The organism is Pilimelia columellifera subsp. columellifera (assembly GCF_039532605.1).
In the GTDB taxonomy this organism is placed as follows: Bacteria; Actinomycetota; Actinomycetes; order Mycobacteriales; family Micromonosporaceae; genus Pilimelia; species Pilimelia columellifera.
Genome location: NZ_BAAARY010000004.1, coordinates 1 through 115,343 on the forward strand (window position 1 = coordinate 1; position 115,343 = coordinate 115,343).

Below are 115,343 nucleotides of genomic sequence, written 5' to 3' on the forward strand. Positions count from 1 at the left end.
GGAACCGCTGCGCCAGCCCACCGGCGATACCCCCGAGCTGCTGCCCGATCCCCCGGTTACCCAACGCCCCGCCCAGAGCGCCACCAACCTGCGGCAGGACCGCTCCGGCGATGTCCCCGAACAGGCCCTGCGGAGCGAACTGCTGTTGTTGCTGCTGCTGCGCGAGCTGCGCCTGGTATGCGGCGAGCTGCGCCTGGGCGAGCAGCTGCTGAATCATGTTCGGGTCGATGGTCTGCTGGCTGGACTGCGTCGGCGTGGTTGTCATTGCGGTCATGAAGCAAAGCCCCTTTCAGCGCGGGCGTTCGCGTCCCCCGATCGCGCGAACTGCCTTCGTGGCGACCGTAATGACCAGGTCAGGCCGGGCGCAGGGGTTTGGCCTTATACAACAGCTTGGATGGCGTGTCGAACGACGCGCCGAACACGGTCGGTGATGTCACGGAAGGGCTTGCCAATCTAACAAGACGGACGTACGGTTTTAAAGACGGCTCAGCTTCGGGTTAGCTAGCCCTAACCCGAAGGTTGATCCGTGGACTGCGACAGACTGCACCTGATGACCATCATTGAGACCTCCGCCTGCCGCCTCCGGTCGGGCGAGCCAGACAGCGTGAAGGAGTAGGACGTGGCGAGCCTCGACACCTTCGGTGCCAAGAGTCAGCTGAGCGTCGGCGACGCCAGCTACGAGATCTACCGGATCGACGCCGTGGCCGGGCACGACCGGCTGCCGTACAGCCTGAAGATCCTGCTGGAGAACCTGCTACGGACCGAGGACGGGGCGAACGTCACCGCCGAGCAGATCCGCGCCGTCGGCGGCTGGGACGCCGGCGCCGAGCCCAGCGTGGAGATCCAGTTCACCCCGGCGCGGGTGCTCATGCAGGACTTCACCGGCGTGCCCTGTGTGGTCGACCTGGCCACCATGCGCGAGGCCGTCCGGGATCTCGGCGGCGATCCGTCCAAGGTGAACCCGCTGGCGCCGGCCGAGCTGGTCATCGACCACTCCGTCATCGCCGACATCTTCGGCCGCTCCGACGCGCTTGAGCGCAACGTCGCGCTGGAGTACCAGCGCAACCGCGAGCGCTACCAGTTCCTGCGTTGGGGTCAGACCGCATTCGACGAGTTCAAGGTCGTCCCACCCGGGACCGGCATCGTGCACCAGGTCAACATCGAGTACCTGGCCCGCACCATCATGGAACGCGGTGGGCAGGCTTACCCGGACACCGTCGTCGGCACCGACTCGCACACCACCATGGTCAACGGCCTGGGTGTGCTGGGCTGGGGCGTCGGCGGCATCGAGGCCGAGGCCGCGATGCTCGGCCAGCCGGTGTCCATGCTCATCCCACGGGTGGTCGGCTTCAAGCTCTCCGGCGAGTTGCCGGCCGGCGCCACCGCCACCGACCTGGTCCTCACGATCACCGAGATGCTGCGTCAGCACGGCGTGGTCGGCAAGTTCGTCGAGTTCTACGGTCCTGGCGTCGGCGCGGTGCCACTGGCCAATCGGGCCACCATCGGCAACATGAGCCCCGAGTACGGCTCCACCGCCGCGATCTTCCCGATCGACGACGAGACGATCAAGTATCTACGGCTGACCGGCCGCCCCGACGCGCAGCTGGCGCTGGTCGAGGCGTACGCCAAGCAGCAGGGCCTGTGGCACGACCCGGCAGCCGAGCCGAACTACTCTGAGCGCCTTGAGCTGGACCTGTCCACGATCGAGCCGTCGCTGGCCGGCCCGAAGCGCCCCCAGGACCGGGTGCCGCTGCGCCACGCCAAGGACATGTTCCGCACCGCGTTGCGCGACTACGTCGCCGTGGGCGACCAGGGCGACGGGGTCGAGGGGCGCGTCGACGAGGCCAGCGCCGAGTCGTTCCCGGCCAGCGACCCGCCGGCGATGGGCGAGGGCGGCGCCGGTGACCCGGCCGACAAGCCGCACACCGAGCTGATCTCGGCCGCGTTCGGGGCGGACGGCCGGCCGACCAGGCCGACCCGGGTCACCGTCGAGGGCACGGAGTTCGAGCTGGACCACGGGGCCGTGGTCATCGCGGCCATCACGTCCTGCACGAACACCTCCAACCCGCAGGTCATGCTCGGCGCCGCCCTGCTGGCCCGCAACGCCGTCGCCAAGGGCCTGACCCGCAAGCCGTGGGTCAAGACCACGCTGGCGCCGGGCTCCAAAGTGGTCACCGGGTACTACGAGCGCTCCGGCCTCATGCCGTACCTGGAGAAGCTGGGTTTCCACACCGTCGGGTACGGCTGCACCACCTGCATCGGCAACTCCGGCCCGCTGGCCGAGGAGATCTCCGCGGCGATCCAGGGCAACGACCTCACCGCCGTGTCGGTGCTGTCGGGCAACCGCAACTTCGAGGGCCGGATCAACCCGGACGTCAAGATGAACTACCTGGCGTCGCCGCCGCTGGTCGTGGCGTACGCGATCGCCGGCACCATGGACATCAACCTGGACACCGACCCGCTGGGCGTCGGCGGCGACGGTCAGCCGGTGTTCCTGCGTGACATCTGGCCCAGCGCCACCGAGATCGAGGAGGTCATCGCCTCCTCGATCGGGCGGGACATGTTCACGGCCGACTACTCCGACGTCTTTGCCGGCGACGAACAGTGGCGCGGCCTGCCCACCCCGACCGGCGACACGTTCGCCTGGGACGGGCAGTCCACCTACGTGCGTAAGCCCCCGTACTTCGAGGGGATGGACCGTTCGCCGCTGCCGGTGACCGACATCGCCGGCGCCCGGGTGCTGGCGAAGCTCGGCGACTCGGTGACCACTGACCACATCTCCCCGGCCGGCGCGATCAAGGCCGACTCTCCCGCCGGCCGGTACCTGGCCGAGCACGGGGTGGCCCGGGCCGACTTCAACTCGTACGGCTCACGTCGAGGTAACCACGAGGTGATGATCCGCGGCACGTTCGCCAATATCCGGCTGCGCAATCAGCTGGTCCCGGGCGTCGAGGGCGGCTACACGGTCAACCTGCTCACCGGCGAGCAGACGTCCATCTACGACGCGTCGACCGCCTACCAGGCCGCCGGGGCGCCGCTGGTGATCCTGGCCGGCAAGGAGTACGGCTCGGGCTCGTCGCGGGACTGGGCGGCAAAGGGCACCGCGCTGTTGGGCGTACGGGCGGTCATCGCCGAGTCGTACGAGCGCATCCACCGCTCGAACCTCATCGGCATGGGCGTGCTGCCGTTGCAGTTCCCGGCCGGCCAGACCGCTGACTCGCTGGGGCTGACCGGCACGGAGACGTTCACGATCATCGGAGCGACGGCGCTCAACGAGGGCGTCACGCCCAAGACGGTGACCGTGTCGACCGAGACCGGGGTTAGCTTCGAGGCCGTGCTGCGGATCGACACCCCGGGCGAGGCCGACTACTACCGGCATGGCGGCATCCTGCAGTACGTGCTGCGTCGGATGCTCGACAGCTGAGCTGGGGCTGACCGCCCTGAGCTGGGGCTGACCACCGCCGTGGGGCGGGTCACGTTCGCCGTGACCCGCCCCACGGCGTCAAGGTTCACGCGCTGACGCGACGGCCGTCGCGGTTGTCACCAGGATGACCGCGTGACGACGTCGTCGACGCCGAGCACCACTCCGATGGCGCTCACCACGTTCGCGGCGGTGCGGGTGGGCTCGTACCGCGGCTCGATCCAGTTGCGACCGCGGTGGATCCACACGCTGCGCAGCCCCAGGGAGCAGGCGCCGCTGATGTCGGCCTCCGGGCTGTCGCCGATGATCCAGGCGCCCTCCAGCCTCATGCCGACCCGCCGGGCCAAAGTCTGGAAGATCCGGGGGTTGGGTTTGCTGACCCCGACCTCCTCGGAGATCAGCCAGTCCGCGACGTAGCGGTCCAGGCCGGTGCGTCGGATCCGGTCCTCCTGTTCGTGGGCCGAGCCGTTGGTGGCGATGACCGGCGTCCAACCTGCGTCGCGGGCGATCCGCAGCGCCCCGGCCGTCAGCGGGGACAGCCTGGTGCGGGCGAGCGGCCCCTCGTGCAGCTCCTCGGCGAGGCCGTACGGGGATCGGGTCAGCCGGTACCGGTCGATGATCGCGTCGGCGACGTCCCAGCGGGACGTGAGCCCGTCCGCGTCGACGCCCATCAGCCAGTCAAGGTCGGCGGCGGGGGCGCCGAGGTCGGCGAGAAAGCGCTGAGCCCAGGCACGGAACGGCCCCGTCCGGTCAATGACGGTGTTGTCCAGCGCCAGGATAAGAAGGGGCACATAAGCACCCTACGTGGCCGCCCAAACCGGGCGGAAGCACTCCCGATGGGGTCTGACCGGTCAGCTGCTACGAGATCATCCAACCGGCAGTAACCGTAGGCGGCGATTGCACGCACCCCGGGACAACTGACACGATCATGCCGTGCCGAAGATTAGCCCCGACCAGCTCGATGCCCGCCGCCGCGAGATCCTCGACGCGGCACGCGTCTGCTTCGCCCGGCACGGCTACGAGGGCGCCACCGTCCGCCGGCTCGAAGGCGAGACCGGGCTCTCCCGCGGCGCGATCTTCCACCACTTCCGGGACAAGGAGTCGCTGTTCCTTGCCGTCGCCGAGGACGACGCCGCGGAGATGGCCGTCACCGTCGCCCGCAACGGGCTGGTCCAGGTCATGCGCGACCTGCTCGCCCGCGCCGCCGACCCGGCCGCCCCGGACACCGCGGGCTGGCTCGGCACCCAGTTGGAGGTGTCCCGCCGGCTACGCACCGACCCCGACTTCGCCGCCGCGTGGGCCCAGCGGGCCGAAGCGGTCGGCACGGCCACCCGCGAACGCCTGTCCCGGCAACGCGACGCCGCGGTGCTGCGCGAGGACGTGCCGCTGGGGGTGCTCGCCCAGTTCCTGGAGCTGGCCTACGACGGTCTGGTGCTGCACCTGGCGATGGGCCGCCCCGCCGACGCCCTCGACGAGGTGCTCGACCTCGTCGAGGAGGCGGTACGGCGGCCAGCCGGCTAACCGGCGTCGGCGACCAGCGGGGCGTCGAGGGCGAACTGGGTGCGGTACAGCTCGGCGTAGAGACCGCCCGCGGCGAGCAGGTCGGGGTGGGTTCCGGACTCGACGATCCGCCCGGCGTCCAGGACGACGATCTGGTCGGCCTCGCGGACCGTGCTGAGCCGGTGGGCGATGACCAGCGCGGTGCGCCCGGTCAGCGCGGCCGACAGCGCCCGTTGCACCGCCGCCTCGGACTCGGAGTCCAGGTGCGCGGTGGCCTCGTCGAGGACGACGATCGACGGGGCCTTGAGCAGCAACCGGGCGATGGCGATGCGCTGCTTCTCGCCGCCGGAGAAGCGGTAGCCGCGCTCCCCCACGACGGTGTCGAGCTGTTCGGGCAGGGCCCGCACCAGCGGGCCGACCTGCGCGGCGTCGAGAGCGGCCCACAGCTCGTCGTCGGTGGCCTCCGGCCGGGCGTAGCGCAGGTTGTCGCCGATGCTCTCGTGGAACAGGTGCGCGTCCTGGGTGACGACGCCGATGGCGCCGCGCAGCGAGGCGACGGCGGCGTCGCGCACGTCGACGCCGCCGACGAGCACCGCGCCGTCGGTGACGTCGTATACCCGGTTGAGCAGCATCGACAGCGTCGACTTGCCGGCCCCGGACGGGCCGACGAGCGCCACCATCTGACCTGGGTCGACAGCGAACGACACCCCGCGCAGCACCGGCTCAGCGGTGGTCTGGTCGAGGGCTGCGACGCCTTCCAACGAGGCCAGCGACACCTCGGCCGCGCTAGGGTAGCGGAAAGTCACGTCGCGGAACGCGAGACCGATGGGGCCTGCGGGCACCGGCGTCGGGTCGGGGCGTTCGGCGATCGCGGGTTTGAGGTCGACGACCTCGAAGACCCGGTCGAATGAGACCAGCGCGCTCATGACGTCGATGCGCACGTTGGACAGTGCGGTCAGCGGACCGTACAGCCGGGTGAGCAGGAGCGCGAGGGTGACCACGGTGCCTGCGGAGACCTGGCCGTTGACTGCCAGCCAACCGCCGAGGCCGTAGGTGAGGGCTTGGGCGAGCGCGGCCACGAGCACCATGGCGACGAAGAACGTCCGGGCGTACATCGCCTGCCGGATGCCGATGTCGCGGACCCGGGCGGCGCGGTCGGCGAACCGCTGGGCTTCGTCGTCGGGCCGCCCGAAGAGCTTGACCAGCAGCGCGCCGGCGACGCCGAATCGTTCGGTCATGGTGGCGTTCATGGTGGCGTCGAGCTGGTAGGACTCGCGGGTGATGTCGGCGAGTTTCCTGCCGACCCGGCGGGCCGGCAGGATGAACGCCGGCAACAGGATCAGCGACAGCGTGGTGATCTGCCAGGACAGGGTGAACATGACGGCGGCGGTGAGCACGAGTTGGATGACGTTGCTGACGACGCCGGACAGCGTCGAGGTGAACGCCCGCTGGGCGCCGAGGACGTCGTTGTTGAGCCGACTGACCAGGGCGCCGGTCTGGGTGCGGGTGAAGAACTGTAGCGGCATCCGCTGGACGTGGTCGTAGACCTGCGTCCGCAGGTCGAGGATGATGCCTTCGCCGATGCGGGCCGAGTACCAGCGCTGGGCCAGTGACAGCAGCGCGTCGACGACGGCGAGCCCGGCGATGACGACGGCGATCCTGATGACGGCCGTGCCGGCGTCCGGTCCGCCCCGGGTGATGGTGTTGACCACGTCGCCGGCCAGGATCGGGGTGGCCACCCCGATGACCGCCGCGAACACGACGGTGACGAGGAAGACGACGATGTCGGCGCGGTAGGGGCGGGCGAAGGCGATGATGCGGCGGGCCGCGCCACGGGAGAGCTGGTGGTCGCCGAGCTCCTGGCCGCGGCCTATCGACCGGATCATGCTCCAGCCGGACCCGCCCATTGAGCTGTTCAAACGCGTCTCCCTTGGCATCGGGTATCGGCAGCTGAAACGCCGGCGCCGGGGCTCATTGTTCCCGCTGGCGCGCTGTGACGGATGCCATCGCCGGGGTCCGGTGACAACCAGATACCCCCAGGGGTATGGTTCTCCCCATGGAGATGAACAAGGAGCTGGCCGGCGACGCCCTGGCCCGGCTCAAGCGCGCCCAGGGCCAGCTCAACGGCGTCATCAACATGATCGAGGTGGGCGGCGACTGCGAGATGGTGCTCACCCAGCTCGCCGCCGTCTCCAAAGCCCTCGACCGGGCCGGCTTCAAGCTCGTCGCCTCCGGCCTGCGCCGGTGCGACGAAGCCCGACGGCGTGGCGACGAGCCGCCGATGACCGAAGCCGAGCTGGAACGACTCTTCCTCGCCCTTGCCTGACCGTCCAGGGCATAGCCTTGCTTCGATATTTCCGAGAATCCCAACAGGACCCTACCGTCGTCGACGCACAAGGAGTTTCCGGTGGACATCACCACGTTCCGCACGCCTGGTCTGGGCGACACCACCTACCTGCTGACCCACAACGGTCGCGGGGTGCTCGTCGATCCCCAGCGCGACTTCGCCCGCTTCCTCGAAGCCGCCGCCGAGAAGAACGTCGAGCTGCGCTTCGTCCTGGAGACCCACCTGCACAACGACTACGTCTCCGGCGGCCCCGAGGCCGCCCGGCGCACCGGCGCCGAACTGGTCATGCCGGCCGCCGCCGCCCCCGCCTACCGGCACACCCCGGCCTTCCACCTGGAAGACATCGGAGCCGAGGACGGGCTCAGCGTCCGACCCATCCACACCCCCGGCCACACCCCCGAGCACACCAGCTACCTCGTGCTCATCGACGGCGAGCCGGTGGCCGTGTTCTCCGGCGGCAGCCTGCTGGTCGCTTCCGCTGGCCGTCCCGATCTGCTCGGCCCCGCCCGCGCCGACACCCTCGCCCGGCTCCAGCACCGCTCGCTGCACCGGCTCGCCGGCCTCCCCCGCGACGTCCTGCTGCTACCCACCCACGGCGAGGGCTCGTTCTGCACCACCAGCGGCGTCGGCCGGTTCACCTCCACCATCGGCGACGAGGTCGACGGGAACCCGCTGCTCGCCCTGCCCACCGAGGACGCCTTCGCAGCCCAGCTCATGGCGACGCCGCTGCCGATCCCGGCGTTCTACCCGCACATGGGCCCCACGAACATCGCCGGCGTCCCGCCGATGCCCGCTACCAGCGTCCCGGCCCTCACCCTCGCCGACCTGGCCACCCTGCCGGACGACGCGCGGATCGTCGACATCCGGCCACGGCACGCGGTCGCCAAGGGCCGGCTTCCCGGTTCCACCGCGATCGAGCTGGGCACCGACTTCGGCTCGTGGACCGGCTGGCTGCTGCCCTACGGCGCGCCCCTGGTCCTGGTCGCCGAGCCGGGGCAGGACGTCGCCGAGGCCATCACGCAGCTCGCCCAGATCGGCCTCGACGCCGTCCTCGGCGTCGTCACGGACCTGGACGCGGCCGCTACCGCGACCTTCGAGGTCGTCGAGCTGGACATGTTCGTCAAACTCGTCCAGCAGCCCGACGCCCAGATCCTGGACGTGCGGATGCCGTCCGAGCACCGGGAGATCGCGCTCCCGGGCGCCGTCTGGCGGTTCCTGCCCGAGCTGTTCAGCGAGGGCGTCCCGACGGGGCTGGACTCGTCCCGGCCGGTCCTGGTCGCGTGCGGCTCCGGCCGTCGGGCAACGATCGCCGCGTCGCTGCTGACTGACGCCGGCTACCGCCCGGTCGTCCTCAGCGGCGCCGGCGTCGCCGAGCTGGCGCAGCAGCTCGCCCGCTGACAGCCGCCCCACCGCCACGCCGCACGCGCGGCCGGAAAGGACTCCCAGCAGTGACCATCATCGACGCGACCACCACCCGTGCCCTGATAGCGACCAACGCCGACACCCTTGTCGTCGACGTCCGCACCCCGGGCGAGTTCGACAGCAGCCACATCCCCGGCGCCATCAACCTGCCGCTGCCACAGGTCGACGAACACCTGGAACGGATCGTTCGGGACGCCGGCGCCCGGATGATCCTGGTCTGCCAGGGCGGGTCGCGGGCCCAGCGGCGCCAGCGGACCCTCGCCGACGGCGGCCTGGCAGACACCCTGGTGCTCGACGGCGGCATGAACGCCTGGACGGCCACTGGCGGGCCGGTCACCCCCGGGACGCCCCGGTGGGGGCTGGAGCGTCAGGTCCGGCTCGTTGCCGGCGCGATCGTGGCGCTGGCGGTCCTCGTCAGCGTCGTCTGGGCGCCTGCGCGGTACCTGGCCGGCGCCGTCGGCGCGGGGCTCGTGTTCGCGGCCGTCAGTGACACCTGCGCCATGGGCCACCTGCTCGCCAGACTCCCCTACAACCGACCGCGCCAGGCCGTGGACATCGACGCCGCGCTCGTTCGGCTGACCGGGGCGCGGGCGTGAGCCTCGGGCTCGTCCTCGCCCTGGCCGCCGCCGGGGTGATCGGACTGGTCCTGGGCGGCCTGGGCGGGGGCGGGTCCATTCTCACGGTGCCGATCCTGGTCTATCTGGCCGGTGTCGACGCCAAGCCGGCGATCGCGATGTCGCTCATCGTCGTGGGCGTGACGGCCGCCGTGGCCCTCATTCCACATGCCCGCGCCGGCCGGGTGGCCTGGCGGGTCGGAGCGCTGTTCGGCAGCGCGGGCATGGTCGGCGCCTACCTGGGCGGTCGGGTCGCCGCGTTCATCCCGGCGAACGTGCTGCTAGTGGCCTTTGGGATCATGACTATCGCCACCGCATGGGCGATGCTGCGCTCCCGTTCCACCCCGAGCGCCGAGGACGGACCCGCCAAGCGGCGGCCGGTCATCAAGATCCTGTTGGAGGGTGTCGCCGTCGGTCTGGTCACCGGCCTCGTCGGCGCCGGCGGCGGCTTCCTCGTCGTGCCGGCGCTGGTCCTGCTCGGAGGGTTGTCGATGCCGACGGCGATCGGCACCAGCCTGCTGGTGATCGCGATGAAGTCCGGGGCGGCCTTCGCCGGATACCTGTCGACGACCACAGTCGACTGGCCACTGACGGCCGCCATCACCGCGCTGGCGGTGCTCGGCAGTTTCGCCGGCGCGAAACTCGCCGGCAGGATCGACCCGAAACGACTCCGGCAGGCGTTCGCCTGGTTCGTCGTCGTCATCGGCGTGGGAATGATCCTCGGCCAGCTGCTCTGAGCCGCCGGCCTCAGTCGCCGAGGCCGGCGAGGCGGAACAGTCGTCGGGTCTGAGCCTCCCGCTCAGCCCGCGACTGGGCCCGCTGGTCACGGCTCCCCGCCGACAACAGCAACGCCTTGATCTCGGCCACCGCGTCCCGGTCCGCCGCCAACACCGCCGCCGCGAGGTCGTCCGTCGCCCCGGCCAGGTCAGCCGGCGCGACGACGAGGGTCGCCAGGCCCATCGCGTGCGCCTCGACCGCGTCGATCTGGCGGCCGGTGACGCACAGCTCAAGCGCCCGGCCGTAGCCGACCAGCTCGGACAGGCGCTTGGTGCCGCCCAGGTCGGGCACCAGACCGAGGGTCACCTCGGCCATGGCCAACCGCGCGTCGCTGGCCAGAACGCGCAGGTCGCAGGCCAGCGCCAGCTGGAATCCGGCCCCGATGGCGTGCCCCTGCACCGCCGCGACGCTGATGAGGTCCGGACGGCTCAGCCACGCGAAACCCCGCTGGAACTGCTCGATCCGGGCCGCGCAGGCGTCCGGGCCGGCGGCGACCAACTGGGCGACGAGGCTCTGTGGAGTGTCCTCGGACCCCGGCTCGACGACGCCGCCGGCGAGGAGAGCCCGGTCGAGTCCGGCGCTGAACGACGTGCCCTCGCCGCGGACGATGACCAGCCGGATCTGGCCGGGCAACACCCTCCCGATGTCAGCGAGCGCCGCCCACGTCTCCGGCGTCTGAGCGTTGAGCGCGACGGGCCGACACAACGTCACCGTCGCCACCGGCCCATCGTGTTCGAGCCGAACCCCGGCCGCGTTCATCGGGACCCGCGACGCCGCTGGGCCCGCGCGCCGGTCAGGACGTGGCCTTCTTCCGTCGACGAGCCCCGCCGCGCTGGCGCAGCTGAACGCCGGACTCGGTGAGGACGCGATGCACGAAGCCGTAGGAGCGGCCTGTCGAGGCCGCCAGGGCGCGGATGCTCTCACCGGAGGCGTAGCGCTTCACCAGATCCTTGGAGAGCGACTGACGCTCGGTTCCGACGATCCGGCGACCCTTGTCAGTGGTGGTGGCTGTGCCGGTGGCTGCCATGTTGAATCCTCACGTCCGAGACTGTGCGGTTTCTTCCTACTGTGCCGGGGGCCACTGCGCTGGTTGCGACGTTGTGGTGCCATCAACGGCAGCGTGGGTGGCGGTGGTGCCGGCCAACCGGTCGCAGGGGCCAAACGTGATAACGATCGGCGGGCCCGCTGGTCGGCCGTGACGCGCGAGAAGCTGTTGACATCGGCCGTCCGCTGTGCCGGCCAGGCCCAAGCCCGGCCCGGAACGCGATCGACCGTGGTCACTGATCATGGTGATCTCTGATCATCGTCACGAAGCGGCCCATCAGACCGCTTCCGAAGATCATGCGCCAGATCCTCCACGTTCGCCAACCGACACGCACATGAGTGTCAATTACCCGACGCTTGACTAGCGGAATCGCCAAACAGGAGCTATAAGCAATCGCCTACGCCAACTCCACGAGCTCCAGCAGGTCGTCGCTCCAGGCGTCCTCGTCCCCGTCCGGCAACAGAATCGCCCGGTCGGGACGCAGCGCCAGGACCGCGCCAGGATCGTGCGTGACCAGCACAATCGCGCCTGGATAACGGGAAATGGCCTCCAGGACCTGCTCCCGACTCACCGGGTCCAGGTTGTTCGTCGGCTCGTCGAGCAGGATGACGTTCGCGCCGGAACAGACCAACGTGGCCAGTGCCAACCGCGTCTTCTCACCGCCGGACAACACCCCGGCCGGCTTGTTCACGTCGTCCCCGGAGAACAGGAACGCCCCGAGGATCTTCCGAAGGTCGGTGTCGCTGTGCTCCACCGCGGCGCTGCGCATGTTCTCCAACACCGACCGGTCGACGTCCAGCGTCTCGTGTTCCTGCGCGTAGTAGCCCATCCTCAGGCCATGTCCGGGCCGAACCTCACCGGTGTCGGGGGTCAACACGCCACACAGGATCCGCAACAGGGTCGTCTTGCCCGCGCCGTTGAGGCCCAGGATCGCCACCCGGGACCCCCGGTCCACTGCCATGTCGACATCAGTGAAGATTTCCAGCGAACCGTACGACTTGGACAGTCCCACGGCGGTCAGCGGCGTCTTGCCGCACGGCGCCGGGCTGGGGAAGCGGACCTTGGCCACCTTGTCGGAGGCGCGTTCGTCCTCAAGGCCCGCGATGAGCTTCTCGGCCCGGCGCGCCATGTTCTGCGCGGCGACGGTCTTGGTGGCCTTGGCGCGCATCTTGTCGGCCTGTGCCATGAGCGCGCCGGCCTTCTTCTCGGCGTTGGCCCGCTCCCGCTTACGGCGGCGCTCGTCGGTCTCGCGCTGTTGCAGGTAGGCCTTCCAGCCAAGGCTGTACTGGTCGACGACCGACCGGTTCGCGTCGAGGTACCAAACCTTGTTGACGACCGCGTCGAGCAGGTCGCCGTCGTGGCTGATAACCACCAGTCCACCCTTGTGGCCGGCCAGGAAGCCCCGGAGCCAGGCGATCGAGTCGGCGTCGAGGTGGTTGGTGGGCTCGTCGAGCAGCAGGATGCCGCCACCGCCGGCGGCGGCATCCTGGAACAGAATCCGGGCCAGCTCCACCCGACGACGCTGTCCACCCGAGAGGGTGCCGATCGTCTGCGCCAGAACCCGGTCCGGCAGGCCCAGGTTCGCACAGATCCGCGCGGCTTCGGACTCGGCGCCGTAACCGCCCAGCGCGGCGAACTGGTCCTCCAGCGCCCCGTAACGGCGCACCAGCTTGTCGGACGGGTCGTCGACGAGCTTCGCCTCGATCTGCTTCATCTCCGACAGCAGGACATCCAACCCACGGGCGGACAGCACCCGGTCACGGGCGGTGACGGTGAGGTCTCCGGTGCGGGGGTCCTGTGGGAGGTAGCCGAGTTCGCCGCGGCGGTCCACCTGACCGCCGTACGGCTGCCCCTCGCCGGCCAGCACCTTCATCGTGGTGGTCTTGCCCGCGCCGTTGCGGCCGACCAGGCCGATCCGGTCGCCCGGCTGCACCCGCAACGTCGTGTCCGACAGCAGGATCCGGGCGCCCGCGCGCAGTTCCAGGGCGGTCGCAGCGATCATGCTCTCGAAACCAGCTCTCGGCTCTTGGCGGCGAGCCAGCGGGCACGCACAGTGACGAACACGAACATCAGGGCCCGATTGTACTGACCCCTCCCCCGGGGAGACGATCCACGGTTGACTGCGCGGCCGTCCGGGTAGAGCCTCAGGCGGTCGCCGTCCTCCGGCGGCCACCGGCGCGGCAGAACGGAACGTCATGGAACTGAACGACAAGGCCCGGATCGACACCAGCCAGGTGCAGGATGTCCGCGGCAGCGGCGGCTCAGGAGGTGGCCTTGGCGGCCTGCCGATCCCGCTGCCCAACGGCAAGGGCGGCTGGCTCGGTCTGCTCGTCGCCGTCATCGTCACGCTCGTCGGCGGCGGCTTCGGGGTGAACGAGCTCGCCGGCGACGAGCCGGCCGTCGACAACGTCGCCCTCAACGAGAAGTGCGCCCGCGCGGACCGGCTCAGCCACCTGGACTGCCGCAACACCCTGTTCGTCAACTCGGTTCAGGACTACTGGCGCGAGGCCCTGCCAGAACGGTTCGGCCGCCAGTACCAGCCGGCGCCCACGACCTTCTTCGCCAACGCGGTGCGCACCGGGTGCGGCCCGGCGGACTCCGGTGTCGGCCCCTTCTACTGCCCGGCCAACCGCACCGTCTACATCGACCTCGGCTTCTACCAGGTGCTCGCCGACAAGCTCGGGGCCCCCGGCGAGTTCGCCCAGCCCTACGTGCTGGCGCACGAGTACGGTCACCATGTTCAGACCCTGCTCGGAACCGAGGCCCAGATGCGACGGGCGCAGCAGCGCGACCCGGGCAACGCCAACCGGTACTCGGTGATGCTGGAACTGCAGGCGGACTGCTACGCCGGCGCCTGGGCCGGCAACGCGACCGGCACCGACGACGCGACCGGCAACAAGATCTTCACCCGGATCACCGCCGACGACATCCAACAGGGCCTGGACACCGCCGCGGCGATCGGTGACGACGCCATCCAGAAGAAGATGGGCGGCCGGGTCAACGAGTCGGCGTTCACCCACGGCTCCTCGGCCGACCGTCAGCGGTGGTTCCGGGTGGGCTTCGACAGCGCCGACCCGACCCGCTGCGACACGTTCAGCGGCGCCCTCTAACCGGGCTCAGGGCTCCGGTGGCGGGTCGGTCAGCCTGATCCGCACCGCGCGGGCGGCGGCGACCGCCTCGACCAGGACGGCGCGACGGGGCTCGGGCGACTCCAGCAGCGGGCCTCGCCGCAACGCCGCCACCGACGCCAGCCGGCGGTCCGCCAGGATCGTCTCCAACGTCGCCCGGTCGCCGCCCACCACCACTGCGGCCAGCGCTCCCGCCTCGGGCAGCAACAGCCGCGCCACGATGTCGGCGGCCTCGCCGGCGGCGGATCTTGCCTGGTTGGCGCGTCGCCGGGCGAAGCGCTGCTGCGACCATCCGCCGGCCGCGGTACGGCCCTGCACGTAGCTGGTGTTCACCTTCGAGACGACCAGGTCGGGGCCCTGGGCGACCCCCACGGCTACCGCGCCTCGGCGGGCCAGCACCAGACCGAGGCGGCGCGGGGCGAGCGCGCCCGCGACGAACGAGGGCACGTCCGTGGGCGTGGCGGCGCCGGCCGGCGGATGGAGCTGGGCCATTGCGCCGTCGGCAGCGCCCAGGGACAACGCGCCGTCGACGATCCCGATCTGAACCGGACCGTGCCGCTCGACGAACCCGGCGATCCAGCGCTCGATCCGTTCCGGGGCCACCTGCGCCCAACGGCCGCCGCCTGCCGCCATCTTCGTCATGGCGCCGACGCTACCTGGACCGGCCCCGCCAAGCGGCGAAGCCGTCCTCGGCGGTCCATCGTGGCCGGGTTCGCGCCGCGGACAGCACGACGGTGGCCGCGACCTGACTCAGGTCGCGGCCACCGTCGTGCTGTCCGCGGCTCAGCTCTGGAGGGCTCAGCCCTTCAGGTTGAGGCTCCACGACTCCAGGTTGCCGGTGTCGTTGGTGACGGCGTCGGTGACGCGCAGCTTCCAGACGCCGTTCGCGGTCTCGCTGGACAGATCAACCGCGACCGTCTTGCGCACGTCGTTGGCACTGCCGCCGGTGCGGTTGTGCAGGTTGTAGGCGGTGCCGTCCGGAGCCACCAAGTCGATCACCAGATCACCGATGTAGGTGTGGGCGATCTGAAGGTCGATGGTGGAGGTCTTCGACGGCGTAGCCGAGCAGTTGGTGACGCTCAGCGGGCTCTCGACGGTGGCGCGGTCGTTGATCGCGGTGGCCGAGGTGCTCTTGACGGCGCAGTCGGTGCCCGGGACGGACGGGTCAGTCGGGGTGGGGGTGGGGGTGGGGGTGGGGGTGGGGTTCGGGGTCGAGCCCTCCATGTTCACCGGGCGGGTGGCGCCGGCCTTGTCGATCGCCGCGAGGATCTGGGCGCGGGCGGCGCTCACCTGAGCGTAGTGGCCGGGGTTGTTCTTGCCGGCGCAGCCGATGCCCCAGCTGGTGATGCCGACGAGCACCCACTGCTCCGGCCTGGTGTTCGCGTGGTTTCCGGTGTTGGAGGAGACCAGCGGGCCGCCGGAGTCGCCCTGGCAGGTGTCGACGCCGCCGTTGACGAGGTCACCAGCGCAGATCTCGACCGAGGGGGCCTCGGAGCAGCGCGGGCTGCTGTCCGGAACCAGCGGCACATCGACAAAGAGCAGGTCCGGGGAGACTGAGCCGCCGGAGCTGGTGGTGCCCCAACCCGCGGCGCGGAACTTGGCCGGAGCGTCCCACCTGTCAGCCGCGGGGAACACCGGGTACTGGGTGACCTTGTTGTAGGGAGTGTCGAGCTTGAGGACCGCCCAGTCACCCTTCTTCACGCCGCCGCCGACGGCGATCGACTTGCCCCTGACCGGGTCTCCGTTCGCGGCCCGGACCTTGCCGATCTGGCCGCTGAAGCTCTTGCCAACGGAGGTGAAACAGTGCTGGGCGCTGATGATGATGTCCGGCGAGACGAGGGTGCCGCCGCAGCCGCCGAGCTTGACGGCCCAGGGGAACTGGCCCTCGGAGGCTTTGGTTCCGCCGACGATCTCCTGGACGGGCGGGTCGCCGGCGGGGCTGGCGTACGCGTTGACCGGGGCTGCCACGAGGCCGGCAGCGGTCGTCAATGCGAGAAGCGCGGTCCGCATTCTCATGGGGTCTCCTCGGTGCGGTGGGGGGCCTCGCTGCGGCGCAGCCATACGGGGACGATGCGTCACAACAAGCACGGTGGCGGGGTAACCATCGATGTGAGTCGAATCATAAACCCAGATGTGGGGGAGATTACAACTTCCGTTCAAGGAATCTGTCCTATTGATGGAAACCAATGCCGAAATAGCTTTCCGTATACCACGCCGCTACAACGGGCTGAGTTCGTGTCACGCAGCTCACCTGCTACGCGACAGGCGGTAGTTTTACGCTCAGAACGCCACCAGCAAGGCGAAATAGCGATCGTGACGCGCTGGAACGAGGCCGGTCACCACACGGCCTCGGGCGGCCCGACAGGACCGGCCAATGGCGACACTCACCGCCGGTGGCGCCGGTGCGACGCACAGTGAGCGCCTGGCGCCCGGGCCGAACATGAAGCACAGCGATCTCCCCGGCCGGAACGGCGATCCCGAACCGGCGAGTGATCCCTCCCAGGCGGCGGCCTGCACCTGGGGCGGCACGCGCTGGGGAAATAGAGTCCTGGCCAGCGGGTTCCCGCTGGCCAGGATGGTCAGACGTTGAAGCCGAGGGCGCGCAGCTGCTCGCGCCCCTCGTCGGTGATCTTGTCGGGACCCCACGGCGGGAGCCAGACCCAGTTGATCCGGACATCATTGACGAGACCACCGCCGGGACCGGTGGTCAGCGCCTGACGCGTCTGATCCTCGATAACGTCGGTCAGCGGACAGGCCGCCGATGTCAGGGTCATGTCCAGGGTGGCGACGTTGTCGTCATCGACGTGCGCGCCATAGACCAGGCCGAGATCAACGACGTTGATCCCCAACTCCGGGTCCACGACATCCTTCATCGCCTCCTCGACATCGGCGACCGCTGCCTTCGGACGATCCGGACGGTCCGGACGTGCCGCCGGCGGCGCCGAGACCATGCTGGACACCGCCGGGCCCCCGGCCGGGTCGGCGCCCGTGCTCGCCGGCCCGGCGCCAGCGGGGCCGGGCGAAGTAGCCACGGTCCGCCCCGTCGACGCGGCCGCGATCAGGGCCGACTCCTCTGCGGTGAACTGGTCGTCGCTCATGCCTCTCCTCCTTCGTCGGAGGCCGAGGCGGCAGCGTCGGCCTCCACAGCCGCCTGCGCCACGGCGTCCTTGAACGCCATCCACGACAGCAGGGCGCACTTCACCCGGGCCGGATACCTGGCCACCCCGACGAACGCCACCGCGTCGCCCAGCAGCTCCTCATCCGGCTCGACCTGGCCACGCCCCGCCATCAACGCCACGAACGCCTCGTGCACCGCGAGCGCCTCGTCGATCTCCGCGCCGCTGAGCAGCTCGTACAGGACGCTGGCCGACGCCTGGCTGATCGAGCAGCCCTGGCCGTCGTAGGAGACGTCCTGCACCGACGCGCCCCTGAGCGAGACCCGCATGGTGATCTCGTCACCACAAGTAGGGTTCACATGGTGCACCTGCGCCCCGTACGGCTCACGCAGGCCCTTGCCCTGCGGCCGCTTGTAGTGGTCCAGGATGATCTCCTGGTACAAGGAGTCGAGCTGCATCAGCCGAACACCTTCCGCACCTGCTCCAGGCCGCGCGCCAGGGCGTCGACCTCCTCGACGGTGGTGTGCAGGTAGAACGAGGCCCGGGTCATCGCCGGCACCCCGAAGCGCACGCACAGCGGACGGGCGCAGTGGTGACCGACCCGCACCTGCACCCCGAGCGAGTCGAGCACCTGGCCGACGTCGTGCGGGTGGATTCCCTCGAGGGCGAACGACAGGGTGCCGCCCCGACCGACGGGGACCGCCGGCCCGAACAACCGCAGGCCGGGCACCCCGGCGAGCACGTCGAGGGCGTAGGCGGTCAGCTCCTTCTCGTGCCAGGCGATCGCGTCCATCCCGACCGAGGTCAGGTAGTCGACGGCCGCGCCGAGACCAACGGCCTCAGTGATCGGCGGGGTGCCCGCCTCGAACCTGGCCGGCGCGGCGGCGAACGTCGAGCGCTCCATCGTCACGGTCTCGATCATCGAGCCGCCGCCCAGGAACGGCGGCATCGCGTTCAGCAGTTCCGAGCGCCCCCACAGCACGCCGATGCCGGTCGGCCCGCACATCTTGTGACCGGTGAAGGCGATGAAGTCGACCTCCAGCTCCGCCACGTCGACGGCCCGGTGCGGGACCGCCTGTGAGGCGTCCAGCATCACCAGCGCGCCGACCTCGTGGGCGCGGGCCGTGATCGCCGAGGTGGGGTTGACGGTGCCGAGGACATTCGACACGTACGTGTACGAGACGATCTTGGTGCGCTCGTTGACGAGGTCGTCGAAGTTGTCGAAGTCGAGCCGGCCGGTGTCGGTGACCCCGAACCAGCGCAGCGTCGCGCCCGCCCGATCGCACAACATCTGCCACGGCACGATGTTCGAGTGGTGCTCCATCTCGGAGATCACCACCTCGTCGCCGGGGCCCAACCGGAACCGGGGGTCGGCCGCGTCCGGCGTGAACGCGTGGGCGACGAGGTTGATCGCCTCGGTGGCGTTCTTGGTGAACACCACCTCGTCCGCGCTGGCAGCGCCGATGAACGCCGCCACCTTCGCCCGGGCGCCCTCGTACGCCTCGGTGGCCTCGGTGCCCAGGGTGTGCACCGAGCGGGCCACGTTCGCGTTGTGCCGCAGCAGGTGATCGCTCATGGCGTCGATGACCTGCTGCGGCTTCTGCGACGTGTTCGCGCTGTCCAGGTAGACCATCGGCTGCCCGTTGACCTGCCGGGCCAGGATGGGGAAGTCCGCCCGCAGCTCGCGCGGGTCAAGCCGGGGCATGTCCTCGTACTGGGGCATGCCGGCCGGGATCTCGATGGCCGTCACCGCAGCGCCCCGCTCAGACCTGAGCTGCTGCTGCGGCGGACACGTACCGTTCGTAACCGTCGGCCTCCAGCTTGTCGGCCAGCTCCGGGCCGCCCTCCTCGACGATCCGGCCGCCGACGAAGACGTGCACGAAGTCCGGCTTGATGTACCGCAGGATCCGGGTGTAGTGCGTGATGAGCAGCAGACCGGTCTCGCCGTTGTCGCGGACCCGGTTGACGCCCTCGCTGACCACCCGCAGGGCGTCGACGTCCAGGCCTGAGTCGGTCTCGTCCAAAATGGCGATCTTCGGCTTGAGCAACTCCATCTGGACGATCTCGTGCCGCTTCTTCTCGCCGCCGGAGAAGCCCTCGTTGACGTTGCGCTGGGCGAACGCCGGGTCCATGTGCAGACGCTCCATCGCGCCCTTCAGCTCGCCGGCCCAGGTGCGCAGCTTCGGCGCCTCGCCGTCGATCGCCGTCTTGGCGGTCCGCAGGAAGTTCGCCACCGACACCCCCGGCACCTCCACCGGGTACTGCATCGCCAGGAACAGCCCGGCGCGGGCCCGCTCGTCGACCGACATCGCCAGCACGTCGACGCCGTCGAGCAGCACCTCGCCGCCGGTGATCTCGTACTTGGGATGCCCGGCCAGCGAGTACGCCAGCGTCGATTTGCCTGAGCCGTTCGGGCCCATGATGGCGTGCGTCTGGCCGGAGCGCACGGTGAGTGTGACGCCGGACAGGATCGGCTTGAGCTCACCGTCCGGCAGCTTCACCGACACCTGAAGGTCGCGGATCTCCAACGTGCTCATACCGTCACTCCATTACTTGGTTCCAGGCTTACGTAAAGGTCACCGTCGCGGATCTCGACGGGGAAGGTGGCCACCGGCTCGGTGGCCGGCAGACCGGAGGGCTTGCCGGTGCGCAGGTCGAACCGCGACCCGTGCAGCCAGCACTCCAGATAGCAGCCGTCAACCTCGCCCTCGGACAGCGCCACCGCGGCGTGCGAGCACATGTCGTGCACGGCGAAGAACTCGCCGTCGGACGTGTGCGCCAGCGCGACCGGCGTGCCGTCCAGGTCCGCCGAAACGACAGCCCCGGGGGAGACGTCGGCGACGGAGCAGACTCGGATCACGTGAGGTCCCGCTCGGACTTGACCAGCCGGGCCTCGATCACATCGCCGAGGCGCTCGCGTAGCGGCTGCACCGGGATCTTGTTCAGCAGCTCGGCGAAGAAGCCGCGCACCACCAGCTTGCGGGCTTCGTTCGCGGGGATGCCCCGGGACATCAGATAGAACAGCTGCTCGTCGTCGAAGCGACCGGTGGCGCTGGCGTGCCCGGCCCCGGCGACCTCGCCAGTCTCGATCTCCAGGTTCGGCACCGAGTCGGCGCGGGCGCCGTCGGTCAGCAGCAGGTTCCGGTTGATCTCGTACGTCTCGGTGCCGGTCGCCTCGGCCCGAATGAGCACGTCGCCCACCCAGACGGTGTGCGCCCCTGCGCCCTGGAGCGCGCCCCGGTAGCCGACGTAGCTGCGGCAGTCCGGGGTGGAGTGGTCCACCATCTGGCGGTGCTCCTGGTGCTGGCCAGCGTCGGCGAAGTACAGCCCGTACAGCTCGGCCTCTCCCCCGCGACCGGTGTAGTCGACCGAGGTGAACTGACGGACCAGGTCGCCGCCGAGGGTGACCTGGACATGCACCACCCGCGCGTCGCGACCGACCTTCAGGGCGAGGTGCTGGGCCTGCACCGCGTCGGCGGCCCAGTCGGCGATGGTGACCAGCGTCAGCTGGGCGCCGTCGCCGACGATCACCTCGATGTTGTCGGCGAGGGTGATCGAGCCGCGCTGCTCCAGCACGACGGTCGCCTGGGCGAACCGGCCCATCTCGATGACGGTGTGACCGAACGAGGCGGCCTTCGCGTCGTCGCCGGTCAGGCGCAACAGCACCGGCTCGGCGACCACCGCGTCGGCGGCTACCGCGACCAGGCGGGCGTGGTCGACACCGCTGAAGGCCATCGCGCTGATCCGGTCAAACGGGGTGAGCACGCTGCCGACCCGGACGTCCGAACGCGGCGTCGTCGACACGGCGACCCCCGCCGGCAGCGCGTCATGCTCCAGAGCGGGCGCCGGCGCGGCCGCCGGGAGCTGCGCCGCCGTCAACGATCGCAGCCGGTCGAGCGGGGTGAACCGCCACTCCTCCTCGCGCCCGGTGAGGGCGGGAAAGTCGGTGACGTCGTACGACCGCAGCACCGCGGCCTTGGTGATGTGCGGCACCGTCGGCGCCTGGATTGCCTGTGTGGTCATGGGTCAGCCGACCGCGCCTTCCATCTGCAGTTCGATAAGCCGGTTGAGTTCCAGGGCGTACTCCATCGGCAGCTCCTTGGCGATCGGCTCGATGAAGCCCCGGACGATCATCGCCATCGCCTCGTCCTCGGTCATGCCCCGGCTCATCAGGTAGAAGAGCTGGTCCTCGCTGACCTTGGAGACGGTGGCCTCGTGCCCCATGCTCACATCGTCCTCGCGGATGTCGACGTAGGGGTACGTGTCCGAGCGGGAGATGGTGTCGACCAGGAGCGCGTCACACTTGACCGTGCTGGCGCTGTGGTGCGAGCCCTCCAGGACCTGGACCAGACCGCGGTACGAGGTGCGGCCGCCGCCACGGGCGATCGACTTGGACACGATGGTGCTGGACGTGTGCGGCGCGGCGTGGACCATCTTGGCGCCGGCGTCCTGGTGCTGGCCCTCGCCGGCCATGGCGACGCTGAGGACCTCGCCCTTGGCGTGCGCGCCGGTCATGTAGACGGCCGGGTACTTCATGGTCACCTTTGAGCCGATGTTGCCGTCGACCCACTCCATCGTCGCGCCCTCGTGGCAGACGGCGCGCTTGGTGACCAGGTTGTAGACGTTGTTGGACCAGTTCTGGATGGTCGTGTACCGGCACCGGGCGTTCTTCTTCACGATGATCTCGACGACGGCGCTGTGCAGCGAGTCGGACGAGTAGATCGGCGCGGTGCAGCCCTCCACGTAGTGCACGTACGCGCCCTCGTCGACGATGATGAGCGTCCGCTCGAACTGGCCCATGTTCTCGGTGTTGATCCGGAAGTAGGCCTGCAACGGAATCTCGACGTTGACGCCCTTGGGCACGTAGATGAACGACCCGCCGGACCAGACCGAGGTGTTCAGCGCGGCGAACTTGTTGTCGCCGACCGGGATCACGGTGCCGAAGTACTCCTTGAAGACATCCTCGTGCTCCCTGAGCGCCGTGTCGGTGTCCAGGAAGAGAACGCCCTGCTCCTCAAGGTCCTCACGGATCTTGTGGTAGACGACTTCACTTTCGTACTGAGCCGCGACACCGGCGACGAGGCGCTGCTTCTCCGCCTCCGGGATGCCGAGCCGGTCGTAGGTGTTCTTGATCTCCTCCGGCAGTTCCTCCCACGAGGTGGCCTGCTTCTCGGTGGAGCGCACGAAGTACTTGATGTTGTCGAAGTCGATCCCGGTGAGGTCGGCGCCCCAGTTCGGCATCGGTTTGCGGCCGAACAGCCGCAGACCCTTGAGACGCAGGTCGAGCATCCACTGCGGCTCGCTCTTCTTGGCCGAGATGTCCCGGACCACCGCCTCCGACAGGCCACGCTGGGCCCCGGCGCCGGCGACGTCCGCGTCTGACCAGCCGTACTCGTACTTACCGAGGGCGGCCAGGTGCTCCTCTTGGGTCGGCTGAGCGATCTGCTCGGTCATCAGGTCGTCCTCACAGTGTGTTCTTCGGAGCGCCTCCCGACGGGGCCGGGCGCGGGTATGTGGGTGGTACAGACGCCGTCGCCGTGGGCGATGGTCGCCAGACGCTGGACGTGGGTGCCGATGAGGCGGGAGATGACCGCCGTCTCGGCCTCGCAGAGCTGCGGGAACTCGGCGGCGACGTGGGCCACCGGGCACTGGTGCTGGCAGAGCTGCCCGCCGGAGGTGATCGCTGACGCGCTGGCAGCGTAGCCCTCGGCGGTCAGGGCCCGCGCAAGCGCCTCGGCCCGGTCCATCATGTCGCCGTCGGCGCTGCTCAGCGCCTCCCGGCAGCGCTGTTCGAGGCCGGCGACCTGGGCCGCGGCGAACGCGGCGACGGCTTCGGCGCCGTTGTTCGCGTCGATCCAGCGCAGCGCGGCGGTGGCCAGGTCCCCGTACATGTGCGGTTGGATCTCGTCACGGCCGGTCTCGGTGAGCGCGAACTCACGCGCCGGGCGCCCCCGGCCCCGTGGCCCACGACGGGCGCCCTCCCACGCGGCGACGGCGCCGGCGGCGATGAGCGCGTCGAGGTGGCGACGGATGGCGGCGGGGCTCAGGCCCAGCTGAACGCCCAGTTCCGCCGCGGTGGCAGGACCACGCTCCAGCAGGAGGCGGGCGACACGCTGCCGGGTGCGGCTGTCGACCGCTGGCGAGCCTGGGTCCACGACGGCGCCCGACCCAACCGGCGCCGACCACCCGGTGGCCGGGACGGGAGCAGGCAGGTCGGTTTTCACTACGCCAGTGTGACCTATTTCCTGGGGCGCCGCCAAATCAGGGCCCACAGAACGCCGCCACGGGGTCCGACCTCCCATTCTTCATGATCAAGATCGGGCGTACGATGGCCGCATCCGAGCGAAGCGAGGCGCGACCGAATGACCGTCACGTCACCGTCCACCGGAGGATCGCCGCAGGTCGACGGGGCCACGCACGCCCAGCGGCCTCCCGACGGGCGCCCGGGGACAGCCGAGCGCGCAGCCCCGGCCAGAGCGCTGATCCGCGTCCGCCAACTCGCGCTGGCTTCGCTCATCGCCAACACCGCGATCGTCGCCACCGGCGGGGCGGTCCGGCTCACCGGATCTGGACTCGGCTGCCCGACCTGGCCGCGGTGCACCGACGATTCGCTGGTCGCCACCGCGGAGATGGGCATCCACGGCGCGATCGAGTTCGGCAACCGGCTGCTGACGATCGTCCTCAGCGCGATCGCCGTCGCCGGGCTCGTCGCGGCCTGGCGCCTGGCGGGACGGCCGCGCCGACTGGTCCGCCCCGCGCTGCTGGCGCTGGCCGGGATCGCGGCGCAGGGCGTCGTCGGCGGGATCACGGTGTGGATGACCCTGCACCCGCTCGTGGTCGGCATCCACTTCATGCTGTCCATCGGGGTGATCAGCGTCGCGTACGAGTTCTGGCGCCGGGCCCGCGACATGATCGTCGCGCCGCCGGTGGCGGACCGATCCCTTCGCCCGTTGCGGCCGCTGGCCTGGACGCTCGCCGCCACCAGCTTCGCAGTCCTGCTCGTCGGCACCCTCGTCACCGGCAGCGGCCCACACTCGGGCGACCCGGACGCCCCCCGCAACGGCCTGGACCCGCAGAACATCTCGCAGATCCACGCCGATCTGGTCTTCCTGCTGCTCGGTCTGAGTGTGGCGGCGTGGTTGATTCTGCGCGCGTGGGGCGCGCCCGCGGTCGCGGTGGAGGCGGCCGCGTCCCTGGTCCTGGTGGAACTGGCCCAGGGACTGATCGGCCTCGTCCAGTACTTCACCGGCCTGCCGGTGCTGTTGGTCGGCGCGCATCTGGTCGGGGCCTGCCTGGTCTGGATCGCCACGCTGGCCGTGCTTGACCGCGGCGGCGCGCTCGACGACGCCGTCGGCCGGAAGGCCGCCACCTCGGGCCGGTAGCCCGGCAGATGACTTGACGGCAGATGGCCCGGGCCGCTCAGCCCGGGCCATCTGGCAGGTCCGTGGTGCTGTTCCCTTCCTGCGGGTCAGTGCGAGATCCGCCGACGGCCCATCGAACGCCAGAGGTCGTTGCTCGGCTTCATCGACTCAAGCAACTCTCGTTCCCAGCTGTTGTCCAGCTCGATACCGGCCGCCGCGCACGCGCGACGGGCCTCGTCGGTGGTCTCGGCGAACTGGTCGCCCCAGACGCCGTCCTTACCGACCAGCACGATCCGGGCGCCGCGGCGCCCGATGTACTCGACTACCGCTGTCGCGCCGCCGTGCGCGGCCGCAAAGGTCTGGATCGCGCTCACCAGCCCCTGCGGGGTGACGGCGTTCGCCGGGACCTCGGTCGTCAGCGTGGTGTTGGAACCTTCAGCCATGACGCGCAGCCTAGGCAGAACAACACGCAACTGTAGGACTATCCGCAGATGAATGTGATACCAATTACGTCATTGAACCGTTGAGACCTTCACCACAGCATGTCAGCTATAACCTTTTTATCAGCATAAGGATGCTGACAAAAAGGGCAAAATTCCTAAATTAATATGCGACATGTCAGATTTTAACAAAAAAGAACATTTGCCAGTTAGGCACGGTTCGTTCTTGGAACGGTCGGCGTCACTTTTTCGGAGACAGCAGCCACACGACCTCGGACGGTCAGTCGGCCGGCTCAGACGAGCGCGTCGACCGCGACCGCGACGAACAGCAGCGTCAGGTAGGTCGTCGACCAGTGGAACAGCCGCATCGGCTTCAACGGCTCGCCACGTCGGGCCCGCCCGTACAACCGGTGGCTCTCCAGCACGAACAGACCGCCGGTCACCGCGGCGGTCACCAGATAGATCGGGCCCGCGTCGAAGGCCACCATGACGAGCGACACGACGAGCGTCAGCCAGGCGTAGACCACGCTCTCGAAGCCGACCCGACGGGCCGAGGCGACGACCGGCAGCATCGGGATCCCGGCGCGGGCGTAGTCGTCCTTGAACTTGATCGCCAGGGCGTAGAAGTGCGGCGGCTGCCACAGGAACACCACCGCGAACAGCACCCAGGCCGGGCCCGACAGGCCACCGGTCACCGCCGCCCAGCCGATGAGCACCGGCGCCGCCCCGCAGATGCCGCCCCAGACGGTGTTCTGCCAGGTCCTGCGCTTGAGCCACATGGTGTACACGACGTCGTAGTAGACGATCGCTGCGGCTGTCAGCGCGGCGGCGAGCCAGTTCGTGAACACCGCCATCATCGTCACCGAGCTGAAGGCCAACGTGAGCCCGAACCACAACGCCGCCTTCGGCGCGACCACATGCGTGGGCAGCGGGCGACGCGAGGTCCGGCGCATCACCTGGTCGATGTCCCGGTCGATGTAGCAGTTAAGGGCGTTCGCGGCGCCGGCGGCGAGCGAACCGCCGACGAGCACCACAGCGACCAGCCACAACCGGGGCAGGCCGTTGGCCGCCAGCATCATCGCCGGCACCGTCGTGACCAGCAGCAGCTCGACGATCCGCGGCTTGGTGAGCGCCACGTACGCCTTAACGACGGCCAGGACATCGCGCCGCGGCCGGGCCACCACCAACGCGGCCGGGGAGCCCGAGGCGACGGCGGGGGCGGAGACCGGCGGACGGTCGCTGACCGTGCTGACTGTCGGCGTCACGTCGATGAGCCACCTTCCGGCGTCGGCGCGGGGTTTGAAGCACGAGATCCCGAGCGCGGGCTGCCCGCGGGCGCCTGGCCGAGTCACCACAGGGTACTTGCAGGCCACCGGGACGCTCCGCGGGCCTACCGATAAGCCGGGCCCGGCCGCGCCACGCCAGGAACAGACCCGGCTCATCCACACCACGTAGTTCCGCCCGGCTCGGTAGTGTCAGTCCTGCTGACGGGTTTCCGCACGATTGCGCCCAGAGACTGTGCGCGAGCGCCGCAGGCCCGACGCCGCGCCCAGCGCGCCAGCCGTGGATCACATCGACGTGGGGAGCACACCAATCGTGTCCGCCAACAACGCCAACGCCCTGACCTGGTCGGATCTCGACCGGCGCGCGGTCGACACCGTCCGGGTGCTGGCCATGGACGCTGTCGAGCACGCCGGCAACGGCCATCCCGGAACGGCGATGAGCCTGGCTCCGGCGGCGTACCTGCTGTTCCAACGGGTCATGCGGCACGACCCGACGGACCCGGGCTGGGCCGGGCGGGACCGGTTCGTGCTCTCCTGCGGCCACTCCAGCCTGACCCTGTACGCGCAGCTGTATCTGTCCGGCTACGGGTTGGGCCTCGACGATCTTCGACACCTGCGCCAGTGGGGCTCACAGACGCCGGGCCACCCCGAGCACGGCCACACCCCCGGCGTGGAGACCACGACCGGGCCGCTGGGACAAGGCATCGGCAACGCCGTCGGGATGGCCATGGCGGCCCGGCGCGAGCGCGGCCTGCTCGACCCGGACGCTCCGGCCGGCGCGTCGGTCTTCGACCACAACGTGTGGTGCATGGCCTCGGACGGCGACATCGAGGAGGGCATCAGCCACGAGGCGAGCGCCCTCGCCGGCCACCAGAAACTGGGGAACCTGACCCTCATCTGGGATGACAACGAGATCTCGATCGAGGACGACACCCGGATCGCCAAGAGCGAGGACGTGGCCGCGCGTTACGCCGCGTACGGCTGGCATGTGCAGACCGTCGACTGGCGCCGCGACTACGACGAGTCGGGCAGCTACGGCGAGGACGTCGCCGCCCTGTACACGGCGCTCATGGAGGCCCGGGCCACCACCGACCGGCCGTCGTTCGTCGCGCTGCGCACGGTGATCGGCTGGCCGGCGCCGAAGAAACAGAACACCGGCAAGATCCACGGTTCGGCGTTGGGCGCCGACGAGGTCGCCGCGACCAAGAAGCTGCTCGGTTTCGACCCGGGCGCGTCGTTCGCCGTCGAGGACACCGTCCTCAAACACGTCCGCCAGGTTGTGGACCGGGGCCGCGACGCCAACGCCGCGTGGCAGCAGCGCTTCGACGCCTGGGCCAAGGCCAACCCGCAGGGCAGAGCGCTGTTCGAGCGGATGCGGGCCCGCAGGCTGCCGGACGGCTGGCTGGACGCGCTGCCGGAGTTCCCGGCCGACGCCAAGGGCCTGGCCACCCGGGCCGCGTCCGGCAAGGTGCTCAACGCGCTCGCCGGGACGCTGCCGGAGCTGTGGGGCGGCTCGGCCGACCTGGCCGAGAGCAACAACACCTTCCTGGACGGCGAGCCGTCGTTCGTGCCGGCGGAGTTCGCCACCGAGGCGTTCCCGGGGCACGAGTTCGGCCGGAACCTGCACTTCGGCGTCCGTGAGCACGCCATGGGCGCGATCCTCAACGGCATCGCCCTGCACGGCGGCACCCGCGCCTACGGAGGCACGTTCCTGGTGTTCAGCGACTACATGCGCCCGGCGGTGCGGTTGGCGGCGCTCATGAAGCTGCCGGTCACCTACGTGTGGACGCATGACTCGATCGGCCTGGGCGAGGACGGGCCTACCCACCAGCCGGTGGAGCACCTGGCGTCGCTGCGGGCGATCCCGGGCCTGGACGTGGTCCGGCCGGCGGACGCCAACGAGACCGCCTGGGCGTGGCGGGGCGCGCTGAGCCACACCGACCGGCCCACCGCGCTGGCGTTGACCCGGCAGGCGCTGCCCACCCTGGACCGCTCCGGGTACGGCCCGGCCGAGGGCACCCTGCGCGGCGGCTACGTGCTCGCCGACGCCGCCGACGGCCAGCCCCACGTCATCCTCATCGGCACCGGGTCCGAGGTCGCCACCTGCCTGACGGCGCGCGAGCGGCTGGAGGCCGACGGCGTGTCGACCCGGGTGGTCTCCATGCCGTGTCTGGAGTGGTTCCTGGCGCAGGACGCCGCGTACCGCGAGCAGGTGATCCCCCGGGGCGTTCAGGCGCGGGTGAGCGTGGAGGCCGGCATCGCGATGTGTTGGCACCGGCTGGTTGGGGAGTATGGGGAGTGCGTGAGCATCGAGCACTTCGGCGCGAGCGCGCCGCACCAGGTGTTGTTCGAGCAGTTCGGGTTCACTCCGGATCACGTCATCGCGGCGGCCCGTGCGTCGCTGTCGCGCACCGGCGAGATCAAGGGCACGACGACAGGGAACTGAAGAAGGAGCTGGCATGACCGACAGACTCGCCGCACTGAGCGCCGCCGGCGTCGCGGTGTGGCTCGACGACCTATCCCGTGATCGACTCACCTCCGGCGGCCTGGACCGGCTGCGCCGGGAGCGGCACGTCGTCGGCGTGACCAGTAACCCGACCATCTTCGCCAAGGCGTTGTCCGACGCCGCCTCCTACGCCGACCAGACGCACGATCTCGCGCGCCGCGGGGTGTCGGTGGAGGAGGCGGCGCGGATGCTCACCACCTACGACGTCCGGTGGGCCTGCGACGTGATGCGCCCGGCCTACGACGCCTCACACGGCGTCGACGGTCGGGTCTCCATCGAGGTGGACCCGCGGTTGGCGCACGAGACCGACCAGACCGTGGCCGAAGCCAAGGCGCTGTGGTGGCTGGTCGACCGACCGAACCTGTACATCAAGATCCCGGCCACCGAGGCGGGTCTGCCGGCGATCGTGCAGACCCTCAGCCAGGGCATCAGCGTCAACGTCACGCTGATCTTCTCGCTGGAACGGTACCGGGCCGTCATGGAGGCGTTCCTGGCCGGGATGGAGCTGGCCAGGACCAACGGGCACGACCTTTCGATGATCGGGTCGGTGGCCTCGTTCTTCGTCTCCAGGGTGGACAGCGAGGTCGACCAGCGGCTGGACAAGATCGGCACAGCGGAGGCCAGGCAGCTGCTGGGCAAGGCGGCGATCGCCAACGCCCAGCTCGCCTACGAGCGTTACGGCCACGTCTTCAGCAGCCCGCGCTGGCAGGCGCTGGCCGACGCCGGGGCGCACCCGCAACGTCCGCTGTGGGCCTCCACCTCGACGAAGAACCCCGACTACCGGGACGTCATCTACGTCGAGGAGCTCATCGCCCCAGGCACCGTGAACACGATGCCGGAGCCGGTGGCGCACGCCTACGCCGACCACGGCGAGACCCGCGGCGACACCATCACCGGCCAGTACGACCAGGCGCGCCAGGTGTTCGAGCGGCTACGTCAGGTCGGCGTCGACTTCGACGACGTCATCGAGGTGCTGGAGCGCGAGGGCGTGCAGAAATTCGAGGCCAGCTACGCCGAGCTGCTCGACAGCGTCCGTACCCAGTTGGAGGAGCGCCGATGAGCGACCTTCTCGATGGCGGCGTGCACGCCGCCGGCGGGCTCGCCGTGCACGGCGCGGACTCGGTGGACGGCGCGACCGCCACCCGGGATCTGCTGGTCGCCGACAAGGTGCCCGGCCTGCTCGCCGCCAAGGACCCGACGCTGTGGGGCCCGGACGCCGAGGACGTGGCCAAGACCCGCCTGGGCTGGCTCGACACGTTCCGCCGCAGCCGGGACCTGCTCCCCCAGCTCGCTGAGCTATGTGCCGAGCTGGGCGACCTGGACAACGTCGTGCTGTGCGGGATGGGCGGCTCATCGCTGGCGCCGGAGGTCATCTGCCGGACCATGGGGGTGCCGCTGGCGGTGCTCGACACCACCGACCCGACCCAGATCCGGGCCACCATGTTCGGCGGCTACGAGCCGGGCAGTCCGCCCGCCGACGACCTGCTGCGCCGCACCGCCGTGGTGCTGGCCAGCAAGTCCGGCTCCACGGTGGAGACCGACAGCCATCGGCGGGCGTTCTGGCAGGCGTTCCTGGACGCCGGCCTCGTCGAGTCGGAGGCGGCGCGGCACTTCGTCGTCGTCACCGATCCGGGCTCGCCGCTGGAGTCCACCGCCCGCGAATTCGGCATGGTCGTGGTCCCCGCCGACCCTGAGGTCGGCGGGCGCTATTCGGCGCTGACGGCGTTCGGGCTGGTCCCGGCGGCGCTGGCGGGCGTGGACGTGGCCGAGCTGATCGGCCAGGCCGAGACCCTGGCGGTGACGCTCGGCCGCGAGCAGGGCAACCCGGCTCTGGCGTTGGGCGCGGCGCTCGGCGCCGCGGCCGCGGACGGCCGCGACAAACTGGCTCTGGTCGACGACGGCTCCGGCATCGTCGGCCTCGGTGACTGGGCCGAGCAGCTCATCGCCGAGTCCACCGGCAAATCGGCCGTCGGCATTCTGCCGGTGGTCGTCGAGACGCCGGACGCCCCGGGGATCACCGGGGCCGACGTGCTCGCCGTCGCCGTCGGCGGCGCGCTGGCCGCCGGAGCGGTGCCCGGCGGCGGGGTGGCCGCCGACCTGGCGGTCAACGGCCCGCTCGGAGCGCACTTCCTGGCCTGGGAGTACGCGATCCCGGTGGCGTCGCGGGTGCTCGGCGTGGAGCCTTTCGACCAGCCGAACGTGGCGGAGTCGAAACAGAACACCACCCGCATCCTCACCGACGGGATGCCCGACGAGCAGCCCCGGTTCGTCGAAGGAGCGGCCCAGGTGTTCGCGCCGGCCGAGGCCGGCGACAGCCTGGCGGCGACGCTGCGCTGGCTCACCAGCCAACTCGGCGACCGCGGATACCTGGCGGTGATGGCCTATCTGGACCGGTTCGGCGACGCCGACGTCGCCGGGGTGCGGGCGGCGCTCGCCGCCGCCAGCGGCCGCCCCGTCACCTTCGGCTGGGGGCCGCGGTTCCTGCACTCCACCGGCCAGTACCACAAGGGCGGACCGCCGGTCGGCTGCTTCCTCCAGATCACCGGGGCGGTGGCCGATGATCTCGCCGTGCCCGGGCGGCCGTACACTTTCGGCCGACTCATCGCGGCCCAGGCCGCCGGTGACCGTGAGGCGCTGACCAGTCGTGGCCGTCCGCTCCTGCACCTGCACCTGACCGACCGACAGGCCGGTGTCCAGGCGCTGCTCGACGCGGCAGCACACCTATCTAACTGAGGGCCAACCGCCGATGGGATCGACCACCCCGTTCGTCCGCGACCGGAGCGACAACCCGCTCCGGGACCCGCGGGACCGCCGGCTGCCGCGGATCCCGGAGCCTTGCGTCCTGGTCATCTTCGGGGTCACCGGGGACCTGGCCAGGCGCAAGCTCATCCCGGCCGTCTACGACCTGGCGAACCGGGGGCTGCTGCCCCCGCACTTCGCGGTGGTGGGCTTCGCCCGCCGGGACTGGGGCGAGGGCGAGTTCCTGCCGATCGCCCGCGAGGCGGCCCGCAACGGCGCCCGGACCGCCTGGCGGGACGAGGTGTGGGAGCGGCTGGCCAGCGGCTTCCGGTTCATCGGCGGGTCCTTCGAGGAGGACGAGGCGTTCGACGCCTTGGCGCTGGAGCTGGAGAAGCTCCGGGCTGAGCGCAGCATCGGCGGCAACGTGGCGTTCTACTTCTCCATCCCCCCGGCCGCGTTCCCGGTCGCGCTCAAGCAACTGGAGCGCACCGGCCTGGCCAGCAGCGACGACGGCTGGCGGCGGGTGGTGGTGGAGAAGCCGTTCGGGCACGACCTGGCCTCGGCGCGGGACCTCAACCAGCTGGTGGACAACGTCTTCAGCCCCGACGGCGTGTTCCGGATCGACCACTACCTGGGCAAGGAGACTGTTCAGAACATTCTGGCGCTGCGGTTCGCCAACGCCCTGTTCGAGCCGGTGTGGAACGCCCGGTACGTCGACTCGGTGCAGATCACCATGGCCGAGGACGTCGGCATCGGCAGCCGGGCCGCCTTCTACGACGCGGCCGGCGCGGCCCGCGACGTGCTCCAGAACCACCTGCTCCAGCTCATGGCGTTGGTGGCGATGGAGGAGCCGACGAGCTTCGACGCCGAGGAGATCCGCACCGAGAAACTCAAGGTGCTCAAGGCGATCACCCCGCCGGCGGACATCTCCGCCGGCACCGTCCGCGGCCAGTACCTGGCCGGCTGGGTGGCCGGCGAACGGTGCAACGGGTACCTGGAGGAGCCGAAGGTCCCGTCGAACTCCACCACCGAGACCTATGTGGCGGTGACCCTCGGGGTGCAGAACCGACGCTGGGCCGGGGTGCCGTTCTACGTGCGCTGCGGAAAACGGCTGCCCCGGCGCGTCACCGAGGTCGCGGTCATGTTCAAGAAGGCGCCCCACCTGCCGTTCCACCCCACGGCCGTGGAGATGCTGGGGCACAACCAACTGGTTATCCGGGTTCAGCCGGACGAGGGCGTGGTGCTCAAGTTCGGCTCGAAGGTGCCGGGGACGGCGATGGAGCTGCGCGACATCGCCATGGACTTCCAGTACGGCGAGGCGTTCACCGAGTCCAGCCCGGAAGCGTACGAGCGGCTGGTGCTCGATGTGCTGCTCGGCGATCGGACGTTGTTCCCGGACGCCACCGAGGTGGAGCACAGCTGGCGGGTCATCGACCCGTTGGAGGAGGCGTGGCGGGGCGCCCGCCCGGCGCCGTACCGGGCCGGCGAGTGGGGCCCGCGCGCCGCCGACGAGATGCTGCGCCAGTCGGGCCGGCACTGGCGGCGGGCATGAGGACCCACAGCGGACAGCGTCGACAGACGCGCGCGCCCGGCGGAGTCGCTTCGGAGGGGGCTCGATGATCAGCCTGTGGGACACCAGGGGCACCGAGGTCGTCAAGGCGCTGGCGGCCGAGCGGCGCAGCGCCGGCGGTGTGACCAGCGGCATGGCGCTCTCGCTCATCGTGGTGGTCGACGAGGCGCAGGTGCACGAGGCCGAGGCGGCGGCGACGATCGCCGCGGCCGCGCACCCGTGCCGGCTGCTCATCGTGGTCCGCACCGACATCGATCGCCCGCAGAGTCGCCTCGACGCCGAGATCGTGGTCGGCGGGCGGCTCGGCCCCTGCGAGGCGATCGTCATGCGGATGTGGGGCCGGTTGGCGCTGCACGCCGAGTCGGTCGTGATGCCGCTGCTTGTTCCCGATGTGCCGGTCGTGACCTGGTGGCACATGCCGGCGCCGGACCGGATCGCCACCGACTACCTGGGCGTCGTCGCCGACCGGCGGATCACCGACGCCGCCCAGTCCGGCGACCCGACCGCCGCGCTGCGGGCCCGGGCGGCCGACTACGCACCCGGTGACACCGACCTGATCTGGACCCGGATCACCCCGTGGCGGACCCTGGTCGCCGGGGCGCTGGACGCCCGACCGACCGCGATCTCCGCGGCCCGGATCGTGGCGCCGGCCGCCGACCCGACCGCGATGGTGATGGGCGGCTGGTTAGGCGCGCGGCTGGGCATCACGCCGACGCTGGAGCACACCGACGCGGCCCCACGGATGCGCAGCGTCGAGCTGAGCTGCCCGAACGGCGACGTGCTGCGACTGGTCCGCGACGGCGACAGCGCCCAGTTCACCCGCACCGGGGAGGCCGACCAGCAGCTGCCGCTGGTGCGGCGCCCGCTCGGCGACGAACTGGCCGAGGAGCTGCGCCGGCTCGACGCCGACCAGGTGTACGCCGACGCCCTGACCGCCATGTCGGGGGCGCGGGGACTGGACGTGCGGCCAGCTCACCGGGTGCACGTGTGGCACGACCCGGTGGGCGCGGGGGCGGCCGGATGAGCGGCTCGTTGCCGGTAGCCGACGGCGAGGCCACGGTGACCGTCCACGCCGACGCCCACGAGCTGGCCGAGGCGGTCGCCGCGCGCCTGGCGATCCGGTTGGTGGAGGCGCAGGCGAGCCGGGGCGAGGCGGCGCTGGTGCTCACCGGCGGCGGAGTCGCCGCCGCGATCTACCAGGCGTTGGGCCGCAGCCCGGCCCGGGACGCGGTCGACTGGTCCCGGGTAGACATCTGGTGGGGCGACGAACGTTTCCTGCCCGCCGGCGACCCGGACCGCAACGAGACCCAGGCCCGGGAGGCGCTGCTGGACGCGCTGCCGCTGCGGCCCGAACGGGTGCATCCGATGCCCGCCTCGGACGGTCCCGACGGCGACGACCCGGAGGCGGCGGCCGCGCGCTACGCGGCCGAGCTGGCCGGCGCCGCCCGGCCGGGACACGCGAGCGTGCCGCACTTTGACGTGCTGCTGCTGGGCCTCGGCCCGGACGCGCACGTCGCGTCGATCTTCCCGGAGCACCCGGGGGCGTACGAGACGCGGCCGGTCAGCGCGGTGCGCGGCAGTCCGAAGCCGCCCCCGACCCGGATCACGCTCACCTTCCCGACGATCAACTCGGCGGAGGAGGTGTGGCTGGTGGCCGCGGGAGCGGCGAAGGCCGCGGCGGCGCGGCTGGCGCTCAGCGGCGCCGGGCCGGTCCAGGTCCCGGCGGCGGGCGTCCGGGGGGTCAACCGGACCCTGTGGCTGCTGGACCGGGCCGCGGCAGCGGAAGTCCCGCCCCGGCTGCGCAGCGTGCGCTGAGCGCCGGAGGCGGGACGTCGACAGGTGGTGCTACCAGGACGGTGGTGGCGCTACAGCGTGGCTTCGGTGACCTTCAGCCAGAAACCGATGCCGACGATGCTGGCGAACCAGACCACCCCCACCAGCACGGTGTACCGGTCGAGGTTCTTCTCCGCGACGGAGGAGCCGGCCAGACTGGAGCTGACGCCACCACCGAACATGCTCGACATGCCGCCGCCCTTGCCGCGGTGCAGCAGGACCAGCAGGGTCAGCAGGATGCTCGTCAAGATGAGCAGTCCCATCATTACGTAGGCAAATGCGATGGGCATGTGTAGGTCGGTCCTCTCCAACGGACGGGGCCCAAGAATAACGTTTCCCCGACGGCCACGGTGTTCCGGGCGTGTCGTGGCGGCCGGTCAGACCGCGCGGGGCGCGTCCACCAGCTCACGGAGCCGCCGGACCAGTGTCTTTCCGTCGAACGGTTTGCGCAGCAGCGGGGCGCCCTCCGGGAGGGCGTAACCTCCGGGCGCCTCGCCCATCGTGTACCCGGACATGAACAGAACCGGCAGGTCGGGGCGCTCGTGCAGCATCTGCGCCACCATCTGCGTCCCCGACATCTCAGGCATCACCACGTCCGCGATGACGGCGTCGATGTCCTGGCCGTGCTCGGCGAACATGCGCAGCGCCTCCTTCGGCCGGCCCGAGTGCAGAACCGCGTAGCCGGCCCGGATCAGGATCCGGCGGACGATCTCGCGCACCGCGTCCTCGTCCTCGACCAGCAGCACCGTCCCGCCGGCGTCCCCGGCCGGTCGTTCCGGCTGCGGGGCCGCCGGGGCGACGTGCTGGGGCGGACCGGCCGGGGCGACCGGCAGCGTGATCCGCACAGTTGTCCCCACCCCGACGGCGCTCGCGATGCTGATGTCGCCACCCGCCTCCTTGACCGCGCCGTACGCGGTGGCCAGGCCGAGCCCACTGCCGTTGGTGGGGCCCCTGGTGGTGAAGAACGGCTCGAACGCCCGGCTCGCGACCTCTTCCGGCATTCCGCAGCCGGTGTCGACGACGGTCAGCTCCACCTGGCCGGGGACGTCTCCGGACCCCGGCAGGTTCGACGTGGCGATGGTCAACTCGCCGCCGTCGGGCATCGCGGCGCGGGAGTTCATCACCAGGTTCATGAGCACCTGCTCGACCTTGCTCCGGTCGGCGACCACCGGCAGGAGACCGGGCGTCAGCCGCGAGCACAGCGCGATGTCCTCGCCAAGGGTGCGGCTGAGCAGGATCTGGGTCTCCTCGACGACCAGGTTGAGATCGACCCGTTCCGGTCGGGACGGCTCCCGCTTCGAGAAGATCAACAGCTGACGGGTGAGGCCGGCGCCGCGCTGCGCGGCAGCCCGGATGCCCTCCAGGTCCGCGTGCGCCGGATCGTTCGGCGGGATCGCGTCGTCGACCATCGCCGCGTACCCGGTGATCACCGCCAACAGGTTGTTGAAGTCGTGCGCGATGCCGCCGGCGAGCTGACCCAGCGACTCCAGGCGCTCGGCCTGCCGGAGCTGCTGTTCCAGACGCTCGCGTTCCTGGTCGGCCAGGACGGCGCTGGTGACGTCCCGCAGGATTCCCTCCACCGCGACGGCCCGGCCCTGGTCGTCGGTGATGCTGACCGCACGCTGCTCGGTCCAGGCCACCCGGCCGTCCAGCCGGCGCCAGCGCATCACCAACGGCTCCGGCCGTGGATGCTCCCACGACTCGAGGACGCGGCGCTTGTCGTCAGGGTCCAGGATCGCGGCCAGGACCATCGGGTCGGCGTACAGCTCCTCAGGGGTGTGCCCGATGATCGCCTCGACCGCCGGGCTGACGTATTCGAACGCCATGTCCGGCCGGAGCCGGAACCGGAAGATGATGTCCTTGGCATGCTCGGCGATCAGCCGGAACCGCTCCTCGCTGCGACGCAGCGCCAGCTCAGCGGCTTGGCGCTGACGGCGGTCGGCGGCCTCCCGCAGCTCCCGGGCCAACGCCGGCGCGAGGCGGGCGAGCCGCTCCTTGAGCACCACGTCGTGAGCGCCGGCCTTCATGAGCGCGGCCGCCCGCTCCTCCCCCACCTCGCCGGACACCACGATGAAGGGCAGGTCCAGGTTGTGCTCGCGCAGCAGGGCCAGCGCCGCCTCGGCGCCGAAACCGGGCACGTTGAAGTCGGAGATGATGGCGTCCGGCGGGTCGACGCGCAGCGCCTCCTCCATCTCCCGGGCGGTCTCGGCGCGGCGGTGCTCGATGTCCATCCCGGCCCGCCGGAACCGGTGGACCATGAGCAGCGCGTCGTCGTCGCTGTCCTCGACGATGAGCAGACGGATCGGCGCCATCTCAGCCGCCGCCCCGCCAGCTCGGCGCGGGTTCGTTGAGCCGCAGCCAGTACTGGCTCAGGGTCTTGGCGGCATCCTCGAACTCGGCGAAGCCGACCGGTTTACGGACAAAGCTGTTGGCGCCGAGCCGGTAGCTCTCGACGATGTCCCGTTCCTCGTTCGAGGTGGTCATCACCACCACCGGCATGGTCCGGGTCCGCGGGTCGGCACGGAGCCGCCGCAGCACCTCCAGGCCGTCGACCAGCGGCAGTTTGACGTCCAGCAGCACCAGGATAGGGCTCAGGGCCGGCTCGCCGTCCTCCGGCAGAAGCATCGACAACGCCTGCACGCCGTCGCTGGCGACGATGATCTCGTTCGGCACCTGGTTCTTACGGAACGCCCGAATGGTGAACATGATGTCGTCGGCGTTGTCCTCGACCAGCAGGATCGGCTCCGGTCTCATCGGCCGTCCCCCGATCTGACGCCGTCGGCGAAGCTGACCCAGAACGTGGCGCCCTGGCCGGGCTCGCCGTGCGCCCAGACCCGGCCGCCGTGCCGACGCATGATCCGGTGCACGATGGCCAGGCCGATGCCGGTGCCCTCGAACTCGCTGCTGGTGTGCAGCCGCTGGAACGGGTCGAACAGCTTGTCCTGGTAGCGCATGTCGAAGCCGGCGCCGTTGTCAGCGAACCGCAGCACCCCCGGCTCCGGCTCGTCCACGGTGATCCGCGGGTGCTCGGCTCGCCCGGTGAACTTCCAGGCGTTGGTCAGCAGGTTCTGCACGACGATCCGAATGAGGTTGGGGTCGCCGTCGACGACGAGGCCGGGCGCGATGCTGATGTCGGCCTTCCGGTCCGGCGACGCCTGTTGCAGCTCGGCGATCTCCTCTTCGGCGATCTGGGTGACGTCGGCGCGGACCCGCCGCAGATCCGCCCGGGTGGCCCGGGACAGATCGAGGAGGTCGTCGATGAGCTGCGCCATCCTGGTGGCGTTGGCCCTGATTCGCCGCAGGTACCCCTGGCCGTCCTCGTCGAGCTGGCCCGCGTGGTCCTCCAGCAGGATCTGGCTGAACCCCTCCAGCGAGCGCAGCGGCGCCCGCAGATCGTGCGACACCGAGTAGGCGAACGCGTCCAGCTCCTGCGTGGAGGCCTCCAGCTCGGCCGTCCGCTCCCGCACCCGCCGCTCAAGCTCGGCGTTGAGGCGCAGCACCTCGTCCTCGGCCCGTTTCCGTTCGGTGATGTCGGTGGAGATGCCGGCGATGGCGTAGGCCTCGCCGTCGGCGTCGGTCAGCGAGAACTTGACGGTGATGTAGGTGTGCGGGCCGTCGTCGCCGGGGGCGATCTCCTCCAACCGGACCGGCGTGCCCGTCGCGATGGCGGCCAGGTCGTTGGCCCGGAACTCGTCAGCGATCTCCGGCGGGAACAGGTCGTGGTCGGTGAGCCCGAGGATGCTGTCACGGGTCACTCCGAACAACCGTTCGTACTGGCGGTTCACCAGCATGTACCGGCCCTCGACATCCCGCATGTAGATAACCGCCGAGGTGCGGTCGATGAGGGCCATCAGCTGCTCCAGGCCGACCCGGCGCAGCGGTCGGACCGCTTCGGCGAGCCGGTCGGCGGATGCCTGCGGGGTTTCGCTCACGGTCGCCGCCCGGGCCGCCCGTTGACGGTCACCGTGACCTCGTCCAGCCGGTCCTCGCACGACGGGCGGAGGACCTGGCCGACGACCAGGTGCAGCGGCAGCAACGCGTGACTCTTACGCGCCGCCGTCAGGGCGGCCAGGTAGTGCTCGGTCATGCCGGTGGTGCCGGTGTCGTTGGCGACCGGTCGGTTACCGCCCACGTCGGCCAGCTCGCGGCGGCGCTGCGGGTTGAACAGCATCTTCTTGCTCAGCCCCAGGTGCGCGGCCGCGCTGCGGCCGTTGGCCTGCAACAGGTCGAACCAGGTGACCAGCTCCGGATGCGCGGCGACCAGCGCCCGCTGCCGTGACAGCGGCATGCTGGCCAGGTCAGTCGGCGTGACCCCGATGCCCTTGAGCATCGACTGGGTCGTTGACGGCTGGCCCATCCGTTCCCGCAGATCCTGCCGCTCGTGCCGCAGCAGGGCGGGAAAGAGCCTACGCAGCGCATCAGGATATCCGGTGTAGTTGATGCCCAGCAGTAGGTCGCGGGTGAGGGCTTCGGTGTCCATCGCCCCGCTTGGCGGCAGGTCCCCCGGGCGCCAGTGGACGGCGAACTGGCGGAAGACGTCCATGAAGAAACTGGGCGTCATCGCCCCGCCGTCCGGCAGGTGGGGGTAGTCGAGCATCAGCCGCCGGAGCACGTGCAGGATGGTGGTGGCGGCCCGGACCCGCTCGACGGCCTCGTCGCTGGCGAATTCGACGGCCCCGGTGGCGACTGGCGCGAGCAGCGCGTTGACGGCCTTCTCCAGACATTCGCCCTGTTTGAGCACCTCGAAGAAGGTCTCCTCGCCGACGGTGCCGGTGTAGGTGCGGATGCCGGCGTCGTCGAAGACCCCGTCGATGACCGCCAGGGTGCGGCCCTGCCACGAGACCTCGGCACAGGGAACGTTCCAGCGGACGAGGCCGGTGTAGCTGTCCCGGTCCGGGTGACCGGTGTCGGTGCGGCCGCCGAGCTCGCCGAAGTAGTCGAGGAAGCCGAGGGCGTCCGGCCCGACCCGGACGGGGTCGAAGGCCCGTTCCGGCTCGTCCGTGCCGTGCCGCTCCTGGTAGTGGCGGGCGATCGACGCCCCGGCCAGGCTAAGCAGGACGAGTAGGCGCATCGCCGGGACGGCGGCGATCTCGGCGGCCAACGGCAGCTGTCGCAGGACCTCCTCGGACAGGCGCTGGGCCAGGGCGCCGGGCGGCGTGCTCCCCCGCAGGATGGCGCGGTTGAGCGCCGGCAGCTCGTCGACCGTCCAGCGGTCGGCGAGTTGTGCCGCGTCGCTCCCACTCACGCTTCGAAGCACGACCCGGTCACTTTCCGCATCGGGACAATTACCTAGAGAGAGTAGACCATTGACGGGCAATGCCGGACCAGCGTTCGTGACGGGCGCCGACCAGCGAACCGACGCCATTCTCCGCGACAAGCGAACTGGCGGCGCCGTAAGACGGCGCCGCCAGAAAAACTACTAGAGAGTAGCGAAAAGAGCTATCGGGAGATGTGCTCCCGGAACCGCGCAATGGAAGCGAACTCCTCCGCGTCCAGACTCGCCCCGCCGACCAACGCGCCGTCGATATCGGGCTCGGCCATGATCCCCGCGATGTTCGCCGCCTTCACCGAGCCGCCGTACAGCAACCGGACCCTGCCGGCGAGCTCAGCCGTGAACGACTCCGCCAGCCGGGCCCGCAGCGCCCCGACGACCTCCTGCGCGTCGGCCGGGGTCGCGGTCTTGCCGGTGCCGATCGCCCACACCGGCTCGTAGGCGACCACGATCCGCTCCACCTGCGCCGCCGACAGGCCAGCGAGGGCCCCGTCGAGCTGCGCCACGGCGTGCGCCATGTGGGCGCCCGACTCCCGAACCTCCAGGCCCTCCCCGACACACACGATCGGCGTCAGGTCGGCGCCCAGCGCCGCCTTGGTCTTGGCGTTGACCACTGCTTCGTCCTCGGCGTGGAACGCCCGACGCTCCGAGTGCCCGACCAGGACGTACCCGCACCCCAACTTCGCCAGCATCGCCGCGCTGATCTCGCCGGTGTACGCCCCGGCGCTGTGCGCCGACACGTCCTGTGCGCCGTAGCCGAGCAGCAGCTTGTCCCCGTCCACCATCGTCTGCACGCTGCGCAGATCGGTGAACGGCGGGATCACCACCACCTCGACGTCGGCGAGCTGCTGCTCGGTCAGGCTGAACGCCAGCTTCTGCACCAGGGAGATCGCCTCAAGGTGGTTGAGGTTCATCTTCCAGTTCCCGGCCATCAACGGCCGGCGCGTCGACTGGGACATCAGTGCTCCTTCGCATGCAACGCGGCCAGACCAGGCAGGTCCTTGCCCTCGAGGTACTCCAGCGACGCGCCGCCGCCGGTGGAGATGTGCCCGAAGGCGTCCTCATCGATGCCCAGCGCCCGCACCGCGGCCGCCGAGTCGCCGCCGCCCACCACGGTGAACGCGTCCAGCTTCGCGATGGCCTCGGCCACGCCCCTGGTTCCCTCGGCGAACGCGGGCATCTCGAACACGCCCATCGGGCCGTTCCAGAAGACCGTCTTCGCGCCGGCGAGAGCGTCCGAGAACGCCGCGACGCTGGCCGGGCCGATGTCCAGGCCGAGCCGGTCGGCCGGGATCTGGTCCGCCGGCACGACCTCATGCCCGGCGTCAGCCTCGAAGGCGGTCGCCGCCACCACGTCCGTCGGCAGGACGATCTTGCCCTGGGCGCGTTCCAGCAGCTCCCGGCAGGTGTCCACCATCTCGTCCTCGACCAGCGACCGGCCGATCTCGTGACCCTGCGCGCGCAGGAAGGTGAAGCACATGCCGCCACCGACCAGCAGCGTGTCGACCCGCGGCAACAGGGCCTGGATGACCGCCAGCTTGTCGGACACCTTCGAGCCGCCCAACACCACCGCGTACGGGTGCTGCGCCGACTCGGTCAGCCGCCGCAGCACCTCAACCTCCCGCAGCACCAGGCCACCGGCGTAGTGCGGCAGGTGCAGCGCGATGTCGAACACGCTGGCGTGCTGACGGTGGACGGCGCCGAACGCGTCGTCCACATAGGCGTCCGCCAGCTCGGCCAGCTGCGCGGCGAAGGCGCCCCGCTGGCCGTGGTCCTTGCTGGTCTCGCCGACGTTGAACCGCAGGTTCTCCAGCAACGCCACCTGCCCGTCGACCAGCGACGCGACCACGCCGTGGGCCGAGTCGCCGACGGTGTCGGCGGCCAGGGCCACCGGCGCGCCAAGCAACCCGCCAAGCCGGTCGGCGACCGGGGCCAGGCTGAACGCCGGATCCGGCGCGCCCTTGGGACGGCCGAGGTGCGAGCACAGGATGACCCTCGCGCCGGCGTCCCGCAGCGCCGTCACCGTCGGCAGCGCCGCCCGGATCCGGCCGTCGTCGGCGATGACCCCGGGCTGTCCTTTGACGAACGGCACGTTGAGGTCGGCGCGCACCAGGACCCGCCGACCGCGCACGCCCTCGGCGAGCAGGTCGTCGAGGGTCCGCATCAGGCGCCGACCAGTTTCACCACGTCGACGAGGCGGTTGGAGTAGCCCCACTCGTTGTCGTACCAGCCGACGACCTTGACCTGGTCACCGATGACCCGGGTCAACGGGGCGTCGAAGACACAGGAGGCCGGGTCGGTGACGATGTCGGAGGAGACGATCGGGTCCTCCGAGTAGGTCATGATGCCGCGCAGCGCGCCCTCGGCGGCGGCCCGGACAGCGGCGTTGACCTCCTCGACGCTCGTCTCACGGGAGGCGGTGAAGGTGAGGTCGGTGGCCGAGCCGGTCGGGATCGGCACCCGCAGCGCGAAACCGTCCAGCTTGCCTTTGAGCTCGGGCATGACCAGGCCGATGGCCTTGGCGGCGCCGGTGGAGGTCGGGACGATGTTCAGCGCGGCGGCGCGGGCCCGGCGCAGGTCCGAGTGCGGGCCGTCCTGCAGGTTCTGGTCCTGGGTGTAGGCGTGGATCGTGGTCATGAGGCCACGCTCGATGCCGACCGCGTCGTGCAGGGCCTTGGCCATCGGCGCGAGGCAGTTCGTGGTGCACGAGGCGTTCGAGATGATGGTGTGCGCGGCGGCGTCGTAGGCGTCGTGGTTGACGCCCATGACGATGGTGACGTCCTCATTCTTGGCCGGCGCCGAGATGACGACCTTCTTCGCGCCGGACTCGACGTGCGCCCGGGCCTTGTTGGCGTCGGTGAAGAAGCCGGTGGACTCGATGACGATGTCCGCGCCCAGGGCGCCCCAGTTGAGGTTGGCCGGGTCCCGCTCGGCCATCGCCTTGAACGTCTGGCCGCCCACGGTGATGTCGTCCGCGGTGGCCTTCACCTCCTGGCCGATCCGGCCCAGGATGCTGTCGTACTTCAGCAGGTGGGCCAGGGTGGCGTTGTCGGTGAGGTCGTTGACCCCGACGATCTGGATGTCCGCGCCGGACGCCAGCACAGCCCGGAAGAAGTTCCGTCCGATACGGCCGAAGCCGTTGATGCCAACCCTGATCGTCACAGGCCCGTCTCCTCGCTCGTGATCTTCTCGTCCGGACGCCACGGCGGGCTCCGGACCTCATCTCCGGCGACCCTATCGGAACGGGAGAACCGACCCCAGTCGGACCGGCCCTGGTTCGCCCTGGCGGCGCGCGGACCACGACGGCACCCGTGCCGACGCGCAGACGACGCTCAGCACGACAGCATGTCCGCCGTCACGGCCGCCTCGGTGTCGGGGATGCCCAGGTCCCGGGCGCGCTTGTCGGCCAGGGCCAGCAGGCGCCTTATCCGGCCGGCGATGGCGTCCTTGGTCAGCGGCGGGTCGGCGAGCGCCCCCAGCTCCTCCAGAGACGCCTGGCGGTGCTGTAGCCGTAGCTCGCCGGCGGAGGTGAGATGGCCGGGGGCCTCCTCGGCCAGGATCTCCAGTGCCCGGGTCACCCGGGCGGCCGCGGCAACGGCGGCGCGGGCGGACCGGCGCAGGTTCGCGTCATCGAAGTTCGCCAGTCGGTTCGCGGTCGCCCGCACCTCGCGGCGGACCCGACGCTCCTCCCAGGCCAGCACGCACGAGTGCGCCCCGATCCGGGCCAGCACCGCGCTGATCGCGTCGCCGTCCTTGACCACCACCCGGTCGACCCCACGCACCTCGCGGGCCTTGGCGGTGATGCCCATCCGACGCGCCGCGCCGACCAGCGCCAACGCCGCCTCCGGGCCGGGGCAGGTGATCTCCATGGCGCAGGAGCGGCCGGGCTCGGTCAGCGATCCGTGCGCGGTGAACGCCCCCCGCCAGGCGGCCACGGCGCAGCACACGTTCGCCGAGACGACATGCGGCGGAAGCCCCCGGACCGGGCGTCCGCGCACATCCAGCAGGCCGGTCTGCCGGGCCAGCGACTCGCCTTCCTTGACCACCCGGACGATGTAGTGGCTGCCCTTGCGCAGCCCGCCCGAGGCCAGGACATGGATCTCGCTGGTGTACCCGAACACCTCGGTGATCTCCCGGCGCAGCCGTCGGGCGACGGCGCCGGTGTCCAGCTCAGCCTCCACGACGACCCGCCCGGAGACGATGTGCAGGCCTCCGGCGAAGCGCAGCAGCGCGGTCAGCTCGGAGCGCCGACAGCACGGTTTGGGCACGTCGACCCTGCTGAGCTCGTCTTTGACCGCAGCGGTCATCGCCATTGTCGTGTCACCTCGTGGGGGCCGGTGGAACGCGGTTCGTCAGTGTTAACGATCGGAACCCAGCAGGGGAACCAGCGCGGCGCCCAGCGCCGCCGGATCGTGCCTCGGGTCGCCGTCGGCGACGGCCACCGGCGCCAACGCCAGGCGTGCGCCCAGGGATTCTGCCGCACGCCGGACCGGTTCGGGGTCATCGACCGCCTGGGTGTCGGCCAGCACCGCGTCCACCCGCAGGTCCGGCAGGTGCCGGCCCAGCGCCGCCAGGTGCCCGGCCAGGGAGAGCCCGGCGGTCTCGGCGTCGGTGGCCAGGTTGAGGGTGACCACCCGGCGGGCTGGGCTGGCCACCACCGCCGCGGCCAGCTCCGGCACCAACAGGTGCGGGATGACGCTGGTGTACCAGCTGCCCGGACCGAAGATCAACCAGTCGGCGTCCCGGACGGCGGCGACCGCCTCGGCGCAGGCCGCCGGCGTCGACGGCGCCAGCCGCAGCGCGGTCACCCGGCCCCCGGCGACGGCCACCTCGTGTTGACCACGCACCGTGGTCGCCGCCGCGGGGTCGGCCGGGTCCTGGCCGACGACGTCGGCCTCGATGCCGACCGGCTGCCGGGACATCGGCAGCACCCGGCCGCAGGCCCGCACGAGCGTCGCGGCGTGGTCCAGCGCGGCGACCGGGTCGCCGAGCATCTCCATCAGTCCGACCAGCATGAGGTTGCCGGCCGCGTGCCCGGCCAGACCGACCACCCCGTCGCCGCCACCGGCGGCGTACCGGTACTCGAACAGCTCAGCTGTTCGCGCGCTGGCCTCGTCGGTGGCGGCCAACGCCACCAGCGCCTTACGCAGGTCGCCCGGCGGCAGACCGCCGCGCTCGGCCCGGAGCCGGCCGGAGGAACCGCCGTCGTCGCCGACCGTGACGACGGCGGTGATGTCGACCTCGATCTTGTCGGAGCAGGAACGCAGCGCGCGCAGCGACGCCGATAGGCCGTGCCCGCCGCCGAACGCGACGACCTTCAGTGGTGCAGAGTTCACTCGCGCCCCAGATCCCGATGCTCGGTGTGAGATGCCAGGCCGACCTGGGTCAGACGCCTGGACATCTCCTCGGCCAACGCCACGCTGCGGTGCTTGCCGCCGGTGCAGCCGACCGCCACGGTGAGGTAACGCTTACCCTCCCGTTCGAAACCAGGCGCGGTGGCATTGATCATGCGCGCATAGGTTTCGATGAACGTCCCGGCCCCCAGTTGGGCGAGGACGTACCGACTCACGTCCGGCCGCTGCCCGGTCAGCTCACGCAACTCAGGCACCCAGTACGGGTTCGGCAGAAACCGTGCGTCGACGACGAAATCGGCGTCCTGCGGAATACCGTACTTGAAGCCGAACGACAGCACCGTCACCCGCATCTGGCGGGCGTCCTCGCCGGCGAACAGCTCCTCCACCCGGGCCCGCAACTGGTTCACGTTGAGGTGGGTGGTGTCGATGATGATGTCGGCCTGCTCGCGGGCCTCGGCCAGCAGGCCACGCTCGGTTCTGATGCCGTCGGAGAGCCTGCCGTTGCCCTGCAACGGATGCGGCCGCCGAACGCTTTCAAACCGACGGATGAGCACCTCGTCGGCGGCGTCCACGAAGACTACCTTCGGCCGGAACCCACGCTCCCGCAACTGCGGGATCGCCCCGGCCAGGTCGGTCGAGAACGCCCGGCTACGCACGTCGAGCACCATCGCCGTCTGTCGGGCCGCCCCGCCCGCCCGGTACGCCAGCTCAGCCATCTCCATCATCAGCGCCTGCGGAAGATTGTCGACCACGTAGAAGCCGACGTTCTCCAACGCCCGCGCGACCGTGCTCCGGCCGCCCCCGGACACGCCGGTCACCACCACCAGATCCATCACCGACCGCGGCGCCGCGTCAGCGCCGGCCAGTGGCCCTGGGTCAACGCTCATCGTTCTGCTCCCCCGTGTCATGCGGCGGCGGCGCCGGCGCTGTCAACTGACGATGATCCCAGGTCGCCACCGGCTCAGCCGGCGGGCGCGGCGCCGGCGCGTCGCCGCCGACGAGCGCCGCCAGCACCGCCTCGGCGGTACGCCGGCCGACACCCGGGACCGCGGCGATCTCCTCGACGCTGGCGGCGGCCAGCCGGCGGGCCGAACCGAACTGCCGCAGCAACGCCTTGCGACGCACCTCGCCCAGTCCGACGATCCCGTCCAGCGCCGAGACCGTCATCCGGGACGAACGGCGCTGCCGGTGGTAGGTGATCGCGAACCGGTGCGCCTCGTCCCGGACCCGCTGCAACAGATACAGCGCCTCGGACTGTCGGGGCAGGATCACCGGGAAGTCCTCGCCCGGCAGCCACACCTCCTCCATCCGCTTGGCCAGCCCGCACACGGTCACGTCGACCACTCCCAGGTCGGCCAGGACATCGGCCACCACGTTGACCTGCGGCAGACCGCCGTCGACCACGATCAGCTGCGGCGGGTACGCGAACCGGCGGGGACGACGCGGGGACGGCTCCCCGGCCGATCCGGCCGACGCCGTGCCCTGATGGCGGGCGAAGCGGCGGCGCAGGACCTCAGCCATCGCCGCGAGATCATCGAAGCCCTGATCGCCACGGACCGCGAACTTGCGGTACTCGCTCCTGCGGCCCGCGCCGTCCTCGAAGACGACCATGCTGGCGACGACGTCCGTGCCGTGCAGCTGGGACACGTCGAAGCACTCGATCCGCAGTGGCGCGGACTCCATCCCCAACGCCTCGGCCAGCTCCTCCAACGCTTTGCCCCGGGCGAACAGGTCACCGGCCCGCTTGAGCTTGTGATCGGCGAGCGCCCCGCCGGCGTTCCGGGCAACCGTCTCCAGCAGCGACTTCTTGTCCCCACGTTGCGGCACCCGCAGGCTGACCCGGCTCCCCCGGTGCTCGGACAGCCACTGCGTCAACGCCTCGGCGTCCGGCGGCAGCGCGGGCACCAACAACTCGCGTGGCACGTCCGACTCGCCCTTGCGTTCGCCGTACACCTGGGTGCAGAAGTGGTGCACCAGGTCCCCGGCGGTCAGCTCCTCGGTCTTCTCGACCACCCAGCCGCGCTGCCCACGCACCCGCCCGCCGCGTACGTGGAACACCTGGACGGCGGCCTGCAACTCGTCCTCGGCGAACGCGACGACATCGGCGTCGGTCCCGTCCCCGAGGACGACCGCCTGCTTCTCCATCGCCCGACGTAACGCGGCGAGGTTGTCACGAAGCCGGGCGGCCAGTTCGAACTCCAGCTCGTCAGCGGCGGCGTGCATCTGCCGCTCCAGCTTCCGGATCATCTGGTCGGTGCGGCCGGCCATGAAGTCGACGAAGTCCTCGACGATGGCGCGGTGCTCGTCCGCGGTCACCCGGCCGACACAGGGGGCGCTGCACTTGCCGAGGTCTCCCAACAGGCAGGGCCGCCCGATCTGGGCCGCGTGCCGGAACACCCCAGGCTTGCAGGTGCGCGCCGGAAAGACCCGCAGGAGCAGGTCGAGAGTCTCGCGGATGGCCCAGGCATGCGAGTACGGGCCGAAGTACCGCACCCCGGGGCTCTGCTCGCCCCGCATCACCTGCAGCCGTGGGAACTCCTCGTCGAGGGTCACCGCCAGGTACGGATAGGACTTGTCGTCGCGGTATCGGACGTTGAACCGCGGATCGAACTCCTTGATGAAGGTGTACTCGAGCTGGAGGGCCTCGACCTCGCTGGCGACGGTGACCCAGTCGACCCGGCAGGCGGTGGTGACCATCTGCCGGGTACGCGGGTGCGCGCCGGTCAGGTCGGCGAAGTACGAGTTGAGCCGCGACCGCAGGCTCTTGGCCTTGCCGACGTAGATGACCTCGTCGCACGGGTCGTAGAAGCGGTAGACGCCAGGCGCCTCGGGAATCGTCCCAGGCGGCGGGCGGTACGTCGACGGATCAGCCACCAGCCAAGCCTAACCACGCCACCGACAGTCCGGACTTGACCAGGACCTGAGCTGCGGCGCAGCGCGACAGCCCGGCCGGCGCAGGCCATGGCCACCGGTGGGTCGCCGGCCCGGCTCAGGCCAGGACGATGCTGTCGCCGTCCTTCCGGACAGGGCGCTCCTGGAGGGCCCGCTTGGCGGGGCCGGCCTTGACCGAGCCGTCCTCGATGGAGAACTTGCTGCCGTGACAGCCGCAGTTGATGGTGCCGCCCTCGATCTGCTTCAACGGGCACCCCTGATGGGTGCATTCGGCGGCGAAGCCCTTGTACTCGCCGGCCGTCGGCTGGGTGATCACCAGTTGACGGCCCTCGACGACCACGCCGCCGCCGACCGGGATGGCGCTGGCCTCGGCCAGGGCGTCGGTGCCGACGCCGCCGGGCTGCGCGGCGCCACCGGACTGACTGCCGCCGCCGGGCTGAGCGCCGGTGGCGGACTGATCTCCCGGGTTCCCTGCGTCGCCGGAGCCGTCATCGGAGCCGTCGCCGGTGCAGCCGGCGAGCGCGACGGTGGCGCCCACCGCCCCCACCCCGAGGAGAACGGAACGACGGCCGACGCCTTCGCCACTGGCGGGCATCTCAACAACCATGACAAGCCTCCTGTCCGCGGCCACGCCGGGCGGCGTGCCCTCAACGACGCGTCTCGACACGAGTTCCACCCGCGACCAGCCCACCCTACGTGGAGATCATCGAAAATGCTCCGACCTGCACGATCGGACGATCCGCGGCGCCCGTATCGATCAACTTGACATGATAGTTACCGCGGCTGGCCTATGTGGATCGACGACCTTGGGCGGCAGCCTTCCGGGGCACGCTCTTCCGGACTGTGGCCGGCGCGGCGGCTGACGGCGGCGCGGCGTTCAGTTGGGACGCGACGCCAGCCAACGCCGGACGCAGATAGGCGCCGGTATGACTGTCCGCGTGCGCGGCGACCTGCTCCGGCGTGCCCGAGAACACCACAGTTCCGCCCTTGTGACCGCCTTCCGGGCCCATGTCGATGAGCCAGTCGGCGGACTTCACCACGTCCAGATTGTGCTCGATGACGACGACGGTGTTCCCCTTGTCGACCAGGCCGTGCAGGACGAGCAGCAGCTTGCGGATGTCCTCGAAGTGCAGCCCGGTCGTCGGCTCGTCGAGGACGTAGACCGTCCGGCCGGTGGAGCGCTTCTGTAGCTCGGCCGCGAGCTTGACCCGTTGCGCCTCGCCCCCGGAGAGCGTCGGCGCGGGCTGGCCCAGCCGGACGTATCCCAGGCCGACGTCGTTGAGGGTCTTGAGGTGCCGATGGATGCCCGGAATCGCCTCGAAGAAGCCGGCGGCCTCCTCGATCGGCATCTCCAGCACGTCCGAGATGGTCCGGCCCTTGTAGTGGACCTCCAGGGTCTCCCGGTTGTAGCGGGCGCCCTTGCACACCTCGCAGGGGACGTAGACGTCGGGCAGGAAGTTCATCTCGATCTTGATGGTGCCGTCGCCGGAGCAGTTGTCGCACCGGCCGCCCTTGACGTTGAACGAGAACCGGCCCGGGCCGTAGCCCCGGACCTTGGCCTCGGTGGTTTCGGCGAAGAGCCGACGCACATGGTCGAAGACGCCGGTGTAGGTGGCCGGGTTCGACCGGGGCGTGCGCCCGATCGGCGACTGGTCCACTCCGACGACCTTGTCGACGTGCTCCAGACCCCGCACCCGGGTGTGCCGGCCGGGCACCATCCGGGCGCCGTTGAGCTGGTTCGCCAGCACGGTGTAGAGGATGTCGTTGACCAGCGTCGACTTGCCCGAGCCGCTGACGCCGGTGACGGCGATGAACTGACCGAGCGGGAACGCCACCGAGAGGTTCCGCAGGTTGTTCTCGCGGGCGCCCTCGACGACCAGCTCACGGCCCTTCTCCCGGGGCCGGCGCTGGGCCGGGATCGGAATGGATCGCCGCCCGGACAGGTAGGCGCCGGTCACCGAGTCTTCGGTGGCGAGCAGCTTGTCGTACGGACCGGAATGGACGATCCGGCCACCGTGCTCGCCCGCGCCGGGGCCGATGTCGACGATCCAGTCCGCGGTGCGGATGGTCTCCTCGTCGTGCTCGACGACGATGAGCGTGTTGCCGAGGTTCCGGAGCCGGACCAGCGTCTCGATGAGCCGGTGATTGTCACGCTGGTGCAGACCGATCGACGGCTCGTCCAACACGTAGAGAACGCCGACCAGGCCGGAGCCGATCTGGGTGGCGAGCCGGATCCGTTGGGCCTCGCCGCCGGACAGGGTGCCGGCGGCCCGGTCCAACGACAGGTAGTCCAGCCCCACGTCCACCAGGAACCGCAGCCGCGCGTTGATCTCCTTGAGCACCCGCTCGGCGATCATCTTCTGGCGATCGCCCAGGACCAGAGCGCCGAGGAAGTCCGCGCAGTCGCCGACCGAGAGCCCGCTGACCTCGGCGATGTTTCGCCCGCCCAGGGTCACCGCCAGGACCTCAGGCTTGAGCCGGGCGCCCGCGCAGGCCGGGCACGGCACGTCGCGCATGTAGCCCTCGTACTTGTCCCGGGACCACTCGGACTCGGTGTCGGAGTGCCGACGCTCGATCCACTGGGTGACGCCCTCGAACCCGGTGTAGTACGAGCGCTGCCGACCGTACTTGTTGCGGTACTTGACGTGGACCTGGTCCTCGCCGCCGAACAGAATGGTCTTCTGCGCCCGCGACGGGAGCTTGCGCCACGGGGTGTCCAGGTCGAAGCCCTCGGCGTCGGCCAGAGCCTCCAGCAGCCGCAGGAAGTAGTCGAGCACATGCCCGGACGACCACGGGGCGATCGCGCCCTGCCGCAGCGTCCTGTCCGGGTCGGGGATGATGAGGTCGGCGTCGACCTCCTTGCGGATGCCGAGACCGGCGCAGTCGGCGCAGGCGCCGTACGGGGAGTTGAACGAGAAGACCCGCGGCTCCAGGTCCTCGATGGCCAGCGGGTGATCGTTCGGACAGGCCAGGTGTTCGGAGAACCGCCGCTCCCAGCTCCCCTCGCCGGCCGGGGTGGCGCCGGGGATCGCGACGCCCGCGGCGACGTCAACGAACTCCAGCAGGACGATGCCGCCGGCGAGCGCCAGGGCTGACTCGACCGAGTCGGTGAGCCGCTGCTTGGCGGCGAGCCTGACGGCGAGCCGGTCGACCACCACCTCGATGGTGTGTTTCTCCTGCTTCTTGAGCTTCGGAGGCTCGGTGAGCGGATACACCACCCCGTCGACGCGGGCCCGCGCGTAGCCCTTGGTCTGTAGCTCGGCGAACAGATCGACGTACTCGCCCTTACGGCCCCGCACGACCGGCGCCAGGACCATGAACCTGGTGCCCTCGGGCAGGGCGAGCACCCGGTCGACGATCTGCTGTGGGCTCTGCCGGGAGATCGGCTCGCCGCAGACCGGGCAGTGCGGCTCGCCGGCCCGGGCGAACAACAGCCGCAGGTAGTCGTAGACCTCAGTGATGGTGCCGACAGTGGAGCGGGGGTTGCGCGAGGTCGACTTCTGGTCGATCGAGACCGCTGGCGACAGGCCCTCGATGAAGTCGACGTCCGGTTTGTCCATCTGGCCGAGGAACTGGCGGGCGTAGGCCGACAGCGACTCGACATACCGGCGCTGACCTTCGGCGAAGATCGTGTCGAAGGCCAGGCTCGACTTTCCGGAGCCGGACAACCCGGTGAAGACGATGAGCGCGTCCCGCGGCAGGTCGAGGCTGACGTCCCGCAGGTTGTGCTCGCGCGCGCCACGAATGATCAGTCGATCGCCCACCGGTCTCGTCCTCGCTGCTCAGATCGCGGCCGCCGCACGGCGGCCGGGCGCATAGTGTCGGGTTTCAGTGCTTTTATTGGAGTCGTTGTGGCACCGCCGGCAACTGTAGCCGCGACCCCCGACATCCCAACGCCAGCCACCTCCACCAGGGCCGGAACCCGCGCCGGGCTCACCGACGACTGCGCTGGCGGGCCTCCTGGGTCAGCCGCTTCCATCGGTTTCGCTCCTCGGCCGCCAACCGGGCGTCCCGGCGCCGCATCTCGTACGCCACCTCACGCTGGAGCCGCAGCCACCGCTCGAACCGCGGCGTCGGCAGCTCCCCGGACTCAAGCGCCTCCCGGACCGCGCAGCCCGGCTCAGTGACGTGCCGGCAGTCGGCGAACCGGCAACGCCCGGCGAGCGCCACCACGTCGGCGAACGTCTGGTCCACCCCGTCGGCGGCGTCGAGCAGGCCCACCGCCCTGATCCCAGGGGTGTCGAGCACCGCGCCGCCGCCGGGCACCGGGACCAACGCCCGGTAGGTGGTGGTGTGCCGGCCCTTGCCGTCAGCGCGCCGCACCTGCTGGACGTCCATGACGCCGGCTCCCACCAGGGCGTTCACCAGCGTCGACTTGCCTGCCCCGGACGGGCCCAGCAGGCCCAGGGTGTGGCCGGCGGCCACCAGCGGCAGCAACGTGTCCAGGCCAGCCCCGGTCTGGGCGCTCACGGCCACAACCTGCGCCCCCGGCGCCACCTGGGCGACCGTCTCGACCAGGGCGTCCGGGTCGGCGGCCCGGTCCGCCTTGGTCAGCACCACCATCGGGGTCGCGCCGGACTCCCAGGCGAGCGCGGTCAGCCGCTCGATCCGGCCGAGATCCGGGGAGGGATCGAGTGGCTCGACGACGGCGGCGACATCGAGGTTGGCGGCCAGCACCTGGCCGGTCGAGTCCTTGTCCGCGGTGCGTCGGATCACTGCCGAGCGCCGCGGCAGCACCACCTCGGCGGTGACGCGGCCGTCCGGCCAGGATCGGACCGCCACCCAGTCACCGGCGCACGGCAGGAGAGCCGGATCACGGGCCGAGCCGGCCACCGCGCCGCCCAGGCCGGCCCGGACGGCCCCGGCCGCGGTCAGCGCGGTGCACACACCGCGGTCCACCCTGGCGACCCGCCCAGGCACAACATCAACAAGGGCGTGACGAGCGAACTCGCCCGCCCGACGGTCATCCCAACCGAGGGAGGCCAGATCGAAGCTCATTGTCATCCTTGATCGCTGAAAGAGGAACCGGGGTCGGCAGGCCGATGACGGCCACACAGGCGGGAACAGGCAACGCACGCATGGGCCCCCACGTCCTCTCAGGTCGACAGCGATGACGTCGCCGACAGTACGACCCACGCGCGGCGTCGTACAGCGGTTTAATCGGCCGGCTATGGTCGAGCTGGCTATCGCCGGACACCAGCATCAGGAGGCGCACGCATGTCGTACACCGGACACGTCGAGCCAGGCGGCGCCGTGGGCGTCCGCGAGCTGGCCGCCCTCTCGATCAGCAAGCTCTCGGTGGGGCCGATGGACAACAACGCCTACCTGCTGCGCTGTCACGCCACCGGCGACCAACTGCTCATCGACGCCGCCAACGAGCCGCAGCGGCTGCTGGAGCTGGTCGGCGAGCCTGGTCTGGCCACCGTTGTCACCACCCACCGGCACCCCGACCACTGGGTCGGACTGAGCGAGGTCGTCAAGGCCACCGGCGCTCGCAGCCTGGCCCACCGCGATGACGCCAAGGAGATTCCCGGCGCCGCGGGGTCGCTCGACGACGGCGATACCGTCCGGGTCGGACAGTGTTCGCTGGAGGTGATCCACCTACGGGGCCACACGCCCGGTTCGATCGCCCTGCTCTACCGCGACGACAGCGCCGGCGGCCGTCCCCAGCTGTTCACCGGCGACAGCCTCTTCCCGGGCGGGCCTGGGCGGGTAACACATCCGGATGACTTCACGAGCTTGATGGACGACCTAGAGCGGAAGGTGTTTGGGCAGCTGGACGACCAGACGTGGGTGTACCCGGGGCACGGCGACGACACCACGCTGGGGGCGGAGCGGCCGAAGCTGGGCGAGTGGCGGGCCCGCGGTTGGTGAGCCCCTGCGCTTCAAGCAAGTGATCGTGAGGTGTCCCGCTCCGGTTCCGCAGCGCAGGGCGCTCCCCGGTCGTGCGACCGGGGAGCGCCCGCGCTGCGGACAACTGTCAGGCCGGAGCCAGCGCCCGGCTGAAGTTCGCCTCGATGGCTTCGACAAGTCCACCGCAGAGGCTGTGCGGCAGGTCGTGTCCCATGGTGGGACTCTGCTCGAACCTGGCGCCTGGGATCGCCGCGGCCGTCGCCGCCCCGCCGCTGATGTTGATCAGCGAGTCCTCGTCGCCGTGGATGACCAGGGTCGGCACGTCGAGCTGTTGCAGGCGACTGGTCCGGTCGACCGCGGCCGCGATGGCGTCGAACTGCCGCACCGTGCCAGCCGGGAAGATCCCGCGGTCATACGCCGCGGCTGCGTATTCGATCCGGCGCGGCCATTCGGTTTTCGCCAGGGTCTTGGACCCGATGACCGAAATGACGCCAGCCATGTGCTCGATCGCCGCTTCCCGCTCCGTCGGAGTGGGTGCGAGCACGGCCCGGACCGCCTCCTGCGTCGGCAGCCCGACGAGCCGGTTTCCGGTGGTGCTCATGATGGAACACAGGCTGCTGACCCGGGTCGGGTGGTTGATGGCCACGAGCTGGGCGATCATTCCGCCCATTGAGGCGCCGACGACGTGCGCGCGATCGATGCCCAGGTGGTCCAGCAGTCCGATGGCGTCGTTGGCCATGTCGGTGAGGAAGTACGCGGGGCGGAACGTGGGCACGGCCGGAGGCTCGATCTTGTCGGACAGCCCGCAGTCCCGGTTGTCGAACCGGATCACCCGGTAGCCACGGCCGACGAGGTCGGTTACGAAGTCCTCGGGCCAGGCGATGAGCTGTGATCCCAAGCCCATAATCAGCAGAACGGGCTCACCGGTTTGCGGGCCCTCGTCGCGGTACCAGAGCTGGATGCCGTTGGCGGGTGCGTAGTTTCCAGGTTCCTGAGACACTAATAGCTGCCCTTCTGATGCTTTATGGCCTGATATGCCACACGCTACGTCCCGATAGCCGCCAGCGCAGGGCCTTCCATATGTCTCTGACCCAGGCTTGCGTGGCCTGGCGCCCGCGATCTCATCGAGGACCGCTGCCAGGACGCGATCGTGGCAGCGGCGCCGGTCGTCGATGACGGCGCGACCGCGTTCGTCGGTGAGGTCGCCGCTGAGGTAGAGGTCTGCGAGGGCAGCGGCGCGGAGCATGGCTTTGCCAAGACGAACGGGCGCTGTCCTCAAGCTCGACAAGCCGTCGGGGCCGCTTTACGGTCAGGCCGCGAACAGGCCGCCCAGCCAGACGATCGCGATGAGGAACGCCGCGCACAACTCGATGAGCATGGCGATCCCGGTGGCACGTAGCGCCTCCCGCGTCGAAGGCCAGGCACGGGCGCGGTCACCGAGCCGGGCCCACTCGGCGAGCCACACCCCGAGCACGAACCCCAACGGCAGGCCCACGAACGGGATGACGAAGAAGCCGACCGCGCCGAGAGCCACGCCCAACAGCAGGGTGCTGTTGGGCACGCCGCTGCTCTTGAGACGCCGACCTGGCCACAGGTACTTGGCGGTGGTGGCGCCAAGAGCCAGAGCCGTCACCATCGCGACCACCACCCAGCGCAGCCAGCCGTCGGCCACGAACACCGCCCACGCCAGCACCCCGGCCCACGACAGCAGCAGGCCCGGCAGCACCGGCACGACCACGCCGATCGTCCCCAAAAGGATGGCCAGGCCACACACGATCGTGATGACGACGTCGGCGCTCATCGGGACACCATGCCGTACCGCCGTCACGGACGCCAGCGCGACCGGCCGGCGTCAGGCCTTGTAGTACCGGTTGACCGCAGCGTCCTCGTACGGGCTGTACTCCCACGAATGCGTCATCACCGGCAGCTCGCCCCACTTGGAGCGGACCCGGCCGGACTTGCCGACCTCGAAGCCCGAATGATCATCGCTCCCCCACGACCAGCGCATACCTGGCAGATAGGGCAGATTCCGCCGCCAGATCTGGTAGCTGCCGTCCTGCCAGTAGATGTCGTCGCCCGGGCTCATCATCCAACTGTTGTTGGATGGCGCCTGGCTGTGCCACGCGTACGAGTGGCAGTTGTAACGACGGCTCGCCGACGTCTCCCGCGCCGCCCTCGGATACAGGCTCGCTACATAGGTGTGGTAGTTGCGCAGCTGCACATCGGTGAGGTCCTCGGACCGCTGCTCGACTTCGATCGAGCTGCCGTTAGGGGTCTGCACCTTCCCCAACCGGGCCGGGGAGACCAGGTCGGCCGGCGGCCGACCACGGTCCCGGCCAGTTCCAGCCGCCGCGGCGCGGACCTGAGCCGGCGCGGCGTCCGGACCGCGACCGGTGGTCAGAAACGCCGACCGGCGCCAGTCCCAACCGTCCCGGGCAGCCAACGCCCTGCCCATGAGCAGGCCGGTGGGCTGGAGGCCGGCGGCGCCATAGTCGGCGCGGGCGGCGACCTTGCCGTCGTATACACGGACCCCGGCGGCCAACGCCGCGTCCAACCGGTCCGGAGCGAGGGTCGACAACACCTGCGGCTGGGCGAGCAGCAGCTCGAGCTTCCAACCGTCGAGCTGACGCTCGCCGCGGTCGGCGGCGCGCGGGCCGGCGCCGGTCGGCTCGAACGCCTCGTACCGTGGCAGCAGCACCGCGCCGGCGTCGTCGCGTCGGAAAAGCTCGGCGAAACCGTTGAACCGGCGCGCCACCCGGTCCAGGCCCTGCTGGTCGCTGTTGAACGCCTTGACGTCAAGGAACAACGGGTAGTCGAGAACCGTCTCCACGAGCGCTTCGGTGCTCATCTGCCGGGCCGTCTCGGCCGGGAGCTGGGTGGCTTCGACCATCTCACGGTGGGTGGTCAGGCGCTCCCAACCCTCGTCGCCCGGCGTGAGCGGGTAGGCGAACGCCCGGGTGATCGGACGCGGCGTGCCCAGCGTCTCAACGCCGGCCCGCGGCGCCGCCGTGGCGGGAGCGAGCCCGCCGGCGACGATCGCGGAGACGACAGCGCCGCCGACGACCAGGCGCCGCAGCGCCGACAACGACATCCTCATCACGGCTCCCCTCGTGGACACGCCGAACGAATTGACGATCGGCGATAGCTTACCCGCGAGAACGGTGGCCGCCAGTACCCGGCGGCACACCATTTATCGACCACAATGGCAACACCGACCAGCGGTGATCCTGCGCCTACCAGGCGCTATCGACAGTCACCTGACTGCCGACGCCGGCGCCGACAGTCCGGCGCCGGCGTCATGGCCGGGTCAGTCCTCGGCGCTGAGAACATCCACCACGAAACGCAGCGTGCCGCCGGGACGCCCACCCACAGCGGTCTCGCCGTACGCCATGGCGGCAGGGATGTCGAGCTGCACGCGGCTGCCGACCTTCACGCCGACAAGGCCCTTGTCCCAACCCGGAATAACCTGACCGACTCCGATGCCGAAGGACGCCGGCTCGCCCCGCTTCCACGAGGAGTCGAACTCCTTGCCGTCCTTATAGGTCACACCGACATAGTTGACCGTGATGGTCTGGCCCGACTTGACCGCCGGGCCAGTGCCCTGAACCACCGGCGTCACCTTCAGCGCGGTCACCGCGCCCGTGCCGGCCGTCACCTTCGGCTTGTCCTTGAGCGCCGGCGGGGTTTCCACCGTGGGCGCCGGCGGCTCCTCCTGCGGGGCCTGGGGGCTGGGCGCCGCGGCCGGCTTGGCCGGCTCGTCGGACCCGACGAGCCAGAACGCCCCGGCGATCACGCCCGCGACCACGATCGCGGCGCCGGCCGCGCCGATCCAGGCGTTGCGCCGCCGACGAGCCTCAGCCGCGTGCTTGGCCGCCATCTCCTCGGCGATCCGACGCGCCGCGCCCGTCGCCGACGCCCGCTTGTGCTCGCTCACGTTTTGCCTCCAGTATCGGCGCCGCCGTCGCAGCCCTCATCGACCCGCGGTCGGGTCTCACCGTACTAAACCGGCCACCTGGGCACATCCACCGCCCGCTGCCGCCCTCGCTCAGTCGCCGGCGGCCGGCAACGTCACCTGGCCGACGGCGACGCCGTCGAGAGTCAGCTCCGCGGAGCGCGCTGACCGCGGCACGTCGAACACGACCTCGCCGGTGAGGCGGGACCCGGGCGGCAGCCTACGGCCCGGCACGTCCACCCGGTAGGGGGTGAGGCGCTCGCCGGCGACCCGCAGCCCGAAGTCCTCGGCCGCGTAGCTCATCGGGTCCAGCGGCCCGGCGCCCAGGGTGACCGTGATGCTCACCCGTCGCAGCGGCGCCCGGCCGGTGGCCGCAGTGGCGGTCTGAGGCCTACGGACTCCGGCGACGCGGTCGATCCGGATTCCGCCCGTGGCCGACACCGGCCCGGCAGGCGCCGGCGGCGCGCTCCGGGGGCTCGCCGACCCGATGAGCAGCCAGGCCCCGAACAGCGCCAGCACGACTCCCGTGACCAACCGCCGATCCAGCCGATCCGGCTGACCCGCTGACCGGATCCGGGTCACCTCGCCGGCGCCGCTGCCACGGCGGGTGGGCCCGGTGGCGGACCCAGCCCGGGCGGCGACCACGCGGGCCGGGTACGGCGGACGGTCGTGACGCCTCATCCGCACCTCCCGCCGCGCGCACCGCCGACCCAGCTCAGACGCGGTGTGCCGCGACGATCGCACGCTGGCCTGTGGCCCCGGTGTGGCGACGCTGAGCCGGCGGGACCTGAGAGTTCTACGGTCCCCGCCGCGTCAGCCGAACTACTGGACGTGACACAGGCGTGCCGCCGGCGGCGCAGCGCCCGCCTGCGCCCAGCCATCGACGAGAGGACGCGACGTGCGGGTTCAGGTACTAGGTCGACTGTCCGCCTACGACCACGCGGGGCGGGCACTCGCTGTCGAGGATCTTCCCCGACGCGCCCGCCAGGTGCTCAGCGTCCTGGCAGCCCGGCACGACCGCCCCCAGTCCAAGGACGCGCTGGCCGACGCCGTCTGGGGCGAGGACCTGCCCGGCAACCACGTCGCCGCGCTGGAACACTACGTCTCGCTGATCCGCCGCACGCTGGAGCCGGGTCAGCCAACCTCCGCCTCGTTCATCGTCACCCGCTCCGCCGGTTACCTGTTCGCCACCGAGCGGGCGTCCCTGGATCTCGCGCTGCTACGGACCCTGGCCCGGGAGGCCGAGACGCAGCCGCCGGGCGGGCAGCAACGGCTGGCGTGCCGCCGGCAGATCCTCGACCTCGCCACCGACCTGCCCTTCCTCGACGACGAGTACGCCGACTGGGCGGCCGGCGTCCGCGGCGAGGTGCGCGACCACCTGCTGGGATCGTTACGGGAGCTGGCCGAGGCGGCGCTCGACGGCGAGCCCGCCCGGGCGCTGCGACTCGCCCAGGACGCGATCGCCATGGACCCGTACTCCGAGCAGCCCTACCGGGTGGCGATGCGAGCCGCCGCCGCGTTGGAGCGCACCGATGACGCCCTGCGCTGGTTCGACCGCTGCCGCCAGGCGCTGGCGACCGAGCTGGACGTGACCCCGTCCGCCGAGACCGTCGCCCTTCGTGACCAGATCCGGGCCAGGCGCGGCGACGGGCAGTCCCGCCCCACTCTGGCGGCCAGACCCGCCGAAGCCCCCGATCCCGACTTCATCGGCCGGCAGACCGAGCTTGAGCTGATCCTCGGCGACCGGACCACACCGGTGGTGCATCTGGTCGGTCCGATCGGCGCCGGCAAGTCGGCGCTGCTGGCCGCCGTCGCCGCCCGCCGGCCTGGCCGCGTCGGGGTCGGCAGGGGGCCGGGACCCGACAGCCCCGACAGCCTCCGGCTGGCCTGGCTCCGCTCCGCGCTCGGAGCCATCGACGCGGGCGCCGCCGCCCGGGACGTCGTCGACGCGGCGATGGCCCAGCGACGCGGCCTCACCGTTGACGAGCTGGAACGGGTGGCCACCGCGTTGACCGGGTCCGGGCCGTTGGTGCTGGCCGTGGACGACGCCGCCGACCTGGATCCCGACAGTGTCACCGAGCTGTCCTGGCTGCGGCATCAGGTTCCGGAGCTGCGCCTGGTGCTGGCCTACCGGTATCCGTCCGCGCTGGCGGGGCGCCCGGTGGCCAACCTCGGCGCCGACGTGGTGCTGCGGCTGTCGCCGCTCACGGCCGCGGACCTGGCGGGAACCGACGGACTGTGGGAGCGCACGGGCGGAGTTCCAGCCCTCGTCGGCGCCGCCGGGCACCCGCCTGCGGTAGCCGAGTCGGTGGCCCTGCACGTAGCCCGGGTCCGGACGCGGCCACTGCCGCCAGCGGCCTGGGAGCTGCTGCGCCTCACCGCGATCCTCGGCCCGCTGTCGATCGGCGAGCTGCGGGAGCTGGCGTCGCTGCCGCTGCCGGAGATCCTGGCTGCCGTCGACCACCTCGCGCACGCGCACCTGCTCGTCGAGTCGCCCGAAGGCCCGGTCTCGCACCGGGCGAGCCTCGTCGGCCAGGCCATCGCCGCGCAGGTCTCCGCCGCGCACGCCGCCCACCTCGCCGAACGGCTCGCCGTGATCCGGGGCCGGGCCGGTGCTGCCGCTGGTCCGGCCGGAACGCTCACCGGGCCGACCCGACGACGGCGCTCCCCCGCCGTTGAGGGCCGGAATGTGAGCTCCCCGGCCTGAGCGCCCGCGCCTGTGGCCGCCGCCCGTCGTCAGCGGTCGAAGCGGTACAGGTTGTAGGAACGCATGATGCGGATGAGGTTGCTGGAGTAGGTAGGGCCGGTGGCGTAGCCGGCCCGGTGGATGGCCACCGCGAACTGGTTCGGACTCCGGGTGTACCGGAACGCGCCCCGGTAGCGCGGGCGTTGGCGCAGCGCCCGTCCGTGATCGACCATCGAGCCGGTGAGACTGGGATACGCCCGGAACGAGGCGCGCGTCCGCCAGCACCGGCCCTTGCCGCATTCGGTGGTGGCGTAACTGCGACAACCGACGGCGATACCGCCCGGGGCGCCGAAACACTTCATCCCGAAGTAGTTGTGGTCGCGACGGGTGAGCAGGCTGCGTCCCCAGCCAGATTCCAGGATCGCCTGGGCGATGGTCACCGAGGCGGGCACCCGGTACGCCCGGTAGCTGGCCCGGGCGCCGCCGGCGACCCGCAGGACGAACGCCGCGGTCCCCGGGGGCGCGGTCCACGGCGCCTGGCCGCACCACGGCAGCACCGGCACGCTCGGCGACCAGCGGATCAACGCCGCCGGGGCGTAGCGGCCGTTGGTGAGCAGATACCAGGAGTTGGTGGCGCCGTAGGGACCCCGGATCCGCTGGCCCCAGCGCTGGCAGCGGACGCCGACGGAGGTGCCGCGCAGAAGCCGCCCAGCCGGGGCGGAGGCCAGGCCGGGACCGCGGCGCATCATGATCGTGGTGGTGGCGTGGCCGAGCGCGCGGCGGCCGTCGCCGCCGCACCAGGCGACCACCCGGTTGGGACGCCACTGGACGAAACCGTCGGAGAGGTACCCGCCGGTGGACAGTCGGTTCCAGAAACCGCTACGGCGGACCGGACCGGCGATCCCCTGCCCGTAGACCTGGCACAGGACGCCGACACGGACGCCGTGCGCGACCTGGCCGACGACGCGGTGCCCGGTGGTCGGGCCGGCGCGAAGGCTCAGCGACGCGCCGGCGGCGGCGATGGTGGCGCTGCGACGCGGGGCGGCCTGCGCGGCATCTCGAACGGCCACCAGGTCGGCGGCGACGATGGTCGCGGCCACCGCGGCGACGGACAGCATCGTGAGCAACCGCATGCGTTCCCTTCCGCCTTCGGTCGTGGGCCGCCGGCGGACGGGGCCCTCAATTCGCCGATGCTATGGGTGATCGGCGACAAAATGAGGACTTTGCCGGTTTTGCCCCCACAGGACGCGCGGTGACGCCAGCGCCGTCCCGGGCGCAGATTCCGACCCGCCGCACACTGGCCGGCGACGACCGGCGAGGATGGGGCCATGCAGAAAACCCGTCCTGATCTTCGTAACGTCGCCATCGTCGCGCATGTCGACCACGGCAAGACCACGCTCGTCGACGCGATGCTGCGTCAGGGCGGAGCGTTCTCCGAGCGCGCCGAACTGACTGACCGGGTCATGGACTCGGGCGATCTGGAACGGGAAAAGGGCATCACCATCCTGGCCAAGAACACGGCCATCCGGTACGTGCCCGTCGAGGGCGAGCCGGTCACGATCAACATCATCGACACTCCGGGCCATGCCGACTTCGGCGGCGAGGTCGAGCGCGGCCTCACCATGGTCGACGGCGTCATCCTGCTGGTGGACGCCTCCGAGGGTCCGCTGCCGCAGACCCGGTTCGTGCTGCGCAAGGCGCTCAAGGCCCGCCTGCCGATCATTCTGGTGATCAATAAGGTCGACCGTCCGGACGCCCGGATCTCCGAGGTTGTCGACGAGACCTACGAGCTGTTCCTGGACCTGGACGCCGACGAGGCCCAGATCGAGTTCCCGATCATCTACGCCTGCGCCCGCGACGGGGTCGCCTCGCTGCTCAAGCCCGAGGACGGCAAGGTCCCCGACGACAGCGACAGCCTCGAACCGCTTTTCCGCACCCTGCTCGACACGATCCCGGCGCCGGTGTACACCGAGGGCGCGCCGTTGCAGGCCCACGTGACGAACCTCGACGCGTCGCCGTTCCTGGGCCGCCTGGCGCTGTGCCGGGTGCGCGAGGGAGTCATCCGCAAGGGCCAGACCGCCGCCTGGTGCAAGACCGACGGCACCACGAGCACCGTGCGCGTCTCCGAGCTGCTCATGACCGACGGCTTGGAGCGCAAGCCGGCCGACAGCGCCGGCCCCGGTGACATCATCGCCATCGCCGGCATCCCGGACATCATGATCGGCGAGACGCTGGCCGACCCGGAGAACCCGGTCGCGCTGCCGCTCATCACCGTGGACGAGCCCGCGATCTCCATGGTCATCGGCACCAACAGCTCGCCGCTGGTCGGCAGGGTCAAGGGGGCCAAGGTCACCGCCCGGATGGTCAAAGACCGGCTGGACAAGGAACTGGTCGGCAACGTCTCGCTGCGGATCCTGACGACCGAGCGCCCCGACGCGTGGGAGGTTCAGGGCCGGGGCGAGCTGGCGCTGGCGATCCTGGTCGAGCAGATGCGCCGGGAGAACTACGAGCTGACCGTCGGCAAGCCGCAGGTCGTCACCCGGCAGATCGACGGCAAGACCTGCGAGCCGGTCGAGCGGCTGACGATCGACTCCCCCGAGGAGCACATGGGCGCGATCACCCAGCTGCTGGCCACCCGCAAGGGCCGGATGGAGCAGTACACCAACCACAACACCGGCTGGATCCGGATGGAGTGGCTCATCCCGGCCCGGGGTCTTATCGGTTTCCGGACCGAGTTCCTCACCGAGACCCGCGGCACCGGCATTGCCCACCACGTCTTCGAGACCTACGAGCCGTGGTTCGGCGAGCTGCGCACCCGCAACAACGGCTCGCTCGTCGCCGACCGCACCGGCGTCGTGACGTCCTTCGCCATGCTCAACCTGCAGGAGCGCGGCCAGCTGTTCGTGGAGCCCACCACCGAGGTGTACGAGGGCATGATCGTCGGTGAGAACTCGCGCGCCGACGACATGGACGTCAACATCACCAAGGAGAAGAAGCTCACCAATATGCGGGCCTCCAGCTCCGACGAGACCGAGAAGGTCATCCCGCCACGCAGGCTGTCGCTGGAGCAGGCGTTGGAGTTCTGCCGCGACGACGAGTGCGTTGAGGTCACCCCGGCAGCGGTGCGCATCCGCAAGGTGGTGCTGGACCAGACCCAGCGCGGCCGGATGGCGGCCCGCCGCAAGCACCAGGGCTGATCACCAGCGTCCTGCGGGGCGGGTCGGCGGTGGCGTTCGCCGCCCGCGCCGACCCGCCCCGATTGCTGCCATCGCGCTGGCGTGGTCGCACGGCGCCTTAGCGTGGTGAGGACAGTCATCTGGTGAGGAGCGCGCGATGCAGAAGATCAAGCCCTGCCTGTGGTTCGACACGCAGGCGATGGTGGCCGCCGAGCACTACACCTCAATCTTCCCGGACTCGAAGATCCTCGATGTCGTCCGCTACACCGAGGCAGGCCCCGGTGAGCCGGGCACGGTGCTGACGGTGACGTTCCAGATTGCCGGCCAGGAGCTGATGGCGCTCAACGGCGGTCCACGGTTCACCTTCACCGAGGCGATCTCGCTCAGTGTCGACTGTCAGGACCAGGAGGAGCTGGACGACCTGTGGTCCCGGCTGGGCGCCGACGGTGACGAGGGCCAGTGCGGGTGGATCAGGGACAGGTTCGGACTGTGGTGGCAACTGGTGCCGACCGCGATCAATGCGTTGCTCCGGGACGGGGAACCGGCCCGGACGGCGCGGATGATGACCGCGCTGCTCGGGATGCGCAAGCTCGACATCAGAGCGTTGCAGGACGCCTACGACGCCTGACCGAGACGGGTCAGGCGTCGTAGGCGACGGGTCGTCGGCGGGACGGACGCCGCGCGACGGCGGGGGACGCGCCGCCGCCCGGTCAGGCCGCGGTGATGCCGTTGCGGGAGTCACGGCGGGTCTTGATCAGGCTGGCGACGGCCGCCGTGGTCAGCGTGCCGATGATGATGGACAGGGAGAGCCAGATCGGGATGTGCGGCATCCAGGTGACCTTCTCGCCGCCGTTGATGAACGGAACGTTGTTCTCGGCGATCGCGTCCATGATCAGTTTGACGCCGATGAACCCGAGCACCACAGCCAGTCCGAGCGACAGGTACACCAGGCGGTCCAACAGGCCGCCGAGCAGGAAGTAGAGCTGCCGCAGGCCCATCAGCGCGAACACGTTCGCGGTGAAGACGAGGTACGCCTCGTTGGTGAGACCGAAGATCGCCGGGATCGAGTCCAGGGCGAAGATGAGGTCGGTCGTGCCGATTGCGATCATGACAATGAGCATCGGGGTGAACATCCGCCGACCGAGGCTGTCGGTGGTGGTCAGCCTGGCGCCGTCATAGGCCGGGCCGACCCGCAGCGCCCGCCGGCTCCACCGGATGAGGATGTTCTCCTTGTAGTCGTCGGCCTCGTCCTCGCCATGCTTGGCAAGGCCGATCGCCGTGTAGATCAGGAACGCGCCGAAGATGTAGAACACCCAGACGAACTGGCTGATCAGCGCCGCGCCGGCCGCGATGAACAGGCCACGCAGCAGCAGCGCCAGAATGATGCCGATCATGAGCACCTTCTGCTGGTACTCCCGTGGCACCGCGAACCTGCTCATGATGATCACGAACACGAAGAGGTTGTCGACGGACAGGCTGTACTCGGTCAGCCAACCGGCGTAGAACTCACCCGCGTACCGGGCCCCGTAGAAGAGCCAGATGCCCGCGCCGAAGGCCACAGCGAGCGTCACATAGGCGGCGACCCAGGTGGACGACTCCCGCATCGACGGCTCGTGCGGGCGGCGCCCCACGATGAGCAGGTCGATGGCGAGCAGGACGACGACGGCGACGAGCGTAACAACCCAGGCGACGGTCGAGACATGCATAGAAAACCCTCCGGCAGACACAGCGCTGCCAGGACACGGTCGTCCGCGTCCCGGCCATGCGATCCTTCGTGACTGTCGGAGGTCTCTCCCGCCGTGGCTGGCCACGACCGGCGGCGCCGGGCCTGACCAGGTGGTCAGAGTCCGTGTTGACGACACCGCCGCGAGGGATACTCCCCTCCCGTTGTCCCGGCCATTGTCACCCACCGGCCGCCTCCCCCGCACGGGGAGGTGGAGTGATCACACGCACCCGTGTGGCGGGAGCACGACGTAGGCCGAGACGGGCGCGTGGCATCAGCCGCGATCGAGAGACTACCGACGGCGGAAGCGCGCGACGAAGCGCCGCTGCCACGGCGTCTCGACGGCGCGGGGGTGATACCGCTGACGGACGAACGCGACCGCTTTCCCCGGCGCGAGGCCGTCGAGGATGGCGACGCAGGCCAGTCCGAGTCCGGTGCGGCCCACACCGCCTCCGCAGGCCACCTCGACCCGTTCCGTGTCCGCGCGCTCCCACGCCTCGACGAAGGCAGTCCGCGCGTCGTCCAGCCCCGGAACCCAGAAGTCCCGGCACCGCACCCAGCGACTCTGCCAGGCCATCGGGGGTGGTACGGAACCGAGCAGGTACACCCCGAAGGTGGGGAGCGGCTCCGGGGACGCCGTCTCGCTCAGCGCCCGGCCACGGACCAGGCGGCCGGAGGGTAGGCAGAGCACGCCGGCGCCGGTAGGGCTCCAGGGTGCGGCCATCAGGCGTCGAGGTTCGGCCATCAGGCGAGGGTAGCGCGCAGGTCACACCCTTTGAGCGTCCTAGGTAGCTAGTGCGCAGGTGTGGGTCGCGGTCGGGCAAGCGACACGGCGAGCCCACCGAGGGCTGAGCCTGATCGGCGGACGAGCCGCGGTGCTGGCAGACTCGCCGCTGTGATTATGGAGATCGCACGATTCGAGATCATCGCCGGCCGCGAGGACGAGTTCGCCGACGGGTACCGGCGCGCCCGGCCCCTGCTGACGGAGTCCCCCGGCTGCCTCAGCGCGCGGATGACCCGCGGCGTCGAGACGCCCAGTCAGTTCGTGCTGCTGGTCGAGTGGGAAAGCATCGCCGCCCACGAGGTCGGCTTCCGTTCCACCGAGCGGTTCACGCAGTGGCGTGCCATCGTGGGCCAGCACTTCGCCGCCCCGCCGCAGGTCGAGCACGTCGCCGATGTGGGCTGAACCGGCGCGGGTCGCCCGACGCGGCCAGGGCTCACTTCACCCCGGCGGCGTCCATGCCACGCAGCTCCTTCTTCAGATCGCTGACCTCGTCACGGATCCGGGCGGCCAGCTCAAACTGAAGCTCCCGGGCCGCCGCTAGCATCTGCTCGTTCAGCTCCTGGATCAGAGCCGCCAGATCCGCCCGGGCCATGCCCGCCCGCGACGGCGTCACCTGGCCGCGGCCGCGCGAACGCGTCTCCGGGACCGGGCCCTTGCCCCGGCTGACCTGCCGTCCGGCGCCGCCGACGATCGCGCCGCCGGGACCATGCCCGCCCAGGGCGCTCTCGGTGTCCTCGGCGTCGCGGTAGATGTCGTCGAGGATGTCGTGGATCTTCTTGCGTAGCGGCGCCGGCGTGATGCCGTTGGCCTCGTTGTGCGCGATCTGCTTGTCCCGACGCCGGTTCGTCTCCGCGATCGCGTCCGCCATCGACGGCGTGATCTTGTCGGCGTACATGTGGACCTCGCCCGACACGTTACGGGCGGCCCGACCGATCGTCTGGATCAGCGACCGGCCGCTACGCAGGAAGCCCTCCTTGTCGGCGTCGAGGATCGCCACCAGCGACACCTCCGGGAGATCGAGGCCCTCACGCAGGAGGTTGATCCCGACGAGGACGTCGAACTCGCCCTTACGCAGCTCGCTGAGCAGCTCCACCCGGCGCAGCGTGTCGACCTCGGAATGCAGATAACGCACCCGGATGCCGTGCTCCAGCAGGTAGTCGGTGAGATCCTCGGCCATCTTCTTGGTCAACGTGGTGACCAGGACCCGTTCGTCCCGCTCCACCCGGGTCCGGATCTCGTCCATGAGGTCGTCGATCTGCCCCTTGGTCGGCTTGACCACGACCTGCGGGTCGACCAGTCCGGTGGGCCTGATCACCTGCTCGACGAACTCGCCCTGGGCCTGTGCCATCTCCCAGTTGCCGGGGGTGGCCGACAGGAAGACCATCTGGCCGACGCGTTCGAGGAACTCGTCGAACCGCAGCGGCCGGTTGTCCTGGGCGCTGGGCAGCCGGAAACCGTGCTCCACCAGGACCCGCTTACGGGAGGCGTCGCCTTCGAACATCGCGCCGATCTGCGGGATCGTCACATGCGACTCGTCGATGACGGTGAGGAAGTCGTCGGGGAAGTAGTCCAGGAGACAGTGCGGCGGGCTGCCTGACTCGCGCCCGTCGATGTGCAGCGAATAGTTCTCGATGCCGGAGCAGAAACCGACCTGCCGCATCATCTCGATGTCATAGGTGGTGCGCATCCGAAGCCGTTGCGACTCCAGCAGCTTGCCCTGCCGGTCCAGCTCCTCCAACCGCGGCGTCAACTCGGCCTCGATGCCCGCCATCGCCCGTTCCATCCGCTCCGGCCCGGCTGCGTAGTGACTGGCCGGGAAGATGAGCAGCTGATCAACCTCCTTGATCACATCGCCGGTCAGCGGGTGCAGGTAGGACAGCTTCTCGATCTCATCGCCAAACAGCTCGACCCGGATCGCCAGCTCCTCGTACGCCGGGATGATCTCCAGAGTGTCGCCGCGGACCCGGAACGTGCCGCGCTGGAACGCGACGTCGTTACGGGCGTACTGGATGTCGACCAGCCGGCGCAGCAGCGTGTCGCGGTCGATCTCGCCGCCGACGCGGACCTTCACCGCCCGTTCCAGGTACTCCTGCGGCGTGCCGAGGCCGTAGATCGCGGACACCGTCGCCACGACGATCACGTCCCGACGCGTCAGCAGGGACATCGTCGCCGAGTGACGCAGCCGCTCGACCTCCTCGTTGATCGAGGAGTCCTTCTCGATATAGGTGTCGGTCTGCGGGATGTACGCCTCGGGCTGGTAGTAGTCGTAGTACGACACGAAGTACTCCACCGCGTTGTGCGGCATCAATTCCCGGAACTCCTTGGCCAGCTGCGCGCAGAGGGTCTTGTTCGGCGCGAGCACCAGCGTCGGGCGTTGCAGCTTCTCGACGAGCCAGGCGGTCGTCGCGCTCTTGCCGGTGCCGGTCGCGCCGAGCAGGACATTGTGCCGCTCGCCGGCCCGGACCCGACGGGTCAGCTCAGCGATCGCGGTCGGCTGGTCACCGGCGGGCACGTAGTCGCTCACCACCCGGAACTCGCCGTCCAGCCGCGGGATCGACGCGGGCGTCAACGCGCCGGTGGGCGCCGGATCGGTGGCGGGGCTCGTGGCGCGGGATCGGTTGTGCGACGGCATGGACCCAACCTACGCCGCGGGTCCGACACCGGCCGGCGGCCCGGACCAGGCCCGATCACCGTCGATTAACCGATTGTGTCGGGTCGCCCAGATGGCTACGGTGATGCGCGGACCGCTCGCGGCGGCCGATCGGGCTGCCTGTTGAGACGTGGCCCGTAGCGAGTTTGCAGCCCTGGGGACCACTCCCCGGTGAGCGCACCGCGTTCGGTCGCCGCGAGCGCCCCACCGCTCACGGACTCCAACCACGCCGCTCAGCCCAGGCCCGTGCCTGCGCGTAACCGTCCGCCGAGGCGTCGCCACGGCCATCGGGATCGGCGCGCAGCCAGTCGCGTAGCCGTAGTTCGTCGGCCCACAACGGGGACTGCCGCGGAACCAGGCGAACGTTGACCAGCCGTCCCGGGTCGGCCTCCCGGAGACGCCCCAGCACCTGCTCCCGGTCCGCGGAGGCTCCGGCTCCGTCCGGGACGAGCCCGATTCCGGCGCACCGGGCGACTCCAGCCCGCGCCGTCTCGACCGAGGGCGTCACCACCTGGATGTCGAGCACGTCGACGGCCGGACGTCCCACCGCGGTGGGACCCACATGATCGGCCCGGACCACCGCCGCGCCCAGCGCCCGACGGAGCCGGGCGATGAGGCGCGCGGCCTGCTCGGGCCAGGATGGATCCAGGGGGACGACCACCAGTGGTTCGGGGCGGGGCGGTGACTGCCCGCGACGGAGGTTCGCCTCGAACGGGAGCAGCCGCTCGTTCCAGAGCCGGTCCACAGACTCGTCGAGCGCATCGACCGGCCCATCGTTGCGAAGCACGACGTCCGCGGCCGCCAGCCGGTCGGCGTCGCTGGCCTGAGCGTCGATGCGGGCCCGGGCCTGCCCGGCGGGCATGGCGCGGTGGCGGATGAGGCGGGCCACCCTGGTCTCCACGGTCGCGGCGACCACGATCACCAGTGGGAACGCCGCCGCCTGGCCGCTCTCTACCAGCAGCGGAATGTCGTGGACGACGATCGCGTCAGCCGGCGCCGAACGCTCCAGCCGCTCGGCGCGCTCCCGGACCCGGGGGTGGATGATGCGCTCAAGGAGAGCCCGCCGGTCGGCGTCAGCGAAGACGATCGCCCCGAGGGCGACGCGGTCGAGCTCGCCATCGGCGCCGACGACCCGCGACCCGAACGCGGCGACGACCTCGGCGAGCCCGTCCCCGCCGGCCCGGACGACGTCCCGCGCCACCACGTCAGCATCGATGACCACAGCGCCCAATGCGCCCAGACGCCTGGCAACCGTGCTCTTGCCGGCCCCGATCCCGCCGGTCAGTCCAATGGTCAACACGGCCACCAGTCAACCCCATTCGTGCCCCGGTGTCCTGATCGGGTGACGCGGGCTCTCGATCAGCATTTCGGGCCGCCCCGGGCCCTACCGTGCGATCAAGAACCTCGAAGGGACCTCGGATGACGCCTCAGCGTACGTACGTGATCGTCAGCCTGATCAACGATGTGGACGTGACAGCGGCTGGCCGGGCCAGAGCTGGCGCGGTGGTAGGCCGGCAACGGTCGGGCTCAGCCGACACCGGCGGCGACATGTCGGTGCTGGCCACCGCGGCCGGCGCCGGCCGGCACCGGATCGGCACGCCGGGGCTACGGCACTTCGGGCTGTTCGAGGCCCAGCTCCCGGGCTCGCACCGCGCCGCCGGGGAACAGCCGAGACTTGCGCGCCGCACCGCCGCGGCGACGGCGGCGGCGGCGGTCGTGGTGAGTGGCTGGTACGCGGCCAGCGGAACGATGACTCTCATCACCGTCATCGGCGGCTAGGCCGGCCGCCAGACCGCCGGAAGGACCGAGCCCCTGTCCGCAGCGCTGCGGACAGGGGCTCGGGGTGTCGCTAGGCGCGGATCACTTGCCGCCGGCGAGCTTCTCGCGCAGAGCCGCGAGCGCCTCGTCGGTGGCCAGCGTGCCGGCCGGCTCCTCCGCGACGCGGGCCGGAGCGGACGACGAGCTGCTGCTGGTGCTGGTAGCACTGCTGCTGCTGGTCGTCGTGACTCCGGCGGCTGCCGCCTCGGGAGCCTCAGCCTCGGCCTCGCGGGACGCCACAACCTGCTTGGTGTGGGCCTCCCAGCGGGTGCGGGCCTCGGCGTACTGCCGCTCCCACTCCTCGCGCTGCTTGTCGAAGCCTTCGAGCCACTCGCCCGTCTCCGGGTCGAAACCGTCAGGGTAGATGTAGTTACCCTCGGTGTCGTAGGTGGCGGCCATGCCGTAGAGGGTCGGGTCGAAGTGCTCCTCGCCCTCCTGGAAGCCCTCGTTGGCCTGCTTGAGCGACAGCGAGATCCGGCGACGCTCAAGGTCGATGTCGATGACCTTGACCATGACCTCGGAACCGACCTGGACGACCTGCTCCGGGATCTCGACGTGCCGCTCGGCCAGCTCGGAGATGTGGACCAGGCCCTCGATGCCGTCGTCAACCCGCACGAACGCGCCGAACGGCACCAGTTTGGTGACCTTTCCAGGCACGATCTGCTGGATCGCGTGGGTCCGGGCGAACTGGCGCCACGGGTCTTCCTGCGTCGCCTTGAGCGACAGCGAGACCCGCTCGCGGTCCAGGTCGACGTCCAGGACCTCGACCTCGACCTCCTGGCCGACCTCGACGACCTCGGACGGGTGGTCGATGTGCTTCCACGACAGCTCGGAGACGTGCACGAGGCCGTCCACGCCGCCCAGATCGACGAAGGCGCCGAAGTTGACGATCGAGGAGACCTGACCCTTGCGGACCTGGCCCTTCTGGAGCTTGTTGAGGAACTCCGTGCGGACCTCGGACTGGGTCTGCTCCAGCCAGGCGCGGCGGGACAGGACCACGTTGTTGCGGTTCTTGTCCAACTCGATGATCTTCGCTTCGAGCTCGCGGCCGACGTACGGCTGGAGGTCACGCACCCGGCGCATCTCCACCAGCGAGGCCGGCAGGAAGCCACGCAGGCCGATGTCCAGGATGAGACCACCCTTGACGACCTCGATGACAGAGCCGCGGACGACGCCGTCGTCTTCCTTGATCTTCTCGATGGTGCCCCAGGCGCGCTCGTACTGCGCCCGCTTCTTCGAGAGGATCAGACGGCCTTCCTTGTCCTCCTTCTGGAGAACCAGGGCCTCGATCTCGTCGCCAACCGACACCACCTCAGCGGGGTCGACATCGTGCTTGATCGACAACTCGCGCGAGGGGATGACGCCCTCGGTCTTGTAGCCGATGTCGAGCAGGACCTCGTCCCGATCGACCTTGACGACGGTGCCTTCGACAATGTCGCCGTCATTGAAGTACTTGATCGTCTCGTCGATCGCGGCGAGAAACGCTTCCTCAGAGCCGATGTCGTCGAAAGTGATCTTGTTGGCGCTCGAGGTGGCCTCGATGCTGCTCGTCATGTGGGCTGTTGCTCCGAACGGAATGGGTATCGCGAGGACTGTGCACACCCGCGAACCTGCTCAGCCGCCATGCCGTGCCTGGCTGTCTGACCTGACCTCGCCCGGGCTGTGACGCCCGGCTCGTCGGCCCGGCCGGCTCTCCTGCCTGCCGCCTGGCTAACCTGCCTGCCGCGCGCCTACTCCCTGCCGAGGCGCGCGATTCACGAGTGCATCGGACAGCTTACCGTGCGCGATACCACAGCACGCAAGGCCTCCGGAGACCACTGGCACGAGGTCTCCCCCGTACGGTGACGAAGTGACCCACGACACTGCCCCGGAGCCCGCCGCCGGCCCTGGCGTCGAGCGTCGCCACGTCAGCGACGCCGAGAGCGCCTTGGCCAGCCGCCGGTGGTGGGACGCCGACGCCGACGCCTACCAGGCCGAGCACGGCGAGTTCCTCGGCGACTGCGACTTCGTCTGGTGCCCTGAGGGCCTGCGCGAGGCGACAGCCGGACTGCTCGGCCCGGTCGCCGGACGCGACGTGCTGGAGCTGGGATGCGGCGCCGCATCGGCCGGCCGGTGGTTGGTGGCCCAAGGGGCGCGGACCGTCGCCGTGGACCTGTCCGACGGGATGCTGCGGCACGCCGTCGCGGCCGGGCGGCGGTGCGGCGTGCGGGTGCCGTTGGCGCAGGCCGACGCGCTAGCGCTGCCGTTTCGCGACGGCGTGTTCGACATCGTCTGCACCGCGTTCGGGGCGGTCCCGTTCGTGGCGGACTCGCAGGCCGTCATGCGGGAGGCGCACCGGGTGCTGCGACCCGGCGGGAAGTGGGTCTTCTCGGTCACCCACCCCATGCGATGGATCTTCCTGGACGACCCATCGGAGAACGGGCTCCTTGCGGTACATTCGTACTTCGACCGGCGCCCGTACGTGGAGCACGACGCCGCCGGAAAACCCACCTACGTCGAGCAACACCGGACCCTCGGCGACCGGATCCGCGAGCTGGTCGCCGCCGGTTTCGCGCTCACCGACCTCATCGAGCCCGAGTGGCCCGAGGGACATGACGGAATCTGGGGACAATGGAGCCCGCTGCGCGGGCGCCTGTTCCCAGGAACGGCCATCTTCTGCAGCGTCAAGCCCGAGCAGCCGACGCCCGACAGAGCCCAACCGGCGTAAGCTTTCCGCCGTGACCGCCGAGCCGATCCCCGCAACCGAGACCCGGGGCCCCACCGGGCTCATCGGCGCCGAGCTCGACAGCGCCGCCGCCATGTGGCAACCCGACCCGGCGCGCCAGCGCCGCGCCGACCACACCCTTGAAGACCTGCTCACCCTCCCCCATGACGCCCCGCGCGTCGAGCTCGTCGACGGAGTGTTGCACGTGGCCCCCTCGCCGACTGAAAACCATCAGGACATCGTCAGCCTTCTGTGGTCGTGGCTGCGGGCGCACACGCCCGCCGACTACAAGGTCACCGCCGGGATGAGCGTCGCGCTCACCGAACGCGACGTGCGGATTCCCGACGTCATCGTCCGACGTGCCGGCGGCAGCGGCGCCCGGCACTTCGTCACCGCCGACCAGGTCGTCATCGCCGTCGAGGTCGTGTCGCCAGGCACCCGGCGGACCGACCGGTTCGCCAAGCCCGGCGAGTACGCCGCCGCCGGCATCAGGCACTACTGGCGGATCGAGCAGGACCCGGTGCACGTCTACGCCTACCGTCTCAGCGACCGACCCGGCCGCAGCGGCTACCGCGAGTACGAACTCGTCGCCGACAGCGCTGACTCGCTCAAGCTGACCGAGCCGTTCGAGATCAGCATTCCGATCTCCCAGATCACCCCGTGACCGTGATCACTCCACAACCGGCAGGCGGACCGGCGCCGGCGTGAAACTGACCGGCAGCGACCGCAGGCCGCGGAAGTCCAGGCTGGGCAGCCAGGCAAGGTCCTCGGTCGCCAACCGGATGTCCGGCAACCGTCGCAGCAGCTCACCCAGCGCGATGGCCCCCTCCAGCCGCGCCAACGGGGCGCCCAGGCAGAAATGCGCCCCGTGACCGAACGTCAGATGCCTGGCGTCGCCGCGGTCCAGGTCGAGGCGATGCGGCTCGGTGAACGCGGCTGGATCGCGGTTGACCGCGCCCACCACGATGAGGATCGGCTGACCGGCGGCGACCCGGTTGCCGCCCAGATCCAGGTCCGCGGTGGCGCGTCGGAGCAACAGCTGGGCTGGCGGGTCGTAGCGCATCAGCTCCTCCACAGCCGCCGGCAACAGCGCCGGCCGTTCGGCCAGCCGGGCCCGCTCGGCCGGGTGCCGGAACAGGGCCAGCATCGCGCAGCCGATGAAGTGGGTCGTCGTCTCATGACCGCCGACCAACAGCAGCAGCGTGTTCGCCAGCAGCTCGTCGGTGGAGAGCCGGTCCGCGGCGGCCGCTGACAGCAACGCCGACAGCGGACCGTCGGCGTCGGCGGGGCGCGTGGCGAAGCGTCGGTCGAAGTACGCGAAAAGGCGTTCGACGGCGTCGGCTGCGGCGAGCGCCTCCGGCGGCGACGCGTTGGCGCTGCCGATCACCGTCGCCAGAGACCGGGACCAGGCGACGACCTGCTCCCGGTCGGCCGGCGGCACCTCCAGCAGGTCGCACACCACCCGGGCCGGCAGTGGCTCGGCGAACTCCGCGACCAGATCCATCCGGCCGGTCGGCGCCACCGCGTCGATCAGCTCGGCGACCAGGGCCGACACCCGGGGCCGGAGGGTGGCGATCGCACGCGCGGTGAACGCCCGGCTCACCGTGCCCCGCATCCGCGGGTGCGCCGGCGCGTCCACATAGATCATCTGGTGGGACAGGACCCTGGCGACCGGACGCAGCGGCGCCGGCGCCGCCGCCAGGTCCGGGTACCGCACCGACGACAGCCGCGGGTCCCCCGCTAGCGCGCTGGCCAGCTCGTAGCTGGTGACCACCCAGGACCGCAGCGGGCGGTCCCAGTAGCAGGGCCCACGCTCACGCAGCTGGTCGTAGAAGCCGTACAGGTCGGCCCGCACGTCCGGACGGACGGCCGCCAACAACGTGCGCGCCGGCCGCGGGCGCGCCAGAGCCGGGCCTGACTCCCCGACGGCCTCAGCGCCGCGGGCCGGGCCGGCGGCCCCCCGGGTGGCTCCCGGCGACAGGGTGGGGTCCTGGTGTTCACGCAGTGAGGACATCGGGGGCGAGCGTACCCGGCTGCCCCAGCCGGGCGGGCTCGGCGTCAGTGCGCGGCGGTGTCCCAATCCCTGCCGACGCCCACCGACACCTCCAGGTCCACCGACAGCTCACACGCCCCGCCCATCTCCCGGCGGAGCAGCGCCTCCAACGTCTCCCGCTCCCCCGGGCCGATCTCCAGCACCAACTCGTCGTGGACCTGCAGGAGCAGCCGGGACCGCATGTCCGCGGCCCGCAACGCCGCGTCGACCCGCAGCATCGCCACCTTGATGATGTCAGCCGCCGATCCCTGGATCGGGGCGTTGAGCGCCATCCGCTCCGCCATCTCCCGACGCTGCCGGTTGTCGCTCACCAGGTCCGGCAGGTAGCGGCGCCGGCCGAGCATCGTCGAGGTGTAGCCGTCCAGCCGGGCCTGGGTGACCAGGGCGCGTAGGTAGTCGCGCACGCCGCCGAACTGTTCGAAGTATCCGTCCATCAGCTTGCGGGCCTCCTCGGTGGAGATGCCGAGCTGGTTGGAGAGACCGAACGCCGACAACCCGTATGCCAGGCCGTAGTTCATCGCCTTGATCCGGCGCCGCTGCTCCGCGCTGACCTGTTCCAACGGCGCCCCGAACACCGAGGCGGCGGTGGCGGCGTGGAAGTCGGCGCCGGAGCCGAAGGCCTCGATGAGCGCCGTGTCCTCGGACAGGTGCGCCATGATCCGCATCTCGATCTGGCTGTAGTCGGCGGTCATCAGCGACTCGTACCCGTCGCCCACGACGAAGGACCGCCGGATCAGCCGGCCCTCCTCGGTGCGGATCGGCACGTTCTGGAGGTTCGGGTCGGTCGACGAGAGCCGCCCGGTGGCCGCGACGGTCTGAAAGAACGTGGTATGAATCCGGCCGTCGTCGGCGACGGACTTGAGCAGGCCGTCCACGGTGGACTTGAGCCGGGCCACGTCCCGGTGGCGCAGCAGGTGCTCAAGCAGCGGATGCCCGGTCTGGACGTAGAGGCCCTGGAGCGCGTCGGCGTCGGTGGTGAAGCCGGTCTTGATCTTCTTGGTGCGGGGCAGGTCCAGCTCGCCGAACAGGATCTCCTGTAGCTGTTTGGGCGAGCCCAGGTTGAACTCGCGGCCGATGACCGCGTGGGCGGCCTGCGCCGCCGCCTTCACGTCCGCCGCGAAGCGGGCCTCCAGCTCCGACAGGTAGTCGGTGTCGGCGGCGATGCCGGTGCGCTCCATCTGCGCCAGGACAGCGGTCAGCGGCAGCTCGACCTCGGCGAGCAGCCGGCCGGCGTCCGGGCCACCGGCGTCCAACTCCTCGTCCAACGCCACCGCCAGATCGACGGTGGCACGGGCACGCAGCATCAACGCCTGCTCAGCCTGGTCCTCGGCGCCGCCCAGGCCGTCCAGGGTGAGCTGCCCGTCGGCGGACCCCTCCACCCGCAGCTCCCGGTGCAGGTAGCGCAGCGCGAGGTCGTTGAGGTCGTAGGTGCGCTGGTCCGGGCGGGCCAGGTACGCCGCGAGGACCGTGTCGCGGGCCAGTCCACGCAGCGTCCAGCCATGGGCGGCGAACGCCAACAGCGCGGGCTTGGCGTCGTGCAGCACCTTCGGCCGGTCAGCGTCGGCGAGCCAGGCCGACAGGGCGGCCTCGTCGGTGGCGTCCAGGGCGGCCGGGTCCAGCCAGGCGGCCGGGCCGGCGGCGGTGGCCAGACCCATCCCGGTGAGGACGCCCGTGCCGCGTCCGAACGTGCCGGCCACGGCCACGCCGACCGGGTCGCCGTCGACGTTGGCCGCCAGCCACGGCGCCACCTCGCCAGCGGCCAGCACCTCGCCGGCCAGATCGAAACCGGCCTCCGCCTCCGGCTCGACGGCGTCCAGGTACTGGTAGAGCCGGTCGCGCAGAATCCGGAACTCCAACGCGTCGAACACCTTGTGGACGGCGTCCCGATCCCAGCCCGGCCAGCGGGCGTCCTCCACCCGCAGGGGAAGTTCGAGATCGTCGACGAGGCGGTTGAGCTGGTGATTGCGGAGCACGTCGGCCAGGCGCTCCCGCAGGCTCTCGCCGGCCTTGCCCTTGATCTGGTCGACGTGGGCGACGATGCCGTCCAGGCCGTCGAACTGCGTGATCCACTTCGCGGCGGTCTTCGGGCCGACGCCCGGGACGCCGGGCAGGTTGTCGCTGCTCTCGCCGACCAGGGCCGCCAGATCCCGGTAGCGGGACGGGCCGACCCCGTACTTGTCGGTGACAGCGGCGACGTCCATCCGGCGCAGGTCCGACACGCCCTTGACCGGGTAAAGGACCGTGGTGTTCGCGTCGATGAGCTGGAACGCGTCCCGGTCGCCGGTGCAGATGAGCACCTGCATGCCGCCCTCCCGGCCGCCCCGAGCGAGGGTGGCGATGACATCGTCGGCCTCGTAGCCATCCTTGGTCACCACCGGGATGCGCAACGCCGCCAACACCTCCTGGGTCAGGCTCACCTGCCCGGCGAACTCAGTCGGAGACTCCGAACGACCCGCCTTGTACTCGGCGTACTGCTCGGTGCGGAAGCTCCGCCGGGAAACGTCGAAGGCCACCACGATGTGGGTGGGCCGCTCGTCCCGCAGCACGTTGATGAGCATCGAGGTGAAGCCGTAGACGGCGTTCGTGTGCTGCCCGGTCGTCGTGGAGAAGTTCTCCACCGGGAGGGCGAAGAACGCGCGGTAGGCCAGCGAGTGGCCGTCGAGCAGCAGCAGGCGGGGCATGTCAGTCACAGCAGGCGACTCTAGCGGGCCGGGCTGACAACGCCTCCCACGCCCACGCCGCGGACGAGGGCGGGCCCGGACGGAATCATTGATGATCCCATTCGGGCCCGCCGGTCGTACCGCCTGCCTGGTCAGGCGACGCCGAGGTAGGCGTCCTTGATCGAAGGGTCGTGGAGCAACTCCTGGCCGGTCCCGGTCTTGGTGATGAGGCCGGTCTCCAGCACGTACGCCCGGTGGGCGCGCGAGAGCGCCTGCTGGGCGTTCTGCTCCACGAGCAGCACCGTGGTGCCCTGACGGTTGATCTCGACGATGATGTCGAAGATCTGCTGGATGACCATGGGCGCCAGGCCCATCGACGGCTCGTCGAGCAGCAGCAGCTTCGGCCGTGCCATGAGCGCCCGGCCGACCGCCACCATCTGCTGCTCGCCGCCGGACATCGTGCCGGCGACCTGCTTGCGCCGCTCGGCGAGCCGCGGGAACAGGCCGAACACCCGGTCCAGGTCGGCCGCGACGCCCGACTTGTCCTTGCGGGTGTAGGCGCCCATGTCGAGGTTCTCCAGCACCGTCATGCCGGGGAAGACGCCCCGACCCTCGGGCGACTGGCAGATGCCGCGACGAACGCGCAGGTCAGCCCGCAGTTTGGTGATGTCCTCGCCAGCGAACTGGATGGAGCCCTGGGCCGCCGGGCGGATACCGGAGATGGCCCGCATCGTCGTCGTCTTGCCGGCCCCGTTGGCGCCGATGAGGGCCACGATCTCGCCCTCGTTGACCTCGATGCTGATGCCGTGCAGCGCATCGATGCGGCCGTACCGGACCACCAGGTCCTTGATCTCAAGCAGCATCTTCCTGCACCCCCAGGTACGCAGCGATGACCTTCGGGTTCTCCCGGACCTCGGCCGGCGAGCCCTCGGCGATCTTCTTGCCGAACTCCAACACCACGATCCGGTCGGTGACGCCCATGACCAGACGCATGTCGTGCTCGATGAGCAGCACCGAGTAGCCGTTGTCCCGGATCCGACGGATGAGCTGGTTCAGCTCCTCCTTCTCCGCCGGGTTGAAGCCGGCCGCCGGCTCGTCCAGGCACAGCAGCTTCGGCTCGGTGGCCAGCGCACGGGCGATCTCAAGCCGCCGCTGGTACCCGTACGGCAGGTTGCGGGCCTGCTCGTTGGCCCGGTCGGCGATGCCGACGAAGCGCAACAGCTCCATCGCCTTGGCCTCGCCGGCCCGCTCCTCCAGGGTGTGCCGGCTGATGCCGAACGCTTTGGCGCAGGCCAGGCGGAGCGACTGCCAGGACCGGACCATGCCGTTGGTCGCATCGACCACCGGCAGCTCGTGCGGCTTGGGCTTGATCCGCGGCAGCCGGAACAGGGTGCCGGCGACGCTCGTCTTGTGCCGGGCGTCACACCCGACGATGACGTTCTCCAGCGCGGTCATCTCCGGGAAGAGCCGGATGTTCTGGAACGTCCGGGCGATGCCGAGATTGTTGATCTCGAACGGCCGGCGGCCGGTGACCGTCTGCCCGTCGAAACGCACCTCGCCGGCGGTGGGCTTGTAGACGCCCGTGATCGCGTTGAAGCAGGTCGTCTTGCCGGCGCCGTTCGGCCCGATGAGACCCAGGATCTCACCCCGGTAGAGGGTGAAGTTGACGTTGTCGAGCGCGACGACGCCACCGAAACGCAGGGTGACCTTGTCGATCTCCAGCAGCGGCACCCGGGCCTCGTCAGCCCGATTCTCCACGTTATGCGACATTGACCTTCGCCTCCTCCGCGCGGTCGTGCAGCTCGCGAGCCCGTCGCTTGCTGGGAATCAGGCCCTGCGGCCGCAGCACCATCACCGCGACCATCGCCATACCGAAGACGAGCACCCGGTAGTCGGAGAACTCCCGGAACCGCTCCGGCAGGTAGGTCAGCAGCACAGCGCCGAGCGCGACGCCGGCCATGTTGCCCGAGCCGCCGACGACGACCATCGCCACGAACAGGATCGACAGGTTGACGTCGAACTGGGACGGCTCGACGAAGCCCGCTTTACTGCCGTACAGGAACCCGGCGACGCCGCCGAGCGCGGCGCCGATCGCGAACGCCCACAGCTTGAACTTGAATGGGTACACGCCCATCACCGCGGCCGCGTCCTCGTCCTCGCGGATCGCCAGCCACGCCCGGCCGGGGCGGCTGTTCTCCAGCCGGCGCACCAGGAAGACGACGAACAGCACGACGGTGAGGGCCAGCCAGTACCAGGGTTTGGTGTCGATGATGCCGAACAGGTTCCCAGCGGCGGGCGGACCCGACGGGCCGGGCACCTCGCTGATGCCCTGGGCGCCGGAGGTGACGCCGTCCAGGTTCCGGGCGCAGATCCGGATGATCTCGCCGAAGCCGAGCGTGACGATGGCCAGGTAGTCACCGCGCAGACGCAGCGTCGGCCAGCCCAGGATGACGCCCGAGATCATCGCCAGGACGATGGCGATGGGGATACACAGCGCCCAGGCGACCGCCCAGTCCTGCGGCAGCCCCAGCTTGACCTGGAGGGCCTTGACCACCGGCGAGTTCGTCGATCCGAAGAGCGCGACGCTGTACGCGCCGAGCGCGAAGAAGCCGACGTAGCCGAGGTCGAGCAGGCCGGCGAGGCCGACCACGACGTTGAGGCCCAGCGCGATGATCACGTAAACGGCGCAGTTGAACAGAACCGCGGACCAGGCCGAGCCCTGGTCGGCCAGGTCGGTGCGCAGGTAGACCAGGCCCGGGATGCCCAGGAAGGGCAGGTAGTACAGGAACACGATGCCGGCCAGGGCGCCGAGCACGCGCTGCCACCTGGGCAGTCGCCGCCAGCGGTCGCCGATGCTGCCGCGTTGCCTCTTCGCCGCTTGTGCGGCGGCGGTGTGGTTGCCGCTCATGCGCGCGCCCTCCCCAGCGATTCGCCCAGCAGACCGGTCGGCCGGAACATGAGGACGACGACCAGGACCACGAAGGCGGCCACGTCCTCCCAACGAGACTGGAACAACACCGAGGCGTAGACCTCGACGACGCCCAGCAGCAGACCGCCGAGGAGCGCGCCGCGCAGGTTGCCGATGCCGCCCAGCACCGCGGCGGTGAAGGCCTTGAGGCCGAGCACGAATCCGACGTCGAACTTGGTGTAGCCGTACCGGACGTTCCACAGCAGCGCGGCGACGCCGGCCATGATGCCGCCGAGCAGGAAGATCAGCATGATGACGCGGTCCTGGTTGACGCCCATCAACGCGGCGGTGTCGGCGTTCTGCGCCACCGCGCGCACTCCCCGGCCGTACCGGGTCTTGTTGATGAAGACATCCAGGATGAACATCATCAGCAGGGCCGCTCCGATGAGCAGCAGGGTGTGGGTCTTGAAGACCACGCCGCCGATCGTGAAGATCGTGGTGTCCTCCAGCATCCGGGGGAAGTCCTGGATGTTCATCCGCAGCGGGATGTCGGTGCTCTTGCCAGTCATCCAGGCAGCGCCCCACAGCGCCATGAACTCCATGAGGGTGAGCGACACGCCGATGGCGGTGATCAGGAAGATCAGGGGCGGAGCGTTCATCCGCCGGAGCCGACGGTAGGCCACCCGCTCCACCAGCACCGCGACCCCGCCGGACGCGCCGGCGGCCACCACGGCGCCCACCAACAGGAAGACGATCGCCATGCCGATGCTCGGCGTCTCGGTCACGCCCATGAAGTGCCAGGCGCCGATCACCGCGACCGTTCCGATCATGAAGACCTCGGAATGCGCGAAATTGATCAACTTCAACACGCCGTATACCAGCGTGTAGCCGAGAGCGACCAGAGCGAAAATGGCGCCCTTCGATAGGCCCTCGACCGTATGTTGGCCGATCCCGCCAATCAGCTCATCCCAGTTCACAAAGTAGTCCTTCCACCACCATGGCTGGCGACATCGCGCCCCTCCCCAACAAAGCCCCGAATCAGACACCGGCGGCCGGGGACTGTCGTCCCCGGCCGCCGTGCTGACACGCAACTAGCGTTAGCTGAGCTTGATGTCCGTCAACGGCTCGAACTTTCCGCCCTTGACCTCGTACGCCCACACGACAACCTTGGAACGGTCGATGTCACCCTTCTCGTCGAACTTCAGGTGCTTCGACACGCCCGCCTTGTCGTACTTGTCGACCCACTCGGACAGCTTGGCGCGATCGGTGTTACCGGCCTTGATGCCCTCGAGCAGAATCATCGCGGCGTCGTAACCCTCAGCGCCGTAAGCGCCCGGGTCCGCGCCGTATTTGGACTTGAAGTCGGCGCTGAACGTACCACCGGCTTTCGTCGCGGGAAGGCACGGGCAGGTAACAATCGCGCCCTCGGCGTCCTTCGCGCCGCCCTTGGCGAAGTTGGCGTCGTAGAGGCCGTCGAAACCAACGAACTTGGCCGTGACACCAGCGGAACGTAGCTGCTTGATGAACGGCGTCGCCTCATTGGTGTAGCCGGCGTAGGCCACAACATCGGCGCCAGCGGACTTCACCTTAGAGACCGTGGCGGCGAAGTTGGACTGCTTCTCCTGGACCTTGTCCTCGCCAGCGACCAGGGCCCCGAGGCCCTTCTTCAGCTCGCCGGAGATACCGGCGCCGTAGGTCGAGCTGTCATCGACAATGAAAACCTTTTTGGCCTGGAGCGTGTCCTTGAGGTAACCGGCCGCTGCCGCGCCCTGCACGCCGTCGTGACCGACAACCCGGTGGAACGCGGAGTTGCCAGCCTCGCTCAGCTCGATAGCCGTGGCCGACGGGCTGACCATCGCCACGTTGCCGGCGGCGAACTTGTTCATGGTGGCCTTGGTCTCGCCGGAGAACCCACCACCGATGACGGCCAGAATGGCCGGCTTGCCGACGATCTGCTCGGCGACCTGCGGGGCCTGCGTCGGGCTACCGGTGGTGTCGAACTCAACGGGCTCGACCTTGCAGTTCTCCTTGGTGTTGAACTGCTCGATCGCCATCTTCGCCGACTGCACCGACGGCAGGAAGAGGCCCGAGTTCGAGCCGGTGATGGCCCCCATGATCGCGATCTGACCGGCGCACTCGCCGCTGGCGCCGCCAGCGTTGTTGTCACTACCGGAATCCTGACAACCAGCGACACCCGCGACAACGAACGTCGCTGCGGCAGCGCCAGCCAGCACACGTACAACCTTGTGCCTCACGGCTTGTAGACCTCCTGGTGATGCAGGCGCCGCTGTTCGCACGCCGACCGCCTCAAGAACCCCCGGTTTCCCGGGCCGGCGTTGCGTCGACGCCCTCGCGCCTGTCGCGGATGTAGAGGGCGGAGCGTAGCTGAGCCTAAAACCGACAGCGACCAGCGAGCAGGGCACACTACCAAACCGTTACCAAGACGTGCGCTTGCCAGACACCCTGGCAGGAAACGAGCGAGGTTGTTTTTCGTGACGACTGTCCCACTCGCGACGCGGCTCGCGAGACCTGCCGCAACGTCACAAAAGCCGCGACACGTCGGGCCCGGTCACGCGGCGGAGCACGACGACGGTACTCTGGTGGCCGCCTCGCCCCTGTAGACCAATCGGCAGAGTCGATGGACTCAAAATCCATTCAGTGTGGGTTCGAATCCCACCGGGGGCACCAACGCTGTAGCCGAGGACTGCGGCGGCAACGACACGGGAGCGTCCGACCCAGGTCGTCCGTGCTTAGGCGAGGCGTCACCGCCCGCCGGCGACGTCGACAAAGCTCCCGGTGATGAACGCCGCCTCAGCCGACAGCAGGAAGACGATGGCGTTCGCCACCTCCACCGGCCTGCCGGCACGACCCAGCGGAAGCGACGGGCCCAGCCGGGCGGCCCGGCCAGCGTCGCCGCCGCTGGCGTGGATGTCGGTCTCGATGATGCCAGGGCGGACCGCGTTGACCCGGATGCCCTCGCCGGCCACCTCCAACGACAGGCCGGTCGTGAAGGTGTCAAGCGCGCCCTTGGACGCGGCGTAGTCCACATACTCGTTGGGGGAGCCGAGACGGGCCGCCGCTGACGAGACATTCACGATCGCGCCGCCGGAGCCGCCGCGTGCCGTGGACATCCGCCGGACCGCCTGCTGGGCGCAGAGGAACGGCCCGATGACATTGACGCGCAACACCTCGGTGAGCCGGTCCACGGTGATCTGCTCCACCCGGCACTGGGTGGCCAGCACGCCGGCGTTGTTGACCAGCGCGGTGACCGGTCCCAGCTCGCGATCGACGGTGTCGAACATCCGGGCCACCGCGACCGGGTCGCCCACGTCGGCCGGCACCGCGATGGCGGCGCCCCCATCGTCCTCGATCGCCGTGACCGTGCGGGCGGCGGCCGCCGCGTTGTCACGGTAGTTGACGCACACCCGGTAGCCGCGCCGCGCGGCCAGCAGCGCCGTCGCGCGGCCGATCCCACGGGCGGCGCCGGTGATCACCACAACGTTCGACACGACCCAACGCTTCCTTCTCAGCGGGACTGTCGTCGCGGCCGGAACCGGCTGACCGATACCGCGACCACCGAAACCAGGAACAGCTGACCGACCAGCGCCTCGACCACCGTCACCGCCCGCGCCAGGTTCCCGCCCGGCACGATGTCGCCGAAGCCGATCGAGGTGAGCGTGACGACGCTGAAGTACAACGTGTCAGACGGGGTCGGTGGCTCCCCGACGCCCCGCAGATAGTGCGGCTGGAAGGTGACGCCCAGGTTGTGGATGGCGGCGAACAGCAGGGCGAGCAGCAGGTACACGCTGAGCACCATCATCATCACCGCGCCGTCCACCTCCGGGCTCCGCACCACGCTTGAGCCGATCAGCGCGATCGTCGCCCCGACGAGGACGGCGGTCGACGCCGAGGTGGTGACGTCCCGCGCCGCCTCCGAGCCGGCCACCGCGGCGAGGCCCGACCCGACGAGCATGGCCCCGACGGCGGCGGCGACCCACGCCGACCACCGGCGGCCGTACCGTCGACTGTTGACCAGGAGGACGACCAGACCGCCCAGGATCGCCACGTTCGCCAGGCCCAGCAGCCAGGCCGGCATCGCGATGACGAGCGCGTAGAGCAGGACGATGCCGCCGAGCGCGTACCGGTACACGTAGCCGCCGGTCTCAGCGTTGGAGACGGACCAGGGTCTCCTCGCCCATCAACCCGGCCCGTCCGGCTACCGTCGTCTCGAAGGCGATGCCGGTGGGCTCCTCGGCTTTCAGGCGGGTGCGGTGTCCGCGTTCGTATTCACGGTCGAGCACCAGCTTCTCCATCAGCTCCGCCCAGTGCGGCTCTGGCGGCACGTCCGCGTCATGCTTCTTGCGGCGACGCTCCATGGCGGTTCCCTCCGGTAGCTGAACTGTCCCTGTCAGCCTGGCGCCTGTCCGCCGTCCGGGCGACGGGATTTCATAGCTGCGGAGCAGGGCGCCCGAACGAGCAGCTCAGATGAGGCCCTGACGGACCGCGTAGGCGACGGCGTGCGAGCGGTTACGCAGTTGCAGGCGGGTGGTGACGTCGTGGAGAACGTTCTTGACGGTGCGCTGGGAGTAGCACAGCCGGGTGGCGATCTCGGCGGTGTCCAGCCCCTCGGCGACCAGGCGCAGCACCTGCACCTCGCGGTCGGCGAGTCCGCTGAAGTGCAGCCCGCGGGGGCTGAGCACCTGGCGCTGGAGCCGGCCGACCTGGTCGAGGAGCCGGCCCAGCAGGTCCGGCGGCAGGGTGCCGTCGCCGTGCGCGGCGGCCTGGATGACCGCGACGAGACGCTCCGGCTCAGCTTCAGTGCGGCGCAGCAGGCCGGCGATGCCCGCCTCCACGGCCGCGACGAGGTCGCCGTCTGCGACATGGGTCGCGACCAGGACCAACCGGGCGTCGTGGGTACGCCGGAGCGTGCGTAACTGTCGCAGCGCGACGTCGTCCACCGATTCGACGACCACCAGCGCGACGTGCGCCGACGCTGACTCGTCCGGGCTGAGCAGAGCGACCTCTGGACGTTCGTGGAGTTGGCTGGAGACGCCTACCTGGGAGATGGGGTCATCGGCGACGACGCAGACAGGGATCCGGTCCATCAAGTCCTCCCATCGTGCGGGTGTCAGCCCTGACCCGTGTGCGCGGTCTGAGCCTACCCACGGGCGCCCGGCTGACACGCCGGGTTTGCCCAAGAGGACGACAGATGGGGAACTGACGGGGTCAGAGCCAGTCGGCCTCTTCGGCGATGGCGCAAACCGCGAGCAGCCGGACCAGGTGCCACGGCGCGGCGGACCAGTCGAGGAGGGGCGTGACGGCCTCGCCAGGCTCGGGGAGCGGCCTGCCCATGCGCTGGGCCGCGAAGAGCACCGACCGCGCATAGCTGACCAGCGACGGGATGGTGAGCTGTCGACCGGACCGCCGGACCGCCTCGCGGATCGCGGCGGCCTGCTGGTCGAGCTCGGCGAGGAAGCCCGCGTTGCCGAGGGCGTAGGTGAGCCCGTCGACACCCAGCCGGGCCATCAGCTCGTCAAGGACATCGGCCGCGGCGACGCCCGACGCGTCGGCTGGGGTCCCGGCGGGGGCGGTGTCGGCTACGGCCCGAAGAAAGTCGCTGGTCATGGCCAAGACGCTAGGCGGCTGGCGCCGACGAGGGAACAGGGGTAACCCAACGGCACCCGAGCACGACCCGACTGACCCCCAGGCGGTCGGAGTAAACCGTGCCGGTAGAGCAAAAGCGTCGAAACCAGGACTAGCCAAACGGTTCGGAGATTGGTCTGATTTCCCACTTCAGGGCGACGACGACCCGCCAGTAACGTCGGTCATCCGCTGGCGCCGCAACGCCAAGGGAAGCAGGGGGACATGAACGACTCCACCGACGCCGGCCGCCGCCGCACCAACCCAGCCCGCACGCGCCCGGCGCGCGACGCCGGCCAGCCCACGCCATCGCGCCCGGCCACCGGGCGGGGCCCCGTCCGCGGTGACGCGATGCCCGGCGCCCACCGCTCGCAACGACGGTTCGCCACCACCGCCATGCTCCTCACCGGGGCGGTCGCCGCCACAGCCGTCGCCGTGTCCGCCGGTCTGCTCCTGCGCAGTCAGGTCACCACCAACGCGGTCGCCCCCACCGACCCGCCGACCGCGGCCGGGTTCCCGACGGCGCCGGAGCCAGGCCAGGCCAGCCCCGATGACGTGCTGCCCACCCCCAGCCCCTCACCGAGCAGAAAGCGCAGCCCCACGAAAGCCAAGCCCAAACCCAGCCGCGCCGCCGCCCGCGCCGGAGCCGATCCGGTCAACGTGAGCATCGAGGCTGAGGCTGCCCGCAACGGCTTCCGCGGCGGCGTGAACCTTTTCAGCCAGCAGAACGCCTCCGGCGGAGTCATCGTCGGCAACCTCGGCCGGGGCAACTCGCTCGACGTCCGGGCCAGCGTGCCGGCCGCCGGAGAGCACCGGGTCACCATCTTCTACGTGAGCCAGGAGAGCCGCAGGGCGGCCATCAGCATCAACGGCGCCGACATCGGCCAGGTCCAACTACCCGCGTTCGCCACCAACCCGGTGATCGTCCGGTCCGTGTCCCTGCCGATGACGATGCGCTCGGGCGACAACACGATCAACATCGGGAACCCGGTCGACCGGGCCCCGGCGGTCGACCGGGTGCTCGTCGTCCGCTGACCGGCTACACCGGCGCCGGCTGCGGCTCAGGCGCCGGCGTCGGCGCCACACGCCGCATCACCCGCACCGCCAACGTCAACGCCATGAGCCACGCCACCGCGAGCCCCGCGTACACGGCCACCCAGACGATGAGCGCCGGGTCGACCAGCGCCAGCAACACCCGGGCGTTCGTCAGCAGAATCATGCCGCCGACGACGACCCCGAGGACCTGCGCCGGCATGATCCGCACCAGCCAGGCGGCCACCGGCGCGGCGATCAGACCGCCGAGCAGCAGCGCGCCGACCATCGGCAACAGAAACCCGCCACGCCCCAGCCCCAGGACGAAGCCGACGCTGGCCGCGATCGCCACGATCACCTCGGCGGCGCCCACCGAGCCGATCACCTTGCGGGGCTCCATGTGCCCGTGCGCCAACAGCGACGGCGTCGCCACCGGCCCCCACCCGCCGCCACCGGTGGCATCCACGAAACCAGCGACCAGGCCCAGCGGGGCCAGCAGCCGGGCGCCGGCCCGGGTGCGGCGGCCCGGTCCCAGCGGTCGGGCGAACCGGGCCAGCAGCAGGACCCCGAGCGTGAACAGAATGGCCGCCATCCAGGGCGCCGCGACCGCCGTGCTCAGCGAGCTGAGGACGGTGGCGCCCAGGAACGCCCCAAGAGCGCCGGGCAGCGCGATCCGGCGCAGGACATGCCAGTCGATGTTGCCGAAGCGCCAGTGGGACACCCCCGCGGCCAGCGCGGTGCCGATCTCGGCCAGATGCACCGACGCCGACGCGGACGCCGGCGCGACGCCGGCCAGCAGCAGCAGGCTCGTCGAGGTCATTCCATAGCCCATACCGAGAGCGCCGTCGACCAACTGCGCCGTGAGCCCGACCAAGGCCAGCACCACTAAGCTACGCATCGGCACCTCCGCCTCGCCGGCCGGTCCGGTCGCCTGCGGCCTGTCCCCGACCCCACATGATGACCATGCGTGCCGTTGTCGGGACAGTCAGTTCCGGATCTTTCGAGCGTGGCGCCCGGGAAGACAGCGCGTCAATGACCTCCGGGTCAGGTTCACCCCCCGGACGCTCAGCCGCCGACGCGACGGAGCAGACCCTCCTGGACGGCGCTGCCGATGTGCTGGCCATCGGCGGTGAAGAATCGTCCGGTCGCCAGCCCACGCGCCCCGTGGGCGCTCGGCGACGAGCACGCGTACAGGAACCATTCGTCGGCGCGGAAGGGCCGGTGGAACCACATGGCGTGATCCAGGCTTGCGCCGACCACCCCGCCCGGGCCCCACGACTCGCCGTGGAAGCTCAGGACCGAATCCAACAACGTCAGGTCGGAGGCGTAGGCGAGGGCGCAGACGTGGATGAGCGGGTCATCCGGCAGCCTGCCGTCGAACCGCATCCAGACGTTCTGCTGCGGGGCACGGGGGCGGTCGCCCGGCGGTACCCAACCCGACTCCCCCACGTACCGGACGTCGATCGGCCGCGGCAGCAACGACCAGAAACCGAGCCGCTCCGGGTACTCCGCCAGGCGTTCGACCATCGTCGGCAGCTCGTCCGGCGGCGGCACGTCGACCGGGCCCGGCAGCTGATGGTCAAGCGCCCGCTCGACCCGCTGGAACGAGGCCGACATGAAGAAGATCGTGCGACCGTGCTGGACGGCCACACAGCGCCGCACCGAGAACGAACGCCCGTCCCGGATGCTCTCGACCTGGTACTCGATCGGCTCCAGCGGATCCCCCGGCCGCACGAAGTACCCGTGCAAAGAGTGAACGTGCCGGGACGGGTCAACCTCCCGACCCGCCGCTACCAGCGCCTGCGCCGCGACCTGACCGCCGTAGACCCGCTGCGGGCCCACCAGCGGGCTCACGCCCCGGTACACGCCGTCGCCCAGACGCTCCAGGTCAAGAACCTTCAGTAGCTGGTCGACGGCCTCCTGGCCGGACGCTGGCGTGCCGCTCACGGTGCCCCCTTCAACTCGCCGGTCCCCACCCGCCCACGCTCAGGTGGGGGTGACGAGGGAGCCTAGGCGGTGCACCCGCAGCGTGTTCGTCGAGCCCGGAGTGCCCGGCGGGCTGCCGGCCACCACGACCACGTAGTCGCCCGGCTCCGCCCGGCGCAACCCCAGCAGCGACTGGTCCACCTGCTGGAACATGTCGTCGGTGTGCTCCACATACGGGACCAGGAACGACTCCACCCCCCACGACAACGCCAGCTGGTTACGGACCTCGTCGGTGGTCGTGAACGCCAGCAACGGCAGGTGGCAGTGGAGCCGGGCCAGTCTGCGGACCGTGTCCCCGGTCTGGCTGAACGCCACCAACGCCTTCGCCTCGATCGAACGGGCGATCTGCACCGCGGCCACCGTGATCGCGCTGCCCCGGGGACGGGTGTCGTGGCTCAACCGGGGAACCGCCAGCGAACCGGCCTCGGTGGTCTCGATGATCCGGGCCATCGTCTGCACGGTGAGCTGCGGATACCTGCCGACGCTTGTCTCCCCCGAGAGCATCACCGCGTCAGCGCCGTCCAGGACGGCGTTCGCCACGTCCGACGCCTCCGCCCGGGTCGGCCGGGCGTTCTCGATCATCGAGTCGAGCATCTGGGTGGCGACGATCACCGGCTTGGCGTGCTCGCGGCACAACTGCACCGCACGCTTCTGCACCAACGGCACCTGCTCCAGCGGCAGCTCGACCCCCAGGTCGCCGCGGGCCACCATGATGCCGTCGAACGCCTTGACGATCGCCTCCAGGTCGGCAACCGCTTCCGGCTTCTCCACCTTCGCCAGAACCGGACGTCGGACCCCGACCTCGTCCATGACCGCGTGCACGAGGTGGATGTCGGCCGCGGAGCGGACGAACGACAACGCCACCAGGTCAGCGCCCACGCTCAGCGCGAACTTCAGGTCAGTGATGTCCTTCTCCGACAACGCCGGCACGCTCACCGCCACGTTCGGCAGCGACACACCCTTGTGATTCGAGACCGGGCCGCCCTCGGTGACCAGGCAGATGATGTCCGGCCCCGAGACGTTGAGGACCTCTACGGCCACCTTGCCGTCGTCGATGAGCAGCCGGTCGCCGACCTTCACCTCGCTGGGCAGCTCCCGGTAGGTGCACGACACCCGGTCGTGGACGCCCATGACGTCGTCGCTGGTGATCACGACCGTGTCGCCGGTGTTCCACATGGCCGACCCGTCGGCGAACTTGCCAAGGCGGATCTTCGGTCCCTGGAGGTCGGCCAGCACCCCGACCGGCTTTCCGGTGTCGGCCGACACTGCCCGGACCAGCTTGAGGACCTGCTCGTGGTCAGCGTGGCTGCCATGGCTGAAATTCAGCCGGGCCACATCCATCCCCGCCCCGACGAGACCCTTGAGGGACTCCTCGCTGGCGGTCGCCGGGCCGATGGTGCAGACAATCTTCGCGCGTCTGGTCACACCGGCCAGGCTATCCCGCCGCGGGCAAACGCGCGGGTCGGCCGGGCAAGCGCCGTCTGAACATCCGACGTTCGCCAGGCAGTGCCGCCTTCGTGGCCGACGTGGCCGGTCCGAGGGTTGAATGGCGGGATGCGCCCTGACTTCGTCACTCCGGCACCGTTGGTCGCGGGCGACCGCGTCGGGGTCCTCTCCCCCTCGTTCGCGGCGCCAGGGGTGTTCCCCGCCGTTCATGACCTCGCGATGCGCCGGCTCCGGGACGAGTTCGGCCTGGAACCGGTGGAGTATCCGACGACGCGCCGGGTGGGCGCATCGCCGCGTGACCGGGCAGCGGATCTTCTGGCCGCGTTCGCCGATCCGACAGTACGGGCGGTGTTGGCGACGATCGGCGGCGAGGACCAGCTAACCGTCCTGCCGTACCTCGACCCGGATATCGTCACGGCCAACCCCAAGCCGTTCCTCGGGTACAGCGACAACACGAACCTGCTCAACTGGCTCTGGAATCTCGGCGTGGTCAGCTATCACGGCGGGTCCACCATGGTGCACCTCGGACGGGGCGGCGGTGTCCACCCGGTGTCCGGCGGATCGCTGCGCGACGTGCTGTTCACCCGCGGGGACCGCGAGCTGAGCCAGGTCGACGCGTTCATCGAGGACGAGCTGGACTGGGACGACGCCGCGTCGCTGGACGCCACCGCGCCGACGGTCCCGGCTCCGGGGTGGACCTGGCACCAGCCGGACCGGGTGGTCACCGCCCCGACCTGGGGTGGGAACCTGGAGATTCTGCACTGGAACCTGGCCGCGGACCGGTGGATCCGACCCGCGGACGACTACGCCGGCTGTGTGCTGCTGTTGGAGACCTCCGAGGAGATGCCGTCCGCTGACGAGGTGTTCCGGATGCTGCGCAACGCCGGCGAACGTGGCCTGCTGGGGCAGTTCCCGGCGGTTCTGGTCGCCGTGGCCAAAGCCAGCAACCTGCGCCGCGACGCCACCATGGACCAGCGGCGCCGGTACCGCGCCGGGCAGCGGGAGGCGGTGTTGCGTGCCCTGGCTATGTACAACCCGTCGGCGATGGCGGTCTTCGATGTCGACTTCGGGCACACCGACCCGCAGTGGATCCTGCCGTACGGAGGCTCGGTGACCGTCGACGGTCCGGCGCGTCGCGTCATCGCCCACTACGGACCGCCAGGACCGAAACGCAGCCTCGGCAACGCTGTCCCGGCGCCCGTTGGGCCATGATGAGCAGATGGGTCGAACGGCGCGGATCGTGGTGTGGGCGACGGGCGCTGCGCTGCTGGCGCTGGCCGCCGTGTTCTGGCAGCTGGGCCCGGTGATCGGCAACTACCCGGCGCAGGCGCTGGGCGCCCTGGCCGGCGTCGCCGGGGTGGGCGTGGCGGTGTGGGCGACACTGCGCGGCGGCCAGCCCCCGACCCGGCGGGTGACCCGATCGGGTGACGGCATCACGATCGGAAGCGACAACACGGTCGTCACAGGCGCGGTCGGGGGTGACGGCGGGGTATCGGTGAAGGACAGCGGCGACGGCGTCACGATCGGGACTGGCAGCACGGTCGTCACGGGCGCGGGCGCAGTCGAGGGTGACAGCGGGCGATGAGCGACGGGCCGGCCCGTCCGTGGTGGCGCCGCAGAGCCGGCGACGGCCGAACGGTGGTCAGCCGCAGCGGCGGGGTCATCGTCCACGGTGACAACAACGTGGTCGTCACGGGCGCCGTGACGCTGGCCGTCGACTCGGCGATCAGCAAAGAGATCGCGAAGGCGGCTGAGGAGCTGGCCGACGCCGAACGGCTCGTCGAGCAGCTGCGCGGCCGGGAGTCGGAGCTGCTGAGGCAGGTCGCCGACGCGACCCGGGAACGGGACGACCTGCGGGAGCGGCTGGCGCGGGTCATCGGGCAGCTCGCCGAGTCGCGGGCGAACGCGCGCGAGTTCCAGGAGCGGCTGGCCGAGCGGATCGCCCTGGCCGGACAGTGCGGCCACGCCGAGCAGCAGGTCGAGGCGGTGAGCGCCGAGCTGGCGAGAGTACGGGACCTGTTGGAGCGACAGACGCGGCGACGCGACGCCATCCGGCCCCGGCACACCGCGCTGGCCCAGGCCGGGCCGTACGTCAAGGAGCTGACCCGACGCGATCAGACGCTCGCCTGGACGCTGGTGGTCATGGCGGTTGGCGCGGTCGCCATGGTGCTGTACGACCTCAGCTCGGACGCCGCCGTCGCCTTCGGCATGGTAGCGACGCCACTGGCCGCGGTGGTGATCGTCGGCGAGGCGGCGTACCGGCGCCGGGGCACCGCGGCGCTGACGATCATGATCCCGACGTTGGGCGCATTCTGGCTGTCGACCGGCGACCTCGTCGGCGTCCTGACCGTCGGGTGCTCGCTGGCGGTGGCGTTGGTGGTCATTGTGGACTACCGCAGCCGTCACCGCGGAAAGAACACCGCCGCCGCGACGGACCGGGCCCGTCGGGTCACCGGCCGGGTGATCATCGCGGTGGCCGCGGCGATGCCGGTGGCGGCGGTGGGCGCGGCGCTGGCCGGCGCCGCCGCGGCGGGGTGGGCCTACGCGGCGTTCCTCATCGCCTTCACCGGCGTGGTCGCGCAGACCACCTGGGAGCCGGACCTGCGCGCCCGGCAGGTCGGCGCCGGCGCCGGGCTGCTCTTCGCGGCCATCGAGACGCTGGCGACCGTGGAGCGGATGGCATCGGGGAGCGTCGTCCCGGACACCGCGGCCGGCCCGGCAGGGGCCGAGGTGACCGCGTCGATGGCGCTGACCGCGCTGACGCTGTTCGGCGTGCTCGCCGCCCTGGCCATCGCCGCGTTCGTCATGACATTCGACCTCCGGGCGCCGCGCCGTCGTCGGTAGGGCCCGCCGGGTCAGCCGACGACGGCTGTTCAGCTGGCGTGGGCTGGTCAGCCGCGACGGGAGTCCACGCCGCGTTCGTCGCGGCGGCGTGGAACTGCGCCTCGGTGACGACCTGATAAGGGGCGCCCGGCTTGGCCTCGGCGGGCGGAAGCAGAAACTCCTGCGGTCCCCTGACCCGCAGGAAGTAGACGAGCGCGCCGACGAACACCAGGACCGACACCCACACGTTGACCCGCAGGCCGAGGATCTCGTTCGCCGGGTCCGAGCGCATCAGCTCGATCCAGAACCGGCCGACGGTGTAGCCCATCGCGTACAGGGCGAACGCTCTTCCTCGGCCGAGCTTGAAGCGGCGGTCGGACACCAGGACCAGGACGGCGACGCCGAAGTTCCACACCAGCTCGTACAGGAAGGTGGGGTGGTACAGGTCTGGCAGGGCCACCGCCTTGCCGTCGGGGCCGGCGAGCGCGCGGCCGCCGACCATCTGGTGGATGGTCAGGCCCCACGGCAGCGACGTGACGCCACCGTACAGCTCGTTGTTGAACCAGTTGCCCAGCCGGCCGATCGCCTGCGCCACCGGCAGCCCGGGGGCGAGCGCGTCGGCGAAGACCGTCAGCGGGATGCCGATCTGCCGGCACCCCAGCCACGCCCCGACGGCCCCGCCGGCCACGGCCCCCCAGATGCCCAGGCCGCCCTCCCACAGGTACAGCGCCTTGACCGGGTCGCCGCCGGGCCCGAAGTACCCCTGCCAGGAGGTGACCACGTGGTACAGCCGGGCGCCGACGATGCCGAACGGGACGGCCCACACGGCCACGTCCAGGACGGCGTTCTTGGGCGCGCCGCGGCGGTTGAGCCGCCGGTCGGTGATCAGCGCGGCGGCGACGATGCCGGCCACGATGCACAGCGCGTAGGCGCGGATCGGCACCGGGCCCAAGTGCCAGATGGAGGTGGTGGGGCTGGGAATGGCGGCAAGCATCACGAGCGCACACGCTACCTGCGCGGGCCGGACCGCGAGAGCAGGGGCGGACGGGTGTCAGCGCCGGGAGCGCCGCACCCCGTCGGCCAGCTCCGTCGACAGGGCGCGCAGGTCGTCCAGGCCGGTCCTCGGATCGGGCGCGTCGAGCAGGCGCCGGATGAGAGCGCTGCCCACGATCACCCCGTCGGCGTAGGCGCCGACAGCCGCGGCCTGGTCGCCGTCGCGCACGCCCAGGCCGACGGCGACGGCGATGTCCTGGTCGACCTTGCGGACCCGCGCGACCAGCTCGGGCGCGGCGCTGGAGGTCTGCTCGCGGGCGCCGGTGACGCCCATGACCGCGGTGGCGTAGACGAAACCGCGGCAGTGCCGGGTCGTCATCTCCAGGCGCTCGTCGGTGGAGGACGGGGCGACCAGGAACACCCGGTCGAGATTGTGGGCGTCGGAGGCGGCCAGCCACTCGCCGGCCTCGTCAGGGATGAGGTCCGGGGTGATGAGGCCGACGCCGCCGGCGGCGGCGAAGTCGCGGGCGAAGCGGTCCACGCCGTACTTCTCGATCGGGTTCCAGTAGGTCATCATCGCTACCGGGGCGCCGGCGGCGGCCACCGACTCGACGATCCGCAGCACGTCATGCACACGGAAACCGCCGGCCAGGGCGATGTCGCTGGCCTTCTGGATGACCGGGCCGTCCATCACCGGGTCGGAGTACGGCAGCTCCACCTCGATGATGTCGACGCCGGCCTCGACCATGGCGGTCATCGCCGCGATGCTGCCGTCAACGGTGGGGAAACCGGCGGGCATGCAGCCGACGACCAGGGCGCGGCCCTCCGCCCGGCCGGCGGCGAAAGCCGCGGTCAGGCTCATCGGGCGCTCCGTTCGTCGAGCAGGCCGAAGTACGCGCCGGCGGTGTGCATGTCCTTGTCGCCGCGACCGGACAGGTTCACCACGATGGTCGGCGGGCGGCCCAGCTCGGCCGAAAGCTCGGGGACGATTCGCAGCGCCCCGGCAAGCGCGTGCGCGCTCTCGATCGCCGGGATGATGCCCTCCAGCCGGCACAGCAGCTGGAACGCGGCCATCGCCTCGGCATCGGTGACGGGCTGGTAGCTGGCGCGGCCGGTGTCGTGCAGCCAGGCGTGCTCCGGGCCGACGCCGGGGTAGTCCAGCCCGGCGGAGATGGAGTGCGACTCGACGGTCTGGCCGTCGTCGTCCTGGAGCACGTAGGTGCGGGCGCCGTGCAGGACGCCGGAGCTGCCGCCGGTGATGCTGGCGGCGTGCCGACCGGTGTCGAGGCCGTCGCCGCCGGCCTCGAATCCGTAGAGGCGCACCGCGGCGTCCGGCACGAAGGCGTGGAAGATGCCGATGGCGTTGGAGCCGCCGCCGACGCAGGCCGCCACGGCGTCGGGCAGGCCGTCGAGCTGCTCCAGGCACTGGGCGCGCGCCTCGACGCCGATGCCGGAGACGAAGTCGCGCACGATCTCCGGGAACGGGGCCGGGCCGGCGGCCGTGCCGAGCAGGTAGTGAGTGTTCCCGACGCTGCTCACCCAGTCCCGCATGGCTTCGTTGAGGGCGTCCTTGAGGGTGCGGGAGCCATTGCTGACCGGGACGACGGTGGCGCCGAGCATCCGCATCCGGGCGACGTTGAGCTGCTGGCGCTCAGTGTCGACCTCGCCCATGTAGACGACGCACTCCAGGTCGAGCAGGGCGGCGGCGGTGGCGCTGGCCACCCCGTGCTGGCCCGCGCCGGTCTCGGCGATGACCCGGGGCTTGCCCATCCGCTTGGCCAGCAACGCCTGACCCAACACGTTACGGATCTTGTGGGCGCCGGTGTGGTTGAGGTCCTCGCGCTTGAGCAGGATCCGGGCCCCGGCGTGCGCGGACAGCCGCGCGGCGGGGTAGAGCCGGGACGGGCAGCCAGCGTAGTCGTGCAGCAGGCGCGCGAAGTCGGCGGTGAAGGTCGGGTCGGCCTTGGCGGATCGGTAGGCGGCGTCCAGCTCGTCGAGGGCGGCGATGAGCGCCTCGGGGACGAATCGACCGCCGTACCGGCCGAAGTGGCCGGTGACGTCGGGCTGCGCTACGGCGCTCACAGCGTGGGCCTCGGGGTGGCCGGGTGGCTGCCGGCGGTGACCATCTCGGCGACCGCGTCCCGGGGGCTCTTGTGGGTGACCAGGCCCTCGCCGACGAGGACGGCGTCGGCGCCGCAGGAGGCGTAGCGGATGAGGTCGTGCGGGCCGCGGACCCCCGACTCAGCGATCTTGACAACGCTGGCCGGCAGCCCCGGGGCGATCTTCTCGAAGACGGTGCGGTCGACCTCCAGGGTCTGCAAATTCCGGGCGTTGACCCCGATGACCTTCGCGCCGGCGTCGAGGGCCCGGTCGGCCTCCTCGACGGTGTGCACCTCGACCAGAGCGGTCATGCCGAGGGACTCGATCCGCTCCAGCAGGCCCACCAGCGCGTTCTGCTCCAACGCCGCGACGATGAGCAGGACCAGGTCGGCGCCGTGGGCGCGGGCCTCGTGCACCTGGTAACTGGAGACCACGAAGTCCTTGCGCAGCAGCGGGATGTCGATGGCGGCGCGGACGGCGGCCAGGTCGGCCAGCGAACCGCCGAACCAACGACCCTCGGTGAGGACGCTGATGGCGCGGGCGCCGCCGGCGGCGTACTGGATGGCCAGCTCGGCCGGGTCGGCGATCTCGGCCAGCGTGCCTTTGGACGGCGACGAGCGCTTCACCTCGGCGATGACGGCCACTCCGGGCTGGCGCAGCGCGGCGAGCGCGTCGATCGGCGGCGGCGCGGCCGCGGCGAGCCGCTTCACCTCGCCCATAGGGAGGTCCCGTTCACGGACGGCGAGGTCCTCGCGGACCCCGGCCAGGATCTGGCTCAGCACGTTGGCGGAACCACCGCCGGACTGTGTCGTTGTCACCAACGGGTCCCCCCTCCGGGTGTCATGGGCCCGATGCTAAGCGCACCCTTCGGGCGACCCTCCACGGGGGTATGGCGTAGCTCACGGTGCGTAGTACTGCATAATGCACGATCTTCGCAAGTCGCCGCAGCTGGGGCGAGCGCAGAGCGGCGAATCGATAACGATGAGTGAGTTGACAGGTTCAGTCGAGCGTCGGGTCCTCGCCACGGTCGAGGGCGGCCCAGGTCTCGGCCGGCCCCTCGGCAGCGCGGCCGTCCCGCGCTCCCGGTGCGCCGGCCGGGCTGCGCTGGTACCGCGCGCCGAGCGTCGGCCAATGTCGCCCGTGACGCGCTGTCACCACGCCGGCGGCCACGAGCGTCGCGCCGGCCACCACGGTGGCCGCCACCCAGACGATCCGCGCGCCATCGGACCAGACGGCCACCGCCCCGATCACGCTCACCGCCCCGGCGACGGCGATCCCGAGCCCGACCACGACCCGCGCCAGCCCGCGCACGGCCAACACCGCGCCGGCCGCCGCCATCGCCGCCCACGCCACCGCCGGCAGCCAGGGCAGCAGCTGCTCCCCGGTCCGCCACTCGGTGGGGTCGGGAAATTCGACGCTCCGGCCGACGGTGACCTGCCGCCACCCGCCGGTGGCGGCGAACAGCAACAACCCGGCCGCGCCGACACAGCCCACGAGGATGAGCGCCATCAACGCGCCGACGCTCCGCCGCCCATCGTCGGGCGCGCTCACCGGACCGGTCGCAGCGTCTCGGCGGCGGCAATCGCCGCGAGCACCGTCGCCGCCTTGTCGCGGGTCTCCTGCTCCTCGGTCGCCGGGTCGGAGTCAGCCACAATCCCGGCCCCGGCCTGGACGTACGCCACCCGGTCCCGGATCAGCGCGGTGCGGATGGCGATGGCCATGTCCAGGTCGCCGCCGAAACTGAAGTACCCGACGGTGCCGCCGTAGACGCCGCGACGCGTCGGCTCCAGCTCCTCGATGATCTCCATGGCGCGGACCTTGGGAGCGCCGGACAGGGTGCCGGCCGGAAACGTCGCGGCGAGCACGTCGAAGGCGGTCCGGTCGGCCCGCGGCTCACCGACGACCGTGGAGACGATGTGCATGATGTGGCTGTACCGCTCCACCTCGGCGAACGCGGTCACGTCGACGCTGCCCGGCTCGCAGACCCGGCCCAGGTCATTGCGTCCCAGGTCGACGAGCATGACGTGCTCGGCCCGTTCCTTCGGGTCCGCGAGCAGCTCGGCGGCGAGCGCCGCGTCCGCGCGCGGAGTGTCCCCGCGCGGCCGGGAGCCGGCGATGGGGTGCAGCATCGCCTGCCGCCGCCCGCCGTCGACGCTGACCTTGACATGCGCCTCCGGCGACGAGCCGACGATGTCGAAGTCGTCGAAGCGCAGCAGGTACATGTAGGGGCTGGGATTGGTGGCCCGCAGGACCCGGTACACGTCGAGCGGGTCGGCCTCGGTGGGCCGGCTGAACCGTTGCGCGACGACGATCTGGAAGCACTCACCGGCCCGGATCGCCTCCTTCGCCGCCTCGACGGCCTTCGGGTACTCGCCGGCCGGGGTGCGGCTGACGACCCCGGCGAACGGGTCGGCGCCGCCGCCGGGGACCGATGACACCAGCGGCGGCGTCGGCCGCGACAACGCCCCGGTCATCGCGTCGAGCCGGCCGACGGCCTGGTGGTACGCGGCGGCGGTGGCGGCGTCGTCGGCGTCAGGGGCCAGGACCGCGTTGGCGATGAGGATGGCGGCGCCGGTGTAGTGGTCGAGCGCGACGAGGTCGGTGGCGAGCATCATGCCCAGCTCGGGGACGGCCAGCTCGTCGACGGCCAGCTCGGGCAGGCGTTCGAAGCGGCGCACGGTGTCGTAGGACAGGTAGCCGACCATGCCGCCGGTGAGCGGCGGGAGGTGTCCTTCGGGGTCCTCGGGCGAGGCGAGCGCGGCGACGCATTCGCGCAGGGCCGTCAGCGGATCGCCGCCGGCGGGCAGGCCGGCGGGCGGCTCGCCGAGCCAGGCGGCCTGCCCTTCGCGTTCGGTGAGCGTGGCGGCGCTGCGCACGCCGATGAACGAGTAGCGGGACCACGCGGCGCCAGCGCCCTGTTCGGCTGACTCCAGCAGGAAGGTGCCGGGCCCGCCGGCCAGCTTGCGGTAGATGCCGATCGGGGTCTCGCCGTCGGCCAGCAGCCGCCGGATGACCGGAACGACCCGGCGGTCCCTGGCCTGGGCCCGGAACCCGGTGAGGTCCGGGAGGGTGGCGCCGGTGGTCATCGGGGGGCTCCGTTCGTCGGCGAGGGTCGGCGCCCGACCGTAGTGGGCAGCTCGGTGGCGAAGCAGCTTCGCGCGCCAGTGTGGCAGGCCGGGCCGACCTGGTCGACGCTGACGAGCAGCGCGTCGCCGTCGCAGTCCAGCGCGACCGACTTGACGTGCTGGTAATGACCGGAGGTGTTGCCTTTGACCCAGTACTCGCCCCGGCTGCGCGACCAGTAGGTGGCCAGGCCGGTGGTGAGGGTACGGCGCAGCGCCTCGTCGTCCATCCAGGCCAGCATGAGCACTTCGCCGGTGTCGTGTTGGCGGACGACGGCGGCCACCAGCCCGTCAGGGCCGCGGGTCAGCTGCGCGGCGATCCGCGGGTCGAGCGCGGCGGACGGCGGCTGCGGGCTGGGCTCGGGCGGTGTGGGTCGGTTCTCGGTGTCGGCCACAGCGGTGATTTTCCACTACCGGGGCGACGGCGGCGCGTAGGCCTGACTAGCGTTGATTTCATCGGGTGGTGAATTGCCGGCTTCGCCGGCTCAGTCGGAAGTGGAGGCGCGATGGAGAACGCGATCGTCGTCGACGACCTGGTCGTCGACCGGGGGCGGCGCACCGTCCTGCACGGCATCAGCTGCGCCGTGGCGGCCGGCAGCGTCACCGGCCTGCTCGGGCCCAGCGGCAGCGGCAAGACGACCCTCATGCGCGCCATGGTCGGCGTCCAGAAGATCCGCTCAGGCAGCGTCCGGATCCTCGGTCAGCCAGCCGGGAGCGCTCCGTTACGGTCCCAGGTCGGCTACCTCACCCAGGCGCCCAGCGTCTACGCCGACCTCACCGTCCGCGAGAACGCCCGCTACTTCGCCACGCTCGTCGGCCAGGACGCCGCCGAAGCCGACCGGGTGGTGCGTGACGTCGGCCTGGCCGTCGCCGCCGGCCAGCTCGTCGGGAACCTTTCCGGCGGGCAGCGCAGCCGGGCCTCGCTGGCCTGCGCCGTCATCGGACGCCCCCGGCTCCTGGTGCTCGACGAGCCCACCGTCGGCCAGGACCCGGTGCTGCGTGAGGAGCTGTGGCAGCAGTTCCACGCGCTGGCCAGCGGCGGGGCCACCGTCCTGGTATCCAGCCACGTCATGGACGAGGCCGGCCGATGCGAACGGCTGCTGCTCATCCGCGATGGCCACCTCATCGCCGACGACACTCCGTCCGGGGTCCTGGCCTCAGCCGGCGCCGACGACCTGGACGGGGCGTTCCTGCGCCTTATCCAACGCGCCGCCACAGCCACCAGCCCCGCCACCGCCACCGCCACCGACGAAGGAGCGCAGTGATGTCGGCCCGGCTCCTCATCGCCACCACCGCCCGGGTGCTGCGCCAGCTCAGCCACGACCGGCGCACCATCGGACTGCTCGTCGGCGTGCCTACGCTGCTGCTCACCCTGCTGTACTTCATGTTCGACCACGCCGAGGCCACCTTCGACCGGGTGGCGCTGATCATGCTCGGCATCTTCCCGTTCACGATCATGTTCCTGGTGACCAGCATCGCCATGCTGCGCGAACGCACCACCGGCACGTTGGAACGTCTGCTCACCACCCCGTTGGGCAAGCTCGACCTGCTGTTCGCCTACGGAGCGGCGTTCGGCCTGGCGGCGGCCGTCCAGGCGACGATCGCCTCAGCCATCGCCTACTGGCTTCTTGATCTCGACACCGCCGGGCCGGCGTGGCTGGTGGTGCTCATCGCGGTCGTCAACGCCGTGCTCGGGGTGGCGCTGGGGCTGTTCTGCAGCGCCTTCGCCCGCACCGAGTTCCAGGCGGTGCAGTTCATGCCGGTGGTGGTCATCCCGCAGTTCCTGCTGTGTGGGCTGTTCGTGCCGCGCGACCAGATGGTCGGCTGGCTACAGGTGGTAAGCGACGCGCTGCCGTTGTCGTACGCGGTCGAGGCGCTGGGCGAGGTCGGCGCGCACGCCACGCCCACGGCGACGATGTGGCGGGACGTTGCGGTGGTGGCCGCCGGCGTCGTGGTGGCGCTGGCCCTGGCGGCGGCGACCCTCCGCCGTCGCACCGACTGATCACGACCGGCGGGAGGCCCGGATGAGGCGACGCACCGGACGACGATCCGGCAGCCCTGACACCCGGGGCGCGATCCTGACCGCGGCCCGGACGGCGTTCGCCGGACGGGGCTACGACCGGGCATCGATCCGCGGGATCGCCGCGGAGGCGGGCGTGGACCCAGCTCTGGTCCATCACTACTTCGGCACCAAGGACCAGCTCTTTCTGGCCACTCTCGACCTGCCGATCAACCCGGCGGAGCTGATCCCCGCGGCGGTGGCTGGCGGCATCGATGGCGCCGGTCGACGACTGGTGGCGCTGGCGCTGTCAGTGTGGGACTCCCCCGCCGGCGCCGCCGGCGCCGCGCTGCTGCGCTCGGCGATGAGCAGCGAATGGTCGGCCCGCCTGCTACGGGAATTCCTGGTGACACAGGTGCTGCGGCGGGTCTTCGCGCAGCTGGGCATCACCGACGATCCGCAATCCGAGCTGCGAGCAGCGTTGGTCGCTTCCCAACTGGCGGGGCTGGTGATGACCCGTTACCTGCTCCGCTTCGAGCCCCTGGCCAGCGCCGACCCATCGGTGATCGCCGCCGCCGTCGGCCCCACCATCCAGCGGTACCTCACCGACGACCTCGACGTGCCCGCTCCCGCCGCCGACTGAGCGCGGACCCGGCTCAGATGAGGCGGGGCGTCGGGGTCGGGGGCGCGGAGTCGGGGGCGATCCGGGCGCGCAGGCGGGCGAGCTGGCCGGGGCAGGCTGGCGCCGCGGCGGCGAAGTCCTCGGGGACGATGTCGACGGACCGGTCGCCGCGTTCGAGACGGACCTCGGCCAGCTCAAGGCGGTAGAGCGTGACGCCCCGCCCGACATCGAGCAGGTCGCTGAGCGGATGGACGGCGGCGAAGTCGAGCGCGGCGGCCCGGGCGCCCACTCCGGACAACGGGGCGACCCAGCCGCTGAGCCAGACCCGGCCGAGCGACGGCAGATCGGGCTGATCCGGATCGTCGACGATCTCCAACACGGCAGCGACATCGTCCTCGCCGGGCGTCGGGCGCAGGGCGTGGGCGGCGGGACTGTCATCCCTGGCGAGCAGCAGCACAGTGCCGTGCGGGTCGCAGATGTAGCGGGTCAGCTGGGGACTGGGCCGGCAGGCCAGGTAGAGGCTGGCCGGGCGGGTCGCCGCGGCGAGCGCGCGGGCGACAGCAGCGGGGTGGGGCCACATGGGCTGCTCCGTTTCTGGGCCGGGCGATGGCTAGCATGCCGCGGACGTTAGGGTAGCCTGACTAAGGCAAGCCTAACCTATGCCTGAAAAGCTGGCGACCGCTGGTCGCCGCCGGCCTGCGATGGAGACGCACCGATGAACACGCCCCGACCCAAGGCCCGACTGTCCCGGGCGCTCGGCATCCCGCTCACCCGCAAGTGCGTCAAGTACTTCGAGAAGCGGCCCTACCCGCCCGGCGTCCACGGCCGCAGTCGCAAGAAGCCCTCCGACTACCAGGTGCGCCTGTTGGAGAAGCAACGGCTGCGACACCAGTACAACGTCAGCGAGGGGCAACTGCGCCGAACCTTCACCGACGCCGTCCGCGCTCCCGGCAAGACCGGCGAGACGCTCGTCACCCTCCTGGAACGGCGCCTCGACGCCGTCGTCCTGCGATCCGGACTGGCCCGCACCATCTACCAGGCCCGTCAGATGGTCGGCCACGGACACATCACCGTGGACGGCGCCAAGGTCGACCGACCCTCGTACCGGCTACGGCCCGGCCAGGTCGTCGGAGTCCGCGAACGCAGCCGCGCCACGGCGCCGTTCCAGGTGGCCGCGGCCGGCGCCCACGTCGACGGCCCCACCGCGCCATACCTGTCGGTGGCGCTGGCCGACCTGACGGTCACGATCCTGCGGCTGCCGGAGCGTCGGGAGATTCCCGTCCACTGCGACGAGCAGCTCATCGTCGAGTTCTACTCACGCTGACAGCGTCGGGGCGTCGGTCGGATCACCGGCCCGCGCCCCGGCGCCGCCCAGTTCAGCGGGTCTGCTCCAACCAGGACGCGAAGAGCCGACCGTAGATGGACCCGGGATCGGCGAGCAACGACTCGTGCGGACCGCGTTGGACCACCCGACCGGCGTCGAACACGATCACCTCATCGGCGGTCTGCGCCGTTGACAGCCGGTGCGCGATCACCACCGTCGTACGGCCACGGGTCACCGCGTCCAGGGTGCGCGAAAGCCGCACCTCGGTCGCCGGATCCACCGCGCTGGTCGCCTCGTCCAGCACCAGCAGGTCCGGGTCGGCCACGTACGCCCTGGCCAGGGCCACCAGCTGACGCTCGCCGACGCTCAAAGCCTCGCCGCGCTCGCCGACCCGGGTGTCGGCGCCCTCGGGCAGCCCCGCCACCCAGTCGGCCAGGCCCAGCTCGGTGAAGGCCGCGCCCATCGCCGCGTCGTCAAGGTCCGATCGTCCGAAGCGGACGTTCTCGGCGACCGACGCGTCGAACAGGAACCCGTCCTGCGGGACCATCACCACCCGCGAGCGCAGCGAGGAGAACCGCACCCGACCGAGCGGTGTGCCCGACAACAGCACCTGCCCGCTGACCGGGTCCATGAGCCGGGTGAGCAGCTTGGCGAAGGTGGTCTTGCCGCTGCCGGTCTCCCCCACCACCGCCACCCGGGTCTTGGCCGCGATGTCCAGGTCGACCTCGTGCAGGACGGTCGGTCCGTCGGCGCTGTACGCGAACGACACCGCGGCGAAGCGCACGTCCAGCGGTCCCGGCGGAAGGACGAGGCCGCTGACGCCCGGATCGGCCACATCGGGGGAGGTGTCGAGGATGTCGAGCACCCGACGCCAGCCGGCGATGGCGTTCTGGGCCTCGTTGAGCACCTCGGTGGCGATCTGCACCGGCATGATGAACATCGACACCAGGAACAGGAACGCGGTCAGCTCGCCGACCCTGATCTGCCCGTCCACGCCCAGCTTGACCCCGAGCACCACCACCGCGGCCATGGCCAGCCCGGCGGCGACCTCGCCGGTGGAGAAGCCGACGACGCTGGTGCGCAGCGCCTTCCGCTGCGCCTGCTGGTGAGTCTCGATCGCCGTGTCCAAACGGGTCGCGGTACGCCCGGAGACGCCGTAGGCCCGGATGACAGCCGCGCCGACCACGCTCTCGGACACCGACGCCAGCACCGCGCCGACCCGTTCGCGGACCAGCCCGTACGCGGCGGCCAGCCGGCGTTGGAACGCCCGGATGACGATGAACGCGGGGATGAACGCCCCGAACACCACCAGCGTCAGCTGCCACGAGTAGATCGGCATGATGATCGACGTGACAACGATCTGGCCGACGCTGATGAGCAGGATGACCCCGCCCCACTGAAGGAACTGGGTGATCTGGTCCACGTCGCTGGTCACCCGGGACACCAGCGAGCCGCGCCGTTGGGTCTGCTGGTGCAGCATGGACAGGTCGTGGATGTGCCGGAACGTGTGGGTGCGGATGTTCGCCAGCGCGGTCTCGCTGACGGTGAACAGCCGCCGCATCATGAGATAACCGGCGGCCGTGGTCACCGCGAGCGCCGCCGCCGTCGCCGCGACGACGACAGCCACCACGCCGAGGTCCGGGCCACCGGGGGCGTTGATCCCATCGTCGATGGCCTTCTGCACCGACACCGGCACCGCCGCCCGGCCGATCATCGACACGACGGCCAGGGCCAGCGTGCCGGCCAGGCCGACCCTCAACTCCGGGGACAGGGACAGGCCCCTGCGCAGCGTCTGCCAGGCGCTCTCTTGACTGTCGCTCACTGCTGCCCGCCCACGGTCGCCGCGTCGGCGTCCTCGTCGTAGAGGTGCGCGTGCTCGCGCTCGGCGTCCGCCTGTTCGTAGGCGGTCACCAGCGCCGTGTAGCCGGGGACGCTGGCCAGCAGCGCCTCGTGCGTGCCGCGGCCGACGACCCGGCCCTCCTCCAGGTAGACGACCTCGTCGGCCAGCGCGATGGTGGCCCGTCGGTAGGCGACGACCAGGATCGACGTGCCGGAGTCGGCCCGACGCAGCCCGGCCAGGATCGCCGCCTCGACGCGGGGGTCGACGGCGCTGGTGGCGTCGTCGAGGACCAGCAACCGGGGCCGCCCGGCCAACGCCCGGGCCAGCGTGAGGCGTTGGCGCTGCCCGCCCGACAGCGAGGCGCCGCGCTCGCCGACCCTGGTGTCCAGGCCCTCGGGAAGCCGGTCGACGAACGGCAGCGCCTGGGCCAGGCCCAACGCGTCCCGGACGGTGGCGTCGTCGGCGCCCGGACGGTCGAGGGCGATGTTGGCCCGCACGGTGTCGTCGAAGACGAACGGCACCTGCGGCACCAGCGCGATGGTGGCGGCCAACGACGCCGCGGTCAACCGACGCACGTCAAGGTCGTCGACGCTGACGACGCCGGCGGTCGGATCGACCAGCCGGGCGGCGAGCGAGGCGATCGTCGACTTGCCGGACCCGGTCGGGCCGACCAGGGCCACGGTCCGCCCGGCCGGGACGGTGAAGGTGACCTCGCGCAGCACCGGCTGGCCGGCCTCGTAGGCGAAGGTCACGTCGGCGAAGTCCAGCGACGCCGCCGCCTCGCCGACGGCGTCACGGTCGCCGTAGGCCATCTCGCCGGTGGCGTTGAGCACCAGCTGCACCCGGTCCCAGCCGGCGACGCTGCGGGGAAGCTCGCCGAGCACCCAGCCGATCGCCCGGACCGGGAACGCGAGCACGGTGAACAGGAACGTGACGCTGACCAGGTCCCCGACGTCGATGACGCCCTGGCTGAGCCGCCACGACCCGACCAGGAGGACAGTCAGGGTGCCCAGGCTCGGCAGCGACTCCAGGAGCGGGTCGAACAGGCCGCGCAGCCGGCCCACCGAGATGAGCGCGTCGCGCATCTCGTCGACCCGGACGGCGAACCGGCGGGTCTCGGCCTCCTCGCGTCCCATGGTCTTGACGACCAGCGCGCCGTCGAAGCTCTCGTGGGCGATGTCGCTGACCTCGCCGCGCAGCTGCTGGGCCCGCGCCTGGCGGGGCGCCATCCGACGGGAGTAGACGACGTTGAGCGCGAACAGGGCCGGGAAGATGCCCAGACCCACCATCGCCAGCACCCAGTCGGTGAAGAACAGGGAGCAGATCGAGACGACCAGCATGACCAGGGTGCCGACCGCGAACGGCAACGGCGCGACCGGGAACCACGTCGCCTCGACGTCGGAGTTGGCGTTCGACAACAGCGTCCCGGTGGGGTGCCGGTGGTGCCAGGCCAGCGGCAGCTGGAGGTAGCGCCGGGTGACCCGCCGCCGGTAGGAGGCCTGGAGCTGGTATTGCATGTAACCCGCCCCGAGCCGGCGCCCGAACACCGCGGCGATCCGCAGCAGGCTGATAGTCAGCAGCGCGGCGGCGGCCAGCGCGAGAGCCACAGCGTCGATCCGCCCGGCCCGCACCGACGGCACGACGATCTCGCCGACGATGTGCCCGACGACGTACGCGCCGCCGATCACCATGAGCCCGTACAGGACGCTGCCACTGACCCCGATGGCGAACAGCCGGGGCTGTTCCTTGATGCCGACCCACAGCACTTTCAGGCCCTTGACGACGACGTCCCGGCTGGTCTTGGCTGCCACGATCCTCCTGAGCCCGGCGGGGCGCGTCGCCCCTGGTCGATGTCCGCCCTGGCGACGGGCGATCGCCCTATACTGGCCGACCGAGGTTGCCGGCGGCAGGCGGGGCGCCAGTGGCCGACATCACAACCCGGACGCCGCCTGGTCCGCTCCCTTACGATCAGCGCCATGAAGCGGTACGCGCGCGCTGAGCGGCAGACCCTGGCTGACCTGCTCGACAGGACCGGCCCGGACGCGCCGACCTTGTGCAAGGGCTGGACCACCCGCGACCTGGCGGCCCACCTCGTGGTGCGCGAGCGCCGCCCGGACGCGGCGATCGGGCTGGTCATCCCGGCGCTGCGCAGGCACGGCGATCGGGTGCGCGCCGCGCGGGCCCGCACGCCCTACCCGCAGTTGGTGGACCTGGTGCGGCAGCCACCGTGGTGGAGTCCGGTCAGTAACCCGCTCATCGACCCGGTGGCCAACGGGTTGGAGATGTTCGTCCACCACGAGGACGTGCTGCGGGCGCAGCCCGACTGGCGGCCCCGGGAACTGCCGACGGCGTATCTGGCCGCGATCTGGGCCGAGGTCCGGAGCCTGGCGCGGATCGTGCTGCGCTCCTATCCGGCGGCGGTGCTGCTCGACGCGCCCGGCTGGGGGCAGACCCGCGCCGGCGCCGGCGGGCCCAAGGTCCGGGTGGTGGGGGCCCCGCCGGAGCTGTTGCTGGTCCTGGTCGGCCGGCAGCGGGCGGCGCTGGTGGAGCTGGACGGGCCGGCGGAACAGACCGAACGGCTGCGCCGGGCCAATCTCGGCATCTGACTCACGCGATCACCTGCGGGGTGGCCCAGCGCGGCTCGGTGACGTAGTCGAGGTCGTAACGGGCGGCGGCGATCCGGCGCACTGCCTCCTCAAGCTCCGCCGGGGCCAGGGTGAACGGCAGGCGCAGGAACCGCTCCAGGGTCCCGTCGAGGCCGAACCGGGGTCCGGGCGCCAGTCGCACGCCGAGCCGTTCGGCGGCCCGGGCCAGGGCGCTGGAGATCGGGCCGTCCAGCTCCGCCCACAAAGTGACCCCACCGGCCGGCATGGCGAACGACCACTCCGGCAGGCACTGACGCAGCGCGGCCGCGAGGGCGTCCCGGCGGGCGGTCAGCTCCCGTCGTCGGGCGCCGACGATGACGTCGGCCTGCGCCAGCAGCCGCACCGCGACAAGCTGTTCCAGCACTGGGCTGGCCATGTCGACGCCGACCCGCAGCGCCGCCAGTCGCTGCACCAACGGGGCCGACGCGCGCACCCAGCCGATCCGCAGCCCGCCCCAGTACGGCTTGCTCATCCCGCCGATGGACACCACCCGGGAACGGCGGTCGAAGACCGCCACCGGCGGCGGCATCGGGCCGCCGTCCAGGGCCAGGTCGGCAAAGGACTCGTCGACGACCAGGTCGGTGCCGACAGCCTGGGCGGCGACGACGAGGCGCTCGCGCAGGTCCGCCGACATGAGCTGCCCGGTGGGGTTCTGGAACTCGGGGATGACGTACGCCAGGCTCGGGCGGCCCTGGCGCAGGCTGCCGAGCAGCAGTTCGTCGTCCCAGCCGCCGGCATCGACGCCGTGGGTGGCGATCCGGGCCCGCCGCGCCGCGAGGGCGGCCAGCGCGTTCGGGTAGGTCGGCGACTCAACCAGGACGCCGGCGCCGGCGGGGACGAGCAGCCGCAGGACCAGGTCGAGGGCGTGCTGCGTCCCGTTGGTGATCATGATCTGGTCAGGGTGGGTGGGCAGGCCGCGGGCGTCGTAGCCGGCGGCGACCGCCTCGCGCAGCTCGCCGATGCCGACCGGGTGGTACCCGGCCCCGCCCAGGTACCGGGGCAGGTCATCGGCGGCGGCGCGGACGACGTCGGGCAGCTGCGGCGGGGCGGCCAGTGCGGCGCAGCCCAGGTCGATGAGGTTCAGGTCGTCGGCGGGGGTCCACAGCCCGGAGCTGGCGACGCGGTGTCCAGCGGGCAGGGTGGTCCAGCTGCCGGCGCCGCGCCGGCTGGTGAGGTGCCCGCTGTCGCGCAGGCGCCGGTAGGCCGCCGAGACGGTGGTCCGGCTGACGGCGAGAGACTCGGCCAGCTCGCGTTCGGCGGGCAGCCGCACGCCCAGGGCGAGGCGGCCGTCGGAGAGCAGGCCGCGGACCGCGCCCGCCAGGGCCGCGTAGTCCGGGCTCCGGCGACGGCCCGGGAGCGCATGCCACTGGCCGAGCAGTCGGGCCAGTTGGGTACCCCGCATCGCGCTGGTCAAGGCCACCACCCCTTAATTGGCTCTCGCGCCGCGACAGATTGGCCTTCAGAGTGGCATGCATGAGGGCGTTGGGCAATGCAGTGGCTTCAGCGCTGGGCGACCGGCCGGCGCGGCGGCTCATCCAGCTTCAACTCGGCCTGACCCTGTACGGACTGAGCATGGCGTTGATGATCGAGGCGAATCTGGGGCTCAACCCGTGGGACGTGTTCCACCAGGGCGTGGCCAACCGCACCGTCCTGAGCATCGGACAGGTGACCATCGCCACCGGCGTGCTCGTGCTCATGCTCTGGATCCCGTTGCGCCAACGCCCCGGAATCGGGACCGTCAGCAACGTCATCGTCATCGGACTCGCCGTCGACGCGGTGCTGCGGTTGCTGCCCACACCGGACGGTCTGCTGCTCCGGGCGACGTTTCTCGTCGGCGGCGTCCTGCTCAACGGGGTGGCGACCGGGCTCTACATCGGCGCCCGGCTCGGCCCTGGGCCGCGCGACGGCCTCATGACCGGAATCGTGGCCCGGCGGCCAGGCTGGACGATCCGCCGGGCCCGCACCGCGCTGGAGCTGGTCGTCCTGGGTATCGGCTGGCTGCTGGGCGGATCAGTCGGCGTCGGAACGCTGCTGTACGCGGCGGCGATCGGCCCCCTGGCGCACCGGTTCATCCCCCTGTTCACGGTCGCCACCACCGTGGCCCGCCAGCCCGGCGGCGACGGCGAGCGCGGCGACGACCACCGCCCCGGCGTCGAGGACCACCGGATCGGTCGCCGGCACGCAGACGTCGGCGGACTCGTCGAACCCGGCCATGACGATCCCGGCGTGGTCGACGTCCAGCTCGTCCAGGCGGACCGACCAGCCACGCCGTGACAGCACGTCCCGCAGCTGACGGGAATCGTCGACGGGCACGATCTGGTCGGCGACCCCGTGCGCCAACCACAGCGGCGTCGGGGCGTCCACCAGCTCTGCGACCCGCTGTGGCTGGGGGAAACTGCCGGCCAGCCCCACCACGGCGGACGGCTGCCAGTCGCCCAGTTGCTCCGGTCGCCACCCGATGTCGACGGCCGGTGCCCAGCCGCCGGCAGCGTCCGGTCGGGTGAGCGTGGCCACCGCCGCGCGAGCGCCCAGCGACCAACCGGCCAGGACGAATCCGCCCGGGTCACCGCCAAACTGGGCGCCCCGACTACGGACGAAGTCGATCGAGGCGGCCAGGAGCGACCAGCCGCCATCGGGATCGGTGGAGCGCCAGTCCGGCACGAACACGGTCAGGCCCGCCGCGGCGGCGGCAGCGGCCAGCGGGGCCAGCGCCCGGCGTTCGCTCGGGCCGCTGCCGTGCCAGAGCAGCACAGTCGGGGCCGGTCCGCCGTCACCCGATCCGTGGTAAACATCGATGAGCGCGCTGCCGGGCTCGTAGCACAGGGTTTGCGGGGTCATGACGAACTCCTCCAGGCGTTTCGGTCGGCGTGCTTCGCCCCTGGCAGCCGGCGTACGCGGCCGCAGTCGCCGCAAGCGTAGGACGGGGTCAATCTGCTGGGACAGGCCGAATCAGCGACGGCTGAGCGGCGCCAGGCGTCGGGAACGAAGGCGTCGATCATGGCAGCGGGCAGTTGAAGAATCCCTGAAGCGACGTTACAGCGACGGCGGGGAAGGTGGTGGCTGTCAGCGGGGCTCGATCGCGGCCCGGCAGGATCCGATGAGGAGAACACCATGTTCGCTTTCCGTAGCTACGGATTGGTCGCTCTGCCGGCAACGGCGCTGATGGTGGCGCTCGGCGTCGCCGGCGGTACGGAATCCGTAGCGGCCGGCACGGCGCCCCGAGCCGCCAGCGGCGCCGAGGCCTCGGCCCCCGATGGTCTGATCCCCCTGGCCACGCTCCGGGAGGCGACATTGACGATCCCGGCGTGGCCGGTCGAGGACGCGGAGTTCTGCGCATCTGGGCCGGTCAAGTTCAGCAAGGGCAAGGCTGACCTCGTGCGCCTGGTCGGCGCGGTGCTGCACACCGACATCGACCATGACGGCGCGAAGGAAACCGTCGTCCAGGTGAGCTGCAACCCGCAGTGGGAGGACCGTCAGGTGCTCGTGTTCGACCGCAACGCCAGCGGCAAGATCATCACCTTGGGTCGGCTGGCCCACACGGGCGCCGGAGTCGAGGGCAGGGACATCATGAAGATCTGGTCGATCAAGCCGGGCGAGGCCGGCGACGTCCAGGTCGACGTCGGCGACTACCGACCCTGCTGCACCCAGGCCCAGGACTCGCCGCAGCACCAGTGGCGCACGTTCGGAATGCGCGAGGGCAAGTTCCGCCAGACCGACGGCCCGACGGCGTTCGGACCCAACCCCAAGGTGACGGACCTGGCCGTCACCGCTGGACGGCCACAGGTGACGCCCAAGCCAGGCGGCGGCTGGACCACCACGGTGACTGTCGACATCCACAACCGGGGCCGGTTCGCGGTCGGTCACACCGGGCTGCTGGTGATGGGCACTGGGACATTGGTCGGCGCCAACGGCTGGGAGCAGTGCGAGAACAAACCGACGGGCGACCCCGACGAGGCCACCGCGCGCTGCGTCTTCCCGGCAGTGGCCCCAGGCGCATCGATGCGGCACACCCTGGGGTTCACCTCGGCTGGGAAGCCGACCGGAACCCTGAGCCTGTGGGTGGAGAGCGTCAACACCAATGGCCACCAATACCCCGACAGCGACGTCGAGGACAACAACATCGAGGCGCCGCTGGCCGCGTGACGACAGCCGGATAGCGCGATCGCAGCCGACTAGACGGACCTGCCGCAGCCGCACCGGACCAGCAACGCGCGCGCCTCGTCGTGAACCGACGCGGCGCGCGCGTGGTCGCCGCCGCCGGACAACGCCTGCGCCAGGGTGAGCAGACTCCGGGCCCGCCCGGAGTCTGCTCCGATCTCGGTCCAGACCGCGATCGACTCGCCCAGGATGTCCCGGGCCGCTGTCCATTCGGCACGGGCCACCGCCAACTCCCCCAGCACCCGCAGGGTCATCGCCTCGCCCCACCTGTCGCGCAGCCGGCGGCAGGTCCGCAGGACCTCCGGCAACCGCGCGGCCGCCGGATCCAGCCGGCCCTGCCGAATCCAGGTCTTCGCCAGCGCCCGTTCCGAGTACGCCACCATCAGCTCGTCGCCGAGGGCGTCGAACGCCAGCCGGGCACGCTCGAACAGCCTGACCGCTCCGTCCAGGTCGCCGGCGGCGCGGCGGCACAGGCCGAGCGACCGCAACGCCGTCGCCTCGCCGTGGGCGTTGCCGGCCGCCCGGTACAGCGCCAACGCCTCGTTCAGATGCGCTTCGGCGGCCGAGATGTCGCCGGCCTCCAGCTCGACGGCGCCAAGCAGCCGGACGGCGTAACTGACCGCCGGGACGTCGCCCAGGTCCCTGGCCGTCCGCAGGGCTGCCTGGAGCCGGTCGGCCGCCTCCGGCAACCGGCCCCGTTCGCGGCAGATGCTGCCCACGTGCGCGAGCAGCGCGGCGACCGCCTGGGTGTCGCCGGCGCCCTCGAACAACGTCAGGGCCCGCTGGGCATGCCCGAACGCCTCGTCGAACCGGTCCTGCTCGCAACGCAGTCGGCTCAGCCCGGCGAGCAGCACAGCTTCGGCGATCTGGTCGCCGGCACGAACCGCCGCCGCCAACGCCGCGGCGTGGGTGCGGTCCCAGATCTCGAAATGGTTCCCGGTGACCAGGACCGAGGCGGTCAGCTCAGATGCCAGGTCGCAGGCGGCGGCATGGGCGCCGTGCTCGGCGGCCCGCTCCACAGTGGCCACCAGGCCGGCGCGTTCGGCGTCGAGCCAGCGGTTCGGGTCGGCCAGCGCCAGCTCGACCAAGGTCGGGTCGAGGGGCGCCGGCGTCGGGCCAAGGCGGCGGTGGACGGCCACCGTCGCCTGGGGTCTGGACGCGCCGATCCTGGTCACCAGCCACAGCCACGCCTCCGCCAGGCGCCGCACGGCCGCCGAGTCCGCGTGCCCGTCGCCGGCCTCGGCTCTGGCCCGCTCGGCGGCGAACGCCAGCACCAGGCCGTGCAGTTGGCACCGCATCGCGGCGCCACCGACGCCGGACGCGACATCGACCAGCCGCGCCTCGATCAGTTCCTCGAGAGCGTCCTCGGCGATCTGTTCATCGACGCCGAGTAGCGGCGCGGCGACCCAGTGCGCCACGTCCGGCGCTCCAAGGAGGCCGAGCAACCGCAACAACCGGGCCGCGGCGGGGCCCAGCCCCCGGTAGCTGAGCCAGACGCTCACCCGCACCTGCTCGTCGCCCAGCTCCAGCTCATCGAGGACGAGCCGGGAGTCGGCCAGCCTGGCCGCCAGCCTCGAAGCCGGCCAGTGGGGCCGGCTCGCCAGCCGCGCGCCAGCGATCCGCAACGCCAACGGCAGGGCGCCGCAGGCGGCCACGATGGCGCTGGCCGCGGTGGGCTCGTCGTGGACCCTGTCATCGCCGGTGATCGCTGCCAACAGTCGCCGGGCGTCGTCGGCCGGCAGCACGTCAAGATCCACACGGTTGGCGGGCAGAGCCCCGAGCCGCGCACGGGAGGTGATCAGAACCCCGCAGGCCGCCGCCCCCGGCAGCAGGGGTGTCACCTGCGTGGCGCCCTGAGCGTCATCCAGCACGACCAGCAGCCGCCGGTCAGCGACCGCGCTGCGGAACGCGGTCGCGAGGTCGTCGATGCCGTCGCCAACGACATCCACGGCGAGGGCACGCAGAAACCGACGCAGCACCTGCTCCGGCGGCGTCGGATGGGCGCTCATTCCCGCCAACCCCGCGT

General features: G+C 70.9%; 102 protein-coding genes, 1 tRNA gene and 2 pseudogenes (1 of these 105 running past the window's edge). 34 read left to right on the forward strand and 71 right to left on the reverse strand.

Going from position 1 to position 115,343, the window contains the following annotated elements; genetic code table 11:
* A partial coding sequence (locus tag ABD287_RS05660) for a hypothetical protein (RefSeq protein WP_344169339.1) occupies nt 1–274 on the reverse strand: 274 nt, incomplete at its 3' end.
* Between the two features lie 345 nt (nt 275–619).
* On the opposite strand from ABD287_RS05660, the gene ABD287_RS05665 reads away from it, so the two are divergent.
* Entirely contained in the window at nt 620–3,424 is a 2,805-nt protein-coding gene (locus ABD287_RS05665) for an aconitate hydratase (RefSeq protein ID WP_344169342.1), read from the forward strand.
* A gap of 116 nt (nt 3,425–3,540) precedes the next feature.
* On the opposite strand, the gene ABD287_RS05670 is transcribed toward ABD287_RS05665, so the two are convergent.
* Nucleotides 3,541–4,212: an HAD family hydrolase gene (locus ABD287_RS05670; protein WP_344169345.1), complete on the reverse strand. Its 672-nt coding sequence runs from the start codon at nt 4,210–4,212 to the stop codon at nt 3,541–3,543.
* A 142-nt stretch (nt 4,213–4,354) separates the two neighbouring features.
* Here ABD287_RS05670 and ABD287_RS05675 point away from each other — a divergent pair, with 142 nt between their 5' ends.
* Nucleotides 4,355–4,942, forward strand: coding sequence for a TetR/AcrR family transcriptional regulator (locus ABD287_RS05675; protein ID WP_344169348.1), 588 nt, complete (start codon nt 4,355–4,357; stop codon nt 4,940–4,942).
* 17 nt (nt 4,943–4,959) lie between these two features.
* Here the strand turns inward: ABD287_RS05675 and ABD287_RS05680 are convergent.
* Nucleotides 4,960–6,858: pseudogene (locus ABD287_RS05680) on the reverse strand (ABC transporter ATP-binding protein); the annotation flags it as partial.
* A 119-nt stretch (nt 6,859–6,977) separates the two neighbouring features.
* On the opposite strand from ABD287_RS05680, the gene ABD287_RS05685 reads away from it, so the two are divergent.
* From ABD287_RS05685 to ABD287_RS05700, 4 genes are all read left to right on the forward strand, one after another.
* Entirely contained in the window at nt 6,978–7,247 is a 270-nt protein-coding gene (locus ABD287_RS05685) for a metal-sensitive transcriptional regulator (protein WP_344169351.1), read from the forward strand.
* A gap of 81 nt (nt 7,248–7,328) precedes the next feature.
* Nucleotides 7,329–8,666: a rhodanese-like domain-containing protein gene (locus ABD287_RS05690; protein WP_344169354.1), complete on the forward strand. Its 1,338-nt coding sequence runs from the start codon at nt 7,329–7,331 to the stop codon at nt 8,664–8,666.
* Between the two features lie 50 nt (nt 8,667–8,716).
* A complete protein-coding gene (locus ABD287_RS05695) occupies nt 8,717–9,286 on the forward strand; it encodes a rhodanese-like domain-containing protein (RefSeq protein ID WP_344169357.1) in 570 nt (189 codons plus the stop codon).
* Nucleotides 9,283–10,041 (forward strand): sulfite exporter TauE/SafE family protein, encoded by a 759-nt coding sequence (locus ABD287_RS05700; RefSeq protein ID WP_344169360.1) that lies wholly within the window; start codon nt 9,283–9,285, stop codon nt 10,039–10,041. The genes ABD287_RS05695 and ABD287_RS05700 overlap by 4 nt, the downstream gene beginning before the upstream one ends.
* Before the next feature lie 10 nt (nt 10,042–10,051).
* Here the strand turns inward: ABD287_RS05700 and ABD287_RS05705 are convergent, their stop codons facing one another.
* The 3 genes from ABD287_RS05705 to ABD287_RS05715 all read right to left on the reverse strand — a co-directional run bounded on the left by ABD287_RS05705 (nt 10,052) and on the right by ABD287_RS05715 (nt 13,128).
* The gene (locus ABD287_RS05705) at nt 10,052–10,840 is read right to left on the reverse strand and encodes an enoyl-CoA hydratase/isomerase family protein (RefSeq protein WP_344169363.1); all 789 of its coding nucleotides are present in this window, start codon (nt 10,838–10,840) and stop codon (nt 10,052–10,054) included.
* 34 nt (nt 10,841–10,874) lie between these two features.
* On the reverse strand, nt 10,875–11,108 hold the full coding sequence (locus tag ABD287_RS05710; RefSeq protein WP_344169366.1) for a helix-turn-helix domain-containing protein: 234 nt from the start codon (nt 11,106–11,108) through the stop codon (nt 10,875–10,877).
* 415 nt (nt 11,109–11,523) lie between these two features.
* On the reverse strand, nt 11,524–13,128 hold the full coding sequence (locus ABD287_RS05715) for an ABC-F family ATP-binding cassette domain-containing protein (protein ID WP_344169369.1): 1,605 nt from the start codon (nt 13,126–13,128) through the stop codon (nt 11,524–11,526).
* Between the two features lie 193 nt (nt 13,129–13,321).
* Between ABD287_RS05715 and ypfJ the strand changes: the two genes are divergently transcribed.
* A complete protein-coding gene (ypfJ, locus tag ABD287_RS05720; RefSeq protein WP_344169372.1) occupies nt 13,322–14,236 on the forward strand; it encodes a KPN_02809 family neutral zinc metallopeptidase in 915 nt (304 codons plus the stop codon).
* A 6-nt stretch (nt 14,237–14,242) separates the two neighbouring features.
* On the opposite strand, the gene ABD287_RS05725 is transcribed toward ypfJ, so the two are convergent.
* The 10 genes from ABD287_RS05725 to ABD287_RS05770 all read right to left on the reverse strand — a co-directional run bounded on the left by ABD287_RS05725 (nt 14,243) and on the right by ABD287_RS05770 (nt 23,594).
* The gene (locus tag ABD287_RS05725; protein ID WP_344169374.1) at nt 14,243–14,896 is read right to left on the reverse strand and encodes an acVLRF1 family peptidyl-tRNA hydrolase; all 654 of its coding nucleotides are present in this window, start codon (nt 14,894–14,896) and stop codon (nt 14,243–14,245) included.
* A 156-nt stretch (nt 14,897–15,052) separates the two neighbouring features.
* Entirely contained in the window at nt 15,053–16,270 is a 1,218-nt protein-coding gene (locus ABD287_RS05730; RefSeq protein ID WP_344169377.1) for a trypsin-like serine protease, read from the reverse strand.
* A gap of 563 nt (nt 16,271–16,833) precedes the next feature.
* Entirely contained in the window at nt 16,834–17,205 is a 372-nt protein-coding gene (locus tag ABD287_RS05735; protein ID WP_344169860.1) for a metal-sulfur cluster assembly factor, read from the reverse strand.
* Nucleotides 17,206–17,348: 143 nt separating this feature from the next.
* Complete coding sequence (gene sufU / locus ABD287_RS05740) at nt 17,349–17,828, reverse strand: Fe-S cluster assembly sulfur transfer protein SufU (RefSeq protein WP_344169379.1); 480 nt, start codon at nt 17,826–17,828, stop codon at nt 17,349–17,351.
* Nucleotides 17,828–19,120: a cysteine desulfurase gene (locus ABD287_RS05745; RefSeq protein ID WP_344169382.1), complete on the reverse strand. Its 1,293-nt coding sequence runs from the start codon at nt 19,118–19,120 to the stop codon at nt 17,828–17,830. The genes sufU and ABD287_RS05745 overlap by 1 nt, the downstream gene beginning before the upstream one ends.
* A gap of 13 nt (nt 19,121–19,133) precedes the next feature.
* Nucleotides 19,134–19,907, reverse strand: a complete 774-nt coding sequence (gene sufC / locus ABD287_RS05750; RefSeq protein WP_344169385.1) for a Fe-S cluster assembly ATPase SufC — start codon at nt 19,905–19,907, stop codon at nt 19,134–19,136.
* Nucleotides 19,904–20,230, reverse strand: coding sequence for a non-heme iron oxygenase ferredoxin subunit (locus ABD287_RS05755; RefSeq protein ID WP_344169388.1), 327 nt, complete (start codon nt 20,228–20,230; stop codon nt 19,904–19,906). Before ABD287_RS05755 ends, sufC begins: the two co-directional genes overlap by 4 nt.
* A complete protein-coding gene (gene sufD, locus ABD287_RS05760) occupies nt 20,227–21,393 on the reverse strand; it encodes a Fe-S cluster assembly protein SufD (RefSeq protein WP_344169391.1) in 1,167 nt (388 codons plus the stop codon). Before sufD ends, ABD287_RS05755 begins: the two co-directional genes overlap by 4 nt.
* 3 nt (nt 21,394–21,396) lie before the next feature.
* A complete protein-coding gene (gene sufB / locus ABD287_RS05765; protein ID WP_344169394.1) occupies nt 21,397–22,824 on the reverse strand; it encodes a Fe-S cluster assembly protein SufB in 1,428 nt (475 codons plus the stop codon).
* The gene (locus ABD287_RS05770) at nt 22,824–23,594 is read right to left on the reverse strand and encodes a helix-turn-helix transcriptional regulator (RefSeq protein ID WP_425565507.1); all 771 of its coding nucleotides are present in this window, start codon (nt 23,592–23,594) and stop codon (nt 22,824–22,826) included. Before ABD287_RS05770 ends, sufB begins: the two co-directional genes overlap by 1 nt.
* A gap of 138 nt (nt 23,595–23,732) precedes the next feature.
* On the opposite strand from ABD287_RS05770, the gene ABD287_RS05775 reads away from it, so the two are divergent.
* Nucleotides 23,733–24,752 (forward strand): COX15/CtaA family protein, encoded by a 1,020-nt coding sequence (locus ABD287_RS05775; RefSeq protein WP_344169396.1) that lies wholly within the window; start codon nt 23,733–23,735, stop codon nt 24,750–24,752.
* An 86-nt stretch (nt 24,753–24,838) separates the two neighbouring features.
* On the opposite strand, the gene ABD287_RS05780 is transcribed toward ABD287_RS05775, so the two are convergent.
* Together ABD287_RS05780 and ABD287_RS05785 are read right to left on the reverse strand one after the other, a co-directional pair.
* Nucleotides 24,839–25,174 (reverse strand): hypothetical protein, encoded by a 336-nt coding sequence (locus ABD287_RS05780; RefSeq protein WP_344169399.1) that lies wholly within the window; start codon nt 25,172–25,174, stop codon nt 24,839–24,841.
* 290 nt (nt 25,175–25,464) lie between these two features.
* Nucleotides 25,465–26,436: a heme o synthase gene (locus ABD287_RS05785; RefSeq protein WP_425565514.1), complete on the reverse strand. Its 972-nt coding sequence runs from the start codon at nt 26,434–26,436 to the stop codon at nt 25,465–25,467.
* Nucleotides 26,437–26,767: 331 nt separating this feature from the next.
* Here ABD287_RS05785 and tkt point away from each other — a divergent pair, with 331 nt between their 5' ends.
* From tkt to pgl, 6 genes are all read left to right on the forward strand, one after another.
* Nucleotides 26,768–28,900 carry a transketolase gene (gene tkt / locus ABD287_RS05790; RefSeq protein WP_344169402.1) on the forward strand — a complete coding sequence of 711 codons (2,133 nt, stop codon included), beginning with the start codon at nt 26,768–26,770 and terminating at the stop codon, nt 28,898–28,900.
* Between the two features lie 13 nt (nt 28,901–28,913).
* A complete protein-coding gene (gene tal, locus ABD287_RS05795; protein WP_344169405.1) occupies nt 28,914–30,020 on the forward strand; it encodes a transaldolase in 1,107 nt (368 codons plus the stop codon).
* The gene (locus ABD287_RS05800; protein WP_344169408.1) at nt 30,017–31,693 is read left to right on the forward strand and encodes a glucose-6-phosphate isomerase; all 1,677 of its coding nucleotides are present in this window, start codon (nt 30,017–30,019) and stop codon (nt 31,691–31,693) included. The genes tal and ABD287_RS05800 overlap by 4 nt, the downstream gene beginning before the upstream one ends.
* Before the next feature lie 13 nt (nt 31,694–31,706).
* Entirely contained in the window at nt 31,707–33,251 is a 1,545-nt protein-coding gene (zwf, locus tag ABD287_RS05805; protein WP_344169411.1) for a glucose-6-phosphate dehydrogenase, read from the forward strand.
* A 64-nt stretch (nt 33,252–33,315) separates the two neighbouring features.
* A complete protein-coding gene (locus ABD287_RS05810; RefSeq protein ID WP_344169414.1) occupies nt 33,316–34,293 on the forward strand; it encodes a glucose-6-phosphate dehydrogenase assembly protein OpcA in 978 nt (325 codons plus the stop codon).
* Nucleotides 34,290–35,084, forward strand: coding sequence for a 6-phosphogluconolactonase (gene pgl, locus ABD287_RS05815; RefSeq protein ID WP_344169417.1), 795 nt, complete (start codon nt 34,290–34,292; stop codon nt 35,082–35,084). Before ABD287_RS05810 ends, pgl begins: the two co-directional genes overlap by 4 nt.
* A 50-nt stretch (nt 35,085–35,134) precedes the next feature.
* Here the strand turns inward: pgl and secG are convergent, their stop codons facing one another.
* From secG to rsgA, 15 genes are all read right to left on the reverse strand, one after another.
* On the reverse strand, nt 35,135–35,392 hold the full coding sequence (gene secG / locus ABD287_RS05820; protein ID WP_344169420.1) for a preprotein translocase subunit SecG: 258 nt from the start codon (nt 35,390–35,392) through the stop codon (nt 35,135–35,137).
* 87 nt (nt 35,393–35,479) lie between these two features.
* Nucleotides 35,480–37,414 carry a hybrid sensor histidine kinase/response regulator gene (locus ABD287_RS05825; protein ID WP_344169423.1) on the reverse strand — a complete coding sequence of 645 codons (1,935 nt, stop codon included), beginning with the start codon at nt 37,412–37,414 and terminating at the stop codon, nt 35,480–35,482.
* 1 nt (nt 37,415) lies between these two features.
* Complete coding sequence (locus ABD287_RS05830; protein ID WP_344169426.1) at nt 37,416–37,856, reverse strand: response regulator; 441 nt, start codon at nt 37,854–37,856, stop codon at nt 37,416–37,418.
* Nucleotides 37,853–39,034: a sensor histidine kinase gene (locus ABD287_RS05835; RefSeq protein WP_344169429.1), complete on the reverse strand. Its 1,182-nt coding sequence runs from the start codon at nt 39,032–39,034 to the stop codon at nt 37,853–37,855. The genes ABD287_RS05830 and ABD287_RS05835 overlap by 4 nt, the downstream gene beginning before the upstream one ends.
* Nucleotides 39,031–40,347, reverse strand: a complete 1,317-nt coding sequence (locus ABD287_RS05840) for a hypothetical protein (protein ID WP_344169432.1) — start codon at nt 40,345–40,347, stop codon at nt 39,031–39,033. The genes ABD287_RS05835 and ABD287_RS05840 overlap by 4 nt, the downstream gene beginning before the upstream one ends.
* Nucleotides 40,348–40,541: 194 nt before the next feature.
* Nucleotides 40,542–41,333, reverse strand: a complete 792-nt coding sequence (tpiA, locus tag ABD287_RS05845; RefSeq protein ID WP_344169435.1) for a triose-phosphate isomerase — start codon at nt 41,331–41,333, stop codon at nt 40,542–40,544.
* Nucleotides 41,333–42,538: a phosphoglycerate kinase gene (locus tag ABD287_RS05850; protein ID WP_344169438.1), complete on the reverse strand. Its 1,206-nt coding sequence runs from the start codon at nt 42,536–42,538 to the stop codon at nt 41,333–41,335. The genes tpiA and ABD287_RS05850 overlap by 1 nt, the downstream gene beginning before the upstream one ends.
* On the reverse strand, nt 42,538–43,536 hold the full coding sequence (gene gap, locus ABD287_RS05855; RefSeq protein ID WP_344169441.1) for a type I glyceraldehyde-3-phosphate dehydrogenase: 999 nt from the start codon (nt 43,534–43,536) through the stop codon (nt 42,538–42,540). Before gap ends, ABD287_RS05850 begins: the two co-directional genes overlap by 1 nt.
* Nucleotides 43,537–43,706: 170 nt before the next feature.
* Complete coding sequence (gene whiA / locus ABD287_RS05860; protein ID WP_344169443.1) at nt 43,707–44,687, reverse strand: DNA-binding protein WhiA; 981 nt, start codon at nt 44,685–44,687, stop codon at nt 43,707–43,709.
* A 45-nt stretch (nt 44,688–44,732) separates the two neighbouring features.
* The gene (locus tag ABD287_RS05865) at nt 44,733–45,710 is read right to left on the reverse strand and encodes a gluconeogenesis factor YvcK family protein (protein WP_344169446.1); all 978 of its coding nucleotides are present in this window, start codon (nt 45,708–45,710) and stop codon (nt 44,733–44,735) included.
* Nucleotides 45,707–46,615 carry an RNase adapter RapZ gene (gene rapZ, locus ABD287_RS05870; RefSeq protein ID WP_344169449.1) on the reverse strand — a complete coding sequence of 303 codons (909 nt, stop codon included), beginning with the start codon at nt 46,613–46,615 and terminating at the stop codon, nt 45,707–45,709. Before rapZ ends, ABD287_RS05865 begins: the two co-directional genes overlap by 4 nt.
* Nucleotides 46,605–48,602 (reverse strand): excinuclease ABC subunit UvrC, encoded by a 1,998-nt coding sequence (uvrC, locus tag ABD287_RS05875; RefSeq protein ID WP_344169451.1) that lies wholly within the window; start codon nt 48,600–48,602, stop codon nt 46,605–46,607. Before uvrC ends, rapZ begins: the two co-directional genes overlap by 11 nt.
* A 115-nt stretch (nt 48,603–48,717) precedes the next feature.
* Nucleotides 48,718–49,227, reverse strand: a complete 510-nt coding sequence (locus ABD287_RS05880; protein WP_344169454.1) for a Rieske (2Fe-2S) protein — start codon at nt 49,225–49,227, stop codon at nt 48,718–48,720.
* A 181-nt stretch (nt 49,228–49,408) separates the two neighbouring features.
* Nucleotides 49,409–52,384, reverse strand: coding sequence for an excinuclease ABC subunit UvrA (gene uvrA, locus ABD287_RS05885; protein WP_425565508.1), 2,976 nt, complete (start codon nt 52,382–52,384; stop codon nt 49,409–49,411).
* A 169-nt stretch (nt 52,385–52,553) separates the two neighbouring features.
* A complete protein-coding gene (gene rsgA / locus ABD287_RS05890) occupies nt 52,554–53,618 on the reverse strand; it encodes a ribosome small subunit-dependent GTPase A (protein ID WP_344169457.1) in 1,065 nt (354 codons plus the stop codon).
* A gap of 219 nt (nt 53,619–53,837) precedes the next feature.
* Here rsgA and ABD287_RS05895 point away from each other — a divergent pair, with 219 nt between their 5' ends.
* Complete coding sequence (locus ABD287_RS05895; RefSeq protein ID WP_344169460.1) at nt 53,838–54,494, forward strand: MBL fold metallo-hydrolase; 657 nt, start codon at nt 53,838–53,840, stop codon at nt 54,492–54,494.
* A 106-nt stretch (nt 54,495–54,600) separates the two neighbouring features.
* Here ABD287_RS05895 and ABD287_RS05900 read toward each other — a convergent pair whose 3' ends face one another.
* From ABD287_RS05900 to ABD287_RS05920, 5 genes are all read right to left on the reverse strand, one after another.
* Nucleotides 54,601–55,473: an alpha/beta fold hydrolase gene (locus ABD287_RS05900; RefSeq protein ID WP_344169463.1), complete on the reverse strand. Its 873-nt coding sequence runs from the start codon at nt 55,471–55,473 to the stop codon at nt 54,601–54,603.
* 309 nt (nt 55,474–55,782) lie between these two features.
* The gene (locus ABD287_RS05905; protein WP_344169466.1) at nt 55,783–56,274 is read right to left on the reverse strand and encodes a DUF456 domain-containing protein; all 492 of its coding nucleotides are present in this window, start codon (nt 56,272–56,274) and stop codon (nt 55,783–55,785) included.
* Nucleotides 56,275–56,325: 51 nt separating this feature from the next.
* Nucleotides 56,326–57,570, reverse strand: coding sequence for a hypothetical protein (locus tag ABD287_RS05910; RefSeq protein ID WP_344169468.1), 1,245 nt, complete (start codon nt 57,568–57,570; stop codon nt 56,326–56,328).
* Nucleotides 57,571–57,780: 210 nt separating this feature from the next.
* The gene (locus tag ABD287_RS05915) at nt 57,781–58,350 is read right to left on the reverse strand and encodes an FKBP-type peptidyl-prolyl cis-trans isomerase (protein ID WP_344169868.1); all 570 of its coding nucleotides are present in this window, start codon (nt 58,348–58,350) and stop codon (nt 57,781–57,783) included.
* 168 nt (nt 58,351–58,518) lie between these two features.
* Entirely contained in the window at nt 58,519–59,106 is a 588-nt protein-coding gene (locus tag ABD287_RS05920; protein ID WP_344169471.1) for a hypothetical protein, read from the reverse strand.
* A gap of 217 nt (nt 59,107–59,323) precedes the next feature.
* Between ABD287_RS05920 and ABD287_RS05925 the strand changes: the two genes are divergently transcribed.
* Complete coding sequence (locus ABD287_RS05925) at nt 59,324–61,132, forward strand: AfsR/SARP family transcriptional regulator (RefSeq protein ID WP_344169473.1); 1,809 nt, start codon at nt 59,324–59,326, stop codon at nt 61,130–61,132.
* A gap of 29 nt (nt 61,133–61,161) precedes the next feature.
* Here the strand turns inward: ABD287_RS05925 and gsmA are convergent, their stop codons facing one another.
* Nucleotides 61,162–62,244 carry a sporangiospore maturation cell wall hydrolase GsmA gene (gsmA, locus tag ABD287_RS05930; protein WP_344169476.1) on the reverse strand — a complete coding sequence of 361 codons (1,083 nt, stop codon included), beginning with the start codon at nt 62,242–62,244 and terminating at the stop codon, nt 61,162–61,164.
* Nucleotides 62,245–62,439: 195 nt separating this feature from the next.
* Here gsmA and typA point away from each other — a divergent pair, with 195 nt between their 5' ends.
* Nucleotides 62,440–64,308 (forward strand): translational GTPase TypA, encoded by a 1,869-nt coding sequence (gene typA / locus ABD287_RS05935; RefSeq protein WP_344169479.1) that lies wholly within the window; start codon nt 62,440–62,442, stop codon nt 64,306–64,308.
* A 136-nt stretch (nt 64,309–64,444) separates the two neighbouring features.
* Nucleotides 64,445–64,915, forward strand: a complete 471-nt coding sequence (locus ABD287_RS05940; RefSeq protein WP_344169482.1) for a VOC family protein — start codon at nt 64,445–64,447, stop codon at nt 64,913–64,915.
* A gap of 82 nt (nt 64,916–64,997) precedes the next feature.
* Here ABD287_RS05940 and ABD287_RS05945 read toward each other — a convergent pair whose 3' ends face one another.
* Nucleotides 64,998–65,993: a TerC family protein gene (locus ABD287_RS05945; protein WP_344169485.1), complete on the reverse strand. Its 996-nt coding sequence runs from the start codon at nt 65,991–65,993 to the stop codon at nt 64,998–65,000.
* Nucleotides 65,994–66,302: 309 nt separating this feature from the next.
* A complete protein-coding gene (locus ABD287_RS05950; RefSeq protein ID WP_344169488.1) occupies nt 66,303–66,755 on the reverse strand; it encodes a protein phosphatase in 453 nt (150 codons plus the stop codon).
* A gap of 156 nt (nt 66,756–66,911) precedes the next feature.
* Between ABD287_RS05950 and ABD287_RS05955 the strand changes: the two genes are divergently transcribed.
* Nucleotides 66,912–67,196, forward strand: a complete 285-nt coding sequence (locus ABD287_RS05955; RefSeq protein WP_344169490.1) for an antibiotic biosynthesis monooxygenase family protein — start codon at nt 66,912–66,914, stop codon at nt 67,194–67,196.
* A 31-nt stretch (nt 67,197–67,227) separates the two neighbouring features.
* Here ABD287_RS05955 and uvrB read toward each other — a convergent pair whose 3' ends face one another.
* Nucleotides 67,228–69,426, reverse strand: coding sequence for an excinuclease ABC subunit UvrB (gene uvrB, locus ABD287_RS05960; protein ID WP_344169493.1), 2,199 nt, complete (start codon nt 69,424–69,426; stop codon nt 67,228–67,230).
* 229 nt (nt 69,427–69,655) lie between these two features.
* Nucleotides 69,656–70,744 (reverse strand): dephospho-CoA kinase, encoded by a 1,089-nt coding sequence (gene coaE / locus ABD287_RS05965; RefSeq protein WP_344169496.1) that lies wholly within the window; start codon nt 70,742–70,744, stop codon nt 69,656–69,658.
* A gap of 119 nt (nt 70,745–70,863) precedes the next feature.
* On the opposite strand from coaE, the gene ABD287_RS05970 reads away from it, so the two are divergent.
* Entirely contained in the window at nt 70,864–71,223 is a 360-nt protein-coding gene (locus tag ABD287_RS05970) for a hypothetical protein (protein ID WP_344169499.1), read from the forward strand.
* Between the two features lie 81 nt (nt 71,224–71,304).
* Here ABD287_RS05970 and rpsA read toward each other — a convergent pair whose 3' ends face one another.
* Nucleotides 71,305–72,816, reverse strand: coding sequence for a 30S ribosomal protein S1 (gene rpsA / locus ABD287_RS05975; RefSeq protein ID WP_344169502.1), 1,512 nt, complete (start codon nt 72,814–72,816; stop codon nt 71,305–71,307).
* A gap of 295 nt (nt 72,817–73,111) precedes the next feature.
* On the opposite strand from rpsA, the gene ABD287_RS05980 reads away from it, so the two are divergent.
* Together ABD287_RS05980 and ABD287_RS05985 are read left to right on the forward strand one after the other, a co-directional pair.
* On the forward strand, nt 73,112–73,969 hold the full coding sequence (locus ABD287_RS05980; protein WP_344169505.1) for a class I SAM-dependent methyltransferase: 858 nt from the start codon (nt 73,112–73,114) through the stop codon (nt 73,967–73,969).
* 10 nt (nt 73,970–73,979) lie between these two features.
* A complete protein-coding gene (locus ABD287_RS05985; protein WP_344169508.1) occupies nt 73,980–74,630 on the forward strand; it encodes a Uma2 family endonuclease in 651 nt (216 codons plus the stop codon).
* A gap of 6 nt (nt 74,631–74,636) precedes the next feature.
* Here ABD287_RS05985 and ABD287_RS05990 read toward each other — a convergent pair whose 3' ends face one another.
* The 7 genes from ABD287_RS05990 to ABD287_RS06020 form a co-directional block, all read right to left on the reverse strand.
* Nucleotides 74,637–75,980 (reverse strand): cytochrome P450, encoded by a 1,344-nt coding sequence (locus tag ABD287_RS05990; RefSeq protein ID WP_344169511.1) that lies wholly within the window; start codon nt 75,978–75,980, stop codon nt 74,637–74,639.
* A 44-nt stretch (nt 75,981–76,024) separates the two neighbouring features.
* Entirely contained in the window at nt 76,025–78,700 is a 2,676-nt protein-coding gene (gene polA, locus ABD287_RS05995; protein WP_344169871.1) for a DNA polymerase I, read from the reverse strand.
* 131 nt (nt 78,701–78,831) lie between these two features.
* Entirely contained in the window at nt 78,832–79,542 is a 711-nt protein-coding gene (locus ABD287_RS06000) for an ABC transporter ATP-binding protein (RefSeq protein WP_344169514.1), read from the reverse strand.
* Nucleotides 79,532–80,449 (reverse strand): ABC transporter ATP-binding protein, encoded by a 918-nt coding sequence (locus ABD287_RS06005; RefSeq protein ID WP_344169517.1) that lies wholly within the window; start codon nt 80,447–80,449, stop codon nt 79,532–79,534. The genes ABD287_RS06000 and ABD287_RS06005 overlap by 11 nt, the downstream gene beginning before the upstream one ends.
* Nucleotides 80,439–81,587, reverse strand: a complete 1,149-nt coding sequence (locus ABD287_RS06010; protein WP_344169520.1) for a branched-chain amino acid ABC transporter permease — start codon at nt 81,585–81,587, stop codon at nt 80,439–80,441. The genes ABD287_RS06005 and ABD287_RS06010 overlap by 11 nt, the downstream gene beginning before the upstream one ends.
* Nucleotides 81,584–82,633, reverse strand: coding sequence for a branched-chain amino acid ABC transporter permease (locus tag ABD287_RS06015; protein ID WP_425565509.1), 1,050 nt, complete (start codon nt 82,631–82,633; stop codon nt 81,584–81,586). The genes ABD287_RS06010 and ABD287_RS06015 overlap by 4 nt, the downstream gene beginning before the upstream one ends.
* Before the next feature lie 51 nt (nt 82,634–82,684).
* Nucleotides 82,685–83,842: a branched-chain amino acid ABC transporter substrate-binding protein gene (locus ABD287_RS06020; protein WP_425565510.1), complete on the reverse strand. Its 1,158-nt coding sequence runs from the start codon at nt 83,840–83,842 to the stop codon at nt 82,685–82,687.
* Nucleotides 83,843–84,198: 356 nt separating this feature from the next.
* Here ABD287_RS06020 and ABD287_RS06025 point away from each other — a divergent pair.
* Nucleotides 84,199–84,275: transfer RNA gene (locus tag ABD287_RS06025), tRNA-Leu, on the forward strand.
* A 74-nt stretch (nt 84,276–84,349) separates the two neighbouring features.
* Here the strand turns inward: ABD287_RS06025 and ABD287_RS06030 are convergent.
* From ABD287_RS06030 to ABD287_RS06050, 5 genes are all read right to left on the reverse strand, one after another.
* Nucleotides 84,350–85,096, reverse strand: coding sequence for an SDR family oxidoreductase (locus ABD287_RS06030; protein WP_344169528.1), 747 nt, complete (start codon nt 85,094–85,096; stop codon nt 84,350–84,352).
* A gap of 17 nt (nt 85,097–85,113) precedes the next feature.
* Nucleotides 85,114–85,737 (reverse strand): potassium channel family protein, encoded by a 624-nt coding sequence (locus ABD287_RS06035; RefSeq protein WP_344169531.1) that lies wholly within the window; start codon nt 85,735–85,737, stop codon nt 85,114–85,116.
* Nucleotides 85,738–85,750: 13 nt separating this feature from the next.
* Nucleotides 85,751–85,963 (reverse strand): hypothetical protein, encoded by a 213-nt coding sequence (locus ABD287_RS06040; RefSeq protein ID WP_344169533.1) that lies wholly within the window; start codon nt 85,961–85,963, stop codon nt 85,751–85,753.
* A gap of 105 nt (nt 85,964–86,068) precedes the next feature.
* Nucleotides 86,069–86,692, reverse strand: a complete 624-nt coding sequence (locus ABD287_RS06045) for a response regulator transcription factor (RefSeq protein ID WP_344169536.1) — start codon at nt 86,690–86,692, stop codon at nt 86,069–86,071.
* Nucleotides 86,693–86,813: 121 nt separating this feature from the next.
* Nucleotides 86,814–87,212, reverse strand: a complete 399-nt coding sequence (locus ABD287_RS06050; RefSeq protein WP_344169539.1) for a DUF6401 family natural product biosynthesis protein — start codon at nt 87,210–87,212, stop codon at nt 86,814–86,816.
* A gap of 240 nt (nt 87,213–87,452) precedes the next feature.
* Between ABD287_RS06050 and ABD287_RS06055 the strand changes: the two genes are divergently transcribed.
* Complete coding sequence (locus ABD287_RS06055; protein ID WP_344169541.1) at nt 87,453–88,262, forward strand: carbohydrate-binding protein; 810 nt, start codon at nt 87,453–87,455, stop codon at nt 88,260–88,262.
* Between the two features lie 4 nt (nt 88,263–88,266).
* On the opposite strand, the gene ABD287_RS06060 is transcribed toward ABD287_RS06055, so the two are convergent.
* From ABD287_RS06060 to pyk, 3 genes are all read right to left on the reverse strand, one after another.
* Entirely contained in the window at nt 88,267–89,157 is an 891-nt protein-coding gene (locus ABD287_RS06060; RefSeq protein WP_344169544.1) for a sulfite exporter TauE/SafE family protein, read from the reverse strand.
* A 167-nt stretch (nt 89,158–89,324) separates the two neighbouring features.
* Complete coding sequence (locus ABD287_RS06065; RefSeq protein WP_344169547.1) at nt 89,325–90,206, reverse strand: acyl-CoA thioesterase; 882 nt, start codon at nt 90,204–90,206, stop codon at nt 89,325–89,327.
* Between the two features lie 39 nt (nt 90,207–90,245).
* Nucleotides 90,246–91,679, reverse strand: a complete 1,434-nt coding sequence (gene pyk, locus ABD287_RS06070) for a pyruvate kinase (RefSeq protein ID WP_344169874.1) — start codon at nt 91,677–91,679, stop codon at nt 90,246–90,248.
* A 120-nt stretch (nt 91,680–91,799) separates the two neighbouring features.
* On the opposite strand from pyk, the gene ABD287_RS06075 reads away from it, so the two are divergent.
* The 3 genes from ABD287_RS06075 to ABD287_RS06085 are packed head-to-tail and all read left to right on the forward strand — an operon-like array spanning nt 91,800 to nt 94,535.
* On the forward strand, nt 91,800–92,903 hold the full coding sequence (locus tag ABD287_RS06075; protein ID WP_344169550.1) for an LD-carboxypeptidase: 1,104 nt from the start codon (nt 91,800–91,802) through the stop codon (nt 92,901–92,903).
* 7 nt (nt 92,904–92,910) lie between these two features.
* Nucleotides 92,911–93,276, forward strand: coding sequence for a hypothetical protein (locus tag ABD287_RS06080; protein ID WP_344169553.1), 366 nt, complete (start codon nt 92,911–92,913; stop codon nt 93,274–93,276).
* The gene (locus tag ABD287_RS06085; protein ID WP_344169556.1) at nt 93,273–94,535 is read left to right on the forward strand and encodes an AAA family ATPase; all 1,263 of its coding nucleotides are present in this window, start codon (nt 93,273–93,275) and stop codon (nt 94,533–94,535) included. Before ABD287_RS06080 ends, ABD287_RS06085 begins: the two co-directional genes overlap by 4 nt.
* On the opposite strand, the gene lgt is transcribed toward ABD287_RS06085, so the two are convergent.
* From lgt to hisI, 7 genes are all read right to left on the reverse strand, one after another.
* Entirely contained in the window at nt 94,495–95,508 is a 1,014-nt protein-coding gene (gene lgt, locus ABD287_RS06090; protein ID WP_344169878.1) for a prolipoprotein diacylglyceryl transferase, read from the reverse strand. The genes ABD287_RS06085 and lgt overlap by 41 nt on opposite strands.
* A 57-nt stretch (nt 95,509–95,565) precedes the next feature.
* On the reverse strand, nt 95,566–96,369 hold the full coding sequence (gene trpA / locus ABD287_RS06095) for a tryptophan synthase subunit alpha (RefSeq protein ID WP_344169559.1): 804 nt from the start codon (nt 96,367–96,369) through the stop codon (nt 95,566–95,568).
* Complete coding sequence (gene trpB, locus ABD287_RS06100) at nt 96,366–97,589, reverse strand: tryptophan synthase subunit beta (protein WP_344169562.1); 1,224 nt, start codon at nt 97,587–97,589, stop codon at nt 96,366–96,368. The genes trpA and trpB overlap by 4 nt, the downstream gene beginning before the upstream one ends.
* Nucleotides 97,586–98,389: an indole-3-glycerol phosphate synthase TrpC gene (trpC, locus tag ABD287_RS06105; protein ID WP_344169881.1), complete on the reverse strand. Its 804-nt coding sequence runs from the start codon at nt 98,387–98,389 to the stop codon at nt 97,586–97,588. The genes trpB and trpC overlap by 4 nt, the downstream gene beginning before the upstream one ends.
* Nucleotides 98,390–98,606: 217 nt before the next feature.
* Nucleotides 98,607–99,158, reverse strand: a complete 552-nt coding sequence (locus ABD287_RS06110; RefSeq protein WP_344169565.1) for a Trp biosynthesis-associated membrane protein — start codon at nt 99,156–99,158, stop codon at nt 98,607–98,609.
* Entirely contained in the window at nt 99,155–100,693 is a 1,539-nt protein-coding gene (locus tag ABD287_RS06115; RefSeq protein WP_344169568.1) for an anthranilate synthase component I, read from the reverse strand. Before ABD287_RS06115 ends, ABD287_RS06110 begins: the two co-directional genes overlap by 4 nt.
* The gene (gene hisI, locus ABD287_RS06120) at nt 100,690–101,124 is read right to left on the reverse strand and encodes a phosphoribosyl-AMP cyclohydrolase (RefSeq protein WP_344169571.1); all 435 of its coding nucleotides are present in this window, start codon (nt 101,122–101,124) and stop codon (nt 100,690–100,692) included. The genes ABD287_RS06115 and hisI overlap by 4 nt, the downstream gene beginning before the upstream one ends.
* Before the next feature lie 111 nt (nt 101,125–101,235).
* On the opposite strand from hisI, the gene ABD287_RS06125 reads away from it, so the two are divergent.
* The 3 genes from ABD287_RS06125 to ABD287_RS06135 are packed head-to-tail and all read left to right on the forward strand — an operon-like array spanning nt 101,236 to nt 103,371.
* Complete coding sequence (locus tag ABD287_RS06125) at nt 101,236–101,994, forward strand: ABC transporter ATP-binding protein (protein WP_344169574.1); 759 nt, start codon at nt 101,236–101,238, stop codon at nt 101,992–101,994.
* Complete coding sequence (locus ABD287_RS06130; protein ID WP_344169577.1) at nt 101,994–102,731, forward strand: ABC transporter permease; 738 nt, start codon at nt 101,994–101,996, stop codon at nt 102,729–102,731. The genes ABD287_RS06125 and ABD287_RS06130 overlap by 1 nt, the downstream gene beginning before the upstream one ends.
* 22 nt (nt 102,732–102,753) lie before the next feature.
* Entirely contained in the window at nt 102,754–103,371 is a 618-nt protein-coding gene (locus ABD287_RS06135) for a TetR/AcrR family transcriptional regulator (RefSeq protein ID WP_344169580.1), read from the forward strand.
* Between the two features lie 13 nt (nt 103,372–103,384).
* On the opposite strand, the gene ABD287_RS06140 is transcribed toward ABD287_RS06135, so the two are convergent.
* Nucleotides 103,385–103,930, reverse strand: a complete 546-nt coding sequence (locus ABD287_RS06140; protein WP_344169583.1) for a hypothetical protein — start codon at nt 103,928–103,930, stop codon at nt 103,385–103,387.
* A 135-nt stretch (nt 103,931–104,065) separates the two neighbouring features.
* Here ABD287_RS06140 and rpsD point away from each other — a divergent pair, with 135 nt between their 5' ends.
* Nucleotides 104,066–104,674 carry a 30S ribosomal protein S4 gene (gene rpsD, locus ABD287_RS06145; protein ID WP_344169586.1) on the forward strand — a complete coding sequence of 203 codons (609 nt, stop codon included), beginning with the start codon at nt 104,066–104,068 and terminating at the stop codon, nt 104,672–104,674.
* Between the two features lie 52 nt (nt 104,675–104,726).
* On the opposite strand, the gene ABD287_RS06150 is transcribed toward rpsD, so the two are convergent.
* Together ABD287_RS06150 and ABD287_RS06155 are read right to left on the reverse strand one after the other, a co-directional pair.
* Entirely contained in the window at nt 104,727–106,496 is a 1,770-nt protein-coding gene (locus tag ABD287_RS06150; RefSeq protein ID WP_344169589.1) for an ABC transporter ATP-binding protein, read from the reverse strand.
* Nucleotides 106,493–108,325, reverse strand: coding sequence for an ABC transporter ATP-binding protein (locus tag ABD287_RS06155; RefSeq protein WP_344169592.1), 1,833 nt, complete (start codon nt 108,323–108,325; stop codon nt 106,493–106,495). Before ABD287_RS06155 ends, ABD287_RS06150 begins: the two co-directional genes overlap by 4 nt.
* A gap of 165 nt (nt 108,326–108,490) precedes the next feature.
* Between ABD287_RS06155 and ABD287_RS06160 the strand changes: the two genes are divergently transcribed.
* Entirely contained in the window at nt 108,491–109,120 is a 630-nt protein-coding gene (locus ABD287_RS06160) for a TIGR03085 family metal-binding protein (protein ID WP_344169595.1), read from the forward strand.
* 1 nt (nt 109,121) lies between these two features.
* Here ABD287_RS06160 and yczR read toward each other — a convergent pair whose 3' ends face one another.
* Nucleotides 109,122–110,573 (reverse strand): MocR-like transcription factor YczR, encoded by a 1,452-nt coding sequence (yczR, locus tag ABD287_RS06165; RefSeq protein WP_344169598.1) that lies wholly within the window; start codon nt 110,571–110,573, stop codon nt 109,122–109,124.
* 59 nt (nt 110,574–110,632) lie between these two features.
* On the opposite strand from yczR, the pseudogene yczE reads away from it, so the two are divergent.
* Both yczE and ABD287_RS06175 read left to right on the forward strand, forming a co-directional pair.
* Nucleotides 110,633–111,281: pseudogene (gene yczE / locus ABD287_RS06170) on the forward strand (membrane protein YczE); the annotation flags it as partial.
* A gap of 989 nt (nt 111,282–112,270) precedes the next feature.
* Nucleotides 112,271–113,302, forward strand: a complete 1,032-nt coding sequence (locus ABD287_RS06175; protein ID WP_344169604.1) for a hypothetical protein — start codon at nt 112,271–112,273, stop codon at nt 113,300–113,302.
* Nucleotides 113,303–113,331: 29 nt separating this feature from the next.
* On the opposite strand, the gene ABD287_RS06180 is transcribed toward ABD287_RS06175, so the two are convergent.
* Nucleotides 113,332–115,343, reverse strand: the 3' portion of a protein-coding gene (locus ABD287_RS06180; protein ID WP_344169607.1) for an AfsR/SARP family transcriptional regulator. Its footprint extends 1,000 nt past the window's final position; 2,012 of the gene's 3,012 nt are visible here — the last part of the coding sequence; its start codon lies off the right edge, out of view — the gene reads right to left on this strand; it ends in the stop codon at nt 113,332–113,334.

Bases quoted from the DNA above. Each gene is read 5' to 3' on its own strand.
- ABD287_RS05685 (WP_344169351.1), top strand. From the start codon at position 6,978: ATGGAGATGAACAAGGAGCTGGCCGGCGACGCCCTGGCCCGGCTCAAG.
- ABD287_RS05705 (WP_344169363.1), bottom strand. From the start codon at position 10,840: ATGAACGCGGCCGGGGTTCGGCTCGAACACGATGGGCCGGTGGCGACG.
- ABD287_RS05710 (WP_344169366.1), bottom strand. From the start codon at position 11,108: ATGGCAGCCACCGGCACAGCCACCACCACTGACAAGGGTCGCCGGATC.
- ABD287_RS05715 (WP_344169369.1), bottom strand. From the start codon at position 13,128: ATGATCGCTGCGACCGCCCTGGAACTGCGCGCGGGCGCCCGGATCCTG.
- ypfJ (WP_344169372.1), top strand. From the start codon at position 13,322: ATGGAACTGAACGACAAGGCCCGGATCGACACCAGCCAGGTGCAGGAT.
- ABD287_RS05725 (WP_344169374.1), bottom strand. From the start codon at position 14,896: ATGACGAAGATGGCGGCAGGCGGCGGCCGTTGGGCGCAGGTGGCCCCG.
- ABD287_RS05730 (WP_344169377.1), bottom strand. From the start codon at position 16,270: ATGAGAATGCGGACCGCGCTTCTCGCATTGACGACCGCTGCCGGCCTC.
- ABD287_RS05735 (WP_344169860.1), bottom strand. From the start codon at position 17,205: ATGGTCTCGGCGCCGCCGGCGGCACGTCCGGACCGTCCGGATCGTCCG.
- sufU (WP_344169379.1), bottom strand. From the start codon at position 17,828: ATGCAGCTCGACTCCTTGTACCAGGAGATCATCCTGGACCACTACAAG.
- sufC (WP_344169385.1), bottom strand. From the start codon at position 19,907: ATGAGCACGTTGGAGATCCGCGACCTTCAGGTGTCGGTGAAGCTGCCG.
- sufD (WP_344169391.1), bottom strand. From the start codon at position 21,393: ATGACCACACAGGCAATCCAGGCGCCGACGGTGCCGCACATCACCAAG.
- sufB (WP_344169394.1), bottom strand. From the start codon at position 22,824: ATGACCGAGCAGATCGCTCAGCCGACCCAAGAGGAGCACCTGGCCGCC.
- ABD287_RS05775 (WP_344169396.1), top strand. From the start codon at position 23,733: ATGACCGTCACGTCACCGTCCACCGGAGGATCGCCGCAGGTCGACGGG.
- ABD287_RS05780 (WP_344169399.1), bottom strand. From the start codon at position 25,174: ATGGCTGAAGGTTCCAACACCACGCTGACGACCGAGGTCCCGGCGAAC.
- tal (WP_344169405.1), top strand. From the start codon at position 28,914: ATGACCGACAGACTCGCCGCACTGAGCGCCGCCGGCGTCGCGGTGTGG.
- ABD287_RS05800 (WP_344169408.1), top strand. From the start codon at position 30,017: ATGAGCGACCTTCTCGATGGCGGCGTGCACGCCGCCGGCGGGCTCGCC.
- zwf (WP_344169411.1), top strand. From the start codon at position 31,707: ATGGGATCGACCACCCCGTTCGTCCGCGACCGGAGCGACAACCCGCTC.
- ABD287_RS05810 (WP_344169414.1), top strand. From the start codon at position 33,316: ATGATCAGCCTGTGGGACACCAGGGGCACCGAGGTCGTCAAGGCGCTG.
- pgl (WP_344169417.1), top strand. From the start codon at position 34,290: ATGAGCGGCTCGTTGCCGGTAGCCGACGGCGAGGCCACGGTGACCGTC.
- secG (WP_344169420.1), bottom strand. From the start codon at position 35,392: ATGCCCATCGCATTTGCCTACGTAATGATGGGACTGCTCATCTTGACG.
- ABD287_RS05825 (WP_344169423.1), bottom strand. From the start codon at position 37,414: ATGGCGCCGATCCGTCTGCTCATCGTCGAGGACAGCGACGACGACGCG.
- ABD287_RS05830 (WP_344169426.1), bottom strand. From the start codon at position 37,856: ATGAGACCGGAGCCGATCCTGCTGGTCGAGGACAACGCCGACGACATC.
- tpiA (WP_344169435.1), bottom strand. From the start codon at position 41,333: ATGTCCCAGTCGACGCGCCGGCCGTTGATGGCCGGGAACTGGAAGATG.
- ABD287_RS05850 (WP_344169438.1), bottom strand. From the start codon at position 42,538: ATGCGGACCCTCGACGACCTGCTCGCCGAGGGCGTGCGCGGTCGGCGG.
- whiA (WP_344169443.1), bottom strand. From the start codon at position 44,687: ATGGCGATGACCGCTGCGGTCAAAGACGAGCTCAGCAGGGTCGACGTG.
- rapZ (WP_344169449.1), bottom strand. From the start codon at position 46,615: ATGAGCGTTGACCCAGGGCCACTGGCCGGCGCTGACGCGGCGCCGCGG.
- ABD287_RS05880 (WP_344169454.1), bottom strand. From the start codon at position 49,227: ATGGTTGTTGAGATGCCCGCCAGTGGCGAAGGCGTCGGCCGTCGTTCC.
- rsgA (WP_344169457.1), bottom strand. From the start codon at position 53,618: ATGAGCTTCGATCTGGCCTCCCTCGGTTGGGATGACCGTCGGGCGGGC.
- ABD287_RS05895 (WP_344169460.1), top strand. From the start codon at position 53,838: ATGTCGTACACCGGACACGTCGAGCCAGGCGGCGCCGTGGGCGTCCGC.
- ABD287_RS05905 (WP_344169466.1), bottom strand. From the start codon at position 56,274: ATGAGCGCCGACGTCGTCATCACGATCGTGTGTGGCCTGGCCATCCTT.
- ABD287_RS05910 (WP_344169468.1), bottom strand. From the start codon at position 57,570: ATGAGGATGTCGTTGTCGGCGCTGCGGCGCCTGGTCGTCGGCGGCGCT.
- ABD287_RS05915 (WP_344169868.1), bottom strand. From the start codon at position 58,350: ATGGCGGCCAAGCACGCGGCTGAGGCTCGTCGGCGGCGCAACGCCTGG.
- ABD287_RS05920 (WP_344169471.1), bottom strand. From the start codon at position 59,106: ATGAGGCGTCACGACCGTCCGCCGTACCCGGCCCGCGTGGTCGCCGCC.
- gsmA (WP_344169476.1), bottom strand. From the start codon at position 62,244: ATGCGGTTGCTCACGATGCTGTCCGTCGCCGCGGTGGCCGCGACCATC.
- typA (WP_344169479.1), top strand. From the start codon at position 62,440: ATGCAGAAAACCCGTCCTGATCTTCGTAACGTCGCCATCGTCGCGCAT.
- ABD287_RS05940 (WP_344169482.1), top strand. From the start codon at position 64,445: ATGCAGAAGATCAAGCCCTGCCTGTGGTTCGACACGCAGGCGATGGTG.
- ABD287_RS05945 (WP_344169485.1), bottom strand. From the start codon at position 65,993: ATGCATGTCTCGACCGTCGCCTGGGTTGTTACGCTCGTCGCCGTCGTC.
- ABD287_RS05950 (WP_344169488.1), bottom strand. From the start codon at position 66,755: ATGGCCGAACCTCGACGCCTGATGGCCGCACCCTGGAGCCCTACCGGC.
- ABD287_RS05955 (WP_344169490.1), top strand. From the start codon at position 66,912: ATGGAGATCGCACGATTCGAGATCATCGCCGGCCGCGAGGACGAGTTC.
- uvrB (WP_344169493.1), bottom strand. From the start codon at position 69,426: ATGCCGTCGCACAACCGATCCCGCGCCACGAGCCCCGCCACCGATCCG.
- ABD287_RS05970 (WP_344169499.1), top strand. From the start codon at position 70,864: ATGACGCCTCAGCGTACGTACGTGATCGTCAGCCTGATCAACGATGTG.
- rpsA (WP_344169502.1), bottom strand. From the start codon at position 72,816: ATGACGAGCAGCATCGAGGCCACCTCGAGCGCCAACAAGATCACTTTC.
- ABD287_RS05990 (WP_344169511.1), bottom strand. From the start codon at position 75,980: ATGTCCTCACTGCGTGAACACCAGGACCCCACCCTGTCGCCGGGAGCC.
- polA (WP_344169871.1), bottom strand. From the start codon at position 78,700: ATGCCCCGCCTGCTGCTGCTCGACGGCCACTCGCTGGCCTACCGCGCG.
- ABD287_RS06000 (WP_344169514.1), bottom strand. From the start codon at position 79,542: ATGCTGCTTGAGATCAAGGACCTGGTGGTCCGGTACGGCCGCATCGAT.
- ABD287_RS06005 (WP_344169517.1), bottom strand. From the start codon at position 80,449: ATGTCGCATAACGTGGAGAATCGGGCTGACGAGGCCCGGGTGCCGCTG.
- ABD287_RS06010 (WP_344169520.1), bottom strand. From the start codon at position 81,587: ATGAGCGGCAACCACACCGCCGCCGCACAAGCGGCGAAGAGGCAACGC.
- ABD287_RS06040 (WP_344169533.1), bottom strand. From the start codon at position 85,963: ATGGAGCGTCGCCGCAAGAAGCATGACGCGGACGTGCCGCCAGAGCCG.
- ABD287_RS06045 (WP_344169536.1), bottom strand. From the start codon at position 86,692: ATGGACCGGATCCCTGTCTGCGTCGTCGCCGATGACCCCATCTCCCAG.
- ABD287_RS06050 (WP_344169539.1), bottom strand. From the start codon at position 87,212: ATGACCAGCGACTTTCTTCGGGCCGTAGCCGACACCGCCCCCGCCGGG.
- ABD287_RS06055 (WP_344169541.1), top strand. From the start codon at position 87,453: ATGAACGACTCCACCGACGCCGGCCGCCGCCGCACCAACCCAGCCCGC.
- ABD287_RS06060 (WP_344169544.1), bottom strand. From the start codon at position 89,157: ATGCGTAGCTTAGTGGTGCTGGCCTTGGTCGGGCTCACGGCGCAGTTG.
- ABD287_RS06075 (WP_344169550.1), top strand. From the start codon at position 91,800: ATGCGCCCTGACTTCGTCACTCCGGCACCGTTGGTCGCGGGCGACCGC.
- ABD287_RS06080 (WP_344169553.1), top strand. From the start codon at position 92,911: ATGGGTCGAACGGCGCGGATCGTGGTGTGGGCGACGGGCGCTGCGCTG.
- ABD287_RS06085 (WP_344169556.1), top strand. From the start codon at position 93,273: ATGAGCGACGGGCCGGCCCGTCCGTGGTGGCGCCGCAGAGCCGGCGAC.
- lgt (WP_344169878.1), bottom strand. From the start codon at position 95,508: ATGCTTGCCGCCATTCCCAGCCCCACCACCTCCATCTGGCACTTGGGC.
- trpA (WP_344169559.1), bottom strand. From the start codon at position 96,369: ATGAGCCTGACCGCGGCTTTCGCCGCCGGCCGGGCGGAGGGCCGCGCC.
- ABD287_RS06115 (WP_344169568.1), bottom strand. From the start codon at position 100,693: ATGACCACCGGCGCCACCCTCCCGGACCTCACCGGGTTCCGGGCCCAG.
- ABD287_RS06125 (WP_344169574.1), top strand. From the start codon at position 101,236: ATGGAGAACGCGATCGTCGTCGACGACCTGGTCGTCGACCGGGGGCGG.
- ABD287_RS06130 (WP_344169577.1), top strand. From the start codon at position 101,994: ATGTCGGCCCGGCTCCTCATCGCCACCACCGCCCGGGTGCTGCGCCAG.
- ABD287_RS06135 (WP_344169580.1), top strand. From the start codon at position 102,754: ATGAGGCGACGCACCGGACGACGATCCGGCAGCCCTGACACCCGGGGC.
- ABD287_RS06140 (WP_344169583.1), bottom strand. From the start codon at position 103,930: ATGTGGCCCCACCCCGCTGCTGTCGCCCGCGCGCTCGCCGCGGCGACC.
- rpsD (WP_344169586.1), top strand. From the start codon at position 104,066: ATGAACACGCCCCGACCCAAGGCCCGACTGTCCCGGGCGCTCGGCATC.
- ABD287_RS06160 (WP_344169595.1), top strand. From the start codon at position 108,491: ATGAAGCGGTACGCGCGCGCTGAGCGGCAGACCCTGGCTGACCTGCTC.
- ABD287_RS06175 (WP_344169604.1), top strand. From the start codon at position 112,271: ATGTTCGCTTTCCGTAGCTACGGATTGGTCGCTCTGCCGGCAACGGCG.